The sequence below is a fragment of the Roseobacter sp. YIN89 genome (genome assembly GCF_057219365.1).
On the sequence record NZ_JBXVVD010000004.1, the window covers coordinates 548,015 to 639,628 of the forward strand.

Annotated in this window: 99 protein-coding genes, 1 tRNA gene and 1 pseudogene (1 of these 101 running past the window's edge); 65 read left to right on the forward strand and 36 right to left on the reverse strand. The window is 57.6% G+C overall.

The features are described from left to right. A protein-coding gene (locus AC2D8V_RS18540; protein ID WP_484735079.1) for a hypothetical protein crosses the window boundary here: on the reverse strand, positions 1-93 show its 5' end (the start). It extends 579 nt beyond the left edge of the window; the window shows 93 of its 672 coding nt (coding positions 1-93); it begins with the start codon at positions 91-93; its stop codon lies beyond the left edge, outside the window. 132 nt (positions 94-225) lie between these two features. On the opposite strand from AC2D8V_RS18540, the gene AC2D8V_RS18545 reads away from it, so the two are divergent. Both AC2D8V_RS18545 and AC2D8V_RS18550 read left to right on the forward strand, forming a co-directional pair. Further along, positions 226-474, forward strand: a complete 249-nt coding sequence (locus AC2D8V_RS18545) for a TFIIB-type zinc ribbon-containing protein (protein ID WP_484735080.1) — start codon at positions 226-228, stop codon at positions 472-474. Next, positions 471-1,019, forward strand: a complete 549-nt coding sequence (locus tag AC2D8V_RS18550; RefSeq protein WP_484735081.1) for a hemerythrin domain-containing protein — start codon at positions 471-473, stop codon at positions 1,017-1,019. Before AC2D8V_RS18545 ends, AC2D8V_RS18550 begins: the two co-directional genes overlap by 4 nt. 195 nt (positions 1,020-1,214) lie before the next feature. On the opposite strand, the gene AC2D8V_RS18555 is transcribed toward AC2D8V_RS18550, so the two are convergent. From AC2D8V_RS18555 to uvrB, 3 genes are all read right to left on the reverse strand, one after another. Further along, positions 1,215-1,640 (reverse strand): hypothetical protein, encoded by a 426-nt coding sequence (locus tag AC2D8V_RS18555; RefSeq protein WP_484735082.1) that lies wholly within the window; start codon positions 1,638-1,640, stop codon positions 1,215-1,217. Between the two features lie 93 nt (positions 1,641-1,733). Beyond that, positions 1,734-2,633 carry a VPLPA-CTERM sorting domain-containing protein gene (locus AC2D8V_RS18560; RefSeq protein ID WP_484735083.1) on the reverse strand — a complete coding sequence of 300 codons (900 nt, stop codon included), beginning with the start codon at positions 2,631-2,633 and terminating at the stop codon, positions 1,734-1,736. Positions 2,634-2,709: 76 nt separating this feature from the next. Further along, positions 2,710-4,908: an excinuclease ABC subunit UvrB gene (gene uvrB / locus AC2D8V_RS18565; RefSeq protein ID WP_484735084.1), complete on the reverse strand. Its 2,199-nt coding sequence runs from the start codon at positions 4,906-4,908 to the stop codon at positions 2,710-2,712. A 377-nt stretch (positions 4,909-5,285) separates the two neighbouring features. Between uvrB and AC2D8V_RS18570 the strand changes: the two genes are divergently transcribed. The 5 genes from AC2D8V_RS18570 to AC2D8V_RS18590 all read left to right on the forward strand — a co-directional run bounded on the left by AC2D8V_RS18570 (position 5,286) and on the right by AC2D8V_RS18590 (position 9,113). Beyond that, positions 5,286-7,400 carry a fasciclin domain-containing protein gene (locus AC2D8V_RS18570; protein WP_484735085.1) on the forward strand — a complete coding sequence of 705 codons (2,115 nt, stop codon included), beginning with the start codon at positions 5,286-5,288 and terminating at the stop codon, positions 7,398-7,400. Positions 7,401-7,533: 133 nt separating this feature from the next. Continuing rightward, complete coding sequence (locus AC2D8V_RS18575) at positions 7,534-7,845, forward strand: ETC complex I subunit (protein WP_484735086.1); 312 nt, start codon at positions 7,534-7,536, stop codon at positions 7,843-7,845. Positions 7,846-7,858: 13 nt separating this feature from the next. After that, entirely contained in the window at positions 7,859-8,317 is a 459-nt protein-coding gene (locus tag AC2D8V_RS18580; protein ID WP_484735087.1) for a GNAT family N-acetyltransferase, read from the forward strand. A gap of 41 nt (positions 8,318-8,358) precedes the next feature. Further along, positions 8,359-8,435 (forward strand) — tRNA-Arg (locus AC2D8V_RS18585). A 123-nt stretch (positions 8,436-8,558) separates the two neighbouring features. Continuing rightward, positions 8,559-9,113: a hypothetical protein gene (locus AC2D8V_RS18590; protein ID WP_484735088.1), complete on the forward strand. Its 555-nt coding sequence runs from the start codon at positions 8,559-8,561 to the stop codon at positions 9,111-9,113. Here AC2D8V_RS18590 and AC2D8V_RS18595 read toward each other — a convergent pair. Continuing rightward, positions 9,057-9,617: a helix-turn-helix domain-containing protein gene (locus tag AC2D8V_RS18595; protein ID WP_484735089.1), complete on the reverse strand. Its 561-nt coding sequence runs from the start codon at positions 9,615-9,617 to the stop codon at positions 9,057-9,059. The two genes, AC2D8V_RS18590 and AC2D8V_RS18595, sit on opposite strands and share 57 nt — an antisense overlap. 35 nt (positions 9,618-9,652) lie before the next feature. After that, positions 9,653-10,270, reverse strand: a complete 618-nt coding sequence (locus tag AC2D8V_RS18600) for a TetR/AcrR family transcriptional regulator (RefSeq protein ID WP_484735090.1) — start codon at positions 10,268-10,270, stop codon at positions 9,653-9,655. Between the two features lie 106 nt (positions 10,271-10,376). Between AC2D8V_RS18600 and AC2D8V_RS18605 the strand changes: the two genes are divergently transcribed. The 7 genes from AC2D8V_RS18605 (at position 10,377) to AC2D8V_RS18635 (ending at position 16,627) form a co-directional block, all read left to right on the forward strand. Then, positions 10,377-11,429, forward strand: coding sequence for a fatty acid desaturase family protein (locus tag AC2D8V_RS18605; RefSeq protein WP_484735091.1), 1,053 nt, complete (start codon positions 10,377-10,379; stop codon positions 11,427-11,429). Positions 11,430-11,518: 89 nt separating this feature from the next. After that, positions 11,519-13,213 carry a hypothetical protein gene (locus tag AC2D8V_RS18610; protein ID WP_484735092.1) on the forward strand — a complete coding sequence of 565 codons (1,695 nt, stop codon included), beginning with the start codon at positions 11,519-11,521 and terminating at the stop codon, positions 13,211-13,213. Between the two features lie 45 nt (positions 13,214-13,258). Beyond that, entirely contained in the window at positions 13,259-14,326 is a 1,068-nt protein-coding gene (locus AC2D8V_RS18615) for a dipeptidase (RefSeq protein ID WP_484735093.1), read from the forward strand. Next, the gene (locus AC2D8V_RS18620; protein ID WP_484735094.1) at positions 14,305-14,568 is read left to right on the forward strand and encodes a hypothetical protein; all 264 of its coding nucleotides are present in this window, start codon (positions 14,305-14,307) and stop codon (positions 14,566-14,568) included. Before AC2D8V_RS18615 ends, AC2D8V_RS18620 begins: the two co-directional genes overlap by 22 nt. Positions 14,569-14,919: 351 nt before the next feature. Continuing rightward, the gene (locus AC2D8V_RS18625; protein ID WP_484735095.1) at positions 14,920-15,177 is read left to right on the forward strand and encodes a hypothetical protein; all 258 of its coding nucleotides are present in this window, start codon (positions 14,920-14,922) and stop codon (positions 15,175-15,177) included. A gap of 362 nt (positions 15,178-15,539) precedes the next feature. Beyond that, positions 15,540-16,133: an ankyrin repeat domain-containing protein gene (locus AC2D8V_RS18630; RefSeq protein WP_484735096.1), complete on the forward strand. Its 594-nt coding sequence runs from the start codon at positions 15,540-15,542 to the stop codon at positions 16,131-16,133. Between the two features lie 14 nt (positions 16,134-16,147). Further along, positions 16,148-16,627, forward strand: a complete 480-nt coding sequence (locus AC2D8V_RS18635; RefSeq protein ID WP_484735097.1) for a YHS domain-containing (seleno)protein — start codon at positions 16,148-16,150, stop codon at positions 16,625-16,627. Positions 16,628-16,646: 19 nt separating this feature from the next. Here AC2D8V_RS18635 and AC2D8V_RS18640 read toward each other — a convergent pair whose 3' ends face one another. Next, complete coding sequence (locus AC2D8V_RS18640) at positions 16,647-18,851, reverse strand: adenylate/guanylate cyclase domain-containing protein (protein WP_484735098.1); 2,205 nt, start codon at positions 18,849-18,851, stop codon at positions 16,647-16,649. A gap of 455 nt (positions 18,852-19,306) precedes the next feature. Here AC2D8V_RS18640 and AC2D8V_RS18645 point away from each other — a divergent pair, with 455 nt between their 5' ends. After that, on the forward strand, positions 19,307-20,446 hold the full coding sequence (locus AC2D8V_RS18645; protein WP_484735099.1) for a lytic murein transglycosylase: 1,140 nt from the start codon (positions 19,307-19,309) through the stop codon (positions 20,444-20,446). Positions 20,447-20,810: 364 nt separating this feature from the next. Then, positions 20,811-22,367 (forward strand): phospholipase D family protein, encoded by a 1,557-nt coding sequence (locus AC2D8V_RS18650; RefSeq protein ID WP_484735100.1) that lies wholly within the window; start codon positions 20,811-20,813, stop codon positions 22,365-22,367. Positions 22,368-22,581: 214 nt separating this feature from the next. Here the strand turns inward: AC2D8V_RS18650 and AC2D8V_RS18655 are convergent, their stop codons facing one another. Continuing rightward, positions 22,582-23,268 (reverse strand): YbaY family lipoprotein, encoded by a 687-nt coding sequence (locus AC2D8V_RS18655; RefSeq protein WP_484735101.1) that lies wholly within the window; start codon positions 23,266-23,268, stop codon positions 22,582-22,584. Positions 23,269-23,792: 524 nt separating this feature from the next. After that, positions 23,793-24,197: a c-type cytochrome gene (locus AC2D8V_RS18660; RefSeq protein WP_484735102.1), complete on the reverse strand. Its 405-nt coding sequence runs from the start codon at positions 24,195-24,197 to the stop codon at positions 23,793-23,795. Positions 24,198-24,468: 271 nt separating this feature from the next. On the opposite strand from AC2D8V_RS18660, the gene AC2D8V_RS18665 reads away from it, so the two are divergent. The 10 genes and pseudogenes from AC2D8V_RS18665 to AC2D8V_RS18710 all read left to right on the forward strand — a co-directional run bounded on the left by AC2D8V_RS18665 (position 24,469) and on the right by AC2D8V_RS18710 (position 35,119). Then, positions 24,469-26,211, forward strand: coding sequence for an adenylate/guanylate cyclase domain-containing protein (locus tag AC2D8V_RS18665; RefSeq protein WP_484735103.1), 1,743 nt, complete (start codon positions 24,469-24,471; stop codon positions 26,209-26,211). Positions 26,212-26,829: 618 nt separating this feature from the next. Then, positions 26,830-27,183: pseudogene (locus AC2D8V_RS18670) on the forward strand (adenylate/guanylate cyclase domain-containing protein); the annotation flags it as partial. Between the two features lie 105 nt (positions 27,184-27,288). Beyond that, on the forward strand, positions 27,289-28,518 hold the full coding sequence (locus AC2D8V_RS18675) for a tetratricopeptide repeat protein (RefSeq protein ID WP_484735185.1): 1,230 nt from the start codon (positions 27,289-27,291) through the stop codon (positions 28,516-28,518). A 726-nt stretch (positions 28,519-29,244) separates the two neighbouring features. Continuing rightward, positions 29,245-30,321, forward strand: coding sequence for an AI-2E family transporter (locus tag AC2D8V_RS18680; RefSeq protein ID WP_484735104.1), 1,077 nt, complete (start codon positions 29,245-29,247; stop codon positions 30,319-30,321). 42 nt (positions 30,322-30,363) lie between these two features. Continuing rightward, on the forward strand, positions 30,364-30,675 hold the full coding sequence (locus AC2D8V_RS18685) for an ElaB/YgaM/YqjD family protein (RefSeq protein ID WP_484735105.1): 312 nt from the start codon (positions 30,364-30,366) through the stop codon (positions 30,673-30,675). A gap of 8 nt (positions 30,676-30,683) precedes the next feature. Then, entirely contained in the window at positions 30,684-31,106 is a 423-nt protein-coding gene (locus tag AC2D8V_RS18690) for a phage holin family protein (RefSeq protein WP_484735106.1), read from the forward strand. A gap of 586 nt (positions 31,107-31,692) precedes the next feature. Next, entirely contained in the window at positions 31,693-32,040 is a 348-nt protein-coding gene (locus AC2D8V_RS18695; RefSeq protein ID WP_484735107.1) for a carboxymuconolactone decarboxylase family protein, read from the forward strand. 112 nt (positions 32,041-32,152) lie between these two features. Then, a complete protein-coding gene (locus tag AC2D8V_RS18700) occupies positions 32,153-32,764 on the forward strand; it encodes an HdeD family acid-resistance protein (protein WP_484735108.1) in 612 nt (203 codons plus the stop codon). A gap of 99 nt (positions 32,765-32,863) precedes the next feature. After that, a complete protein-coding gene (locus AC2D8V_RS18705) occupies positions 32,864-34,048 on the forward strand; it encodes an MFS transporter (protein ID WP_484735109.1) in 1,185 nt (394 codons plus the stop codon). Positions 34,049-34,120: 72 nt separating this feature from the next. Further along, positions 34,121-35,119: an aldo/keto reductase gene (locus tag AC2D8V_RS18710; RefSeq protein WP_484735110.1), complete on the forward strand. Its 999-nt coding sequence runs from the start codon at positions 34,121-34,123 to the stop codon at positions 35,117-35,119. A gap of 527 nt (positions 35,120-35,646) precedes the next feature. Here the strand turns inward: AC2D8V_RS18710 and AC2D8V_RS18715 are convergent. After that, positions 35,647-35,961, reverse strand: coding sequence for a DUF3775 domain-containing protein (locus tag AC2D8V_RS18715; RefSeq protein WP_484735111.1), 315 nt, complete (start codon positions 35,959-35,961; stop codon positions 35,647-35,649). Positions 35,962-36,193: 232 nt separating this feature from the next. Beyond that, complete coding sequence (locus AC2D8V_RS18720; RefSeq protein ID WP_484735112.1) at positions 36,194-37,528, reverse strand: NAD(P)H-dependent oxidoreductase; 1,335 nt, start codon at positions 37,526-37,528, stop codon at positions 36,194-36,196. A 156-nt stretch (positions 37,529-37,684) separates the two neighbouring features. On the opposite strand from AC2D8V_RS18720, the gene AC2D8V_RS18725 reads away from it, so the two are divergent. Next, positions 37,685-38,023: a hypothetical protein gene (locus tag AC2D8V_RS18725; RefSeq protein WP_484735113.1), complete on the forward strand. Its 339-nt coding sequence runs from the start codon at positions 37,685-37,687 to the stop codon at positions 38,021-38,023. Here AC2D8V_RS18725 and AC2D8V_RS18730 read toward each other — a convergent pair. Continuing rightward, on the reverse strand, positions 37,986-38,882 hold the full coding sequence (locus tag AC2D8V_RS18730) for a LysR family transcriptional regulator (protein WP_484735114.1): 897 nt from the start codon (positions 38,880-38,882) through the stop codon (positions 37,986-37,988). The genes AC2D8V_RS18725 and AC2D8V_RS18730 overlap by 38 nt on opposite strands. Positions 38,883-39,127: 245 nt before the next feature. Between AC2D8V_RS18730 and AC2D8V_RS18735 the strand changes: the two genes are divergently transcribed. From AC2D8V_RS18735 to AC2D8V_RS18760, 6 genes are all read left to right on the forward strand, one after another. Next, positions 39,128-39,754, forward strand: a complete 627-nt coding sequence (locus tag AC2D8V_RS18735; protein WP_484735115.1) for a glutathione S-transferase family protein — start codon at positions 39,128-39,130, stop codon at positions 39,752-39,754. A gap of 57 nt (positions 39,755-39,811) precedes the next feature. After that, entirely contained in the window at positions 39,812-41,452 is a 1,641-nt protein-coding gene (locus AC2D8V_RS18740; RefSeq protein WP_484735116.1) for an FAD-binding oxidoreductase, read from the forward strand. Positions 41,453-41,596: 144 nt separating this feature from the next. Beyond that, a complete protein-coding gene (hydA, locus tag AC2D8V_RS18745; protein WP_484735117.1) occupies positions 41,597-43,006 on the forward strand; it encodes a dihydropyrimidinase in 1,410 nt (469 codons plus the stop codon). Beyond that, positions 43,003-43,392 (forward strand): VOC family protein, encoded by a 390-nt coding sequence (locus AC2D8V_RS18750; RefSeq protein ID WP_484735118.1) that lies wholly within the window; start codon positions 43,003-43,005, stop codon positions 43,390-43,392. The genes hydA and AC2D8V_RS18750 overlap by 4 nt, the downstream gene beginning before the upstream one ends. Then, complete coding sequence (locus AC2D8V_RS18755) at positions 43,389-44,063, forward strand: aspartate/glutamate racemase family protein (RefSeq protein ID WP_484735119.1); 675 nt, start codon at positions 43,389-43,391, stop codon at positions 44,061-44,063. The genes AC2D8V_RS18750 and AC2D8V_RS18755 overlap by 4 nt, the downstream gene beginning before the upstream one ends. Then, the gene (locus AC2D8V_RS18760; protein ID WP_484735120.1) at positions 44,063-44,983 is read left to right on the forward strand and encodes a dihydrodipicolinate synthase family protein; all 921 of its coding nucleotides are present in this window, start codon (positions 44,063-44,065) and stop codon (positions 44,981-44,983) included. Before AC2D8V_RS18755 ends, AC2D8V_RS18760 begins: the two co-directional genes overlap by 1 nt. A gap of 1 nt (position 44,984) precedes the next feature. On the opposite strand, the gene AC2D8V_RS18765 is transcribed toward AC2D8V_RS18760, so the two are convergent. Genes AC2D8V_RS18765 through AC2D8V_RS18790 form a run of 6 tightly spaced genes read right to left on the reverse strand, consistent with a single transcriptional unit; the run spans position 44,985 to position 50,291 of the window. After that, positions 44,985-45,602: an MliC family protein gene (locus AC2D8V_RS18765; protein ID WP_484735121.1), complete on the reverse strand. Its 618-nt coding sequence runs from the start codon at positions 45,600-45,602 to the stop codon at positions 44,985-44,987. Positions 45,603-45,662: 60 nt separating this feature from the next. After that, positions 45,663-45,965: a DUF4387 family protein gene (locus AC2D8V_RS18770; RefSeq protein ID WP_484735122.1), complete on the reverse strand. Its 303-nt coding sequence runs from the start codon at positions 45,963-45,965 to the stop codon at positions 45,663-45,665. Beyond that, the gene (locus AC2D8V_RS18775; protein ID WP_484735123.1) at positions 45,958-47,313 is read right to left on the reverse strand and encodes an acyclic terpene utilization AtuA family protein; all 1,356 of its coding nucleotides are present in this window, start codon (positions 47,311-47,313) and stop codon (positions 45,958-45,960) included. Before AC2D8V_RS18775 ends, AC2D8V_RS18770 begins: the two co-directional genes overlap by 8 nt. Continuing rightward, the gene (locus AC2D8V_RS18780) at positions 47,313-48,833 is read right to left on the reverse strand and encodes a tripartite tricarboxylate transporter permease (RefSeq protein WP_484735124.1); all 1,521 of its coding nucleotides are present in this window, start codon (positions 48,831-48,833) and stop codon (positions 47,313-47,315) included. Before AC2D8V_RS18780 ends, AC2D8V_RS18775 begins: the two co-directional genes overlap by 1 nt. Before the next feature lies 1 nt (position 48,834). After that, complete coding sequence (locus AC2D8V_RS18785; protein ID WP_484735125.1) at positions 48,835-49,323, reverse strand: tripartite tricarboxylate transporter TctB family protein; 489 nt, start codon at positions 49,321-49,323, stop codon at positions 48,835-48,837. Further along, positions 49,323-50,291 carry a Bug family tripartite tricarboxylate transporter substrate binding protein gene (locus tag AC2D8V_RS18790; RefSeq protein WP_484735126.1) on the reverse strand — a complete coding sequence of 323 codons (969 nt, stop codon included), beginning with the start codon at positions 50,289-50,291 and terminating at the stop codon, positions 49,323-49,325. The genes AC2D8V_RS18785 and AC2D8V_RS18790 overlap by 1 nt, the downstream gene beginning before the upstream one ends. A 101-nt stretch (positions 50,292-50,392) precedes the next feature. Here AC2D8V_RS18790 and AC2D8V_RS18795 point away from each other — a divergent pair, with 101 nt between their 5' ends. Genes AC2D8V_RS18795 through AC2D8V_RS18805 form a run of 3 tightly spaced genes read left to right on the forward strand, consistent with a single transcriptional unit; the run spans position 50,393 to position 53,426 of the window. Further along, on the forward strand, positions 50,393-51,061 hold the full coding sequence (locus AC2D8V_RS18795; protein ID WP_484735127.1) for a response regulator transcription factor: 669 nt from the start codon (positions 50,393-50,395) through the stop codon (positions 51,059-51,061). Beyond that, a complete protein-coding gene (locus AC2D8V_RS18800) occupies positions 51,058-52,431 on the forward strand; it encodes a sensor histidine kinase N-terminal domain-containing protein (RefSeq protein ID WP_484735128.1) in 1,374 nt (457 codons plus the stop codon). Before AC2D8V_RS18795 ends, AC2D8V_RS18800 begins: the two co-directional genes overlap by 4 nt. After that, positions 52,401-53,426, forward strand: coding sequence for an ABC transporter substrate-binding protein (locus AC2D8V_RS18805; protein WP_484735129.1), 1,026 nt, complete (start codon positions 52,401-52,403; stop codon positions 53,424-53,426). The genes AC2D8V_RS18800 and AC2D8V_RS18805 overlap by 31 nt, the downstream gene beginning before the upstream one ends. Positions 53,427-53,438: 12 nt before the next feature. Here the strand turns inward: AC2D8V_RS18805 and rnhA are convergent, their stop codons facing one another. The 5 genes from rnhA to ispH form a co-directional block, all read right to left on the reverse strand. Then, the gene (gene rnhA, locus AC2D8V_RS18810) at positions 53,439-53,891 is read right to left on the reverse strand and encodes a ribonuclease HI (RefSeq protein ID WP_484735130.1); all 453 of its coding nucleotides are present in this window, start codon (positions 53,889-53,891) and stop codon (positions 53,439-53,441) included. Next, positions 53,884-54,477, reverse strand: coding sequence for a class I SAM-dependent methyltransferase (locus tag AC2D8V_RS18815; RefSeq protein ID WP_484735131.1), 594 nt, complete (start codon positions 54,475-54,477; stop codon positions 53,884-53,886). Before AC2D8V_RS18815 ends, rnhA begins: the two co-directional genes overlap by 8 nt. Then, positions 54,474-54,929 (reverse strand): DUF3429 domain-containing protein, encoded by a 456-nt coding sequence (locus AC2D8V_RS18820; protein WP_484735132.1) that lies wholly within the window; start codon positions 54,927-54,929, stop codon positions 54,474-54,476. Before AC2D8V_RS18820 ends, AC2D8V_RS18815 begins: the two co-directional genes overlap by 4 nt. 283 nt (positions 54,930-55,212) lie before the next feature. After that, positions 55,213-55,800, reverse strand: a complete 588-nt coding sequence (locus tag AC2D8V_RS18825; protein ID WP_484735133.1) for a hypothetical protein — start codon at positions 55,798-55,800, stop codon at positions 55,213-55,215. Further along, the gene (ispH, locus tag AC2D8V_RS18830) at positions 55,797-56,753 is read right to left on the reverse strand and encodes a 4-hydroxy-3-methylbut-2-enyl diphosphate reductase (protein WP_484735134.1); all 957 of its coding nucleotides are present in this window, start codon (positions 56,751-56,753) and stop codon (positions 55,797-55,799) included. Before ispH ends, AC2D8V_RS18825 begins: the two co-directional genes overlap by 4 nt. Before the next feature lie 223 nt (positions 56,754-56,976). Between ispH and AC2D8V_RS18835 the strand changes: the two genes are divergently transcribed. Further along, on the forward strand, positions 56,977-57,372 hold the full coding sequence (locus AC2D8V_RS18835; protein WP_484735183.1) for a c-type cytochrome: 396 nt from the start codon (positions 56,977-56,979) through the stop codon (positions 57,370-57,372). Positions 57,373-57,397: 25 nt separating this feature from the next. Here AC2D8V_RS18835 and AC2D8V_RS18840 read toward each other — a convergent pair whose 3' ends face one another. After that, complete coding sequence (locus AC2D8V_RS18840; protein WP_484735135.1) at positions 57,398-57,946, reverse strand: LabA-like NYN domain-containing protein; 549 nt, start codon at positions 57,944-57,946, stop codon at positions 57,398-57,400. Between the two features lie 100 nt (positions 57,947-58,046). Between AC2D8V_RS18840 and folK the strand changes: the two genes are divergently transcribed. The 15 genes from folK to recO all read left to right on the forward strand — a co-directional run bounded on the left by folK (position 58,047) and on the right by recO (position 69,037). Further along, on the forward strand, positions 58,047-58,655 hold the full coding sequence (gene folK, locus AC2D8V_RS18845) for a 2-amino-4-hydroxy-6-hydroxymethyldihydropteridine diphosphokinase (RefSeq protein WP_484735136.1): 609 nt from the start codon (positions 58,047-58,049) through the stop codon (positions 58,653-58,655). A gap of 74 nt (positions 58,656-58,729) precedes the next feature. After that, positions 58,730-59,083, forward strand: coding sequence for a DNA-directed RNA polymerase subunit omega (rpoZ, locus tag AC2D8V_RS18850; protein ID WP_484735137.1), 354 nt, complete (start codon positions 58,730-58,732; stop codon positions 59,081-59,083). Positions 59,084-59,114: 31 nt separating this feature from the next. Beyond that, positions 59,115-61,271, forward strand: coding sequence for a RelA/SpoT family protein (locus AC2D8V_RS18855; RefSeq protein ID WP_484735138.1), 2,157 nt, complete (start codon positions 59,115-59,117; stop codon positions 61,269-61,271). 84 nt (positions 61,272-61,355) lie between these two features. Continuing rightward, entirely contained in the window at positions 61,356-62,030 is a 675-nt protein-coding gene (locus AC2D8V_RS18860; protein ID WP_484735139.1) for a DUF2062 domain-containing protein, read from the forward strand. Between the two features lie 24 nt (positions 62,031-62,054). After that, positions 62,055-62,807, forward strand: a complete 753-nt coding sequence (locus AC2D8V_RS18865) for a pyridoxine 5'-phosphate synthase (protein WP_484735140.1) — start codon at positions 62,055-62,057, stop codon at positions 62,805-62,807. 99 nt (positions 62,808-62,906) lie between these two features. Then, a complete protein-coding gene (locus tag AC2D8V_RS18870; protein WP_484735141.1) occupies positions 62,907-63,305 on the forward strand; it encodes a hypothetical protein in 399 nt (132 codons plus the stop codon). Between the two features lie 118 nt (positions 63,306-63,423). Further along, complete coding sequence (locus AC2D8V_RS18875; RefSeq protein ID WP_484735142.1) at positions 63,424-63,852, forward strand: ABZJ_00895 family protein; 429 nt, start codon at positions 63,424-63,426, stop codon at positions 63,850-63,852. 81 nt (positions 63,853-63,933) lie between these two features. Beyond that, positions 63,934-64,368 carry an ABZJ_00895 family protein gene (locus AC2D8V_RS18880; protein WP_484735143.1) on the forward strand — a complete coding sequence of 145 codons (435 nt, stop codon included), beginning with the start codon at positions 63,934-63,936 and terminating at the stop codon, positions 64,366-64,368. Positions 64,369-64,394: 26 nt separating this feature from the next. Further along, positions 64,395-65,021: a LysE family translocator gene (locus tag AC2D8V_RS18885; RefSeq protein WP_484735144.1), complete on the forward strand. Its 627-nt coding sequence runs from the start codon at positions 64,395-64,397 to the stop codon at positions 65,019-65,021. Then, the gene (acpS, locus tag AC2D8V_RS18890) at positions 65,018-65,422 is read left to right on the forward strand and encodes a holo-ACP synthase (protein ID WP_484735145.1); all 405 of its coding nucleotides are present in this window, start codon (positions 65,018-65,020) and stop codon (positions 65,420-65,422) included. The genes AC2D8V_RS18885 and acpS overlap by 4 nt, the downstream gene beginning before the upstream one ends. Positions 65,423-65,527: 105 nt before the next feature. Then, positions 65,528-66,367, forward strand: a complete 840-nt coding sequence (lepB, locus tag AC2D8V_RS18895; RefSeq protein ID WP_484735146.1) for a signal peptidase I — start codon at positions 65,528-65,530, stop codon at positions 66,365-66,367. Continuing rightward, positions 66,364-67,053, forward strand: coding sequence for a ribonuclease III (gene rnc / locus AC2D8V_RS18900; protein ID WP_484735147.1), 690 nt, complete (start codon positions 66,364-66,366; stop codon positions 67,051-67,053). Before lepB ends, rnc begins: the two co-directional genes overlap by 4 nt. Then, positions 67,050-67,958, forward strand: coding sequence for a GTPase Era (gene era / locus AC2D8V_RS18905; RefSeq protein WP_484735148.1), 909 nt, complete (start codon positions 67,050-67,052; stop codon positions 67,956-67,958). The genes rnc and era overlap by 4 nt, the downstream gene beginning before the upstream one ends. Positions 67,959-67,982: 24 nt before the next feature. Further along, positions 67,983-68,312: a DUF1491 family protein gene (locus AC2D8V_RS18910; RefSeq protein WP_484735149.1), complete on the forward strand. Its 330-nt coding sequence runs from the start codon at positions 67,983-67,985 to the stop codon at positions 68,310-68,312. Continuing rightward, positions 68,312-69,037: a DNA repair protein RecO gene (recO, locus tag AC2D8V_RS18915; protein WP_484735184.1), complete on the forward strand. Its 726-nt coding sequence runs from the start codon at positions 68,312-68,314 to the stop codon at positions 69,035-69,037. Before AC2D8V_RS18910 ends, recO begins: the two co-directional genes overlap by 1 nt. Here recO and AC2D8V_RS18920 read toward each other — a convergent pair. The 4 genes from AC2D8V_RS18920 to AC2D8V_RS18935 form a co-directional block, all read right to left on the reverse strand. After that, positions 69,021-69,404 carry an META domain-containing protein gene (locus AC2D8V_RS18920; protein ID WP_484735150.1) on the reverse strand — a complete coding sequence of 128 codons (384 nt, stop codon included), beginning with the start codon at positions 69,402-69,404 and terminating at the stop codon, positions 69,021-69,023. The two genes, recO and AC2D8V_RS18920, sit on opposite strands and share 17 nt — an antisense overlap. Further along, complete coding sequence (locus tag AC2D8V_RS18925; RefSeq protein WP_484735151.1) at positions 69,401-69,922, reverse strand: TetR/AcrR family transcriptional regulator; 522 nt, start codon at positions 69,920-69,922, stop codon at positions 69,401-69,403. The genes AC2D8V_RS18920 and AC2D8V_RS18925 overlap by 4 nt, the downstream gene beginning before the upstream one ends. A 136-nt stretch (positions 69,923-70,058) precedes the next feature. Continuing rightward, entirely contained in the window at positions 70,059-71,741 is a 1,683-nt protein-coding gene (locus tag AC2D8V_RS18930) for an acyl-CoA dehydrogenase family protein (RefSeq protein ID WP_484735152.1), read from the reverse strand. 218 nt (positions 71,742-71,959) lie between these two features. Beyond that, on the reverse strand, positions 71,960-72,325 hold the full coding sequence (locus tag AC2D8V_RS18935) for a helix-turn-helix domain-containing protein (protein WP_484735153.1): 366 nt from the start codon (positions 72,323-72,325) through the stop codon (positions 71,960-71,962). 154 nt (positions 72,326-72,479) lie between these two features. Here AC2D8V_RS18935 and AC2D8V_RS18940 point away from each other — a divergent pair, with 154 nt between their 5' ends. Both AC2D8V_RS18940 and AC2D8V_RS18945 read left to right on the forward strand, forming a co-directional pair. After that, the gene (locus AC2D8V_RS18940; RefSeq protein WP_484735154.1) at positions 72,480-73,436 is read left to right on the forward strand and encodes a helix-turn-helix domain-containing protein; all 957 of its coding nucleotides are present in this window, start codon (positions 72,480-72,482) and stop codon (positions 73,434-73,436) included. A 36-nt stretch (positions 73,437-73,472) separates the two neighbouring features. Further along, on the forward strand, positions 73,473-74,189 hold the full coding sequence (locus AC2D8V_RS18945) for a hypothetical protein (protein ID WP_484735155.1): 717 nt from the start codon (positions 73,473-73,475) through the stop codon (positions 74,187-74,189). Positions 74,190-74,247: 58 nt separating this feature from the next. Here the strand turns inward: AC2D8V_RS18945 and AC2D8V_RS18950 are convergent, their stop codons facing one another. Beyond that, on the reverse strand, positions 74,248-75,846 hold the full coding sequence (locus AC2D8V_RS18950) for a phosphoenolpyruvate carboxykinase (RefSeq protein WP_484735156.1): 1,599 nt from the start codon (positions 75,844-75,846) through the stop codon (positions 74,248-74,250). A gap of 359 nt (positions 75,847-76,205) precedes the next feature. Here AC2D8V_RS18950 and AC2D8V_RS18955 point away from each other — a divergent pair, with 359 nt between their 5' ends. Genes AC2D8V_RS18955 through AC2D8V_RS18985 form a run of 7 tightly spaced genes read left to right on the forward strand, consistent with a single transcriptional unit; the run spans position 76,206 to position 81,571 of the window. Next, complete coding sequence (locus AC2D8V_RS18955; RefSeq protein WP_484735157.1) at positions 76,206-76,907, forward strand: response regulator transcription factor; 702 nt, start codon at positions 76,206-76,208, stop codon at positions 76,905-76,907. Positions 76,908-76,948: 41 nt separating this feature from the next. Beyond that, complete coding sequence (locus AC2D8V_RS18960; protein WP_484735158.1) at positions 76,949-78,637, forward strand: sensor N-terminal transmembrane domain-containing protein; 1,689 nt, start codon at positions 76,949-76,951, stop codon at positions 78,635-78,637. 9 nt (positions 78,638-78,646) lie between these two features. Further along, positions 78,647-79,093, forward strand: coding sequence for an HPr kinase/phosphorylase (locus tag AC2D8V_RS18965; RefSeq protein WP_484735159.1), 447 nt, complete (start codon positions 78,647-78,649; stop codon positions 79,091-79,093). After that, positions 79,090-79,977, forward strand: a complete 888-nt coding sequence (gene rapZ / locus AC2D8V_RS18970) for an RNase adapter RapZ (RefSeq protein ID WP_484735160.1) — start codon at positions 79,090-79,092, stop codon at positions 79,975-79,977. The genes AC2D8V_RS18965 and rapZ overlap by 4 nt, the downstream gene beginning before the upstream one ends. A gap of 3 nt (positions 79,978-79,980) precedes the next feature. After that, a complete protein-coding gene (locus AC2D8V_RS18975; RefSeq protein WP_484735161.1) occupies positions 79,981-80,373 on the forward strand; it encodes a PTS sugar transporter subunit IIA in 393 nt (130 codons plus the stop codon). 13 nt (positions 80,374-80,386) lie between these two features. Then, positions 80,387-80,656, forward strand: a complete 270-nt coding sequence (locus AC2D8V_RS18980; protein WP_484735162.1) for an HPr family phosphocarrier protein — start codon at positions 80,387-80,389, stop codon at positions 80,654-80,656. Between the two features lie 36 nt (positions 80,657-80,692). After that, entirely contained in the window at positions 80,693-81,571 is an 879-nt protein-coding gene (locus AC2D8V_RS18985; RefSeq protein ID WP_484735163.1) for a lysophospholipid acyltransferase family protein, read from the forward strand. A gap of 6 nt (positions 81,572-81,577) precedes the next feature. Here the strand turns inward: AC2D8V_RS18985 and AC2D8V_RS18990 are convergent, their stop codons facing one another. Continuing rightward, on the reverse strand, positions 81,578-82,453 hold the full coding sequence (locus AC2D8V_RS18990) for a 3-hydroxybutyryl-CoA dehydrogenase (RefSeq protein WP_484735164.1): 876 nt from the start codon (positions 82,451-82,453) through the stop codon (positions 81,578-81,580). 153 nt (positions 82,454-82,606) lie between these two features. Between AC2D8V_RS18990 and AC2D8V_RS18995 the strand changes: the two genes are divergently transcribed. Further along, positions 82,607-83,443, forward strand: a complete 837-nt coding sequence (locus AC2D8V_RS18995; RefSeq protein ID WP_484735165.1) for a DUF6473 family protein — start codon at positions 82,607-82,609, stop codon at positions 83,441-83,443. Positions 83,444-83,497: 54 nt separating this feature from the next. Here AC2D8V_RS18995 and AC2D8V_RS19000 read toward each other — a convergent pair whose 3' ends face one another. From AC2D8V_RS19000 to AC2D8V_RS19025, 6 genes are all read right to left on the reverse strand, one after another. Next, the gene (locus AC2D8V_RS19000) at positions 83,498-84,424 is read right to left on the reverse strand and encodes an electron transfer flavoprotein subunit alpha/FixB family protein (protein WP_484735166.1); all 927 of its coding nucleotides are present in this window, start codon (positions 84,422-84,424) and stop codon (positions 83,498-83,500) included. Then, the gene (locus AC2D8V_RS19005; RefSeq protein ID WP_484735167.1) at positions 84,424-85,182 is read right to left on the reverse strand and encodes an electron transfer flavoprotein subunit beta/FixA family protein; all 759 of its coding nucleotides are present in this window, start codon (positions 85,180-85,182) and stop codon (positions 84,424-84,426) included. The genes AC2D8V_RS19000 and AC2D8V_RS19005 overlap by 1 nt, the downstream gene beginning before the upstream one ends. Positions 85,183-85,584: 402 nt before the next feature. Next, the gene (locus AC2D8V_RS19010; protein ID WP_484735168.1) at positions 85,585-86,157 is read right to left on the reverse strand and encodes a cob(I)yrinic acid a,c-diamide adenosyltransferase; all 573 of its coding nucleotides are present in this window, start codon (positions 86,155-86,157) and stop codon (positions 85,585-85,587) included. A 6-nt stretch (positions 86,158-86,163) separates the two neighbouring features. Continuing rightward, positions 86,164-86,367 carry a twin transmembrane helix small protein gene (locus AC2D8V_RS19015; protein ID WP_484735169.1) on the reverse strand — a complete coding sequence of 68 codons (204 nt, stop codon included), beginning with the start codon at positions 86,365-86,367 and terminating at the stop codon, positions 86,164-86,166. Positions 86,368-86,445: 78 nt separating this feature from the next. Continuing rightward, positions 86,446-87,279 (reverse strand): SDR family oxidoreductase, encoded by an 834-nt coding sequence (locus AC2D8V_RS19020; RefSeq protein ID WP_484735170.1) that lies wholly within the window; start codon positions 87,277-87,279, stop codon positions 86,446-86,448. A gap of 57 nt (positions 87,280-87,336) precedes the next feature. Further along, positions 87,337-87,981 carry an SH3 domain-containing protein gene (locus AC2D8V_RS19025; protein ID WP_484735171.1) on the reverse strand — a complete coding sequence of 215 codons (645 nt, stop codon included), beginning with the start codon at positions 87,979-87,981 and terminating at the stop codon, positions 87,337-87,339. Positions 87,982-88,184: 203 nt separating this feature from the next. Here AC2D8V_RS19025 and AC2D8V_RS19030 point away from each other — a divergent pair, with 203 nt between their 5' ends. The 3 genes from AC2D8V_RS19030 to AC2D8V_RS19040 all read left to right on the forward strand — a co-directional run. Continuing rightward, complete coding sequence (locus AC2D8V_RS19030; protein WP_484735172.1) at positions 88,185-90,491, forward strand: DNA topoisomerase IV subunit A; 2,307 nt, start codon at positions 88,185-88,187, stop codon at positions 90,489-90,491. A 159-nt stretch (positions 90,492-90,650) separates the two neighbouring features. Beyond that, positions 90,651-91,268, forward strand: a complete 618-nt coding sequence (locus AC2D8V_RS19035) for a hypothetical protein (RefSeq protein WP_484735173.1) — start codon at positions 90,651-90,653, stop codon at positions 91,266-91,268. 125 nt (positions 91,269-91,393) lie between these two features. After that, positions 91,394-91,614, forward strand: a 221-nt coding sequence (locus AC2D8V_RS19040) for a GTP-binding protein (RefSeq protein WP_484735174.1), incomplete at its 3' end; no start/stop codon positions are given.

Below are 91,614 nucleotides of genomic sequence, written 5' to 3' on the forward strand. Positions count from 1 at the left end.
AAACCCGCCGCCTTCGCTGCGCAGCCATGCACCTGCCTCTGCGCCGGTGGCCAAAGCCAAAACTGCAATGATGGCCAGCAAAGTTGATCGCATGCGCGTGCCTCCCGGTGGGCATCATGGTTAACGCGCCTTAACAAATCGTTACGGCGAATTTCACCCGCGGCCGGGGTGAAATTGCCCGCTGCGCGCCTATCTTGGTGGGCAGGAAATGGATCGGAGACCGTTATGAAATGCCCAATTGATGGATCGACCCTGGTGATTGCCGAGCGGAGCGGGGTCGAGATCGATTACTGCCCGCAGTGCCGAGGTGTTTGGCTGGATCGTGGAGAGTTGGACAAGATCATTGCGCAGTCCGCTCCGGCAGCCGCGCCGACGCCGCATCACCGCGGATCGTACAAGGGCGGCTACAAGGAGGGCTACCGCAAGAAGAAGCGCGGCGGCCTTGGTCTTCTTGACGAACTGTTCGACTTTTGACGCTGGATCCTGAATGGGCGCTCGGTCGGCGCGCGCGATTGCCTGATGCACTGCGGGTGCTGGCAGAGGCCTATCCGCGCGGTCAGTGGGAAGCGCACGGTAATTTCGGCGAGATGGTGCAGTTCTGGATGCAGCGGCATGCGATGTTCCGGGACCTTGTCGGCGTGTTGCGCAGCGACGCCGAGGCAATGGCGGATGGGGCGATGGATATGAACGCCTACGCGCCGCGGTTGTCACGCTATGGCGGCATGTTTCTCAATGAGTTGCACATGCACCACAACGTCGAGGACCAGCACTATTTTCCGCAGTTGATCCAACTGGACGCGCGGCTGGAGCAGGGGTTCGAATTGCTTGAGGCGGATCACGACGCCATTGACCCGATGCTGCACCAGTTGGCGGAGGCGGCAAACGCGGTGCTTCAGGGCGGCGAGATCGGCGCTCTGCACGACCGGATCGTGGGTTTTGGTGACCTGCTGGAACGGCACCTGACCGATGAAGAAGAGATCGTCGTACCGGTCATTCTGGCAAGCGGATTTCGCGGCTAGCGGCGCTGGGCGCGTTAACGCTTTCTCGGCGGGTCGAACGCCAACGTCGGTGTAGTATCGGTATTTCGTCGGTGGTTTATAGGTTCGGATGTCGGCGACGGGCCGGGTTAAGGCTGCGCGCGGTCATGGAGCCTGCTGATGAACGGGGCAATTCGGTTAACGCGGCGCGCGATGGATGCAACGGCGCCGCGCGGGTCAGACGCTCGGCTGCGGCTGACAGAGACGAAAGGCGGCGACAGGCTCTTCGGCGCCGCTGAGCGAGGCGGCGACATAAGCCTCACCCAAAAGCGCCTCGACCGTGTCGTTGAACTGCAGACCGTTCAGGACATTGCCAAAGCCCCGGTCGATCACAGTGAGCGATCGGCCATCGGCGCTGAGAGTGTGGCGGTCTGTCGAGATGGCGATGGTGTTCTGTCCGGTGAACCGCATGGAGAACACCTGCGACGTCGGCCAAGGGTCAGGCCGCGTGATGGTGATGGAATAGAGCGGTTGCGTCGGGTCATAGGTCAGTTCGAACGCAACGCCGTCTTCGTCATGGTTCAGCAGACAGGGCAGGCCGGGGGTGTACTCCCACGCGGCGGCGGGGGTGGCGAGCAGGACGAGGGCGGTCAGGATGCGCATGGTGATCAAGTAGACGCTGTTGATCCAACTTCCAGGTAGCTTGGACAGATTGACACGCCTCCTTAAGCAAAGCGCTGCCGCTGCAGCGCGCCGCTAAGACTCTACGCTTAACAAGCCAAGGTTTGTCGCTCGTCGTCGTAAAATACCAAAACCAAACAATCCAGCTGCTAGAAAACCGATGGAACTTGGAAGTGGAACGGCAGATACGCCGTCTCCCCGATCGTGCGGAGTAGCCCCTGCCACGTAATCGAAACCTGATTCAGAAACTACATTCAGTAGACTGGTTACATCTTCCTCTCCGACAAAGAACGAGAGCCCAGTAATTCGTAAAGAGGATCCAAGGTCGCTATCGGAGTAGCAAGTAACTGGGGTTAACGTTGATTGACACCCGGGGCCATCGGTTCGCGTAGCTAATCTGATGATCGCTTCTGCGGATGCGGAAGCGAATATGCTAAAATTGCCTCCTACTACAATTGAATCGACAGTTGTTACGGCGTCGGGTCCAAACGCGCTCAATGCGCTATCATATGAAAATAATTGGGTGTTATTGACCCAAAAAGTCGAACTAACGAAACCGTTAAAATTGTCGCCGATGGTCGTAACGCCACCCAAAAGATCAAGAGATACACTAATTGTGCCATTAAAAGCATCGCCAGAGCCAGAATAGGTGGCTTGAATTCCATCCGTAAAAGTTGCTGAGGATTTCGCAAGTCCAGAGTCGGCGCGAAGGACCCCATCTTGGTCTCTCGAATAGACGCTCGAGGCGCGTGCACTGACTGTGCCGCCGACACTGCTTGCATTGGAAGTAGCATCAAGGCTCCCGACTATAACTGAACCACAGCTTGATTTTGCGCCGGTGGAGTTAGTTTCTGCTTCTTCGCAACCCAAACTTCCAATTTGTGCATAGCTAGTAAAGGTCGCGCTCTGCGCAATTTCTGGAAACATAAAAGCGCCACAAGCAGCACCGATTAAAGCGATCTTGCAATAAGTCATTATTATACCCCAAAATCCCGAAACTAATTTGGGGGAAACGATTCGGTCAAGAATCTTGTGATTTTTGCTTTGCCACCTACCGCCCCCGCTTCCGCTTCACCCCGCCGCGCATACCGCCTCGGCCCATGGTGCTGCGGCCTGAGGCTTTGGCGCTGTCCTCCACCGCCTTTTCCACGGCGTATTGGCGGGCCATGGGGTCGTCGGCGACGGCCAGATCCACGGCTTCGAGGCGTTTGACCTCGTCGCGCAGACGGGCGGCTTCTTCGAATTCCAAATTCTCCGCTGCCTTGCGCATGTCGGCGCGCAACCCGTCCAGCACGGCCGCAAGGTTGCCGCCCGCAAGCTGGTTGTCGATCTTGGCGGTGACGCGGTTCTGGTCTGTGTCGCCCTTGTAAAGACCGGCCAGAATATCCTCGACGTTCTTTTTCACCGTCTGCGGCGTGATGCCGTGTTCTTCGTTATAGGCCAGTTGCTTGGCGCGGCGGCGGTCGGTTTCGCCGATGGCGCGCTCCATCGAGCCGGTGATGCGGTCGGCGTACATGATCACGCGGCCTTCGGCGTTGCGCGCGGCACGACCGACGGTCTGGATGAGCGATGTCTCGGACCGCAGGAACCCTTCCTTATCCGCGTCAAGGATCGCCACCAATCCGCATTCGGGGATGTCCAGCCCCTCGCGCAGCAAGTTGATCCCGATCAGCACGTCAAAGGCGCCAAGGCGCAGGTCGCGCAGGATTTCGATCCGTTCGATGGTGTCGATGTCGCTGTGCATATAGCGCACGCGGATGCCCTGTTCGTGCATATACTCGGTGAGGTCTTCGGCCATGCGCTTGGTCAGCGTTGTCACCAGTGTGCGGAAACCGTTTTCCGCCACTTTTCGCACCTCGTCCAGCAGGTCATCGACCTGCATTTCGACCGGGCGGATTTCGATTTCGGGATCGATGAGGCCCGTGGGGCGGATGATCTGTTCGGTAAAGACGCCGCCTGTCTGCTCAAGTTCCCATGATTGGGGCGTGGCAGAGACAAAGACGGACTGGGGCCGCATGGCATCCCATTCCTCAAACTTCAGGGGGCGGTTATCCATGCAGGACGGCAGCCGGAAGCCGTGTTCGGCCAGCGTGAACTTGCGCCGGTAGTCGCCCTTGTACATGCCGCCGATCTGCGGAACGGAGACGTGGCTTTCGTCGGCAAAGACGATGGCGTGGTCGGGGATGAACTCGAAAAGGGTGGGGGGCGGCTCTCCCGGCGCGCGGCCCGTGAGATAGCGCGAGTAGTTCTCGATCCCGTTGCAGACGCCCGTGGCCTCGAGCATTTCGAGGTCAAAGTTTGTGCGTTGTTCCAGCCGCTGTGCCTCGAGCAGTTTGCCCTCGCCGACCAGTTGGTCGAGCCGTTGGCGCAGCTCTTTCTTGATGCCGATAATGGCCTGCTGCATTGTCGGCTTTGGCGTCACGTAGTGGCTGTTGGCGTAGACGCGGATCTGGTCGAAGGTGTCGGTTTTCTCGCCGGTCAGCGGATCAAATTCGGTGATGCTTTCCAACTCTTCGCCAAAGAACGACAGCCGCCATGCGCGGTCTTCAAGGTGGGCGGGGAAAATCTCCAGACTGTCGCCGCGCACGCGGAAGGAGCCGCGCTGGAACGCCTGATCATTGCGACGGTATTGCTGGGCAACAAGATCAGCCATGACCTGACGTTGGTCATATGTGGAACCGGTCTTGAGGTCCTGCGTCATTGCGCCGTAGGTCTCCACCGAGCCGATACCGTAGATGCAAGAGACAGACGCGACAATCACCACGTCGTCGCGTTCCAAAAGCGCGCGGGTGGCGGAGTGGCGCATCCGGTCGATCTGCTCGTTGATCTGGCTTTCTTTTTCTATGTAGGTGTCGGAGCGCGCGACGTAGGCTTCGGGCTGGTAATAGTCGTAGTAGCTGACAAAGTATTCGACGGCGTTGTCCGGAAAGAAGCCCTTGAATTCCCCGTAAAGCTGCGCGGCCAGCGTCTTGTTCGGGGCCAGAATGATCGCGGGGCGCTGCGTCTCTTCGATGACTTTGGCCATTGTGAAAGTTTTGCCGGTCCCGGTGGCGCCAAGCAGAACCTGATCGCGCTCGCCCTCGCGCACGCCTTCGGCAAGCTCGGCGATGGCGGTTGGCTGATCGCCTGCGGGCTCGAATTCTGTGGCCAGCTTGAACTCGCGCCCGCCCTCCAGCTTGGGGCGCGCGCGGACATCAGGGGCCGGATTGGCCAAAACCGTGTTTGGCGCATCGATTTCAGGTGGGGACATGGCTGAGACTCGCTTTGTTCTTCAAAAATGCTATGATTTCACTGGGGTTCAAGGGGGCGAGCCTGTTCTGATGACATTTTTTGTCAGTACTGCCCTTTGACGGTGGTGAGTGCGCGGCGTGGCCGCAAGGTTTGATTTCCAACGATAATTTGCTGATCCAACCCGGCAGTCCAATCGTACTTGTTACGTTGTCCGCTTTGCGGGCGAAGCAAACTGGGGGTTTTTTAGCGGTTTTCTTACGGCATTCTATTTCGGATGACCCAAAAATAATCACCTGGATCGCTCATAAAAATTCCCGCAAACAAACCGTCCGGCCGACGTGTCAGAAAGTTGCATCGGTGTGTGGTCTGGACACCAGAACTATGGGGATTTTTTAAATGGAAGAAGACAGCATTCTGGATATTGCCTTGGGCAATTCCAGCTTCTCGGTGTTGACGGATATCGTCATCTACCTTGATTTGAACGAAGGAACAGACTTTCAGGGAGCGCTTGGCGGTGCCGGAAGCCTGACCGTATTTGCGCCAACCAACGATGCCTTCGGCAGTCTGGCCACATCGCTTGGATTTGAAGGTGATGCGACCGTTCCGGAGCAAGTGACATCATTTTTTCAGGGTGTGATCGACACGTCACCGCAACTTGTCATCGATATTCTGAATTATCACGTTCTGGGCGAAGCCCTGACCGAAAACGATCTGGTAAACGATGCTGATGGAACAGTCACAACCCTGCTTGGGACGACCATCGGGCTGGACAACCTGCCAATGCTCGTTGACCAAGAGGTGGATCTGGCAGATCCGACATTGGTCGACACGGACATTCCGGCCTCCAACGGTGTGGTGCATGTCATCGATCAGGTTCTTTTGCCAACGAGCGTGGTTGACCCGAGCATCGTACAAACCGTTCTGACCAACCCTGATTTCCGCGTGCTGCTCGACGTTGTTCTGTATCTGGACAGCCCAGACGGCGGCAGCGCGGGTCTGGCGGCGGCGCTTGGCGATCCGGATGCCGATCTGACGGTTTTCGCGCCTACCAATGCGGCCTTTGTCACGCTGGCTCAGGAACTGGGATTTGAGGGCGAAATTGCTGACATCGACAATCTGACGAATGAAGAAGTCGAAGCGGTTGGTGGTTTCTACCGTAATACTGACAACGTTGATCCTGCTTTGCTGCTTAGCGTTGTTCAATACCATGTGTCGCCTGGCACACAGACGGCAGAAGACATCGGTAATGACGAGGATGGCGTTCTGGAAACCCTGCAGGGGGCAACGATCGGCGTAGACGACCTGCCGTCTCTGACTGATAACGAAGACGACCTCGAAGATCCGACACTGGTCGCAACCGACGTGCCGGCGTCGAACGGCATCATCCACGTGATTGATCGCGTCCTGATCCCGGCGGACATCATTTCTGATCTGCCAACAATTACGCAGATTGTCATCGATACCTCCGGTGAAAGTGGTTTTGACGACAATGGCGGTGATTTCGACTTCTTGCGCGAAAGCTTGACAGCGGCACAGCTTGTCGAACTGTTCGACGATGAAACCCAGGACTTCACCGTGTTTGCGCCAACCGATGACGCCTTTATGGGCGTGAGCAAGGCGTTGGGATACGAAGGCGACGACGAAGCGGGTGGCTTTGGCTATCTTGTGGATGCGTTGCGCCTGCTGAACCAAGGCAACGACCCGGTCGACCTGCTGACGACTGTTCTGCAATATCACGTCTCACCCGTTGGTAAAACGCTGGACGAGGTCGCGGCGGCCAGCCCAGTTGCTACTCTGCAGGGCGGTACGATCACTGTAAACGGCATGACGCTTGAAGATGCTGATCCGGACATCGCAGATCCCGAAGTTGTGCTGCCCAACTTGTTTGCAAGCAACGGTGTCGTCCATGCCATCGACGGTGTTTTACTGCCGGTAGACATTCTGGTGTCTGACGGATCCAACGATGTGGATTTCATCATCGGTGATGATGGCCGTGGCTGGTACAATACCGGCGCGGACAACGACTACATCGACGGTCGCGGTGGGCGCGATGTGATCATTTCGGGTAAGGGCAACGATGTTGTTCTTGCCGGTGAGGGTCGCGATTTCGTCAACGCGGGCAAAGGCGACGATGTTATCAAAGGTGAAGGTGGCGCTGACAAGATCATCGCGGGTGCCGGTGATGACTATGTCGACGGCGGAGACGGGCGCGACTGGATTTCGGGTGGTCGTGGTGACGACACGATTGCCGGTGGCGAAGGCAACGACTGGCTGTCGGGCGGTTTAGGCGCCGACACGTTTGTCTTTGAAGAGAACAGTGGTCACGACACGATCGCCTTTTTCTGGAAAGGCCACGACAAGATCGACCTCTCGGCCTATGGGTTCGACGGTTACAGCGACATCAAAGACTCTGTCGATAAAGGCTTTTTCAAATCGACCATCGACCTCGGCGATACCGAAATCACGGTCAAAACCATCTTTGGTCTTTCGGAAAACGACTTCATCTTCTGATCGCTTCGTCATCGTGACACACAGCCCATCCCGGCAACGGGGTGGGCTTTTTTGCGCGGGGGCGCTGAATTGACACCTTGCCCCGCAGCCTGAATTCGCAGATATACTGCGTCCACCGCTTAGGAGGCTTGTTATGCGCGCACGAATCTACCGCCCGGCAAAAACGGCCATGTCGTCTGGCATGGCGAAAACACACCGTTGGGTTTTGGAATTTGCGCCCGCTTCTGCGCGCGAAGTTGACCCGTTGATGGGGTGGACGTCTTCAAGCGATACGCAGGCGCAAGTCAAGCTGCGGTTTGACAGTAAAGAGGCCGCGATCGAATACGCGCAGGACAATGGCATCCCTTTTGATATGCAAGAGCCCAAGGGGCGCAAGGCAAACATTCGCCCCGGCGGCTATGGCGAGAATTTTGCGACCAGCAGGCGAGGAGCCTGGACCCACTAGAAGACGGTACGCGATGGGCGTCATTATTGAGAAAACCCGACCCGAGACGCCAGACGTCGCCGCGTTGATCGCGCGTCATTTCGCACTGATGCGGTCGCAGTCACCGCCCGAGAGTTGCCATGTGTTGCCCGGCGATGCGCTTGCCGGTAGCGATATGCACCTTTTCGTATTGCGCGAGGACGGGCGCGCGCTGGGCATCGGGGCTATCCACCACACCGGAGATACCGGCGAGATCAAATCGATGCACACGGCACATGAGGCGCGCGGCAAAGGGTTCGCGCGGGTGATGCTGCTTGCCCTTCTGGATCATGCGCGCAGCCTTGGCATTACGCGCATCAACCTCGAAACCGGATCCGGCCCGGAGCACGAGGCTGCGCGGGCCTTGTACACGGGTCAAGGATTTACTGAGTGCCCGCCGTTCGGCAGCTATTGCGAGGATCCCTTGAGCCTTTTCATGACGCGGACGATCTGAGGCTTGCGCAAGCGGTTCTGCTGCGGCATGACAAGGGCAGCGGTCCCTTAGCTCAACTGGATAGAGCAGCTGACTTCTAATCAGCAGGTTGAGGGTTCGAGTCCTTCAGGGATCGCCAATATTTTCAAATACCTACGTTGCATAACTTTGTCTTGGCCTGACTACGGGTAAGCGTGGTGCTGCGCTTTTTCCTTTACTTTCGACCTGAGGTTGCGCGAACTTGCCGCTAAGGGAGGAACTGATGGGGCACATCAGGCTTGGCACGTTGCCTCTTTCCAAGAAATGGCGCGAGGTCGTTGATCTGATCGCAACCGATGCGTCGGTCGAAGAGATCGCCGAGGCCGCCGCAGATGCATCCGACAAAGATCTCTCACGCGCGAGTCGTGACCCTAGGCTTCAGTTTGTAAGCGATCTTCTGGTGCGGCTGCCTTTGCTTGCGAGGGCTCCTCGCTTCGAAGACGCTCTGGCTGATCTTGATATCGACGGGTCAGACCTTGCCTCTGTGACAGGGCTGCTCGCAGGTTTGGATCGTGCCATCGATCGCAACAACTTCGACCTTCGAGGATCTTCCGACGCAGGAGAACCGGCGAAGGCCGCGCTCTTGGAAAGCCTTTCGGTTCAGCTGCGTGACCGGTTGCCAACGCTTTTCGAACCCACACCGCAGGAAATTCGTAAGGCTCTCGCTAGTTTCGCTTCCGGCGATGCATTTGCGAGGCTCGCGCGGGATTTCTTTGCCCGGCTATCCGAGATGTGTTTTGACATTGGTATCGGGCTCCTCTTTCAAGGTGACTTTTGAATGGGGTTCGGTACAGGACACTAATCTTGGGGAGGCTTGTTGAAGTGTGACCTCCAGTTTGGCTTGGATTGCCTCCAGATCTGCACGGCGGATGATCTTGTTCATGACCGCCCCGCAGGTCGGACAGAGGGCCGTCAAGCGACCACTTGAAACAGTTTCTTGAGCGTAGTCCGCAATCTTGCCGTCAGGTTCACGCGGGCCTCTGCAGCCCAGGCAGTAGCAATGATGCAACGCCAATTTGCACCGCACCTTACGTTGTTTTTGCCCTAGGAACTCCTTGAGCACATGTCCTTCGATCAACCAGGGCTTGCTGCCGGTATCGGCCGCAAGTCCGTTGTTCCCAACCCAGCGAATGACGGTCTGGCTATGACATCCTAAAACGTCTGCCACCTCCCAGACTGTGTAGACAAGGTGCGATTTTCTGCTTCGAGGTCGAAGCGGAGGTTGTTTGCACTGGTTTTCACTCGATTTTGGGCGGAAAGCAGAGGCTCGAAGCGGACTCAAGACTGCGTCAAACCCAATCTAAAGCGGCCCGCGGACTAAATGCCTCTCAATCCGTCAGTGACGCCATATCGAACTTCGAGACCTGAAACGTAGGTTTCAACGAGTGTTTCGATTAGCTCAGACGTGTCGTAGATCACGGATTGATTCTCAGCGAGCTCCAAAGTGACCAAACCGTAAAGTGCTGACCATAGTACCCGTCCTTCAATCTCGCGTCGGCTGACATCAGGAACGAGATGAGCTATCGCCATGGCGCTCAATGTCACAAGATCGATCACGATTGCGGCATAGCTATCCGGGGCTTCTCCGCGTCTGCCACTATGATGCTCAAAGACTGCGGACATCTGGTTACGATGTTCAGAAGCGAATTCCAGATAGGTCTGCGCAAGTCCCTTCAAACTGTGACGCGCACTCCTGCCGAAGTCCTGTTGCCTTGCCTGTTCGAGCAGTCGCTTCAGTGTCTCCGTGTTCACTTCAAAGACAAGCGCATCGAGATTGGGAAAGAGCTGATAAAGCGTCCCTGATGTGTACCCCATCTTGCCTGCGATCTTGCGAATCGAGAGCTCGCCCAAGCCGTCTGCAGCGATAAGTTCAGCGGTTGAATGCAGAGCCATTGCCCTCAATTCTTCGCGGGTATGATCCTTGCGGCGCGCCATAACACACTCACCTTTAACAGGTTTTTTCACGAATTCCAGAGCTATTGACCGATGATTAATAAAATGTGATAAATAAAAACCATTGATTAATATAGGGGTACTTAGAATGAGTGAATGTTCAAAAGACTGCCAAGGCTGCAAACGCGCTGATGTTGGTCACGTACGTTCTCGCAAAGAGGCCGCGCGGGATCTCTTCGAACTTCGAAAGCAACTGAAGGACGCAGGATGCTTCAGCCCCGACCCTTGGGGCTACGCGCTTCGGTTTGCGGGAATTCTTGGCGCCCTTGCCGTTGGCTGGAGCGCTCTGTTCCTGTCATCGGCACAGACGCATTGGATGGTGGGTGTGCTCATTGTCGCCTTCGCCTCTGTTCAGGCGGGTTTCGTCGGACATGACATCGCCGACGGTGCGGTGACCCGTTCGCGAAAGCTTTCGGCGGTTCTCGGTCACACACTGATGACGTTCGCCGCAGGCATGAGCGCCAGCTACTTCGAAGACTTCCACCGTTCCCACCACACGATGGTGCTTCGCGGTTCTGGCGGGTTTGAAAACAAGCAGGCGCCCAAGAACCCGTATCTGGTCGGCCTTCTGAACAAGGCGATGAATATTCATGGCCTTGTCTACTATGCCGTTTTCATCCTTTTGCGAGGCGCGCTTTACCGGATTGAAAGTATCCGCTTCGTTCACGCCAAATGGAAGATTGCCGGGTGGGATGCCGTCCTGCTCGTGGGGCACTACCTGATATGGTTCGTCATTCCGGCTCTTCTCGTCGGCCCTTGGGCGGCTCTGGCAGCCTATCTGGCCTGTGCGATTGTCGGCGGCCCGTATCTCGGCTTCGTCCTTTCGCTGAACCACGAAGGATTGCCGGAGTATGTAAAGGGTGATCGCGTGCCGGTACTCGAGCATGTGCTTGCCACGACCAAGAACCTGCAACGCTCGAGGATTGCGAACTTCCTGCTGGGTGGGTTCAATAACCACATCGAGCATCACCTGTTCTCGCGTATTCCCATCAGTCGCCTGCCCGAGGCGCGCGATATCATGCAGGCGTTCTGTGCCGAGCGCGGCTACGATTACAAGCAGGCGAGCCTTGGAGCCTCGGTTCGTGATAACATCCGCTTCTTCAGCAACTCGGGCCCGACCGAGCTACAAGCAATCGGATAGGACCTTGGCCGGCCTGTTTCTGAGCCGGTCAACATGGCACGCCAAGCGCTCTGCGTCTCGACCAGCTCAACGGAACAAAGGGTTGAATCATGGATGACCAAGAGATCGAAAATTTCATGGAGCGCTACTATGAAGCTCCAGACCCGGCTCGGGCCATAAAGGGACTGCAGGCATACCTGGCTGAAGCGGAAAGCCTCATGTGCGGTGAAGAGGTGCTGATGCCCTATCGTTTCGGTCGTCTGGCGCAGCTTCATCCAGAGGTCGCGCCCACCTTCCGCCATGCAATCGAAACCCTTGGTGGCACAAAGCCCGATTTCTGCTCCGCGCTTGGCGAGTGGTTGAACGAGGATCGCCCGTCGCCAAAGAACATTCTGGACAGGGTTATCCAAAGCCCGATAGACAACGACCTTCTATGGACGGAGTTTTCTCTGACAGGGGAACCAGCACCACTGATCCGACTGATCGATCTTTTCGAAAGGTCCGACAAGATTCGGGTCGAGATGGAAGAATGGCTGTCGACGCCCGACTCATTTGTGGGATTGCTGCTCCAAAGGCGTAGACGTACCTGTGAAAGGTTTGCCGACATTCTGGATGTCCACGTCGACACGGCCGCAGGGACGATCTGCTCGGAGGACGATCTGGATGCACTTTGCTTCATGCGCGGCGACGTTTTGATCGACAAAAAACAGATGGTCGAGATGGGTAGGTTCTTCCCGATCGGCCTATCCGAAGAAGAGGTAACCTACTGCGTCACCAAGGCAACTGCAAAGTGGAGCCTCTATTGGAGCGCGATCAAGAACAAACGCATTCTATCCATCGTGACCGATCAGATAAGCGAGCGAAGCGGCCGGGCTTTGCTGGTCGTGCTGGAGATTGCGGCGCGGGCAAGCCTGACAAAAGGCGACCAGGTTGCCGCAGGGCGCTATCTCGAACGCTTCCTCACCTTGAATCCCAGTAGAAGTGAACTTCATGCACTTCGCGCACCGCTAATAGCAGATGTCGTGATGGCGGGGTTGTCCACTCTCTCCGAAGAAGCTGTCGAAGTCCCGTCGTTTCTGTCGTCGAAAGACGTAAGAGACATCGTTCGGCTTTGTGTCGCCAACGAGCAAAGCGTCAAGTCGGGCTATGGCATGATGAATGCCGGCATCCGAAAGGGTGATTTCGAGGACGCTAAAGACCAGAAGTTCATCGAGTTAACCTATAAGTTCGATGGCTATGGTTCGTTTGAAGTTGTCCAGTGGATGGACCCGGAAGACTGGGACAAATGGGTGACCAAAGACGGAAGGACGTACCAGTCGGTTGGCTTCTGGTTCGAGATAAGCGATGCGGAGATCAAGCGGACTCGCGAATGGGTCAATTGGATGCTCCGCGACGCAGGCTGGGTGGAAGAGCTCAAGTTCAACTCACCGGATTCTTTCGATGAGTATGAATGGCGTGACAACCGGTTCCTGCTTCTTAAGTATCATTCGCTCCAACTCCATGGCTTGATCGAGAGGCTCTTGCCGGTCAAAAGCACCAGCAAACAAGCGCTCGCAGATATCGATGTGTGGATCAGCCTGCAGTCACAAAGGATGGTTGCCTGCGACGCCTTTGTAAAAAACGCGGTCGTGAACCAAGAAGTTGCGCACCTCTTTTTGCGCCAGGTGTTCGCCATGCCTAACGGGATTGTCACGATCGAACATCCCGAAGTCATGGTGGCTCCTCCAGGTAGTGGCCTGGAGCCAGGAACAGAGGTCACCATGCACGCGGTACCGTCCAGGTCGAAAATCTTCGAGCCCAAGTGACCGCGTGTCGGCGGCGGAAATCCATCAAGAAGCGGGGAACAGGTCATGAAGTCGAAGGTAGCAAAAGGTCTCGTCGTTCTTCTTTTTTTCCTTGGGGTCGCTTGGCTGTCGGTCGGATCATTCAGCGACTACCTCATCGGAAACCGAAAGATGGTGGGGGATAGTCCGGAATGTGACGACAGCTCTTGGTGCGACGTCATCCGCAACAGCTTCATAGCGGATGCGCATAGTGACACCCTTATGCATCGGAACCCAGGGGCCGAAACTCGCTCGGGGCATGTTGATCTTGCTCGGATGGTCGAAGGCGGTGTGAACGTGCAGATCTTTGCCATCGCGAGCGTCGCGCCAAAGATTATCGATCGGGAAAATGGCGCGACCGAATGCGGGGCTCGCGAAAAAGGCGACTTGCTGCGTACATATTTTTTCCTGAAGGAACCATTGCGCCCAACTACGTGGCTCACCCCAATGGCGCGGATTGACCTGATGATCGACCGGTTCGATGCCGCGTTGAATGATGGGCAGCAAAGCGGCCCGTCGCTGACCCCAATAGTATCAAGGTCAGACCTTGTTGCTTTGATCGACCGCGGGCCGCAGGATCAATCTGGTATTGGCGCGCTATTGGCGATCGAAGGTGCCTATTGGGCCTCGGAAGATAAAATTGAGCTGTCCAGTCAATTGGACAAATTGGAAAACGCTGGTGTCCGAATGATCGGGCTTACGCATCGGTCGAACAATCAACTCGCCGGGTCAAACGAGGAATGCAGACGTCCTCACCATGGTCTGACCGACCTCGGATATTTCGCCGTGGCCGAGATTTGGAAACGCAACATGATTCTCGATCTCGCACATGCTTCGTCGGAGACGATTGCCGATGTGGCGCGGTTGTCTGCAGAAGGCAAAGCTGGCCCGGTGATCGTATCCCACGCCGGCGTCAAGTCGGCTTGCGATCACGACCGGAACCTCAGCGACGAAGACCTCCGCAACATCGTCCGCTCTGGCGGTGTCGCCTCGCTCGGCTTCTGGACGACCGTAATTGTTTCGAGGGTTCTGTCACAGCTCAGGAAGCACGCCAGGCCATCGCCAGGTCTTTCGTGGCCGCCCACCAAGTGCTGACTGCGCCGGAGTTCACCGCCGAGATGGCAGCGGACTACAATCCGAGCGCACACCTAGCACTCGGTTCGGATTTCGACGGAGCGACCCTTGTCCCTGCGGATGCATCAGCGATCCCGTGGTATTTGGAAGGCATCGCAACTTTTGAGGTTGAGGGCAGAAGGGTTTTTGACCGCTCGGCCATCGAAAACATTGCTGGTCTGAATCTACTCCGATTGATCCAGAGTGCCCTGGAAGAGAGCTAGTCAGACCGATCAGGGTCGGTTTCGGAGAAGGTCTGTTTCGTCCGTATGTCTGCCGTTCAACGATATTTTGGGAATGTCCGGTGCTGACAAAAGCAGTCACTTGGAGGCAAACTTTCGATTTTTCAGTCTTGAAAGGCTGCTAAACGCGACACACCAGATACCCAACAGAACCCAGCGAGGGTCTGCTCAGAGCCCAAAGCTGTCATTGCTATTTGTTAGCAAATCCAATGTCCAGCCAACATACCAAGATGCCTTGGCTGTTGGTGAGTCTCGATGGATGGGATATGAACGTTGTATTATCAAAGATCGCAGTCGCGCCTAAAAATTCTGAAATAAACTGGAGACCACTCGATGAATCTTGAAAATCTTACTGAGAGAGTGACGAAGGAACTGGATAAGGCCCTTTCTGACCTTCCGGTCAACGAGAAGGTGGCGGTTTTGGATATAGTCAAGAAGGCGATGCTCGACACTTCGCACCGAACGCATCGCGAGTTGAAGGAAACCGCTGTTGTCTGTTGCGGTCCGGAGGCAGACTTGGCCCACAAGATCCAAGAGCAGATGGACCAAAAGCGTGACATGCTTATTGCTAACTTGAGCGCTATGCGTTGAACTGATGGGCGGTGTTACAGATTACTCCTCACAATGCATCTCTCAAATTGACACATAGTTTTGCAAGCATTTTGGCCATGGCCTGATTTTAAGTGGACATTCGTCGACGGTAGAAGAGAAGAGAGCATTCACTGCCAGAATCCCGCTCCGATGCAGGTCAGTGACCGGATAGTGCGATTTAGTTGCCGTCTGAGAAAAACAGTCAGATGACCGCCTTGAGCCCATTCCGCAAGCCAACCAGCGCTAGCGCTCGCAGGTGAAGCAATCCACTCGACCGAAACCGCCATAACCACAGCAGCAAACAACCCGTCGTTGCGTGAAAGTGCGGCTCATTGTACTGTCCGCGTAGGGGAGGTGGCTCCATGCGTTGGATTAGCACCATCTTTGCAACGGTACTCTTTTTACTTGGGCCCGCTCAAGCGGGTCCTTTATTCGATGCCGCAAAGCAGGGAGATACTGCGTCCGTTGAGGCTCTGTTGGAAAGCGGTGCCTCTGTCGACGAGCGGGGGCCGAACAAGGCCACTCCATTGATTGCTGCTGCCTTAGCTGGGGATACAAAGACCGCGGCGGCGCTGATCAACGCAGGGGCGGATGTGATGGCGCGAAACCGCAGCGGGTTCACGCCACTTCACGCCGCGGCTTTTGGTGGCAGTGTTGAGACAGCACGCCTGCTTCTCGCCAATGGCGCCGATGTGAATGGGCGTATCAACAGGGCTGAAAAATCACCCATTTTCATGGCGGCCGACGAGGGCCATATCGAGGTGATCGAGCTATTGCTCGACCATGAAGCTGATATTGCGACTCTAGACAACGATGGTTTTTCGGTTCTGATCCGGACAATGTTCCGCAAGCACTATGATATCGTCGGGCTCCTCAAGCAGCACGGGGCCACTTGCCCCCCGCCAGACGCCTTTGGCCCGGAATTTCACCGCCTGTGCTCGGAGGCAGGCACATAAGGGAAGGTCAAAAAATGAATTTTCGATTTCTGATGTGTGGCCTGTTTCTAGCAGGCATGAGCATTACCGCGCTGGCCGATGAGCCCATAAATACCGGACCGTTCGGAGATGTTGCGATCAAGGGCTATGACACGGTTGCCTATTTCACCGAAAGCCGCGCGGTTAAGGGATCAAGTGAGTTCGCATATGATTGGCTTGGCACGCCATGGCACTTCAACAGCGCGGAAAACCGCGACCTGTTTAAGTCTGACCCAACCAAATACGCTCCGCAATACGGTGGGTATTGCACATTGGGTGTTGGCCTTGGGGCCAACGCCTCCGAAAACATCGACCCAGTAAATTCCTGGCGGATCATCGACGGGAAGCTTTACTTTATTTCGGACCCGACCGGTGCAGAAATGCTTGACCACCCAAAAGGGGAAGCGGTGATCGCCAAGGCGGATGCGAATTGGGAGAAGACCAAGCCGCTAGCAGCCAAGGATTACTCCAACTGACGCGCGCTTCGGATGATCGTCATCCGCCAGGGCTAAAGTGAAACAGAATATGCGGGTTGATGTAGCTATACGGCAAGACTGTTCCGTCTGTTTCTTCGGCTCTTTTATAGATCGGGCCACAAGCCGGGCGACCCAGCGCGAGACCGGGTTGTTGCATGCACAAAGTGTCGTCTTTCACATAGGCAGATCCGGTAATGAACATCGTGGATGTTCGCATCGCCACGCTTCCGTTCTCTGATATCTGCATTAAGCCGGGTCCGCGGCCTTCGAAGTTTCCCTGCCATACGTTGCCGTCGATCAGAGCGGTAACCGCTTCGGCAGATAGCTTTTCGCGCGCGCCAGGTTGAAAGTCGAACGGCCATTCCTGCACGCCCGCAGCCAACATTGCATCAAAGATCCGATCGAGTTCTTCCTGCTGCCGAAAGTGCGCAAACAAGACCTTGTAGAGTTGCGCCGAAGTATGCGGAGCGAATTCGGCCACCTCGTCTGCAGTTGCTTGCGCCTTTTGTGTCTGACCAGCTTCTCCATAGGCGGCCGCGAGGATGTTGAAGTAGTCCTCAATACCTTGAGAATTGCCTTTTATCTCTTCAAGGATTTCGACGGCACGTTGGGGACGCCCGGTGAGAATATATGACAAGCTTGCGATCTGACGTGCATAGCCAGGCAATAATGGGTTCAGACGCAGAGCTGTTTCGAAATTCTCGATGGCCTCTTCATGTCGGCCGTAGAAAGTCTGCGCAAAGCTCAGCGCAAGATAGGCAGATGCTTCACCGGGGGCCTTCTCGACAGAAAGCTTCGCCGAGCGCATCGCTTCCTCATACCTGCGATCCACAGTTTGCAACTCGCTTAATACGGCAAAAGGCATCGCCGCATCTGGATCGATTTCTAAGGCACGACCGGCATGTTCGTAGGCGCGTTTCCGGGCGACCGGAAATGGCAGCACATCGTCATAGTTACGGCGCATGACCAATGCTTCGGTGCGGGCCTGCGCCGCGAAAGCCCTGGCAAAAGTCGGGTCGATAGCGGTTGCGTCCGAATAGAGGCTCAACGCTTCGCGCAGCCCGGGCCGAAAGCCGCTGCGAGCGGCTTCTTCGGCCCTGAGAAAGAAGTCATACGCTTCCAGATTTGTGGTGGGGAGGCGTTCGATCCGTTCTCGTTCGGAAACACTTACATCCACTCCCAACTGGTCTATGATTTCGTTTATCAGGCCGACTTCAATGGAGAATATCTCGGCTGCGTCTCGCTCCAGCCGCTCCGCCCAAAGCGTTTGCCCGTTGTTTACATCTGTCAGCCGCGCGTTGATCAAAAGCCGTGCCCCTGCTCTGCGCACGCTGCCTTCGAGAACATAGCGCACCCCCAACTCGCGACCTACGGTCCTGCTATCGATTGTCCGGTCCCGGTAGGAAAATGCGGTATTGCTGCCAATCACCATCAACCCCGCGACTTTCGAGAAATCGGTTATCAGATCGTCGGTGAGGCCATCGGCGATGTAACGTTCCGCGTCTGGCAGCCCGAGGCCTTCAAAAGGCAACACGACAAGCGAGGGTCGCGCGTCCTCTGCTGCGATCATTTCGCTCTCGGCGCTGCTGAATACCGCGACAATGTCGTCGCGCAGCACGAAAGCGGCGCTTGAAAGAGTGGCGACCAAGACCATCGCAGCAATAGCGACACGAACATTCAAGCGACGCCAGAGCGGGTTTTGCGCGCCATTTGGGTCGGCCATCCGGAAAACTGCGAGCGGCTCAGGTATGTTTTTGACGCGGTGCACACCGGCAGGCTCGAATGGTCTGCTGACCTTGCCCCGCGTATGTTCGTAGACCTGGCGCGAGATGCAGATGCCACCGGGCTTCGCCAAGGGTTCCAGTCGTGCCGCAATATTGACGCCGTCTCCGTAAATGTCGTCACCATCGATAATCAGATCGCCCAGATTGATACCAATCCGTAATTCGATCCGTTGACTGGGGTCAGTGGTGGCGTTCCTTTCGGAAACTGCATCCTGTATTTGGATCGCGGCCTCCACGGCATCGACGACACTTGCAAATTCGGCCAGTAGCCCGTCGCCGATAAGCTTGACGATCCGCCCTTTCCGTTCCTCAATCAAACGGGTGAGGATGTCCTGCCGCAACGCAGTCAAACGCTCGAACGTGCCCACCTCATCCTCAGCCATCATACGGCTGAACCCGACCACGTCTGCAGCAAATATGGCGGCAAGCCTGCGTTCCAAGGTCTGCCCCTCTCCTCCGAAAATGCGTGCGGTAATACGGAGGGTAGCATTGAAAAAACGTCACGGAAACTGCGCTCGCTCAAAATTTTTGGCAAGGTGAGCGCTTGTCATTTAAAGGTACGGGGGGGCAACAAACCAATTGTCTCTGCAGCAGCGTAGGGCCGCTTGGTCCGCATCCCCGTCGTTTAGCAGATTTCGGTGAAAGCCCCGTGCTTGTAAAATGCAGACCTTCAGGCGAAATTCTTCGGAATGACCATCAACTATGACTGTTGACCGGTACATTGCTGTCACTCGCGCAATTTCGTTGGAACCTATCTCATCACTTCGACGATCTTGACAATGGGGTGAAAGAGTAGATTAGGCAGCGAGCGTATCGGGTCACCAATTAGACCGAGGCGGTTTTTCTGCAGAGCTGCGCATACAACAAGGAAATGAGGAGGATTTAACTCGTGAAGATGGAAATGACACGCCGCCAATTTGGGTTGAGCTTCGCTGCCTTGAGTCTAACGGCATGCACTGGCGCGGAAGTGAGTGGCCGAGGAACCGAGAGCGGATTGCCTTCCGATCTCAAACCGGTCCCAAATGCCGGTTATGATGCGTGGGTCACTACATTTCGCACACGCGCGGCCCGCGAGGGGATCAGTGAGGCCATGTTAAACGCAGGCCTCCGCGACGCAGGCTATTTGCCGGGCGTTGTTACGCGCGACCGCAACCAGACCGAATTCAAACGCAGCCTGGAAGACTATCTCTCAATAGCTGTTTCAGACGAGCGCGTGAGCAAAGGCCGTGCGGCCCTGGCAAGGGAACGCACGACATTGACCGCCATCGAAAATCAATATGGTGTCGATGCAGAAATCATCGCCGCAATTTGGGGGCTGGAGAGTTTTTATGGCGCTCGCCGCGGCAATGTCCCAGTGGTCTCGGCCACCTCTACATTGGCCTATGACGGCCGTCGTGGCGCATTCTTTGAGAGACAGCTGCTCGCAGCACTTCGCATTCTTCAGAATGGCGATGTCTCTGTCGAGGCCATGACCGGCAGCTGGGCTGGTGCCATGGGTCATACACAATTCATACCAACCTCCTATGAAGCCTTTGCCGTCGATTTCGCAGGCGACGGTAAGCGCGATATTTGGTCGGAGGATCCGACCGATGCACTGGCGTCTGCGGCTGCATATCTGGCGCGTAATGGTTGGACACGAGGTCAGAGCTGGGGCCGGGAAATCCCACCGGGCAGTGCGGGCGGTACGCTACAGCCGCAACCTGGGGGCCCGCGTTTTGTCGTCAACAGTAACTTCCGGGTCATTAAGCGCTATAACAACTCGGACGCATATGCGATCGGCGTCGGGCACCTCGCCGACCGGATCAGTGGGGCCGGCCCGCTGGTCACCCCTTTCCCGCCCGATGCCAATGGACTTACGAAGGATGACCGCATCGCTCTTCAGAAAAGGCTGACCAGGATTGGGTTTGACACCGGCGGTGCGGATGGCGTCATTGGTCCGAACACTCGCGAGGCCATCAGCAGCTACCAGAGCAGCCGGGGGCTCCCCAACACAGGCGATCCTTCTGTGGGACTGCTGCGCAGTCTTGGCGGATGAAACGCACCCGAACACTGCAGTGTTGATGGACTTTGCAAACGGCGGCTTCGTCCGCAACTGAGACACTCGTTGTGACCGCAGCGAACGTCTTGCGCTGGTGAAAGCGGTCTCTCGGGCCAGAGTTCCAAGTCTTGGACTTCCCATGACAGCTTGCCGGGACACTGCAGACGCTCACTAAGGTTCGGTGTATAACGGCGTCAAGTCCGGAACAGACTGCGCATGCATGTCGAAGCTGCTCGCGTGGATTCTATCTTTCGTGTGTCCAGAACCCAAACGAATTTGCGCTTCGCGCATTGCCGTTCCATTGTGAGGGTAGCTAGCCAGGTAGGCTCCACGACGTCGCGTGTAGCAAGGGAGGGAACAATTGTTCAGATTTATCAGGTCAGTGATTGTTCTGGTCGTGCTCTTTGTTGCCGCCTCCTTCCTCTTTCGGACGATATACGCTTTGCCGAGCGCGGAGGGCCGCGACAATTCAACAGCAATCGAAGCGTCAACTGATACAGAACTGGGCAACTTGATCCTTGATCTGAAATCAGACCACGCCGGGAAATCTGGTGTTTCACCCTTGATACACGGTCCCGACGCTTTCGCGGCTCGGATTGTTCTGGCGGAAGCTGCGCAAACGAGCATCGATGTGCGATACTACATTTGGCAGAAGGATTTGACGGGGCTTTTGTTACTGCAGTCTTTGCGTGACGCTGCGGATCGCGGTGTGCGGGTCCGCATGTTGTTGGACGACAACGGCATTCCCGATCTCGACCCAGAACTGGCCGAGATGGACGCTCACCCGAACATCGAAGTCCGCATTTTCAACCCCTTCGTGCTCAGATCGCCTCGGATGGTCTCCTATCTTCTCGACTTTTCGCGTCTCAATCGCCGCATGCACAACAAATCGATGACCTTCGATGGCGTTGCTGCCATCGTGGGAGGGCGAAACATAGGCGATATCTATTTCTACCGAAACGAAGAGGTGAACTACTTCGATTTCGACGTCGCCGTCATAGGGGACGCCGCGCGCGAGGTCGATGAAGACTTCGACATCTATTGGGCAAGCGAGACAAGTGTTCCACTCGCGGATTTGGTCGCGCCGGACGATCCGCAAACTGAAACACTTGCGGCGGAAGTCAGTCTGGCGCGCGCCGCGCCGGGTGGTCAGGAATATCTCGAAGCAATCCAGAACTCGCGCATTATCGAAGAACTTACCGAGGATGCGCGTGGTTTTGAATGGGTCGAGGTAGAGTTGGTGAGCGACGATCCGATCAAAGCGCAAGGGGAGATGGAAGAGGCAGGATATCTGTCTTACAGGCTTCTCCAAATCCTCACACCGCCGAAACAGGAAGTCGATCTGATTTCCGCATACTTCGTTCCGGGGCCGGTCATTCGCGAGGCTTTAACGCGTTGGGCCCAAGCCGGCATCGAAGTCCGGACATTGACCAACGCACAAGAGGCCACAGACGTGTTACCCGTCCACGGTGCCTACCAAAAGTACAGAGACGAACTGCTGCGCGGAGGCGTGCGGCTCTTTGAGCTCAGATCCTTTCAGGAGCTTCCAAAGCTGCGAGACCAGTTCGGACTGGTTGGGTCGCAACACTCCAGTTTGCACGCAAAGACTTTTGTGATCGATAGGTCGGAAATTTTTGTTGGTTCGTATAATTTCGATCCCCGTTCGGCGTTTTTGAATACGGAGATGGGTTTTCTGATAGATAGTCCGGCTCTCGCACGTTTGGTGACAAATACGCTTGATGAAAGCCTGGATAGCTGGGCCTACGAGGTCGTTCGCACGGATGACGACGTGCTCAACTGGCTGGACCGCAAACAAGCCGGTCAACCCGCCCGCCTCGTTGAAGAACCAAACACGACCGTTTTTTCACGGGGAATTGTTGCACTGTTTGGTTTCTTGCCAATCGAGTGGATGCTGTGACGCACCTGATATAGGTTTCGTATCACCACCTTTGTGCGCTCAGGCGTCAACTTGTGCTGTACCGATGACAAGAGGGTCAAGTGTCGTCGTTCGGGACTGCTACGGCCCCGGCATTGTGGCCGGGTGGCGCATATGGTCGGTGGCATTCGAAAGCCGGTTATAGTGGCATAAGGGCACATGACGATTGGGTAGCGCCCCATGGCTCTCATCGCCGCTATTTTGAAATCTCCCGCAGTCGAAGTACTGTCGCACCAGCCGCGTTCGTCAGCGTCAGGTTTGGCCCATTTCTGAGGTAGCCAGTGGCACTGGACAGCGCTTGTAGCGTGTCTTTCTCAAGCCGTTCCCGCGCCTCAGGGCAAGCCATCATCGTTCCTGCGAAGTTTTCCGGCATGCTGAACGCCCCGTCCGCTGCGTTGAGAGTTCCCGTGAACCGGTTGCATCCACCGTAAAGGCCAAACTGGCCATCTTGCTCGAGGGTTAAGGAAGGAGGATTGTCAGCGATGAGCATCCGCCCTGCGATCTCGTAAACTTCCCAAGCGATACCGTAGATTGATTGGTCTGCATCGCTGCCCTCCGCTTTTCTTGGCATCATCTCCAAAACGAGTTCAGCAGAGTCCGGTGCGCCACGGGTGAGTACGGGTGTTGCTGTCGTCGAGCGAAACATCACGCGACCGTCAGAAATGATCTTGGCAGCTACCGTGTACATAAGGCGCTCATCGATCAGATCCGTGTCGTAGGCAATTTCAACTGTCTTTGGCACATTACTGAGTTTGAATCTCTGGGAAGACAAACGCACTGAAGGCGCATCTGCACGCGACGTATCGAGAAGCTCGACTTCCAAAACGGCGTCAGGCGGAAGCGCGATCCTTTCCCGGTAGGTAACTGTGGTCTTCACGTGCATTGTCTCGGCAACTCCGAATGAAGCGATCGAAAGCAAGACGGCCGAAAGGGCCGCAGTCAAAACGCGCCTGAGCATTGAGCAAGCATCCTCCTGATTGTTCAGGCACCAAAAGACTTCATTGGTCAAAAAAGCGCAAGGACCGGCTCTTGGACATTTCCTCAAGTCACCACACCGTCCGCGGGCGTCGTTGAGGCCAGAGCACTCAGACCTTGAAACCAGGAGCCGATCGCAAGTGATGGTTCCATGTCGCGTGTAGCGAAAGTGCGGTTTGGGTTTGATGTCATGGCGCCTTGTTGAGTGGGTGCATTTGCGACGTGAGCGACAACGCAGCGGCATGCATCCAGCAAGTGCGAAGCGATGCCGCGTCAGCGAATTGCTAAAACGAATGACGGGGGAGTCCGTAGACCAGTCATAGGTGCAAGCAGCAGCGAATTTCCGCTGTGAGCCCGAAGCTGACAGCGTTGGGGGGCTGTCGCAGGGAGCACGCAGTTTCTATTTTCAAACTTCGGTCATATATGCCGGACTTAATTGGACGGGCAAAGATCGACTGATGGATCATCAGTTTGCAGGTACGCGATCAGATTTTTACGATCTTCCGGATCTTCCACTTTTCCTGCCCAAGCCATGGTGCTTTCCGGAAACACCTCATTAGGGGCCGCGAGAAACTTCTCCAATGCTTCAATGGACCAAACGAACTGAGCGTCTAGAAGGCCCTGGGTGTAGCTGTCGTAACCGACAGCAGTTCCAACTTGCCTGCCGACAACGCCCTCTAGCCTTGGACCATTGCTGTTACATTTGAACTTGTGACAGCTGATACATTTTCCAATGTAGACATCGCGCCCTGCGCTTACGTCCTGTGCGTGTGTCTGCGAGTGAAGCGCCAAAACAAAAGCTGAAATCGCGCCCGTTAGGGTCAGTTTGTGCGTCATAATTCTCCGCCCTCCAAAATGGTTTCAGGTTCAAATTTAGCAATCAACAATCCCACTCCATTTTGTGTAGCGTCCGATTGGCAAATAAGGAGCGTTAGGCAAGGCTAGCCGCAAAGCTGCCTTCCAAGCAACCTGCAGCAGACGACCATTCTGAGTCCGAGGCAGCCCTGACCTCCGCGAAGCAAAGATCAATAATTCATACAAGCTCGATAGAATGGTAATTTCTGCGAAGCGCGGATACGTTCTTTCTAGTTAACGGAGGAAGTATTCATTGAGACGCCTTGCGGCAATTCTAGTCGCCGACGTGGTCGGTTATTCTCGTCTGATGCGCAGCGACGAGAGTGCAACGCTTAATGGATTAAAAGAAGCCCGTCGGCAGGTTATTGACCCCGCGTTGGCAGCCGGGGGAGGCAGAATTGTAAAATCGACAGGAGACGGGCTGCTTGTTGAGTTTGCATCTGCGCTTGAAGCCACGAAAGCGGCTATGGACTTCCAGACAAACCTGTCGCTGAACCCGTCTGACGCGCAGCTGACATTTCGGGTCGGGATCCATGTGGGTGACATCATTCTCGACGACGACGATATATTCGGCGACGGGGTAAACATCGCTGCCAGAATAGAAGCGCAGGCCGACGCAGGATCAATCTGCGTGTCTGATGCAGTATACGAACAAGTACGTGACCATCTAGACTTGGTTTTTGTGGATCTGGGTGAGCGGTATCTCAAAAATATCGACCGACCGGTCAGGGTCTGGCAATGGTCACCTCACAACGCTTCACCAGCGGTGCCGCAAGAGGCACCGTCTTATGCGGCAAATCAGTCGCTGCCGAAACGACCATCCATTGCGGTTCTGCCGTTCAGAAATCTGTCCGGAGATCCGGATCAGCAATTCTTCTCGGATGGAATCACCGATGACATCATTTCCGATTTGTCCCGATATAAGGAGCTGTTTGTCATCGCGCAGCATTCCAGCTTTGCGTATCGCGATTCCACAAAGTCAAAAGCGGAAATTGCGGATGAACTCGGTGTCCAATACATTGCAGAAGGATCGGTTCAAAGGGCCGCGAGCCGGATAAGAATAACTGTCCGGCTTGTTGATCCGGCGTCTGCGACGGATGTCTGGTCGGAACGCTACAACCGGGAAGCGGCTGACATTTTTTCTCTGCAGGACGAAATAACTGAGGTGATCGTGAACCGGCTGGCGGGTCAGATCGAACGACGGCACCGGCAACGGGCGATGAAAAGCTCAGACAGTATGGGAGCGTACGACTTTGTTCTCAAAGCGCAGCATGGCATTTTTGAGGTTGGCCGCGATAATGCGCGCGGTGCTTTTGAGAATGCTCAGAAAGCCCTCGAACTTGAACCGGAAAATGCCCGCGCACATTCATTAATCGGTTGGTATTACATATCTGAAGCTACGAATTCATGGGGCATGGATACGGACCTTGCGTATTCAAAGGCGTGGGATGCGGCTCTCAAGGCCTTGCACGTTGACGAAGATGAGCCGTTTGCGATGGTTGTGCTTGCGTGGGTGTACCTTTGGCGAGATGGGTTGCATGACCGCGCGCTGGCCGAATTGCAGAAAGTCTGCGAGTTGTATCCGTCCAATGCATCTTACCGAAGTTATCTCGCGTTCGCGCAAATCTACGCGGGCGACCATGGCAACGGTATGCATAACCTCGAACACGCCATGCGATTAAACCCTCACTTTCCGGTACTCTACGACAATCATTACATGCGGGCCTTGTTTCACCTCAGAAGAAGCGCAGAGGCTCGGCCACATGCTGTGAAGGTGCGCACGCACATGCCGCAGGCGAGCAATGCGCTAGCGCTCACAGCTGCAATTTTTGCCTCGCTCGACATGCGCAGCGAAGCTGCACAGGTCATCAGCCAGATACGCGAAATCAGCCCGGGTTACACGCGAGACTTCGTTCAGAGCAGCCTGCCGTATCGTCTTGATGAGGACAAAGAATACTTCCTCGAAATGCTCGAAAAGGCAGGTCTACCCGATTGATACCCATAGGGTTACCCCGCTACTTGCAATTATTGCCGGGTGTGTAGTTTTCGGCGGCTGACCGGATTTTTCGATGACTGTTTTGTCCGCAACAGAGACATACATGCCCGGTGCGGCGAATGGCGGGAATGGAATTTGGCTATTTATATGATTTGAATGTCCGGCTTCGGAAAGCCACGCTGCAGTGCCTCGACTGGTTCTGCGAATTGGTGAACGCGCAGCCGCAAAGTTTGCTGCACAGGCGGCAGCCGGGTTTCCGCCTAGCGCAAGCTTACCCATGTCCCGTCAGTGTCCGCTCTGAGGCAAAGCTATCGTTCGAACCCGACTTTTGATTTTCCAGCAGCAACCGGCCGACTACCGCGACAAAGCTATTATTTGCACTACAAGCTCGAATAAACGCATTGACCCAAAGGCAACGCACGCGCGGACGTACACTTGATCTGCTGGACAGGGGCATCCCTTGATGGGCCGCAGCTACATCTCACTCGGCGGGTTTATCGATCAAATATCTGTTCGCTTTTTCCGGTCGGTGGAATTAGCGTTCGCCCCATGGGCAATTCGACCAATCGGAAACTCTCATCAATCGTGGCAGCCGACGTTGTAGGGTATTCCGCGATGATGGCAGAAGATGAAATCGGGACTCTCGATGCCATGAGGGCATTGAAGAGAGAACTGGTAGAACCCATTGTCGCAAAACACGGCGGTCACATCGTTAAAACGATGGGTGATGGTTTTCTGATCGACTTCGTTTCTGCTGTGGCGAGCATGGAAGCCGCCGTAGAACTGCAAGAAAAATTGAAGCTTCAGAATGCCGGCAATACTTCGACAAAAAGCATCAAAATGCGTGTCGGCGTGCATGTGGGCGACATCGTCATTGAAGACGGCGATATTTTTGGTGAAGGAGTTAACATTGCGGCGAGAATAGAACCATTGGCCAGTCCCGGAGGGATCAGTGTCTCCGATGAAGCCTACAGGCAAATTGTGGGCAAAATAATTCTCGAGTGGACCGACGGAGGCGAGCACAATGTCAAAAATATCCCACGACCTGTCCGGATTTGGCATTGGGGCGGAGGTCCCGTGCCTGCCGAAAATACCTTTGGCGCGGACCTAAGCGTTCCTGATATTCCGTCGATTGCTGTTCTGCCATTCGACAACATGTCGGCCGATCCTGAACAGGACTATTTTGCTGATGGTCTTACCGAGGACCTTATTACCGATCTGTCCAAATTGTCAGGTTTGTTTGTGGTCGCGAGAAACTCAACCTTTGTCTACAAGGGGCAAGCTTTGGATATTCCAAGCGTAGGACGCGCGCTAGGGGTTGCGAACATCATAGAAGGGAGCGTGCGGAAACTGGGCGAACGTGTACGCATCAACGTTCAGTTGATTGATGCAATGACCGGAGGACATATCTGGGCCGAGCGTTTTGATGGTTCACTGGACGCGGTTTTTGAGCTTCAGGATCAAGTCTGCGAAGAAGTCGTCTCAAAGCTTTCCATAAGGCTGACAAAGTCCGAAGAGAAGCGATTGCACGAGGTTCATACCCACAATTTGGAAGCGTACGAGCTTTTTGTCCGTGCCAAGGCGATGCCCTTCCCGCCAATTCCCCCCCGCATCTTGGCGGCGAAAGAACTCTTCGAACAGGTGGTCGAGCAAGCGCCCGAATTTGCCGGAGGCTATGCCGGACTATCCTGGATCGTCAGTTTTGGCGCCTTGTGGGGGCACGCCGATCACGAGATGCTGGGGGCGCGAGCGGAAGCACTCGCCTACAAAGCGATCGCGTTGGATCCCAATTTCGGATGGTCCTATACTATCCTCGGACTGGCGTTGCTGGCGCAAAGACGTTTCGATGAAGCGATCGAAGCGGCGACGAAAGGTCTCGAACTCCTGCCCAATGATCCGGATGCGCATATTTTTGTGGCCGTCATAAACGGCATGCGCGGCAATTCCAAAGAATCCATCGCAGCCGCCGAGGCGGCGTATAGAATAAGCCCAAACTTCGCGAACGGGCCATATCTCAATGTCATCAGCCATGCGAACTTCATGGCGGGCAACTACAAAGCCTCGCTCGCCGCGCACGAAAAGAACGTTCAACGCGGCGGGCCAGTGGGGCCGCCGGCTTTGTGCTGGGCGGCTGCTTCTTACTTTCTAGAAGGTGAACTGACTGCGAGCGAAGAGACAGCGAAGCGACTAAAATCTGATTTCCCTGATTTCAGACTTACCGGGTGGAATTTCTTGCAACTCGTCGAAGATGAAGACGTTCGGAAGCGTTTGGAATGCGCATTCCTTCAAGCTGGAATACCAAGCTAATCCGTCCAATACTGCTTGTTGAACTGCCCGTCTCTTCGAGACCGTGCGCTGGTCAGTGGAGTGGGGCGTGAAATACTGGCCGCCCAATCGCGGCAAGACTTGTCAAAAGGCTAATTGGTATCTGCGTGCCTTTCGGCATGAACGCCCGGTGGCCACTTACACACAATGAAAAACATAATGACCCCTTTGAAGCATTATGCAGGCCCGCCTTGTCCGCGCTAAGGCATTGCGTCGTTGTTCCCGTTTCCTGTCCAAAGACGGTCTATTCGGGGCACGGCAAGATTTCTGTGGTCTGTTCGCGCATTCGAAGCCTACTGCTTGGACATATTCCAGTTATGTTGACGGTGAAATCGCTTTTCACAGGCGTGTTGCGGTCACCGTTGATAGATGACCATTCCTGCGTGCAGTAGAGGTCGACCAATTCTCTGAAGTTGTCCGCGGTTGCGAGATGTAGTTGTTTTGGGCCCAAGCGGTAAACTTTATCTGTGAGCTGCCGCCAAACGGGTCAAAGCTACAATTTGTGCGATATGCTCGAATAACTGCATTGAACCCGAACCTGACAATGTTGATTGCTCTCTTGCGTGCGCCGCTTTTCTGGAACGACGTACCAATTAAAGATTGGAACCTGCAAGAAAATGCCCTTTGAATGGGTCACAGGTAGAACTGTCATATTGATGTGATGTACCGGCGTTGCAAAAGGTTTCATGAGAATGCAGGGACTGATCCATGAAGGCTGAAGCACGCGAACTTCTCGAAAGACTTTTGCCAATTGGTGCGATTGCAATTGTCTTCTTGATGGGCGCGCTGACCCTCAGCCCCTTTGCGCCAGCGCTCCTTTGGTCTGTTTTTGTTTCAATTGCACTGCATCCCTTGCACGTCAGCCTGTCGGGACGGCTTGGAGGTCGTCGCGGATTGGCAACAGCGGCCGTCATCATCGGTTTGATCTTCTTTGTTCTGATCCCGATGCTTTTCCTGGTGCGATCCGTCATCGCTGTTTTTCCAGAAGTCGCGATACTGCTTGTTGAGGGCGGACATCTGGAAAATCTCGGGCTGGATTTGCCTGCAAACATGCCACCAACATGGGTCGATCTGTGGAATGGACTGCGAGATGACTTCGAGGCTGTCCGACGCCTCGTAGGGGATGATCTTAGGCTTCTTTTATCGACATTAATGTTGGAAGGGCGGCTTATCGGCCATTTTGTGCTCGAATTCCTGCTGGGATTGATCCTTGCGGCAGTGATCTTGCAATATGCGGAGCCTCTCATCCGGCTTTCCACCAAGGCGTTCGAAAAACTGGGCGCCGCGCGCGGCCTGCAACTGGCAATGCGTTCTGTTTTGACAGTTCGCTACACCGTTCTCGGTATCCTTGGCTCGGCAGCTGTTCAGACGGCGATTGCAGCTTTTGCATTTGTATTTGTTGGCGTCCCGCATTGGCCGCTTCTCGCGTTCGCCACGTTTTTGCTGGGCTTGCTCCAAGTCGGGCCGATACTCATTTGGGGGCCGCTGGCTGCGTGGCTTTGGCTGGACGGTCAGACGGGCATGGCAATCTTCCTCGTCGTATGGGGGCTTTTCGTAGTCGGGCTGTCTGACAACGCGGTTAAGGCAATTGTGGTCGCGCGCGGAGCCAACTTGCCAACAACGCTGGTTTTCCTGAGCGCACTTGGTGGTCTTATCATATGGGGTGTCGTCGGCATCTTCTTGGGGCCTGTCATACTGGCGCTATGCCTCGAACTGATCTTATGGTGGCTGGAAGAAGACACCACCGCGCCCCCGGATACGGCTGCGCAAAAAGTGGAAAGCTGATTGTGCCAACCGATTAGTCCGATGAAATTTAGGGAGCCGTTCATGGAAGAAACAACGCGCAACACCAGCCGGGACGACTTGGAAAAGCAATTCCAAATTATTCAGGATGACATAACAAAACTTTCGAAGCTGCTGTGCGATATTGGCGATGAGAAAGCCGGAGAAAAACGAGACGCGGCGCTTGCAGAGGCTGCCGAGCTTCTTGAAAAATCCCGTTCTAAAATAAACGAGGGCAAGCACAAAGCGCGTCAGGCAGCATCGTCAATCGAAGATTATATTCACAAGCAACCCGTTCAATCCGCACTGATCGCGCTTGGCGTCGGATTTCTGGTTGGCATGATTACGCGCCGCTGAGGTACAGAATGATTAAAAATCTCGTTCACATTTTTCTGCAGGCACAAGCCGGCAATGTTCGTCGCAAGGCCAAAGGAGCCATTCTGGAGGCGGCAGCCTTGGGCATGATGGGACTATCGGTCACTTTATTCTTTTTGGGTACGTTCCTGTGGCTTTCCGTCCGGATGGAGCCTTGGATGGCGGCGGTCTTGCTTGGAATGCTGGCACTTCTGGCAGGGATCATTCTTATGCTTGTGGGGCGATCGGTCTTCAGGGGCAAAGAAGCTGATCCGCATGAGCAAGCAATGTCGGTTGTGAAAGGCTTGGGACTGCTTACCGAAGACGGCCAGACAAGTTCGGGCAAAGCCGGAACAGAGCAGGAGACGGGGCCGGTTATGGTCGCGTCAGCTTTGGCGGCAGGCCTCATACTTGGGCGATCCATAAATCGCTGAACGCGCTTTTCGCCGCAATCGCCAACCTTATCATGACGTTCAAGATGAAGTCATAATTTGCAAGTCAGGCGAACGATCGTATTGTCTGCGAGCCGGTCATCGCCGTTTGTGCCGCCAATCGCTGATCGGATGCAAAGCAGATACCAGCGCAGGAAGCCTTTTGAAGGGCCAGAGCCCAGAGAAAATTTGAGATTTCGCGGGGAAGTGACCGCGACCGTCCCAAGGTACCTATCTTTGGCCCGCGCGCGGCTGGGCGGGCCGCAGGTGTGCAAGGTATTCCGTTGCGTCTGGTGCGAGACACGCAGCCGTGGAGCCAATTTCGCGTCCTAGATCAAGAATGCGTGCGTCGATTTTCTGACGGCCGCTTGGGCTTCTGGGGTATGCAGTGGCCTAGCGGTATCGCGTCGTACAACGCCGTTTCAGGAAGCGGCCTGTGTAAACACCCTGCCGCGTTACAAGATCTATCTGCGGGTACTGCAGGCTGCGGTGCTCAAGGGATAAACGGTCTGGCTTGATCCAACTCAAATCGAGTTGCCGGAGCAGGTGGTAAAGCAATAAGCGAGTGAAGTTTTCAAGGGAGTAAGAAATGAGCGCAACGTCATACCCAGAGTTGACAGACGGGATTTCAAAACAAATCGGCCAACTGCGGAAAGGCATTCCCGATACCATGAAAGGTTTCTCTGCCATGGCGCAGGGGGCTACCGCGGACGCCGCGTTGGACGAAAAAACCAAAGAGTTGATTGCGATGGGAATTGCCATTGCACTGCGGTGCGATGGCTGCATCGGGTTTCATACAAAGAGTCTTGTCCGGCTCGGAACTACGCGGCAGGAATTTGAAGAGATGCTGGGCGTTGCGATTTACATGGGCGGCGGTCCGTCGTTGATGTATGCAGCGCAGGCTTTGGATGCATGGGAGCAATTCGGCGGCGCTTAGTCTGAGGCCCTCGCCGTGACAAAACTTGGCCAAGTGATGTCTTCGTTTCATGAGTGAAGACTAAACGCTCTGTGTGCGTTAATGTCTCTATCAGTCAAGCAAGAGGCATCACATGGACAAGCCCCGAACGCCACATGCCGAGATCGTCGATGACGACCGACTGGACGCGCGCGAAGCGCTAAGCGAACGGCTGGCGACCGTTTGGTGGACTTTTTTCTTGCGCGGGTTGCTCGCCGCCGGTGTCGGGCTCGCCGCCTTGTTCTGGCCCAGTGGTAGCATTTCGCTCTTGCTTCAACTCGTCGGTATTCTTCTGATCGTCGATGGTGGACTGACCCTGTTCGGATTGGGGCGCAGGGGCGCCGCTGGCAGCATCGGAATCGGTGCGATCATCATCGGTTTGGTGTTGCTGATCTGGCCCGAGGGAACGGCACGCTTTGCCTTTGCGTTGTTGGGCGCTTTTGCGCTTCTGATCGGCATCGGTTCTTTGCTCACGTGGAGGCAATTGCCGGAAGGAGATCCCGAGCGTGCTACCACGCGCACCGCCAGTTTTGTTGCGCTGCTCGTAGGGTGCGTTCTCATCTTCTGGCCGGGCTCAGGGCTGGTTGCCCTCGGGTGGGCCATTGCATTCGGAGCGCTGGCGGTATCCGTTATGATGTTTTTGCTGGCATCGCGGTTCAAAGGCGCGAATGAACGCCTCAAGACAAAGGTGATTAATCCGCGCTGAAAATCGAAAGCAATACAGAAAAAGGGTGCTGCCCTCGACCGCGCATGGCGCACAATCAGTGCCTGAAAACGACGGACATACGCAAGAGGAAGTGAATTTTTGGATCAACGTTACCGGGTGGTTTTTGGTGCGTGTCTGACGCAGTTTACCGTAATCGGTCTTCTTTTTACGTACGGGCTGTTCTTCAATCCACTGCAAAACGAGTTTGGTTGGTCGCGAACATTTTTGTCCAGCGCCGCCTCACTGGCTTTTTTCATGATGGGTGTGCTTGCAATACTGGCGGGCCGCATGAACGACAGATTTGGCCCACGCATCGTGATGGGCGTCTGCGGTGTTGCGTATGGCATCGGGTATCTTCTGCTGTCGCAGGTTACCGCGCAATGGCAGGTGCTTGCTATCTTTGGCGTCTTTATCGCGCTCGGTCTGGGGGCCCACGACGTTGTAACGCTTTCAACCATTGCCCGTTGGTTTGCAAAACAGCGCGGGATCATGTCGGGCGTGGTTAAGACCGGTACTGCCATCGGGCAGATTTCGATGCCGCCGCTTGCAGCTTTTCTGTTGCTCACATTCGGATGGCGTCATGCGTTGATCGTCCTTGGAGCGGGTGCGATTGTTTTGCTTGTTATCGCCTCGTTTTCTATGCGCAAACCGCCGGAACATGAGGGGGCCGACACCGGCAGGCAATCCAACGGGACAAGCTTTTCCGAGGCGCGAACATCACGCGTATTCTGGTCGCTTTGCGCGATCCAGTTTATGTTTTTCCCTTCGATGATGACTGTACCCACGCATTTGGCAGTGCACGGAACAGACTTGGGCATGACAACTGCAAAAGCCGCGACGCTCTTGTCGGTGCTTGGCACAACCAGCATCGCGGGGCGTCTGACGGTGGGTTTGCTGGCGGACCGTATAGGAAGCAAACGGGCTTTCCTGATGTGCTTTACCGTACTTTTGGGAAGTTTGATTGCGTTCATCAACGTTGCCGCGCATGGCCCGTTGTTTGTCGTGGTTGCCTTTTACGGGTTCAGCCACGGTGGTTTATTTACTGTCGTTTCACCGCTCGTTGCCGAATATTACGGGATGCGATCACACGGGTCTATTTTCGGCACGATCCTTTTCTTTGGCACAATCGGGGGAGCCATCGGTCCGATTTTGGCGGGGTGGATTTTCGACGTGTACGGCACGTATCAATATGCGTTCATGCTGTTGGCCGGGATGGCTGCGGTTGGGCTTGCGCTGGTGTTATCTTTGCCCGGGAAAGCACAAGCCGCAGTGGTTTTTGACTAAACAGCCCTAGTTTTTTTCGGAGCAGCGATATGCGCTATAAGGGCAGCCCATTCAGATGACTAAAGGAAGAACATGGAAAAACGTAAACTAGGTGCAAACGGACCTGAGATCGGGGCCATCGGTTATGGCGCAATGTCGTTCTCTGACATGTACGGGCCGACAAACGAGAACGAGAGCCATGCGATCCTTGATATGTGTCGTGACCTTGGCGTCACGCATCTGGACACCGCAAACGTCTACGGGATGGGGAAATCTGAAAGTGCCATCGGGACGTATCTGAAGGCCAATCCGGCAGCGCGCGATGAGTTTGTCATTGCAACCAAGGCGACGATCACGCGTGACGCAGATGGAAATCGTATTTTTGACAACTCGGCAGAGCATCTGGAGGCCGAACTGGACAAGTCGCTGCAACGTCTCGGACTGGATTGTGTCGACCTGTTTTATGCGCATCGTCGCGATCCACGCATGACGCCAGAAGAAACGGCGGCCAATTTGGGCCGGTTGGTTGAGAAGGGCAAAACCAAAGCAATCGGGCTTTCCGAAGTGGCGCCAACCACCCTGCGCCGCGCCATGAAAGCATTTCCGATCGCAGCCGTGCAGTCCGAATACTCTTTGTCGACGCGGTTTCCTGATCTTGGTCTGGTACAGACCTGTGCGGAACTTGGCGTAGCCATGGTGGCGTTTTCGCCTGTGGGGCGGTCGCTGCTTACAGACAATCCGATCCCTTCGGAAAACATCCCGAACCTGCCATTTCTGGCTGGCAACCCGCGCTTTATGGAACCAAATCTTTCGGAAAACCTGCGCATTCCGGATCGGTTCCGACAGCTTGCCGCCGAGATGGGCACATCCGCTGCAGGCTTGGCGAATGCATGGTTACTAAGTCGTGGGCCGCACGTCATCCCGATCCCGGGGACGCGGTCAGTGGAGCACTTCCGCGAGTGTGTGGCGGGAGCAGAGGTGCGCCTGACGAACGCAGACCTTGACCGCATAGAAGAGGTCTTGCCTGTTGGTTGGGCCCATGGGGATCGGTATTCAATCGAGCAGTGGACCGGGCCCGAGAGGTATTGCTGATGCACCGGGCGAATGCGTGGCCACACAAGAAAAATGCCGGTGAAATTTCACCGGCAAGTCTACTGGAGGGTTTGAGATAGAATTGAGAAGCTCAGCTCTAATGGTACCGGTTCACCATGGCTTGCATCTCGCTGCTGTGACGCAGCAAGTTAAGGAAGCTACCGAACAACTGCTGAGCGATCGAATGACGGTCGCCTGAGGGCTGACCAAATTCTCTGGATTGAATTTGAGGGCCTTGCATTGGTTTAGTCTCCGGAACTGGTGTTGTGCGTTTCTAGAATCATTTCTAGCCCCTTTTGGCCTGCTGGTCTGTGAACCAGTTCACGGATGTCGGGAAAGCTGTGTAATCGGAGCCGAAGGCGGGACTGCCAGCCGTTTGCGATCTCTGTGGCTGCTATCATTTATCGCGCGGCGAGGCGCACAACCGACAAGCAACTGGGTGGTGGCGCACAGCGGTTATTTCGCGTCGACCGGCGCGCACAAAACTGACAGGAAATTAGGACACGTATTCAACGCGCGGATTTGGGTTAGAAGTTTTCTTCGGCATCCGTGACATCGATACCGAGCGCATCCAAACCGCTTTCGAGATGCTCGGCGAGCCCGGGGATGCCGGAAAGGTAGCTTTCCGTGGGAGCAGTCGCTTCGCGCCGCGCTTCATTCCTCGCTTCTTTGAGTTCTTCGGGTTCAAAGCTGCCGCGTCCTATCCACATCAGGGCCACCAAGCTTGTTTTTTCGTCATCATTGAGGCCCGCGACATAGTCAAAAAGCTTTACGCTGTCTGGCCCATATTCACGGGTCAGCATGATTACTCGGGCTATTTTTCCTGTGCTAATATCAAGCATTCTTTGCCGCCTTGTCCTAAACCCATTCGTTTAACCATTAGGCAACCACAAAACGGGGCGTCCGTCGACCTTCGTCGCATTTCCGTCAGTGGCAGATTACAGCGTTCAGCGGTGATTTCTTATAGAGATATCGGACGCAACAGGCCGAATGACTGCCTAAGCCAGCGGCAGGCGACCGCGAAAGACTCGCATGTGGACGCAGTGGCGTGATGCGGGGGCAGAATTGGAATGGTCAGATCATTGCTTCACATTCGTTGCGCAGTTTCACAGCGTTCAAACTGTTGTCAATTTCAACGTCGTCGTAGGTCAAGATGGTGTCTGCAGGGACATCGCGGATCAGTTTGATGTCTCCGGTGAGGCCAAGGGGCAGCGCGCGCATGGGCACTGAAATTCGGCTGGGGCGTAACTGACCTGCGACGCAGTAACCGCCTTCTCCATCCAAAATCTCGCCCGCTTTCATGTCCTTTTTCGACACAGCGACGACGTCGGACCGGAACTCTTTACTTGTTCCCGTTGCTTCTTTGCGAATTCCAACCGATCCGACCGAGAGACCGAGTTCCAATCCTATGAGGTGGAAGCGCTTGAAGTTGCAGTAATAAAGGCCACTGTCGTCGGTTGAGACCATATATTCCTCAAAGCAATTTGCGACATAGTCGGTTGTCGCCTTTACGACGACCCACACACCCTGACGGATGTCATTGGGTATCAACGACCCGTCCTGTGCAAAACTTGAAATCACCTCAACCATGCCGGCCCTTTCCAACACGCCGCCCTCGTTTTTCGGGCGCATGAGGTTGGCAATATCGTCGATCGCGCCTGAAGGATAGGTCAGCCCGTTTGTCGGCGCATCCAGCCCTGTTGCATTGGATATCGCAGCACTTTCGATGGCCGGTTTTGTGCCATCCAGAAAGCTGTTGAACATCTTTGGGTTCAAACGTCCGCGTTCAGCTTTTTCCGCGGTCACCCCCCAGTAATCCCAAATCGTATCCGGCGTGGAAAAACGGTATTCCGGCTTCCACTTGTGCCCTCGACCGGCCGCCGCAACCTCGAAACCGCAACTGCGCGCCCAATCCACCAGCCCGACTGCCATAGCGGGTTGATCACCATAGGCTTGGCTATAAACGACGCCAGCCTCTTTTGCGCGTGCAACAAGTGCAGCACCGCAGACTGCGTCTGCTTCGACCGTTGCCGAGATGACGTGTTTGCCAGCCGCAAACGAAGACAGCGCGTGATCAACCGCCACGACGGGATTGCCGGTACACTCGACGACAATGTCGATGCCGTGATGGGCAATCAACGCCATTGCGTCCTGGCTGATATGTGTGCCGCCAGTGGCCAAGGCTGCGTCCAGAGATGCGGCCTCCATCTGCTCGACGGGCCATCCCGCGTACGCCATATTGGATTTGGCAACATCGACACTCAGGTCAGCAACACCGACGATATGAACGCCGGGGATGCGAAGCGCTTGGGCCAGAAACATTGTTCCGAATTTTCCCGCGCCGATCACGGCAACACGCAAGGGGTTGCCTTGTTCTTGGCGTGCCTGAAGTTGCTCGTATAAGCTCATGTGCGCTCCCCTTCGGACTGCAAAATTCTTTACATCAACATACCGGAGGTGGTGGCGTGCCGCATGTGCCTCACGGGTATAAAATTAACGCTGTTATAGCACTGAGAAGTATCACTTGCGACCGCAACCTTCCCTGCAATGGGTAAGGCGGCGGCCATGGCACGCAACTGCAGTCGGTATGGCAAAACTGTCCCAAAAGGCGTTCTGGTGCCAAGTGTGTCACCCGTCGTAGGCGGCACACTTGGCATCTATGCCCTGATGTGCGCCATGCGCCTGTTGTTTGCAATTACCGCGGACCTGATGCCGGATATTACACTTGCGGAAATGACGGGCGTCGTTCTGATCTCCTTGGGCTTTGTGGTAAGTCCGGATGCCCGAAAGACATGGTCGGTGGCTGTTTCAAGGGCAAACATGCCGGTGCAGCCGGACAGCGGCCCCCTCTTTTCAAGTCTGAGCGCTACCGCAGTACACGAATGGCACGCAGTCGTTCGGTAGCAAAGTCGATAAAGCTGCGCACTTTGGCCGCTGCCCGCCGCCCTTCAATATGTACCAGGTGTATCGGCAACGGCTCTGGTTCAAACGCGTCGAGCACGGTTTGCAGTCTGCCTTCTTCGAGATCAGGACCGATCTGATAAGAGAGCACGCGGCACAGGCCCCATCCGCTTCGGGCTACTGCAATACCCGCACCCATACTGCCGATAACAAGCCGCGGTTTGATACGCACAGCGTGGTTCTGATCGATCCCGAAGCGCCATTCGTTTTCGGGGCTGTTGGGTGAAGCAGAGACGATTTGGTGATTGGCCAACTCATCCGGTGAGGACGGGCGCCCGTGGCGTTCGAAGTATTCCGGCGCGCCACAGATTACGCGCCGCACCTCGCCGACGCGTACGGCAGACAGGCCGGACGAAGGCAGCGGCCCGATCCGCACGGCAATATCGAACCCTTCCTCGACCATGTTCACGATCCGGTCGAGTGTCAGTACCTCGGCGGTGACATGCGGGTGCAGATCAAGAAACTCTGTGACGATGGGCGCGACATAGATGCGGCCAAATTCGTGCGAGCACGTAATGCGCAGTTTGCCGACCGGGGTAGACGCCGCACCGGAAGCGGCATCGTCAGCGGCTTGCAATTGTCCCAACACATTGCGCGCATCGTCAAGATAGGCAGCGCCGACATCGGTTAACCTGACTTTGCGCGTGGTGCGGGTGAAAAGCCGTGCACCAAGATGCTCTTCGAGGGCGTTGACGCCGCGCGTCGCCGATGGGGCGCTGATGCGGAGCGCGCGCGCGCCGCCTGCAAAGCTTTGCGCTTCTGCGACTGCAACGAAAACCTCCAACGATTGTATACGGTCCATGAGACCTCCCGATTTTCGCCCATGCGCCAAACCCTACACTGGCACCCCAGCGTAAAAGTTAAGCGACCCGGACCGGGCCCGATAGTTTCGCAATTATAGTCAAAAATTGGAATAATGTATTTCAATTTTTCCATATTAATTTGTTTTTTGAAATTAACTATCTCTGTCCTGTCGCGGTCATTTGGGCGGCGCCAAGCCGAGAGAAGGGTCTCTCGCCACGTAACAACAATCGCAGGACCAATCATATGCCTACTCCCATCAAGTTGTACCGCACTCCTAAATCAGGCCATTCGCACCGGGTCGAGTTGATGCTCAACCTGCTTGGCCTGCCCTATGAAACCGTCGATTTGGACATGGCGAACCGTGCGCATAAATCGCCCGACTTTCTGAAGATCAGCCCATTCGGCCTTGTCCCTGCCATTGATGACGGCGGCCATACGCTGGCGGATAGCAACGCCATTCTGGTGTATCTTGCGCAAACATACGCGCCCTCGGGCGGCTGGATCCCCGCCGACCCGAAGGATGCAGCCGAGGTACAACGTTGGATGACGATCGCGGCGGATAACATTTACGCAGGCCCTTGTGCCGCGCGTCTGGTGACAGTGTTTGGCGCAGGGCTGGATCACGCGGCGGCGGTTCGCAAGGCACATGATCTTTTCAAGATCATGGAGGCACATCTTGACGGCAAAGAATGGCTGGCCACCGACCGCATCAGCGTCGCGGATGTAGCAGCCTACAGCTACATCGCCCATGCGCCCGAAGGGGGTGTCGATCTGGCCCCTTACGACAATATCCGCGCGTGGCTGAAACGGATCGAGGGCCAGCCCGGCTTTGTCGGCATGATCGCCTCACCCATCCCCGAACTTGCCTGAATTCTTGCGCACAGGTTGGTTCCAATCCTGCGCGGTGTCCCCGAAAGGAGAACCAAAATGACCCAGAACGATACGATCAACCCCTTTCACGCCGGAGAGTTGCAGGCCCAAAAGCGCGCCGGTGTTGGCGATGTCGCGCAATGGGCATCGGGCTTTGTTCGCGACCATCTGCCAGAGCAGCACCGGGCGTTTCACACGTCCGTCCCGTTTCTGGTCGCGGCGGCTGCTGACACAGAAGGGCGCACGTGGGTGACCATGGTGGACGGGCCCGAAGGTTTTGCAACCGCGCCCGACCCGCGCCGCCTTGAGCTTGCCACCCGGCTTGATGACACTGATCCGCTTGCGGGCGCATTTGCCAAAGGCACCGATATCGGCGTTCTCGGGATCGAGTTGTCGAACCGGCGGCGGAACCGTTTCAGCGGTACGCTTTCCAGCGGCGAGACTGGCTATACGATTGATATCTCTCAGACATTCGGAAACTGTCCGCAATACATACATGAGCGCGACTGGACGCGCGTGAAAAAGCCTGCAGCGCCTGTCGCGATGCGGGGCAAGGATCTGACGGATGCGCAAATTGCGCGGATCGCAGCGGCCGATACGCTTTTTATCGGGTCGGGCCACCAGACATCCCCCGGTGCGGCGTCAAATGGGTATGACGCGTCGCACCGCGGCGGGGCGGCCGGTTTTGTCCGTGTTTCGGGGCGGAGGTCGCTGAGCATACCGGACTACGCGGGCAACAACTTTTTCAATACGATCGGCAACTTGATCGCTGATCCGCGGGTGGGGCTGATGTTTGTCGATTTCCAGACCGGCGGGTTGCTGCAGCTATCAGGCCGCGCAACTGTCGAGTGGGCACCGCGAGATAGCCATGACCCCGAGGCGCTGCGCATGATCAACGTCGAGATTGACGAGGTCATAGACCGCCCGCAGGCCGTCGGGCTTCGATGGGAACGCAGACAGAATCTGACCCGCGCGTTGAAAGTCACGCGCCGGGACGCAGAAAGCGCTGGCATAACCTCCTTTTATCTTGCGCCCGCTGACCACTTGCCGCTGGCAACCTTTGTCCCGGGGCAGCATCTGCCCGTCGAAGTTCACCTGCCGGGCAGAGCCGAAAGTGCCAAACGCAGCTATTCGCTGTCCGGCGCCGCAGAGGATAAGCAAGCATATCGTCTGAGTGTTAAGCGAGAAGAAAAAGGACAGGTGTCACGCTATCTGCACGACCGTCTGCGTGTCGGTGACGAGATTGTAGCGCACCGCCCGTCAGGAGAGTTTCTGATGCCGGCGGGCACCGATCCCCTTGTGCTGATCAGCGCAGGCGTTGGCGTGACGCCAATGCTGTCGATGTTGCACGCGGTCGCAAATCAGCCCGCACGCCAAGCGTGGTTTTTACACGGCGCGCGCAATGGTAAGGAGCACGCTTTTCGTGACGAAGTCGCCCATCTGGTCAAAGATCACCAAAGGATCGGCCTGCGAGTGTTTTACAGCCAACCGGACAAAGATGACCAGCAAGGGCGTTGGGATTACACCACAGGGCGTGTGACCGCGCAGCATGTGCTGGACCTCAATGCCGGAGCGACCGCGCAGTATATGATCTGTGGCCCTGCCGCATTCATTTCCGAAATACGGCGCGGGTTGCAGGCGGGGGGGATCGCCGATGAACGTATCCACTTTGAGACCTTCGGGCCAGCTGCAAGTTGACGGCACATGGACGGGTGAGGCGGCGGTAGTTTTTGCAACCGCGCGCGCCCCGCGCCCGAAAAAACGCAACGCGTGGCCAGCCTGTGCTTCACATCACTTCATGGCCATGCTTAGCTTTGGGCATTGTCGAGGACGGAGACCGCAATGCCACCGCTTTACGATCTTGCTGTGCGCAATGGTCAGGTCGTTACGCCAAACGGGGTGATCGCCGCAGATTTGGGCGTCCGGAACGGTGTCATAGACGCCATCGACAATCATATCGGCCCTGCGCGGACGGATTTGGATGCGCGGGGCCAGTTGGTGTTGCCCGGCGGTGTCGATGTCCATGCCCATATCGAGCAAATGTCAGGCATGGGCGTCATGAACGCGGATACATTTGAGACGGCAACCCATTCGGCGGCCTGTGGCGGGACCACAAGCGTTGTCTGTTTTGCCGCACAGGCAAAGGGCCAGCGCCTGCGCGACGCGGTAGCGGATTACCAGCAACGCGCAGAACGCGGGGCCATGATCGATTACGCCTTTCACATCATTGTGTCAGACCCGTCAGTGCCGGAATTCGAGGAAGACCTCGCAGCGCTTATTCGCGACGGGCATCGGTCGATCAAGCTTTTTACAACCTATGACATCCGTCTTGGGGATGCCGAGATTTTGCGCGTCATGTCCGTGGCAAAGGCCGAGGGCGCGCTGGTGTGTGTCCATGCGGAAAATGACGCGATTATCACCCGCGCACGCAATGCGCTGATTGCCCAAGGTCGTCTGCGCCCGAGTGATCACGCGGCGTCGCGGCCCCGTTGGGCTGAAATCGAAGCTGTCGAACGCATTTGCCATTTTGCGCAGTACCTCAATCAGCCGGTTATGCTGTTTCACATCTCGACGCGCGAAGCCGCAGCCATCGTCGCGCGTCACCGCGCGCAAGGTGCACCCGTTTGGGCCGAAACCTGCCCGCACTACCTTTTGATGACACAGGACGTGCTGGATCAGCCTGAGGGGGGCAAATGGATGTGTTCGCCGCCCCAACGGACACCTGCCGATCAGGACGCGCTTTGGTCTGCGCTGGCCGAAGATGATTTGCAGGTCATCTCGTCTGACCACGCGCCTTACCGCTATGATGCCAGCGGGAAGCTTGCCGCAGGCCCCGACGCGGGGTTTCATCAGATTGCCAATGGGTTACCGGGGCTGGAGACACGTCTTCCTCTGATGTTCGACGCGATCGTGAGCAAAGGGCGCGGCACGGCAGAGGATTTTGCGCGGTTGACTGCAACGGCCCCCGCAGCTCTGCACGGATTGGCGCGCAAAGGGCGCATCGCCGTTGGCGCGGATGCGGACCTCGTCATCTGGAGCGCCGACAGGCAGGTAACCTATGGCGCGGATGATTTACACGACAATGTGGGTTACAACCCTTGGGAAGGAACCACTGTGACAGGCTGGCCTGAGACCGTTTTGCTGCGGGGTACCGTTTTGGTGGATGAGCGCGGCTTTCATGGTCGCGGTGGCGCCGGCGTGTGGCAGTCACGCCCGCAGCTGTCACCGCACCTGCAAGAGAAACTGAAATGAAAAGACCCCAAGACCCTGCATCATTGGCAATTACGTTTCTCTATTACAGAGACCTGCCTGCTGCCATGGCATTTTATGAAGAGGTCATGGGGCTGTCGCTTGCGATTGATCAGGGGTGGTGCAAGATCTATCGCCTCTGCGCGGGCGCGCACGTCGGTCTGGTTGACGAGACCAAAGGGATGAACAAATGGACACCGGAAAAACCTGTCCAGCTTTGCCTGCGTGTCGCGGATGTCGACGCGTGGTACGCTTATGCTCGGGATCGGGGTCTTGTGGGGCTGTCCGAACTGTTTGAAAACGACGCACTCGGGATACGCGCCTTTGTGTTTGATGACCCCGAAGGCTACCAGATCGAAATTCAGACAGCGACGCGTGAGGGCGCATGAACCCGCTTGTCGTTATAAACCCGAATGCGTCGCAGACGGTGACAGACGGGATCGACAAGGCGGTTGACCCGCTGCGCGCTTTTGGCCGCCCGATCCGTTGTCTGACGCTGGCACAGGGGCCGCCCGGGATTGAAAGCCAGTTGCAGGCGGATTTGACCATCGAACCGATGGTGCGGCTGGCCCGCGCTCAAAAGGATGCCGCCGGCTATGTTATCGCCTGTTTTGGCGATCCCGGATTGCACGCTTTGCGGGATGCGGTGTCGTGCCCCGTGGTCGGTATTCAGGAGGCCGCCGTCGCGTCGGCACTGATGCTGGGCCAGCGTTTTGGCGTCATTGCGATCCTGCCGCGTTCCATCCCGCGCCACCTGCGCGCTTTCGGAGCGATGGGTGTGCTTGACCGGCTTGCCGGTGATCGGGCCATCGGCCTTGGGGTTGCTGAATTGAGCGATCCGGATGTGTGTCTTGCGGCGATGATCGAAACCGGGCGCCGGTTGCGCGATGACGACGGCGCAAACGTCCTGATCATGGGGTGCGCGGGAATGGCGCGTTACCGTGCGCCGCTGGAAAAAGCGACGGGGTTGCCGGTGGTCGAGCCCTGTCAGGTGGCTGTTGCCACGGCTTTGGGGCAAATCGCATTGGGATTGGCGCCTCAGCGTGAGGGAGATGACTGATGCTGGATGAAACTGCGCGCGGTGTTTTCACCATTGCCGTGACCCCGTTTCGCGACAATGGCGAACTGGACCTGACCAGCGTTGACCGCATGACGGATTTTTACCTGTCAAAAGGAGCCACAGGGCTGACCGTGCTTGGAATGATGGGTGAGGCGGGCAAACTATCCGCTGACGAGGCGTTGGCGGTGATCAAACGGGTCGTTGACCGCACTGACGTACCGGTGATCGCCGGGGTCAGCGCGGCGGGCTTTGCGCCAATGCGCGCCTTGGCACAGGGTGCCATGGAAGCGGGGGCCGCGGGCGTCATGGTCGCGCCGCCACATACGCTGAATACTGACGCGCAGATCGTTGGTTACTTTCACGGCGTCGCCGAAAATCTCGGGTCGATCCCCTTCGTTCTGCAAGATTTCCCGCTTGCGACGGGGGTCACCATACCGGTGTCTGTGATCCTGCAGATCGTTGCCGACTGCCCGACCTGTGTCATGCTGAAGCACGAAGACTGGCCCGGCCTCGACAAGATTTCGGCCCTGCGCGCGGCATCTGATGCCGGTGCGCGTCGCATCTCTATCCTGTGTGGCAATGGCGGGCTGTATCTTCCCGAAGAAATGGCGCGTGGTGCTGATGGTGCCATGACCGGATTTTCCTATCCCGAGATGATGTCAGAAGTCGTTGCCGCGCATACCGCTCACGACACGGAAAAAGTTCGGGATATCTTTGACGCCTATCTGCCGCTCGCACGGTACGAGGCACAACCGGGTATCGGCCTTGCAATCCGCAAGCACATCCTGTGCCAGCGCGGTGCGATCGCCAGCGCGCATGTGCGCAAACCCGGCCCCGTCCTTGGTGGCGCCGCCCTGACAGAGATTGATCTTCTGGTTACGCGGCAGTCGGATAAACTTGCGGCCCTAGCGATCGGCTAGTCTATTGCAAAACGCAGGCCATCTCCTTGCCCTCTTCCCAGGCAAACATCGCCTCTGACCCCTTGACCCAGATCGACCGGCCAAAGCTGGCCATATACCGACTGCCCGAACCCATACGCACCTTCGTGCCTGTATCCACGCCGTCGCCATATTCGAGTCGAATACTTGGCAGTTCGGTGTCGAAGAACATGACGGTCACTTCGTCTGCAGGATTGCCGTTACACCCGTAGCGGACCACCTGAGCCGGCTCCTGAAGCATCCAGCGGGCAACGAGGTCTCCCTCGCGCATCAAGTAAGCGTCCGTGACGCAGGTTTTCAGATCCTTGGCTTTCCAGCAGTCGTCGCGCCCTTTAATCCAACCGCGCTGGGTCGCACGCAGGTTCTTTGTGGCCGCGTCTACACCGGCATCTTGCGCGCGGGCGGCCTGCATTGCGGCCTCAAAACGGGTGGCCAGCCGCCTGTCGAGGGCTGCCAGTTTCTTGTCCGCGCAGATCAGTTCTTCGGCGTCGGAACTGGCCTTCAGGCAGTCGAACGAGGGCTGCATCCCATCAGCCGCTGCAGCCTGCGACCAAAGCAAAAGCGTGCAAAGAAAGCCGGCGGCGTGTTGCGAAAGGGTCATCGGTCACCTCCAGGAAAGACTGGCGGAGCGTGCCACGAAAAACCAGACGCGCAAAGGCCTTCAATCGATTTCGAGAGACGCGACCAGCGAGGCCCATGACGCGCCATGCATGTCGCGGTCGTTGATTGCCCCTTGAACCTGCGGGCGGGGCAGGCTGAATTTTACCACGTTGAGGTCGGGGATATCAAAGCGCTTGAGATCCTGCGTGTTGGCGTCAAAGACCTTGGCAACCCGTGCGGTATCAAGCCCGCTGACGAGACGCCCATAGGCCTCTGCAGTGTCGCAGAAAATATCAATTGTCAGCCAGAAGGGGCCCGCGTTTTTCGAGCGCACCTTTGCGGCCACGTCGCGCAATTCAGCCATGCTCGATTACCTCGAGGCGAAACGGTGCCATCGGGTCGTCGACGTGCAACACGTGGTTCAGCGCAAATTCATAGACCAGACCGTGGTGCATTTCAGGCGGTGAGAACAGAAAGGCAAAGGTCGGCTGCTCTTCTTCTGCGGTGAGCGGGTGGTGGAGCAGGTAGGGGTTCAGCATCTTGCCGATCTCTGCCGCCTGCGCTTCGGTCGGGGCGGTGATAATCCCCAGCACACCGATCTCATGGCTTGTCGGCGCTTGGGTTTCCAGTGGGCCGAAGCTGGCGGTGTGGCCGATCAGGCGCAGTTCGAGCGAATAGTCTTCAGAAGCGAGACCCATCCGTGCTTCGATCTTGGCGCAACACTTTGCGGTGATGTCATCCGCCCATGCTTTTGCGTTGGCCACGTAGTGCGGGTCGCGCAAAAGTGCCATGGAAACGGTGCGGTACCCTGCGGGCCGCGCGCCTTCGAGTTTCAGCGTGTAGTCGTCTGACGGGACCCATTCAGACCCTTGGACACGCACCGAGGTGTCGTCCAGAGCGGTGTAGGTCGAATTGGTCACGTCGAGATGGCCACCCGGCTCGTAGAGGATGAACGGGTCGGAATTTTCGTAAAGCATGTGTGCCGACACCGTTTGCGGGCTTGCTTTTGCCCCATCTGCCAGAGGTGTGACCGTGAATCCGGTTTCGTCAAAATCGATCAGGATAACGCCGGATTGCGGGTTCGTCGCGCAAAGCGCGCCACACTCGCCGATCTTTGCCCCATGCCACGCGCCACCGGCATTGCAGCCGTGTTTGAGGGGCAGGGCGGCGATAATCGCGGTGTCGGTCGTGCGCCCCGCGATGACAACGTCTGCACCGGTATCAAGTGCGGCCTGTATCTGCTCTGCGCCTGCCAGAGCGACAATGTTGCTGCAGCTTTTGATGTAATCAGCGTCAATTTCCGGCGCATTGCCCAAAGGTGTGATCCGCCCTGCCGTAAATGCATTGGCCGTTGCATCGGTCATCTGGCCGCTGCGCAGCACCGCAATCCTGATCGGGCGCCCCTGTTCGTCAGCAATCTCGCGGGTGATGTCGAGCATCCAGTCGACTGCGCTGTCGGCACCACAGGTGCCCGCGGTGCCGATAACGAGCGGTACGCCTGCTTCGGCGCGGGCCTCCATCAGACCTGCCCATTCCAGCTTGGTCGAAGAGCGCGCGTATTTTGACATGCCACGACCCAAATAGGCCGGGCCACTGTCGGTGGAGCCGCCGTCGATGGCGATAATGTCGGGCTTTGCGGCGATTCCGCGCCGCAAAGCTTCTTCATCGTAATTCAGGCCCAGAGCGCCGGAAGGGACGAGTACCTTAACCATCAGTCTATCGGCCCGTCTTCCGGATGGCGTGCCGGCTTTTTCAGGATATTGCGCAGGAACATCGGGGCGACAAACCCGGCAATGGCCGCAATCCAGAAGCCAATAGCGATGGGCGATGAGAACAGATACATCGGATCGCCGTCAGACAAGGTCATGGCGCGCCGGAGCGCGTCTTCCATATGACCGCCCAGCAGGATGCCAAGGATTACCGGCACCGTTGGTACATCGAGCTTGCGCAAAAAGTAGCCGAGAATACCAAAGCCGATCATCAACAGCAGGTCAAAGTAGCTTCCCGAGAGCGAGTAGATGCCCACAAAGGAGATCATGGTAACGCCCGGCAGCAAGACCCAAGCAGGCACCGAGAGGATCTTTACGAAGATTTTGACCATAGGCACGTTCATTGCCAGCAGGACAAAGTTGGCGATCAGTAGCGATGCAATGAGCCCCCAGACCACTTCGGGCCGTTCGGTAAAGAGTGTCGGCCCGGGGCTGATGTTCAGCGTCATGAGCAGCGCCAGCAGTACAGCCGTGGTGCCCGATCCCGGAACCCCCAGCGTCAGCATTGGCACCAGCGCGCCACCGGCAGCCGAGTTGTTGCCCGCCTCGGGGGCGGCAATGCCCTTGGGGACACCTGTGCCAAAGCCGCCCTTTTCACCGGCAATGGATTTTTCCGTCATATAGGCCAGAAAAGAGCCGAGCGACGCGCCCGCGCCCGGAAGGATGCCCGCAATGAAACCGACGCCGGAGGCGCGTAACATTGTCCATTTGGTCGACATGATATCGCGCCAGGGGATCGTGACCTTGTCGAGTTTGACGCCGATGGATGACCCTTTGCCGTGGCTTTCGATAAAGAAGAAAACTTCGGCAATCGCGAAGAGCCCCACGATGGCCACAAGAAAATCAATGCCATCGTACAGGTGAAGGTTGCCGCCAGTGAGACGCGGCAGGCCGCTGGAACTGTCGACCCCGATCATGGCGATGCCCAAACCGATACAGGCTGCCAGTGCTGCCTTTGCCTGATTGTTCGATGCCATGCCCCCAAGGGTACAGAATGCCAGCAAGTACAGGGCGAAATACTCTGCCGGGCCGAAAAGGAATGCGACGCGCGCCAGCGATGGCGCCAGCAACATCAGGCCGATGGTGGCCAGCAGCGCACCAACAAAAGAGGCGACCCCAGATAAAACAAGGGCGTCTCCTGCGCGGCCTGCCTTGGCCATGGGATAGCCATCAAGCGTCGTCATCAGGGCAGGCTCGTCCCCCGGTATGTTCAGCAGAATGGATGAAATCCGCCCGCCGTACATTGCGCCGTAATACACGGACGTCATCAGAACGAGGGCCGAGGTTGCATCAAGGCCGAGGGTAAAGGTGATCGGGATCAGGATCGCGACGCCGTTAGATGGCCCCAAGCCGGGCAGCGCGCCAATGATCGTGCCCAGAAAACATCCACAGACAGCGAGGAAAAGCGTGTAGGGCGACAGCGCGACACCGAAACCGATTGCGAGGTTTGCAAGTATGTCCATGTCAGTGTCCTACAAACGGAATGAGGATCGAGATCGCTTCCCACAGCTTGGCCGCTGTCGGAATGCGGTACGCGACGATATTGCCCAGTCCCAATGCGTATTTGAAAAGGACAAACAACCCCAGAGAAAGACCGATGCCCGACAGAACGGCGTTTTTGACATTCGGCGAGATCTGGTAGCTCAGGATGCCGGCGGCAAAGACGGTCGGCAGCAGAAAGCCCAGCGGCGTCAGAAGCACGGCGTAAAGCGCAAGAACGAGCACGGCAATGGCCATGGACACCCACGTGGCGGGGCCTGTCCACTCCGGGTCGGGGTCAGGCTTGAAGATAATCGACAACGAACAAAGCGCGGCTACCCCGCCAATAAGCAGTGGAAACAGCTTGGGCAGGAATTCACCGGAAAAGAAGTTCGTCTGAATCTGAGTGGCAGCCGCGATATACGCGACTGCCGAAATCAGAGTGATCAGACCGAAAATGCGGTCTGAAGCCATTACTGGGTAACCCCCAGTTCTTTGGACAAGCCAGCGATGTCACTGACAAGGCTATCGATGTACGACTGGAAGTCGCCACCAACCTTGGTGAAGGGTGCAAGGCCGTTATCAGCCATTGCTTTGGCCCATTCATCGCTGTCGGCGACCTGCTGCAGTTTGTCTGCCCAGGTGTTGAACTGGTCGTCCGAGATGCCTTTTGGCACGTAAAGACCACGCCAGTTGACCGCTACGACGTCGTAGCCCTGCTCTTTTGCGGTTGGGATATCCTCAAAGCCGGGGACACGCTCGTCAGTGAGCACCGCGATGACACGAATGTCGCCATTGGCCAGAAAGCTGACGACCTCGGACATGTCACCGGTCATCGCCTGGGTGAAGCCACCAACCGTCTGCGTGATCGCGTCTGCACCGCCGTCGACACCGATGTATTTCACCTTGGTGATGTCGGTAAAGCCGCCCTCTTTGAGAACCATCAGTGGTTTCATGTGGTCAAAGCCGCCTACAGCAGAGCCGCCGGCAAAAGCGACAGAACCTGGGTCTGCCTTGATTGCTTCGACAAGGTCGCCGAGGCTTTGATACGGACTGTCCGCCGCCACAACGATAACGCCCGGATCAGCGCCGATTGCGCCGACAAAGCGAACCTGATCGGCTGTCATCCCGGCGTAGGCATTTTGCGCAAGGCGTGTCGTTGTTGCTGTAGATGCGGCAACGATAAGGTCTGCATCATCGCCACGCTCGGTCACGACATTGTTGAACGCAAGCCCGCCGCCCGCGCCTGGCATGTTGGTCACCTGAACAGGTTTGTCCACGGCGCCGATGTCGTACATGATTTTACCGATTTGGCGGCAGGTAAAGTCCCAGCCGCCGCCGGGGTTGGCCGGTGCGATACATTCCGCCGCTGTTGCGGCGCCACCAGCGCTCAGTGTGAGTACGGCGCTCGTCGCGAGCGCCTTGAAAAGGCGTGCTGTCATTGTGTCCTCCCATTTGACAGGCGGGTCTGCACCCGCTTCTTTAGTCACATGACTGTAGGAACCTGACACCAACCTGTCACGAAAGAAGAACAGCCAAAGCCATGAGATTTCTACTGGTCGAAGATAACGCCGATCTGGCCCGTGCCCTGATCGGGCGGTTCGCACTGGCCGGGCATGTGGTGGATCATGCGGCGAGCCTTGATGCCGCTGAGGCGGCGACGCGCACCGTGTCTTACGATCTGATTTTGCTTGATATTATGCTGCCCGACGGCGATGGGCGCAGCTTTCTGCGGCGCCATCGCGAGGCGAATGATCCCACCCCGGTGATTGTCCTGACAGCCCGATCCGAAGTGTCGGATCGGGTTGGTTTGCTCGATCTGGGCGCTGACGACTACATTACCAAACCCTTTGAATTTGCAGAGCTGGAGGCACGGGTCAGGGCGGTTTTACGACGTTTGGGCGGTGCTGCGGACAACAGTCGCGAATTTGCCGGGCTCAGCTTTGATTCGACGACAGGTACAATTTCGGTGGGCGCACAGACAGAACAGTTGCGCAATCGCGAGATGCGACTGCTGGAAGTGTTCTTTGCGGCACCGGGTCAGATTTTTTCCAAGTCTCACCTGATGGACCGCCTGTTTTCCTTTTCTGACGATGTGTCTGAAAACGCCATAGAGGTCTATGTCGGGCGTCTGCGGCGCAAGCTTGGCGGTTCGCAGGCCACAATCGAGACAGTCCGCGGATTGGGGTACCGGTTGGTACGGCGCGAATGACAGTGCGATCTTCCATACGGCGGCGTCTGTTGGTGCAGCTTGCACTTGTAGCAGCCTTGCTGTCTGTTGCGTTCTTCTTGACCGTGCGCGGTGTCGCCAGCGGCGCAACCGAACAGACCCAAGACAATATCCTCGCGGCCTCTGCGACATCGATCGCCGATGCGGTCTACATCGACGACGGAGCGTTGCGGGTGGAAATCCCCTATTCGGCGTTGTCGATGCTGGGCACGGTCAGCGAAGATCGTGTGTTCTATCGGGTGATCGCGGATGAAGAGACGCTGACAGGTTACGAAGATCTGCCAAAGCCTGCGGGCCGCGCGGCACCACGCACACCACTGTTTGATACCTATGAATACCGCGGAGACAAACTGAGGGCGGTGCTTGTCCGGCGCAACCTTTCTGGGGCTGATCAGCCGCGGCGGGTCGAGATCATCGTGGCCCAGACCCGCCTTGGCTTGCAGGCGATTTCGACCCAGATCACGTCCATTGCCACGGCCATCGGTGTCGCATTCTTTCTGGTTGCCACCGCTCTCAGCGCGCTGGCCGCGCAGACGGCTCTGCGCCCGCTTGACCGGCTGGCGGATGCGGTGGCGCGGCGGGGTCCAAAGGATTTGCGCCCGGTTACCGATGCGGCCCCTGTCGAACTTGCGCCGCTGGTCGGGGGGCTTAATGGTTTCATTTCACGTCTGGGTGCCGCGTTGACCCGATCTGAGGACCTGATTGTCGAGGCGGCGCACCGGGTCCGCACGCCTTTGGCGACCGTGCGTACGCAGGCCGAAGTTGTGCACCTGTCGATGGAAAAACCGGAAAACCGGGCGGCACTGCGCCAGATCATCCGTGCTGTAGATGAAAGCTCGCGCTCCGCAGGCCAGCTTCTGGATCATGCAATGGTCACGTTGCGATCCGACCAGTTGGAAACGGAACAGATTGCTCCCGCAGAGCTTTTGCGCGACGTCGTTGCCAGACTGGCGCCAACCGCGGATCTCAAGGACATCACCATCACTCTCGATCTGCCGGATACGCCGCTGCACGTGCAGGGCGACCTGATCCTGTTGCAGAACGCGGTGCGGAATATCCTCGACAATGCCATCAAATACTCACCCGCCGAAACAGAGATCACGGTGCGGCTGGTGCCGGGGTCTGCGTGCCGGTTGGTGTTCTGCGACGAAGGTCGGGGTTTTGCCGCTGATGACCTGACGCGCCTGCCGCTGCGTTTCACGCGTGGTGAAAACGTTGGCGACGTCGTCGGCTCGGGCCTCGGGTTGACCATCGTGGCAGATGTGGCGCGCGCGCATGGCGGCGCATTGGAGATTGCGCAAAACGAAAAGGGAGGCGGCGCATGCGTCACACTTGTCTTGCCATCCTATTGAGCCTTTGGGCGGGCGTTGTTGCAGCCTTTGAGTTGGAAGAACGCCACAAATACCCCGGCGGCGCCGTAGAGTTGCGTATTCTGTCGACCGCGGACCAGCAGGTTTTCGACCCTATCCTGCGTGCGTTTCAGGCGGCCAACCCGCAGTTGACGCTCCAGTACGACGTCGCCAGTTCGGCAGAGGTCATGACTGCGATTTATGACGAAGGGGCCGGCTATGATCTGGTCATATCCTCGGCGATGGATTTGCAGACCAAACTGGCCAATGACGGCTACGCCCAGCCCTATACCTCTGACGCCACGGCGCGCTTGCCGCAGTGGGCGCGCTGGCGTGACAGGGTGTTTGCCTTTACGCAGGAACCGGCGGTTCTGGTCATCAACACCGCCGATTTTGCCGGTATGGACATTCCCCGCAACCGCGCCGGCCTGATTGCCCTGTTGCGGGCGCACCCGGCGGTGTTTCGCGGGCGGATCGGTACGTATGATGCGCGCATTTCCGGTCTGGGATATCTTTTCGCCACACAGGATTCGCGCAACACCGAAAGCTATTGGCAACTGACCGAAGTGATGGGGCGGCTCGATGCGCGGCTTTATTGCTGTTCCGGTGCGATGATCGCGGATGTGGCGCAGGGTGAATTGGCTTTGGCCTATAACGTTCTGGGTTCTTACGCGCGTGCGCGCGCGGCAGAGACCCCGGGTATAGAGGTCGTCGAGATGGAAGATTTCGTCTCGGTCATGCTGCGCTCGGCGCTGATCCCGCGCGGGGCCAGCGGGGCGGCTGAGGCAGGGCGGTTGATCGACTTTCTGGCCGGAATGAGCGCCCGCCCCGAGCTTGCGGCGCAGACGGGCCTGCCACCTGTCGGCCTGCGGGCATCGGAACAGGATGAAACTGTCGTTCGCCCGATCCGTCTGGGGCCGGGCTTACTGGTCTTTCTCGACAAGATGCGGCGGGAAACATTCCTGCGTGCGTGGACGAGTTCTATCCAACAAAACTGATCGCGCGCACCTTTACGGTTTGAAAGGGGCCATGCCCGCCCGCGCCAGCGCGTCGGCACGTTCGTTTTCCGGGTGTCCGGCGTGGCCCTTCACCCATTCCCATGTGACGTCATGCCGTGCATTGGCCGCATCAAGGCGCTGCCACAACTCGGCATTGGCGACGGCTTTCTTGGCTGCGTTCTTCCAGCCATTGCGCTTCCAGCCGTGAATCCAGCCGGTAATCCCGTTTTTGACGTAATTGCTGTCGGTCACGATGGTGATGCGGCTCTCGCGGCTCAGGCTTTCCAGCGCGTTGATCGCGGCCAACAGTTCCATACGGTTGTTTGTTGTCTGCGGCTCCCCGCCTTGCAATTCGCGCTCCTTGATTACCTCGTCTCCATCCATTGCGCGCAGCAACACGCCCCACCCACCGGGGCCGGGATTGCCGGAGCAAGCTCCATCTGTGTAAGCGAATAGCTCAGGCATGGGCGCGCAGACACACCCAGGGCGCATCTTCTCCGGAAAGGCCGGCGTCGATGCCGGTGTTTTGTGCGTCGATTGTGAACCCGGCTGCTGTCAGAAGGCAGGTAAGCTCTTCGACGGTATAGTAGGTATAAAGCCGCCCGAGACTGTCTCGTTCCGCGCCTGTTCCGGTTTTGACGCCGATATGGAATATGCCGCCGGGTTTCAGCGCCTTGTGGATTTGCGCAAGATGCCGCGGCATGTCCGGCCTTGGCGCATGAAGCAGCGAAAAGTTCGCCCAGATCCCGTCGTAGACATCACTGCCCGCCAGATCGTCGAAGCCAGCCTGATGTGCACAAACGCCATCGAACGCATTGGCCAGCGCCACCATCTCGGGCACCGGATCACATGCGGTGACCTTGCATCCTGCCTGTGCCATCAGCGCGGCAAAATGGCCGGGCCCGCAGCCAAGGTCGAGCACGGCGCCCCCGTCAGGAACGGCAGCAATGAAAGCCGCCAGATGCGCATCCTTTGCAGCCAAGGGTGCTATCATTTCTGCATAGTCCTGCGACTTGCGGGCATAGACGGCGAGGGTTTCCTGATCGCTCATAGAAAAACTCCGATCGAAAGGCAGGCAACCACGATGGTGGTGAGTAAAACGCGAAGTTGCATCCACCATGGTGGTGTCAGACCCCACTGCGCAAAGGCAAAATCAAGCGCCAGAAGCCCCAGAAAACCGAAGATGAGGTTCATGCCAGCCGTCGTCGGGCCCCCTCCGGTCATAAAAAAGGCCCAGAGCGCAGGGATAACCGACAGGATATATCCGGTGGCTGCCTGCTGACCCTCTGCTTTGGTGGCAAACCCCCAAAGCACACCGGACATGAATGAAAGAATAACCGACCCGTAGAACAGTTGCACATAAGGTCCGACAAAGCGTGGCCCGAGGTTTTGAGCGCCCCATGCGGCCAGCGGATCGTTCAACAGGGTCGCCGCACCCCAGACAAAGGGGATCAGGCCTGCCAGACCCAGAAGAAGCGGCGCTGTGGGAATACGTGTCGTCATGCGGTGCAAAATGGCGCGCACCGCCCAGAGTGGCAAGGGCGCGCCGCTACTTTGTCATGCGGCCGCTGGCCAGAAGTGACGGTTCAGCAATTCCGAGGATGCTGCGGCCCCTGTGCGCCAGCCGCATTCTCCTGCAAATCGCCTCGGACGCGCTGTTGCCCGGTTCGACCCCGGTAAAAAAGCGCGTAAACCCGAAAACGTCGTGCATGCGATGCATGACCCAAGCGCTCAAACTCAGCGACAAGCCGCGTCCGCGATGGTCTTGAGCGGTTGCCAGCATACCCTACCAGCAAACGGTCCGGCCCTGCGGGTGATCCGGATGCAGATAAGACGCCGCAGCGGCACATGAGGCCACTCTGCCTTCCGGTGTCACAGCCATCGCGCAAGCACCCGGTTGGTATGCGCCGGTGAGCGTCGGTATCTGCGGGGGCAGCACACCACAGTCCAGTGCTGTTTCCCCGAGTGCTGCGCAGAGTGATGTCGGGCTTTCGGGTGTCAGCCATGCCAGCCTGTAAGGCGCGGGTAACTTCGCCTTTTGCGCAAATGCCATAAGCGCATCAATCTCTGAGGTGTCCGTTTCCCAGCGCGCGTAGTGCACGGGTTTGAAACCGTCCCTTGCGACCGCATCGGCAAGAGGTGCAACCGCACTGTCCGGCATATCCGCAATGCTGCTGTTCCCTTGCAGACGGGCCAGCCGATACAGTGTCTCGTGCGAGCCCTGTTCGAGGCTGGCAACACCCACAGTGCGCCCGTAAAACGTCAGGTGCTTCTGGTCGGCCACAAGCGCCTGCAGGTCGGCCCCGCGGCGAAGCAACGCCCGTTGCTCCTCGGTTCCAAAGGGTGTCGGGTCTTTCGGGCTGGCTTGGCTCACGCCGGTTCGCGCAACACGCGGGGGACTTTGAACTCTACGTTCTCAACGGCAGTTTCCACCATTTCGCGGGTGACGTCGAAGCGGTCTTCAAAAGCCGCAATGACCTCGTTGATCAAGACTTCCGGCGCAGAGGCTCCTGCAGTGATGCCGATGCTCTCGATTCCGTCAAGCGCGCGCCAGTCGATATCAGCGGCGCGCTGCACCAGTTGCGCATATGCGCATCCGGCGCGGGCGCCAACCTCGACCAGCCGTTTTGAATTCGACGAATTCGGTGCCCCGACAACCAGCATGGCATCGCATTTCGGCGCCATCGCCTTTACCGCTTCCTGCCGGTTTGTTGTCGCGTAGCAGATATCTTCTTTGTGGGGGCCGACTATTTTGGGAAACCGCGCCTGAAGCGCGGCGACGACATCCGCGGTGTCATCCACGCTCAACGTCGTCTGTGTCACATAGGCGAGCCGGTCGGGGTCGCGGACATCGACGGTTGCTACGTCTTCGGGGGTCTCGACCAGCAAAACTTCTCCGGGCGGCAGCTGGCCCATGGTGCCGATGGTTTCGGGGTGTCCGGCATGGCCGATCATCACCATTTGCAGGCCGTTGTCGGCGTGACGCTGTGCCTCGATATGTACCTTGCTGACCAGCGGGCAGGTCGCATCGACGTAGACCATTTCACGCGCCTGCGCGGCGGCGGGCACGGATTTCGGCACGCCATGTGCCGAGAATATGACGGGCCGGTCATCCGGGCATTCCGTCAACTCTTCGACAAAGACAGCGCCCTTGTTGCGCAGCCCGTCAACGACGAATTTGTTGTGTACGATTTCGTGGCGCACGTAGACCGGTGCGCCCCACTTTTCCAAAGCCATCTCAACGATCTTGATGGCGCGATCCACACCCGCGCAAAAGCCGCGCGGTGCTGCTAGGTAAAGGGTCAATTGTGGTTTGGCGTCAGTCATGCTCAGCCCTATCTGCTTGACCAAGACCTATGATGTTTGGCGCGCTGCGTCCAGTATCAGACAGTCCTCACGGATACGTGAATAGACCTTCCGCCTGCTGGAGGCTGTAGCACATGCAAAACCACGAGGGAGAGACGCGGTGAAATTGATTTTGAGTGGCCTTGCAACAGTCGTGATCATCGGCATTGGGGTGGTCTTGTTCACCGACGACGCGTTTGGCTTTTTGGGGCAATCCGGGGGCCAGTTTCTGGCTTATGAAGACCCTGAGGTAATTGCTCTGGGCAAAGCGGTCTACGCGGACCAATGCGCCAGTTGCCACGGCGCCGATCTCGGCGGGCAGGAAAACTGGCGGGACAGGGGCGACGACGGTCTGTTACCTGCGCCGCCGCATGATGCGTCCGGCCACACCTGGCATCACCCGGATGCGCAGCTTATCGATATTACCACACGCGGCACTGCTGCCGTTGTCGGGCGGGGGTATCAAAGCAACATGCCCGGGTATGCCGAGATTTTGAGTGAGGACGAGATCAAAGCCGCCCTGGCCTACATCAAAAGCACGTGGCCGGCAGATGTCATTGCAACGCACAACGAAATCAATCTTCGCTACGCGACGCAATGATGTCGATTTGGGGGTCGGCTTTTCGCTAGCTCGCCTCGGGGATTTCTCTGGGCGGGCGGCCAATCACGTCCTTGAGTTCATCAAGTTCGATAAAGTTGTCTGCCTGACGGCGCAACTCGTCGGAGATCATGGGGGGCTGGCTGCGGATGGTAGATACAACTGACACCCGAACGCCGGAACGCTGAAGGCTCTCGATCAGGGGCCGGAAATCGCCATCTCCGGAAAACAGCACAATGTGATCGATGCGCGGCGCGAGTTCCATCGCGTCTACGGTCAGTTCAATGTCCATGTTGCCCTTGACCTTACGGCGTCCCATGCTGTCGGTGTATTCCTTGGCAGGCTTGGTCACCATGGTGAAGCCATTGTAGTTCAGCCAATCGACCAGCGGACGGATCGGGGAATACTCGTCGTTTTCCAGCAACGCGGTGTAGTAAAATGCGCGCAACAGTTTCCCGCGGCGCATGAATTCCTGCCGCAACAGTTTGTAGTCGATATCAAACCCGAGGGACTTTGCCGCGGCGTACAGATTCGATCCGTCGATGAACAGCGCAAGCCGTTCGTCCTTGTAAAACATCAAAGTTCCCTTTCGATTGCGCCGGACGCTGGTGGTCATAGGTAATGCCAGATAAATTGTTCAGCATCCCGACGCGCACCTAAAATAAGGATAATTAAACTTGTCGCAAGGCACCGAAACCCGAAAAACAAGCGGAAAGCTGCCACAAATCCGATCACTTGCTCTGGTTGCCGTAGGGTCAAATATGCCTTTTTGTCATATTTCCGTTGCGGAAACGGTCGAAAATGCGATCGGCGAGATACCGCGCGACGTTTGTGTGATTCGCGGTGTTAGCCACTTTTATAACACGGCTGCCTTTCCTGCGGGCTCGGGTCCCGACTTCGTGAATGCCGCTCTTGCGGTGGAAACGTCTCTGACGCCTGCGGCGTTTCTGGCGATGCTACATGATATAGAGGTGCAGTTCGGGCGCGTTCGCTCACAACGATGGGGACCAAGAACGCTGGACCTCGACCTGATTGGTTTTGACGACTGTATCCTGCCGGATCGCGCGACATACGACGCTTGGGCCGGTCTGGAGGCGTCAGAGCAGCAAAAACGCGCGCCCGAACAACTGATCCTTCCGCATCCACGTCTGGCAGAGCGCGCATTTGTTTTGGTCCCCCTGTGTGATGTGGCACCGGACTGGGTGCACCCTGTCTCAAAGCGATCGGTCAGGCAGATGTACGAAGGGCTTGATGACCGCGATCTCGCCGAAGTCACAAGGCTGTAATATCTGCTTGTAAATCGGGGCATATGGGCCTAAATACGCGGCTTCTGACCCCATTTCAGCTGATGGAGCATCTCATGGCCCGCGTAACTGTAGAAGACTGCGTTGATAAAGTCCCAAACCGGTTTGAACTGGTAATGCTGGCCGCGCACCGTGCACGCGAGATTTCCACTGGTGCCGCGATCACGGTAAACCGGGACAACGACAAGAACCCTGTCGTTTCCCTGCGCGAGATCGCTGACGAAACGCAAAGCGCGGACGACCTGCGCGAGCGTCTGATCGAAAGCAACCAGAACCAGATCGAAGTGGACGAGCCGGAAGAGGACGCAATGGCGTTGCTCATGGGGGCCGAACAGGACAAGCCCGAAGAGGACACAATGTCCGAAGAGATGCTGCTGCGGCAGCTGATGGCGGCGCAAGGGCAGGGCTGACCGGCCCACCCGCAGCCCAAAGGCGGACGGCATGAAAGACGGTGACCACCTAGAAATTTCAGCCGACGACCTGATTTCGCTGGTAACGAGATATAATCCAAAAACAAACGAAGCGCTGATCCGCGAAGCCTATGATTTCGGCCGCGACATGCACGAGGGTCAGCGCCGGCACTCCGGCGAGCTTTACTTCAATCACCCCGTCGCGGTTGCGGCCATTCTGACGGAACAGCAACTGGATGATGCCACCATCATCACAGCGCTTTTGCACGATACGATCGAAGACACCAAAGCCTCCTATACTGAGGTGGCCCGGCGTTTTGGCGATGAGGTCGCAGAGCTGGTTGACGGCGTGACCAAGCTGACGAACCTTCAACTGAATTCGACGGAAACCAAACAGGCCGAGAACTTCCGCAAGCTGTTTATGGCAATGTCCAAGGATTTGCGGGTTATTCTGGTCAAGCTGAGTGACCGTTTGCATAACATGCGCACCATCAAGGCCATGCGTCCTGAAAAGCAGGCGCAAAAGGCGCGCGAGACAATGGATATCTTCGCGCCACTCGCGGGGCGCATGGGCATGCAGTGGATGCGTGAAGAGCTGGAGGATCTGGCCTTTCGCGTGCTGAACCCTGAAGGGCGCGCCTCGATCATTCGTCGCTTTATCAACCTGCAACGCGAGGCGGGCGACGTCATCCAGCGCATCACGGGTGACATGCGGCTGGAGCTGGACAAGGCAGGTGTCGAGGCGGATGTTTTCGGCCGCGCGAAAAAGCCCTATTCGATCTGGCGCAAGATGCAGGAGAAAGAGCAAACCTTTTCGCGCCTGTCGGACATCTACGGCTTTCGCATCCTGACCGATAATGAAGAGGATTGCTATCGCGCGCTGGGCGCCATTCACCAGCGGTGGCGTGCCGTGCCGGGACGTTTCAAGGATTACATCAGCCAGCCCAAATCAAACGGGTACCGGTCAATCCATACGACCGTATCGGGCCGCGACGGCAAGCGGGTCGAGGTGCAAATCCGCACCAAGCAGATGCATGACGTGGCCGAAACCGGTGTGGCCGCGCACTGGAGCTATCGCGACGGTGTTCGCTCGCAAAACCCTTTTGCAGTGGATCCGGCAAAGTGGATCACCACACTCACCGAACAATTCGACGCCGAAGAAGACCACGAAGACTTTCTCGAAGCGGTCAAGCTCGAGATGTATTCCGATCAGGTGTTTTGCTTTACGCCCAAAGGCGAGGTGGTAAAGCTGCCGCGCGGGGCCACACCGATAGATTTTGCCTTTGCAATTCACACCCGGATCGGCTCAGCCTGCGTGGGTGCCAAAGTAGACCATATGCGCGTGCCGCTGTGGACAAGGCTCAAGAATGGCCAGTCCGTAGAGATCATCACCGCCGAAGGACAAAGCCCGCAGGCGACGTGGCTGGACATCGCCGTGACCGGCAAGGCGCGCGCCGCCGTACGCCGTGCGCTTCGCGAGGAAGACAAGGCCCGCTACGTCAAACTGGGGCGCGAGCTTGCGCGCTCCGCGTTTGAGCAGGTCGGCCGCAAATCGACCGACAAGGCCCTGTCGACTGCCGCCAAGACGCTGCGTTTCAAAGATCGCGAAGATCTGTTGGCGCGGCTTGGCAGCGCCGAGATCACAGGCCGAGAGGTGGTGCAGGCAGTCTATCCGTCGCTGTCCCAGAAAAAGGGCGAAAAGGTTGATGCCAAACGCGCGGTGATTGGCCTGTCTCCGGGCCAGTCTTTTGACCGTGCGTTTTGCTGCCAGCCTCTGCCCGGAGAGCGGATTGTCGGGATCACGTTCAAAGGGCGCGGCGTTGTGGTGCACGCCATTGATTGCGACAGGTTGAGCGCTTATGAGGATCAGCCCGACCGCTGGCTTGATCTGCATTGGCATGACGGTTCACACGCAGCGGTCTACGGGGCGACGCTCGAGGTCACGCTGACCAACGATGCGGGTACCCTGGGGCGAATTTGCACATTGATTGGCGAGACCCGCGCGAATATCTCGGACTTGCAATTTGTTGACCGGAAACCTGACTTTTACCGATTGTTGATCTATGTGGAGCTACGCGACGTCGCGCATTTGCATTCCCTTATGCTCTCTCTCGAAGCAGAGGGAGATGTGGCTGCCATTTCGCGGTACCGAAATATGTCGCAACCGGCAACGGAAACTCCCGCCTGATGACAAGTCAAAGACATCAGGTCGTCACAATTTTGGGGTGAAAAGGCACAGGCCGACCTCAACAAGGACAGATTAGGACAAGACGTGGTTTTCAAACGCAGAGATCCCAAAAGCTGGCCGCGCGCCTTCTTGGAATTTTTGTGGCCCCGTGGCGGGTGGACCCGCGCTTTTCACTACGTAAAGCACCGGATGCGGCGGCTGCCCGACAGCCCCGAACGTATTGCCCGCGGGATTTTCGCGGGAGTCTTTGCGGCCTTTACGCCGTTTTACGGGTTCCACTTCTTTATCGCGGCCGGACTGGCGTTCATCATGCGCGGCAATATTATCGCTTCGTTGATGGCGACGTTCTTTGGCAACCCGCTGACATACGTGCCAATCGGCGTGGCGTCTTTGCAGACCGGATACTGGCTGCTTGGCGGGCGGATGGACGAGGGCGTGCATCGGTCTTTCGGGGGCAAGTTCCTGGATGCCGGTGCAGACCTCAAGGACAACTTCCTCGCCATTTTCACCGATGCAACGGCGGATTGGCACCGCTTGTCCGTTTTTTATGACGAGATTTTCTTCCCCTACATGGTCGGTGGTATCCTTCCGGGGATTTTCTTTGGCGCACTTTGCTACTATCTTTCTGTTCCGGTGATCCGTGTTTATCAGAAGCGGCGCAAAGGCATGATCAAAGCGAAGTTCGAAGCGATCAAAGCCAAAGCAGCCGCCAAAGCGGAAGCAAAACGCAAAATGGATCACCCATCTGCCGGGGAATGACCTGAACGACCAGAAGGGGGTCTTATGTCTAATCAGGGAAAATTGCGCCTCGGCGTAAACATTGACCATGTCGCAACTGTCCGGAATGCCCGTGGGGGCGCCTATCCTGATCCGTTGCGCGCCGCCAAAATCGCCGAAGAGGCCGGAGCGGACGGCATCACCGCACATCTGCGCGAAGATCGCAGGCACATTTCGGACGAGGACATCGACGGGCTGATGGATGTTCTCTCGGTACCACTCAATTTTGAGATGGCCGCCACCGACGAGATGCAAAAAATCGCGCTGCGCCACAAGCCACACGCGGTCTGTATCGTGCCGGAAAAACGCGAAGAACGGACAACCGAAGGCGGGCTGGAAGTGGCGCGCGAGGAAAACCGGCTGGCACATTTTATCGCACCGCTCAGGGATGCCGGGTGTCGCGTGTCGATTTTCATTGCCGCTGACCGGCGCCAGATCGAGGCGGCACACCGCATTGGTGCACAGGTTATTGAACTGCACACCGGGGCGTATTGCGACGCGCACTCCGAAGGGGATGTCGAGACACGCGACCGCGAACTCGATGCATTACGCGAAATGTCGAGTTTTGCGCATTCACTGGGGCTTGAGGTCCACGCGGGTCATGGTCTGACCTATGACACCGTGCAGCCGGTCGCTGCCTTTCCCGAAGTGATGGAGCTCAACATCGGGCATTTCCTGATCGGCGAGTCGATCTTTCGAGGTCTGCATCCGGCAATCTCCGAAATGCGGCGTTTGATGGATCAGGCGCGCGACGCGTAACCCGGCCATAGTTCTGGCAGAATTGCAGTGTATCTCGGGCGGCACGATGTCTGCCCGAGGGTTCCGATGCTCTATTGCCCAAGAAGATTTGTGCTCAACATGTTGGGGATCACCGCGCTTGCGGTGATTGCCGCGAGCCTGTTGCAGGTCATGCTCGGGCTCGAGCGGTTGATCCTGTCATTCGCGCTGTTGGCACCTGCTGCGGCGGGTGCGCTGGAAGGCGCCAATGCAGCGCGTGCGCTGGGACGGCCGCCGCTGGGGCAGGACATGTGGCGCGCCGCCTACGAACTTGCATCTCTTTACGCCCACATTTTCTTTGTTGTGGTCATCACGCTGGTCGTCGCATTCATTGATGCCGAAACGCCTGACTTTCTCTCCGTGCCGGGTTTGCTTGGCATGTTCATCTTTGTCACCAGCTTTATGGGTATCATGACGCTGGGTGTGCGGTTTGGTTACTGGTTCGGCGCGCAGCACGCCAGCAAGGGGTTGCGGACCTGAACCGCGTCTGCGCCGCGCAGGAACAGTCTGTTTCGACGCTTTTCAGCGTCAGGCCCAAATCTTGTCGCATTTGCCCGTCATCACCTGCCCAGATTCAATTCAAATTGAGAGCGTCTTGATGCTTTTCCATCCCGCCCGGTTCTGCCTGTCGTATATCGGGGTATCGGTACTCCTGCTGATCTTCTCACTGGTCGTCATGGTCTTCTTCGGACTTGACGCGCCCGGTGGCGCTGCTGCTGTCGTGCCACTTGCCGCTGCCATGATGGAAGGACAGCGGTTTGGCGTGACCGCGCGGGTCCGGCCCGCGTCGGGGACCATGTGGCGCGCCGCAGCAAAGATGACCGGTTTGGCATTGCTGATATCTCTAACCTACGGTGTGGTTTTGATGAAGGTATTCCCGTTAGAGTTGCGCCCCCTGATGCGCTTGCCAGCTGACGTCTGGTTATGGGCCGCAGTCTTTGCGGTGGCCTTTCACCTTGTGGCGCTGCGTTTGGGGTACTCACTGGGAATCCGGGCTGCCCTAAGGTCGATTGGTTCGCCGCCATGACCCCTGCCATCCCACTTGCCACATTTTTGCCTTTATGCGCCTTTAGGTTGTATAAGGGTCGCATTTTTTGAGGATTCGACCATGCTTTTTCGTGGTTTTTGGTTTTGCCTGAATTTCATTTTTGCTTTTCTCGCCACTTTCGTGGCCATTCTAATCGTGCAGGTGACCACCGGGCTTAAGGCCGGGCCATCTGTTTTGGTGATAATGCCGCTGGTTATTTCATCAATGATCGAGGGTCAGGTCTTTGGCCGCCGGTATCATACCCGCCCCTCCAGCCACCTGTGCTGGGTCGCCAGCCTGCGGATGACTGCGATTGTCGTGCTGATCACCGTGGCCATTCTGATCCCGCGTCTGCTTATGGATCAAGACGGCATGGCGCGTCTGTCGTCGATTGAGCCTTCGGGGCGTGCCGCGGTATTTCTTCTGTTGGTGACGATCGCATGGGGCATTTTGCGATTGGGCTACTCGATCGGGCTTGCATCAGAGTTGAAAGGGCAGCACCTTCCGGACAAGTAACGTCGTTGCCCGCCAAGGAACTCCCGATGCCAGAGCTAGACCTTTTACTGCCGCTACCTGCCCTGATGCTGGGCTGGATGATTGCCGGTGGCAGTCCGGGGCCTGCGACGCTTGCGATTTCCGGCACGTCGATGGGGCAGGGGCGGATCGCCGGGCTGGCAGTCGCCAGCGGTATTCTCGCCGGTTCTGCAAGCTGGGGGATCGCCGCGGCTTTGGGGTTTTCAGCGATCATGGTGACCAACGCGTGGCTGTTTGAGGTGCTGCGCTATCTTGGCGCAGCTTATCTGATGTATCTGGCGCTGCGCTCGTTGCGGTCGGCTTGGCGCGGCACCCCGCCCCCTGCCGTCGCGGCACCACGCGCGCGCCTGTTCGTCAGAGGTGCGCTGATCCACCTGACCAATCCAAAGGCTATTCTGTCGTGGGGAGCGATTTACGCGATCGCTTTGCCGACAGGAGCCGGTGCCGCTGCTGTCTGGAGCCTGTTTGCGCTGCTGTTTTCCGGATCGATCGTTGTCTTTTACGGCTATGCGCTGTTGTTTTCGTCCGCGCCTGTCGCGCGCGGTTACGTGCGAGCAAAACGCGCTTTTGACACGTGCTTTGGGCTTCTCTTTGGTCTTGCAAGCCTGAAAATCCTGACGGCGCGGTTGGCATGATCCTTGGCGTCGGCACTGATTTGGCGAATATTGACCGGATCGCGGGCACGCTTGAGCGTTTCGGTGACCGGTTTCGCAACCGCGTATTTACCGAAACCGAGCAGCGCAAAGCAGAGCGGCGCAGGGATACGGCGGGCACATATGCCAAGCGGTGGGCGGCGAAAGAGGCTTGCTCCAAGGCGCTGGGCACAGGCCTTGCCATGGGCATTGCATGGAAAGACATGTCCGTGAGCAACTTGTCGACGGGGCAACCCGTGATGCATGTCACCGGTTGGGCGCGTGAAAGGCTGGATGCGATGACGCCCGCGGGGCACGAAGCCATCATCCACGTCACCCTGACGGACGATCACCCATGGGCCCAAGCCTTTGTCGTGATCGAAGCGCGGCCGATCCCGGTTTAGGTCGGTGCAACGGCCGCCATCACCGAAGCTTGCGCGGCGCGTGCTTGACTATACCGCCCGGCGCGCTCATTACGGCGCAAACCATATCTTTGGAGCACCCCACCTGTGGCTGAAAAGAAAGAAAAATCCGGAAACGCCTTTGTCGAAACGGTAAAGACAGTGGTCTATGCGCTGTTGATCGCCGGTGTTTTCCGCACGCTGTTCTTCCAGCCGTTCTGGATTCCGTCCGGGTCGATGAAAGAGACGCTGCTGGTCGGTGACTTTCTCTTCGTCAACAAGATGGCGTATGGCTATTCCTATGCCTCCTGTCCCAGCATCATCCTGCCTCGGTTCGGGGTAAATATCGACGCAAAGGACATCTGCGGCTTTATTGACGGGGACAACACGCGAATTCTCGGCGGCGAGCCTGAACGCGGCGATGTGATTGTCTTCCGTCACCCGGTTTCGGGGCGTGATTACATCAAGCGGGTCGTGGGCATGCCCGGTGACACCGTCCAGATGCGCGATGGCATTCTCTATCTCAACGGCGATGAGGTGCCTCAGGAGCCTGCGGGCACCTTTTCCGAAGTGATGGAGCCGCAAGGCCCCGAACGCCGCAGACCACGGTGCATGAACGGGCCTGTGGGCGATGGCGGAGAATGCCTCAAGGCGCGCTCCATCGAAACGCTGCCGGGCGGGCGCAAACATATCGTGCTCGACATCTCGCCTCAGGCCTCGGATCGCACCGGCATCTACACAGTTCCTGCGGGTCACTACTTCTTCATCGGCGACAACCGTGACAACTCCGCCGACAGCCGCCTTGCACAACAGGTGCAGGGGGTGGGCTTTGTACCGTATGAAAACCTCATCGGACGCGCCGACCGGATCATGTTCAGTTCGGCTGGTCGGTCCATGCTGTTCTTCTGGACATGGCGCGGCGATCGTTTCTTCAAGAGGATCGAGTGAAGCTCTCGGCGGAACTCAAGGCTTTTCAGGTCCGGCTGGGCCATGAGTTCGCGCGCCCGGAGCTTCTGTCGCAGGCTGTGACCCATGCTTCTATGTCGTCTGCCAACCGCGACGACAATCAGCGAATGGAATTTCTGGGCGACCGCGTGCTTGGGCTGGTCATGGCCGAGGCGCTGCTCGCGCTTGATGGCAAGGCGACCGAAGGCCAGCTTGCCCCCCGCTTCAATGCCCTCGTGCGTAAGGAAACCTGCGCCGATGTGGCGCGTGAGATCGAATTGGGTACGGTTCTGCGTCTGGGACGTTCCGAGATGCTGTCAGGCGGGCGGCGCAAGCAGGCCTTGCTGGGCGATGCGATAGAAGCGGTCATCGCGGCGGTCTACCTTGATGCGGGCTTTGACACCGCAAAGGCACTGATCCTTCGGCTCTGGGGCGCGCGGCTGCATAATGTCGAAAAAGATGCGCGTGACGCCAAAACCGCACTGCAAGAGTGGGCGCAAGCGCGCAAACTTGCGCCGCCCCGGTATGTCGAGGTTGCGCGGACGGGGCCGGATCATGCGCCGGAATTCACCATCTCGGCACAACTGGAAAATGGCGCGTCCGAAGATGCACGTGCAGGTTCGAAACGGCAGGCGGAACAGGCAGCCGCACAGGCGCTGCTCGACCGTCTGGAAGGAGAAGTGTCATGAGCACCCGCGCAGGATTTGTCGCCCTGATCGGCGAGCCGAATGCAGGCAAGTCGACCCTGCTCAACCGCATGGTCGGGGCCAAGGTGTCGATTGTAACGCATAAGGTTCAGACCACCCGCGCACGTATCCGTGGCGTGGCCATGGAAGGCGAGGCACAGATCGTGTTCGTCGATACGCCGGGGCTTTTTCAACCGCGTCGCAGGCTTGATCGCGCGATGGTTGCCGCCGCGTGGGGTGGCGCGGCAGACGCTGACGTGATTGTGCTGATGGTCGAGGCGCATCGCGGCGTGACCGAAGGGGTAGAACGGATCTTGGAAGGGCTGGCCGATATCGGCCAAGGCCGTACGGTTGCTCTCGCTCTGAACAAGATCGACCGGGTGCAGGCCGAAGCGCTTCTGGGTCTCAGCAAGGATCTCAATGAACGCTACGAATTCGCCGAGACCTTCATGATCTCGGCAGAGCGCGGCCACGGGGTGGACGCACTGCGGCACTGGCTCGCCGGCGCGCTGCCCGAGGGACCGTGGCTTTACCCGGAGGATCAGATTGCTGATCTGCCGATGCGCATGATCGCTGCGGAAATGACCCGTGAAAAGCTGACCTTGCGGCTGCATCAGGAACTGCCTTACCAGCTGACCGTCGAAACAGAGAGCTGGGAAGAGCGCAAAGACGGCTCCGCCCGGATCGAGCAACTGATCTACGTGGTTCGGGACGGGCACAAGGGGATTGTGCTGGGTCACAAGGGCGAAACGATCAAAGCGGTGTCCAAGGCTGCGCGCGAAGAGCTGGAGGAGTTTCTGGGGCGCCGCGTGCACTTGTTTCTTCAGGTCAAGGTGCGCCCGAACTGGCTGGACGAGGCCGAGCGCTACTCGGAAATGGGGCTGGAGTTCAAGGATGGCAACCTGTGACGGCGCGCATCAGGGGGTAGTGACATGCCCCGTCTGACGGCGCGCTTTTGGGTTGACGCCTATCTCGCCCGACTGCGGCTGCATGATATCCCGGCCTTTGTTGTGTCGCATGGGGACGACACCGCAGGTTCGGTCATGGTGAAATTGAACATGCTCAACGGGCAGGCGCGCGTCTTTCAACGCAGCTATGATCTGCTGGAGGACCGGACTTCGTGGGAAATGACCCAAGAGGATGCCGAGCCTAAGGTGGATGCAAGCATTTCGCGCACCCGCTCGCGCGATCCTGACGTCTGGGTCATTGAGGTCGAGGACCGCGCCGGGCGGCATCTGCTGGATACACCGGGGCTGGCATGATCGAGTGGCGCGACCAGGGCATTTTGCTGAGTAGCAGGCGCCACGGCGAAACCTCGGCCATCATCGAAGTCTTTACGCCGTCGCACGGTCGGCATGCGGGCGTTGTCCGCGGGGGAGCCAGCCGCAAGATTGCGCCGGTCCTGCAACCGGGCGCACAACTGGACGTGCTGTGGCGCGCCCGGCTCGAAGACCACATCGGCAGCTTTCAGGTGGAACCGGTGCGCAGTCGCGCAGCCTTGGCGATGAGCGACAGGCTGGCTCTGGCCGGGTTGAACGCTGTCACGGCGCTGCTGGCCTTTAGCCTGCCAGAGCGCGAACCGCACGAACAGCTTTATGCCCGCTCGGAACAGCTTCTTGATCTGCTGGGGCATATGGAGGTCTGGCCGCTGGCTTACCTGAGGTGGGAAGTACAGTTGCTGCACGAGATGGGGTATGCGCTTGAAGTTGACCGCTGCGCGGTGACCGGCGGTACGGATGGCTTGATTTACGTGTCGCCCAAATCGGGCCGCGCCGTGTCGCGCGATGCCGCCGGCGCGTGGGCGGATCGTCTGCTTCCTTTGCCGCCGATCCTGCGCGGCGTGGGAGAAGGCCCCGATCACGAGATCGCGCAGGCGTTTCAGACCACGGGCTATTTCCTGCAAGAGCATCTGGCGCGCGATCTGGGCAACACGCCGTTGCCTGAGGCGCGCGCGCGGCTGATCGACGCTTTTACCCGGCGGATTTGAAAACCATCGTACTGCCGCCCGGTTCTGAAAGGGTCAGGGTGCCGCCCGAAAACTCGGACGTCGTCATCTGAGACAGCCTGAACAGATATTCGACCTCCAGCGCACCCTTTGTGCAGGCCTGCCGCGTTACGGTGATCGGGCCGGGGTCAAAGCGCGGCGTGCGCGCCTCCATGGCTGCGCGATACTGGTTGCACGGCGCCATGCCCGCAATTTCTCCGCTGTCCTGAAAGCTCAACGTGGCGCGGGCAGGAAAGGCTTTGCCATCGATTTCGGAAATGACCCATGTGGTTGGGGCCTGCCCGGGCACAACATCGCAGGCCGCACATAGAAATGCGGCTCCCAAGGCGATGCGTAAGGCAGGCTTCACTGCAGTGCCAACACGACATCAACCATCGTGTCAAAGGACTTGCGTGCGCCCGCCTTACCGCTGAGGTTTGGCAGACCGATCAACGCGCCAAGACAACTGCGGGCAAAGTCCTCGTTGGTCAGTCCGAGATGCCGCATCAAGTTCGACATGTATTTCAGACGCTCGGCATCGACCTGCGCAATCGCCTTCGCAACCGATTTGTCACAGGTTGCCCAAGCGCGGAATGCGGGATCGTATTTGCTTTCGAGGGTTTTCTTACCGAATCGTCTCAGCCTGTCCTCGGCCGTTCCCTCATCCGCCAGCGCCGCGACCACTTCGGCAAAGGCAAGCGACTGCCAGTGTTTGACAACTGCCGCCTGAAATTCTGGTACATCTTTGAAATGCCAGTAGAATGAGCCCTTGGTCGTGTTCAGTTCCCGCGCCAAAGGCTCCGCCGCAAGCGCCGACGGCCCCTTGCTCAAAAGGGCAGTAAGACCGGCTTCGATCCACGATTGGCGAGAGAGGCGTTGGCGTTTCATGCCTCTAGGCATATTCAGGACGCGGAAATGCTGCAAGCGCGAAGGTGTCGCATGGCGCCATTTTGCGTCTGCAGCATTACTTTTGCCGAAACTTGCGCCCGATGCGCCCGCCAAGGGCACGCAAAAGCGCGCAGCGTCAGCCCAGAATGCGGCGGGCGATGACCTGTGCCTGAATTTCTGCGGCACCCTCGAAAATGTTGAGGATGCGGGCGTCACAAAGAACGCGGCTGATCTTGTATTCCAACGCAAAGCCGTTGCCGCCGTGGATTTGCAGCCCGTTGTCCGCGGCAGCCCATGCCACGCGCGCGCCGAGCAGCTTGGCCATACCGGCCTCTACGTCACACCGGCGCCCTTCGTCTTTTTCGAAAGCCGAGAAATAGGTGAGTTGCCGGGCGACCATGATCTCTACAGCCATCATTGCCAGTTTGTTCGACACACGCGGGAAGGCGATCAGCGATTTGCCAAATTGCTTTCGGTCTTGCGCATATTGCATCGAGATATCCAACGCTGATTGCGCGACGCCGACTGCCCGCGCAGCGGTCTGAATACGGGCAGACTCAAAGGTCTCCATCAACTGCTTGAAGCCTTTGCCTTCCTCGCCGCCGAGAAGGTTTTCCCCTTTGACGTGGAAGTTGTCAAAGCCGAGCTCGTACTCTTTCATCCCGCGGTACCCAAGCACCTCGATCTCGCCGCCGGTCATCCCGTCGGTCGGGAAGGGGTTGGCGTCGTCACCGGGAGTTTTTTCGGCCAGAAACATGGACAGCCCGCGATAGTCGGTGCTGTCGGGATCAGTACGGGCCAGCAGGGTCATGACATGGGTCCGCGAGGCGTGGGTGATCCACGTTTTGTTGCCCGTGATGCGATAGTCATCGCCATCCTTGACCGCACGCGTGCGCAGACTGCCAAGATCAGATCCGGTGTTCGGCTCTGTAAAGACAGCCGTCGGCAGTGTCTCGGCGGACGCCAGCTGCGGCAACCACTTTTCTTTTTGAGCGTCGGTGCCACCCGCGATGATCAGTTCGGCCGCGATCTCTGAACGGGTGCCGAGCGAGCCCACGCCGATATACCCGCGCGAAAGCTCTTCTGACACCACACACATGGATGCCTTGCTCAATCCGAACCCACCGTATTCTTCTGGAATGGTCAGGCCGAAAACACCCATTTCCGCAAGCTCTTCGATCACTTCCAGCGGGATCAATTCGTCGTTCAAATGCCAGTCGTGGGCGAACGGCTCGACCTTTTCGACGGCATAACGACGGAACTGCTCGCGGATCATTTCCAGTTCTTCATCAAGACCCGAATTGCCGACCGTGATATTCGCCGCCTGTTCCTGCATCAGTTCAACCAGACGGGTGCGTGCCGCCTGCGTGTTGGCTGCTTGCGACAAAGTCAGGATCGCCGGGTTCATCATCACCTGAAAATCGGCAGGCGTCAGCCCGAGGTCCTGCAACCGAACCATTTCGGCCTGATTCATCTGTATGCCGCCGTTGATCTGCCAGAGGTATTCGCCAAAGGCGATCTGGTGGATCAGCTGTTCGATCTCGCCCAGTTTTCCGTCAACGTTCAGCGCCTCCGCCCATTTCTGCATTTGGGCCAACGATTGCACGTAGGTTGCCAGCCATGCCAGCCCGTGAGCAGCGGTCTGATGTTCTTCGATCAACCGGCCCGATACGCGACCATCTTCACTGACCAGATCGCGTACGCGCGTCTTGGCCGTTTCCAGAATGGCCTGCACCGGTTCAAGGGCGGCAGCAGTCTGCGAAAGCAGGTCAGGCAGTACCGGCGAGTGAAGTGTCATGTCTTGTCCATCATGTGCCATCGGGTCATCCTTTTTCGGTTGACCGTTATCTAGGTCTTTCGCAGGTGCAGCGCAACAAAAATACGAAAATAATACAATCTTTGATGTTTAATTACGCGCGGTCACAGCTCATTCGTGCAGCGCAGCATGGCAAAAAATGAAAAACCTGCGACACTCGGCAGCGCGCAGGCTTCAATAAAGCGGAATGATCGCATCCGCCCGAAATTGTTTTTCCCGGTTCAGGCGCCGTTCTGACGTGCCACCGTGACCCCGGAGACGTCTTCGATAAACGTCACGATACGTGACTTGATAGTGTCATCGTTGATTGCAGCAAGTGCCGTTACGATTTCCATGCTGGCGTCGCGCTTGCCATCTTCGCCTTCGCCAGCGTCCAGGCCGTCGAAGAAATAAGAGGTTGGCACGTCAAGGATTCTCGACAGTTCGTACAGGCGGCTGGCGGCGATCCGGTTTGATCCGATCTCGTATTTCTGAATCTGCTGGAAAGACAAATCCAGTTCGCGCGCGACGTCGGTTTGAGACAGTCGGCGGATTGTTCTGATCTGTTTAAGCTTGCGGCCTACGTGAACATCTACGGGATGGGACATAACTGTTTAACACCTCTCTTTTATGACTATTCACTCATCGCGGGAATCGGGTGTTCGTTCAATTGACTACCTTTTGTTATTTTTTGACTAAAAATGTACGCGCGATGGGTGAAAGATGTTGCATTAATGGGTGATTGATTTACCATCTGGGCTGATGAACAAGGCGATGGACGCATACGAGCAGGACGCAGAACCCGCGCCAGCTGCCCAGAAACTGCCCGAATCGCACGGGCTGTTATACGAGATGATTCGCTCGTTCACGACGCTTGCGCGCACCCTGAACCTCAGTCACGCGGTCAAAGAATTAGGCAGTACACGCCAAACTGTGCGGCGACATATTGCCCAGCTTGAGCAGGCAAGGGGGGTCGAACTCTTTACTGTGATCGACCGTCAGTACCGTCTCACCGACGCCGGGCGGCGGGCCCTTCCGGAGGCACAGGAAATCCTGTTGCGTGGTCGGTCGTGGTTGTTGGGGCATGTCAGCCACAAAGAGGGCATGCAATGTGTGCATGCCGACCTTCCAGAAGGGCGTTCCTTTTGGTTGCAGCAACAACCGATGGGCGAGTTGTGGCGCAGCGATCGCCCACTTCTGCGTGAATGTTTCCGCGCCTGGTCAATGGCCGGCGGTGCGCTCGAAAGTGAGGCGATGGCGCATGTTCGCCCTTATTTTATGGTGTATCGCGACTCTCCGAACGGTTGGATCTGTGTCGAAATCGGCGACGACTCTTCGTATGTTTCGTGGTTTGGCTGGGCAAATGCGCGCTCCAGCATCGGGCGAAACCTCGATGGATTGCCCGGCGGCGACGAGTTCGCTCACCTCATGATTGAGCCGTTTGACGACGCTTCGGTGCATCAGAATACGCGTCTGGATCACATCTCCCTTCAACTACAGCGGGAAGAAAATGGTCCTTACATTCCGCTAAGTTACCGGCGTTTGCTGCTCTCGGGGCGCTTTCCAGATGGCACTTTTGCGCTGATTTCGGTGCTCGACAGATGCTACGATATTTTCATCGATGGATTGAGCGCCGAGGAAGTGCGCAAAATGCCAGCGGATCTTGTGATGGATTCCCACCCTGTTGATCTAATGTATGAGCAACCGACGCGGGAATAGACTATTATAGGCGTATCCTAACTTTTGGAGACGCCAATGACTATTCACCACCAGACCGCCGACGACTACCTGTTCGCCACCAGCCTCGAACAGCTGCGCAGCCTTGGCATAAGCCTGCGCACGGGCAGCGATTTTGAGGAATACCGCGCCATTCTGGCCGAAGCGCGGCCCGATCACGACCTCGGGGTGCCCTTTGAACCGACCCGACACGCGCTGACCGAAGCCAACGCATATTGGATGGTCGGCTATGACGAAAACGGCGACATCATGCACACGCAAGCGCTCAAAAAGCTGTCGCTTGGCCAGTTGCATCTCGGGGATTACCTGAACAAAAATCTGAGGTCTTTTGAACCGTCTCAGATGGAGATTGATTACAGCCGCACGATCTACCGACCGGGCCCGGGCGCACAGCGCATGAAAGGCGAGATCGCCTATCACGGAGAGTTCTGGGTCGGGGGCACGCCGGGGCAGTTCCGCGGTACCGGCCTGTCGACCCTGCTGGGCCGTCACGCCTTTCTTACCGCGATGATCCGGTGGCAGCCGGACTTCTTCTTTGGCTTCATGTCAAAGCCGCTGGTGTTCAAAGGCTTTGCCGCCCGCTTTGGGTACATGCACATCGACCCCGGGGCCATCCGTTACGTGCTGAAGGACACGGGCGAAGGGTTCGAGGGCATCATGGGGTACATGTCGCATGACGACATCCGCTACATGCTTGACATGGCCAGCTTTAATCAGGTCCAGCGCGCGGCCTGATCTTCTTCTGCGGGTCCGCGCGTCTGGTGGGCGCGGTCCCGCAGGATGATATTGCCGGTCAGCTGATCGCGGCCCGGCGCACGTCGTCGTCGATAAACGGCAGGTACTGTTCAAAGTTGTCCGAGAACATCTTGACCAGTTTGGCGGCCTGCTTGTCGTACTCTTCGGGATTGTCCCAAGTCCGCCGTGGATCAAGCAGGATATTCGGTACACCTTTAACGTCGACCGGAACGGCAAAGCCAAAGTTGGGATCCTTGCGGAATTCCGCATCAGCCAGAGAGCCGTCCAGCGCAGCCGTAAGCAGGCCCCGTGTCGCCTTGATAGGCATCCGGCTACCTGTGCCATAGGCACCACCCGTCCAACCAGTGTTGACCAGCCAGCAGGTTGCGCCATGAGCGGCGATCTTTTCGCGCAGCAGGTTGCCGTAGGCCTCAGGGCGCCGAGGCATAAACGGTGCGCCAAAGCAGGTAGAGAATGTCGGCTCAGGCTCTGTCACACCCCGTTCGGTGCCCGCCACCTTCGACGTAAAGCCAGACAGAAAGTGATACATCGCCTGCGCAGGGGTCAGACGTGAAATCGGGGGCAGCACACCAAAGGCATCGCAGGTCAGCATGATGATGTTTTTGGGGTGTCCGCCGCGGGCGGAGGCCGATGCATTCGAGATATAGTGCAGCGGGTAGGCGCAGCGCATGTTGGCGGTCAGGCTGTCGTCTTCGAAATCCAGTTCCTTGGTCTCGGGATCGTAGACCATGTTTTCGATCACCGTGCCGAACTTCTCTGTCGTGGCATATATTTCCGGTTCTGCATCGGGGTTCAGGCTGATGGTCTTGGCATAGCAGCCGCCTTCGAAATTGAAGGTTCCGGTGTCAGACCAGCCGTGCTCGTCGTCACCGATGAGGGTCCGCGCGGGGTCTGCCGACAGCGTGGTTTTGCCGGTGCCGGACAGGCCAAAGAAAACGGCGGTATCGACAGGATTGCCATTCGCGTGGTTGGCCGAACAGTGCATTGGCATGACGCCCTTTTCCGGCAGCAGGTAGTTCAGCAGCGTGAACACCGACTTTTTGTTTTCGCCGGCATACTCGGTTCCGCCAATCAGGATCAGCTTTTTGTCGAAGTTCATGGCGATGACGGTTTCGGACCGGCAGCCATGTTTTTTGGGCTCGGCCTGAAAGCTCGGACAGTTGATGACGGTGAAATCCGCGATGAAATCATCGAGGTCCTCGCGGTCGGGGCGGCGCAGCATATGTCTGATAAACAGCCCGTGCCACGCCAGTTCGGTCACCATGCGTACGTTGATCGCGTGCTTGGGGTCGGCACCGCCAACGAGGTCCTGCACGAAATAGTCGCGCCCCTCCATGTGTTTGAGCATATCGGCGTGCAACTGGTCGAAACCTTCAGGCGACATCTCGGCGTTGTTTTCCCACCAGATGTGCTCGGCCACGCTGGGCGTTTTGACCACATGCTTGTCTTTGGGCGATCGGCCGGTGAATTTGCCGGTGGTCACCAGAAAGGCGCCGCCCTTGCCAAGGTTCCCTTCTTGTCGTGCAAGCGCGTATTGGATCAGGTCGGGTTCGATGAGGTTGTAATAGACGGTACCAAGGCCTTTGATCCCTTGATCTTCAAGCCGAAAGTCCGGGTTTACCCGCCCATGTGTCATCCGTTTTCTCCTGTTTGCCGCGGTTGATCGCGGGGGATCACAATAGATTTTCGCGTGCAAGGCGCGCGCTGTGAGCGGGTCTTAACATGACGTTTTAGGCAGTGAACAGGACGGTTTTGGACGTTAGCGCCACCATCTTCATCTTTGTGCCCCGAAGCGCTGCTGGGGCGGAAATCACGGTTAATGATGTCTTATTCGGGGCATCAATGTGCGGCAATTTAGCCATTCGTAACCAAATTATGACCCAATTTCATGGGACTAATGTGCTGATTCGCACTTAACGATTGATTCGGGTGGGGTAAAAGTGGTCAATACCCCAAAAAAAGTCTGAGAAACGAGCAGTACAAGGAAACAGGCAGATGTCTAAAATCGCACTTGTAGACGACGACAGGAACATCCTGACGTCGGTGTCTATGACACTAGAGGCGGAAGGGTTTGAGGTAGAAACGTTTAATGACGGGCAAGCGGCCCTCGATGCGTTTAACAAGAAATTGCCGGATATGGCCGTGTTGGACATTAAGATGCCCCGCATGGATGGCATGGATCTGTTGCAGCGTCTGCGGCAGAAAACCGCGATGCCAGTGATCTTTTTGACGTCCAAGGACGACGAGATCGACGAGGTTCTGGGCCTGCGTATGGGCGCGGACGACTATGTTAAGAAACCGTTTTCGCAGCGTTTGCTCGTGGAACGCATCCGCGCGCTGCTGCGCCGGCAGGATGCTGTCGCCGGCGATGTCGTTGCAGAAACAGAAGAAACCAAGGTGATGGAACGCGGCGATCTTCGCATGGATCCGCTGCGTCACGCGGTCAGCTGGAAGGGACGGGACGTGTCTCTGACCGTGACCGAATTCCTGCTGTTGCAGGCGCTCGCGCAGCGACCCGGTTTCGTGAAATCACGTGATCAGTTGATGGACGTGGCCTACGACGATCAGGTTTACGTGGACGATCGTACCATCGACAGCCACATCAAACGTCTGCGCAAAAAGATGCGTACGGCGGATGATGAGTTCTCCGCGATTGAGACCCTCTACGGTATCGGCTACAGATACAACGAAGAGTAAACCAGACCATGGCGCTGGCGGAGAGGAACTTCGTGCGGGATATGACCCCCCCTCCCTCCCAGGACGGCGATGTCGTCCTTGGTGATGATTGGGTGACGCCTGACGGCGCCGCAGCAACAGAGTTGCGGGCCACGCGCGAACGTCGTGGGCTGATGTCTTTGCGGACATCGCCGCTCACGCGCAAGATCATCACGTTCAATCTGATCGCACTCAACATCCTTGTTGCGGGCATTCTCTACCTGAACTCGTCGCGTGACAGTCTGGCGCTGCAACGGGCGGCGTCGCTGGTGTCAGAAGCTGAGCTGATTGCAGATGTGATCGAGGCGCAGTTGCCCACGGGCGCGCCGGTGAACATGGCCACCCGCGATGGTGTTGATGTTGCGTCGACGCTCCAAGGGTTGGATTTGCGCAGCGGGATAGAGGTGTTCGTCTTTGATACCTCAGAGCTGTTGATCGCCAATACCGAAGGGCGGCTTGCCGCCGAACAGATTGCCGGCGGCCCGGAAGGCCGCACTGTTCTGACCGATGGGCTGAACTGGCTGTGGAACAAAGCTTCCTCGTTCCTGTCCGATCCCGTCGAAGCGGATCAGACGCCACTGAGTGACAAGTTTCGTCCGCTCGTCAGCGAGGCACTGGCATCCGGCACCCAGATCAGAAACGAGCTTGATCTCGCAGGCGGCGCGCTTTTCACCGTGGTGACACCGGTTATGCAGGGGGACAGCCCCGTTGGCGCCGTTGCCGTGGCAACCGCAACCGGAGAGATCGACAGGCTCGTGCGCGGCGAACGCGAGCGGGTGTTGCAGATGTTCGTGATCGCCACTCTTGTGTCGATCGGTCTGAGCCTCGTGCTGGCTTCGACAATTGCCAATCCGTTGGCTGATCTGGCCGCCGCCGCAGAACTGGGCCGGGACAAGAACGCGCGCAAGATGAACCCGGGGCGCATCCGTATCCCTGACCTCACCGCCCGTCCTGACGAGATCGGACGGCTCAGCGGTGCGCTGCGCGGCATGATATCCGCGCTCTACAACCGGATCGACGGCAACGAACAATTTGCAGCCGATGTATCCCATGAGATCAAAAACCCTCTGGCCTCGCTGCGTTCTGCTGTTGGTACCCTGCGGATGGTCAAACGGGACGATCAGCGTGAAAAGCTGCTCGATGTAATCGACCATGATGTGCGCCGGCTGGACCGGCTTGTCAGTGACATTTCCAACGCGTCGCGTCTGGACAGCGAGTTGGTAAAGGAAGAGGAAGAGCCGTTTGACGTGCTGACGACGCTGACCAACCTTGGCCAGTATCTCGGCGAAGATGCGCGCTCGAAAGGCATTGATTTCATTACCGACCTGCCGGACGAGCCCATCACGGTGCATGGCCTCGAAGCGCGTCTGGCACAGGTCTTTGTCAACCTGATTTCCAATGCGATCTCTTTTTGCGAGAACGGCGATGCCATTCGTGTCTGGGCCCGTAAAAAGGAAAATAGGGTGTTGATCGTTGTCGAGGACACGGGCCCCGGTATCCCGGATCAGGCACTGTCGAAGATCTTCAAACGGTTCTACTCGCAACGGCCGGAAGAGCACTTTGGCAACAACTCCGGTCTGGGGCTGGCAATTTCGAAACAGATCGTCGAGGCCCATGGCGGCGTCATCTGGGCCGAGAATATCCGCCCGACCGAAGCCGACATTACCTCTGATCCGCTCGGGGCGCGCTTTGTTGTCGGTCTGCCGACCTGATCCGTGAGCATGCGCCGGTCTACGCCCGGACAGGTTGCCACCACCCTTCATGCGAACTGTGTCGATCTGGAGGGGCGCGGTGTTTTAATCACGGGGGCCTCGGGTACCGGCAAGTCCGGCTTGTCGCTGCAACTCATGGCGCTGGGCGCGCGACTTGTCGCGGATGACCGGACCGAACTGACCGCACGCGACGGCGCTTTGCTCGCCTCTTGCCCCCCCGCCATCAGCGGTATGATCGAAGCGCGCGGCGTCGGTTTGCTGCGGGCAGATCCGGTCGCGACCAGCGCGGTTGCCATCGTGGTCGATCTGGACACCGCAGAGGCGGAGCGCCTGCCCGAACCGCGCCACACCGTGATCAACGGCGTCACCCTCCCGATCCTGCGCAAATTAGCCGCGCCCCATTTTCCTGCAGCGATTTTGCAATATCTTAGGGCAGGAAGGATACAGACCCAATGACCGACAGGGATGCCACAGCCCGCCGCATCGTTTTTGTCACCGGCCCGTCAGGCGCGGGGCGCTCCAGTGCGCTCAACGTTCTGGAGGATGCGGGATTTGAGGCGGTCGACAACCTGCCACTACGCCTGCTGAACGCCCTGATCAACGAAGGTGCCCAGAACAGACCGCTGGCTCTTGGGATCGACCCGCGCAACCGCCATTTTTCCACGACTACCGTGACAGACATGCTTGGCCAACTGTCCGGCATGCCGGGGCTGGCACCGGAACTTCTGTATCTGGATTGCTCGACTGATGTGTTGTTGCGCCGCTTTTCCGAGACGCGCCGCCGCCACCCGCTCGCCCCCGACGACCGGCCTTCGGAAGGAATAGTGCGCGAACTAGAAATGCTGGGCCCGCTGCGCGCCCGCGCGGATGTGCTCATCGATACCAGCGAGTTGAATGTCCATCAGTTGCGCGAAGAAGTGGAGAACTGGTTTGCCCCTGACGGTCAGCACAAGCTTGCCGTATCGGTGCAGTCCTTTTCCTACAAGCGCGGCCTGCCACGCAGCGTCGATATGGTGTTCGACTGCCGGTTTCTGAAAAATCCATACTGGGAAAGCGCCCTGCGTGGGTTGAACGGCAAAGATGCCGATGTGGCCCGTTATGTCCGGTCCGATCCGCGCTACTCCGAATTCTCACAAAGGGTGTTCGATCTGTCGCTGCTTTTGCTGCCGGCCTACCGCGATGAGGGGAAATCGCACCTCTCGATCGCCTTTGGGTGTACCGGCGGCCAACATCGTTCTGTCGCTTTGGCCGAAGAACACGCTTTGCGCCTTGCAGAGCAGGGCTGGCAAGTGTCAATTAGGCATCGGGAACTGGATTTGCGCAAACGGGAAGAGGCATAGCGCGTGATTGGCATCGTGATCGTGGCGCATGGCGGGCTGGCAAGGGAATACCTTGCGGCCATCGAGCATGTGGTGGGCGCGCAGCATGGCATTCGCGCGATCTCGATCCTTGCCGACGACGACCGCAAACTCAAAGAACGCGAGATTTGCCAGGCGGCGGACGCGGTCGATGCCGGCGCAGGGGTGGTCGTGGTCACTGATCTTTATGGTGGCTCGCCGTCCAACCTCAGCCTGCTGGCCTGCAAGCCCGGCAACCGGCGCATTGTTTACGGTGCCAATCTGCCGATGCTGATCAAACTGGCGAAAAGCCGCAAAAAGTCTGTGCCGGATGCGGTGCGCGCAGCACTGGAAGCAGGCAAAAAGTACATCGACAGTCAAAACGTAAGCGCGGAATAGAGGGCGCCGGTCAATGGTAAAACGGACGTTGAAAATTGAGAATATCAAAGGCTTGCACGCGCGGGCCTCGGCCAAGCTGGTGGAGGTTGTCGAGGGATTTGATGCCAGCGCCGAAGTGTCCAAAGACGGGATGTCGGCGTCAGGCGACAGCATAATGGGTCTTTTGATGTTGGCAGCCTCTCAGGGAACCTTTATTGAGGTTGAAACGTCAGGGCCGGACGCCGAGCCCTTGGCGGAGGCGCTGACCGCGCTGGTCGGCAACAAGTTTGGCGAAGACGCCTGAAAGTGCCACGGCGAGGCCGGACGGGAGGAGCGGTAGGTGGTAGACAGCACTGAGAATATCGCGGTGACACAAACCGCTGCGCCTGTTGATTTCACCAAATACGATCGCAGTGCCATTTCCTATGCGTCGACTTTCGAGGACCCGCGAAAGGCCGCCTTTATCCGTGTTGTTGAAATGCTGACCGGACGGCTGACCATTCTGCGGCTGGTGCGCGAGTTTGAACGGCGGGGGGCCCCACAGGGTCAGGCCTTTTGGCGCGCGGCGCTTGATGTCATGGGGATCGAATTGCAGACCCCGCAGTACCAGCTTGACCGGATCCCGAAAGAAGGTCCGGTGATTGTGGTGTCAAACCATCCGCACGGTATGGTGGACGGGATGATCTTTGCTGATCTGATCGGACGCGTTCGCTCTGATTACCGCATCCTGACACGCTCTTTGCTGACTGTGATCGACGAGGTCGCCGGCTCTTACATGATTCCGGTCCCGTTCCCCCACGATCCTGACGCGCAGCGCAAAGGCGTCGAGATGCGCGCGCGGGCGATGCAGCACCTCAAGGAGGGCGGCGTTGTGGCGCTCTTTCCGTCGGGTGGCGTTGCGGCGTCCGAAACGTGGTTTGGCCCCGCTATCGAAGGCGAATGGAACGTATTTACCGCCAAGATGATCCGGCGCTCAGGTGCCACGGTACTGCCGATCAAGTTTCCGGGGCAGAACTCACGGGCTTATCAGATCGCCAACAAGCTTTCTCCGATGTTGCGGCAGGGGCTGTTGCTGCACGAGATCAAATACGCGCTGAACAAGCCTCAGGCCCCGATCGTGGGCCATCCGTTGTCTCAGGATACCATTGTCGAGTGGCAGGACGACCCGCGCGGTTTCATGGCGTGGCTGCGCGATCATACGCTGTCACTGGAAGACTGACGCCACCTATCGCGTCGGCACCGGTGTCTCTCCGCGGTAATCGTAGAACCCGCGCTCCGTCTTGCGTCCCAGCCATCCTGCTTCGACGTATTTGGTCAAAAGCGGGCAGGGGCGGTACTTGGTATCGGCCAGCCCGTCGTGCAGGACGTTCATGATGGCAAGGCAGGTATCCAGCCCGATGAAATCTGCAAGTTCGAGCGGCCCCATGGGATGGTTTGCCCCCAGTTTCATCGAGCTGTCGATGGACTGTACGCTGCCGACACCCTCGTAAAGCGTATAGACCGCCTCGTTGATCATCGGCATCAGGATCCGGTTGACGATAAAGGCGGGAAAGTCCTCGGCCGAGGCTGCGGTTTTGCCCAGTTTGTCGACGACCGTCTTGCAGGCGGCAAAGGTTTCCTCATCTGTCGCGATGCCGCGGATCAGTTCCACAAGTTGCATCACCGGCACCGGGTTCATGAAGTGGAAACCCATGAATTTTTCCGGCCGGTCGGTACGGCTTGCCAGCCGGGTGATGGAAATGGACGAGGTGTTCGACGTCAGGATCGTGTGCGGTGCCAGATGCGGTACAAGATCTTCAAAGATCGCCTGCTTTACCGTTTCGCGTTCTGTCGCCGCTTCGATGATCAGGTCGGAAGGTCCCAGATCGGTCAATGTTGTCGTCGTTTTGACGCGCGCCAGCGCTGCGGATTGATCCTCGGCGGAGATCTTTCCGCGCGACACCTGACGCTCCATGTTCCGCGACATGGCATCCAGCGCGGCTGACAAGGCATCTTCGGATATGTCGTTCAGCATCACGTCGTATCCGGCAAGCGACATGACATGTGCGATCCCGTTCCCCATCTGGCCTGCGCCCACAACGCCGATTGTCTTGATTTCCATCGGATGCCCTTTCTTGTCTTTCCGCACTCTACGGCGCGTGCGCTGGCACCTGCAAGGTCAATAGAGCCGCAGCCGGACAGTTAAAATTTTCCGTTTAACGGCTTGGTAGCACCTCGGCGTCATACCGGGTGGCGGGTAAGTAGGTGGGAAAACATGAGTTATGAATCGATGGGGCCTTTGGCCCTGAATTATGCGCCGTGTTACTACGGCACGTCTCGGATTGCCTTTCGCGGGCCGGCGCGCCGTCTTGACGCCCCTTACGTGGCTTTCGTGGGTGGAACGGAAACATACGGCAAATTCATCAAGGCGCCATTCCCGGCCCTTGTAGAAAGCGATATCGGGATAAATTGCGTGAACTTCGGTGTCGCCAATGCGGGTCTTGATGTATTCGTGAATGACGGGTTTGTGCTGGATGCGGCGCGGGATGCGAAAGCCGCCGTCATGCAAGTGGTGGGCGCGCATAACATGTCAAACCGCTTCTATACGGTGCACCCGCGGCGCAACGATCGGTTCGTCAACGCCTCACCAATTTTGGCGTCAATCTACCCCGAAATCGACTTTGCCGAATTCAACTTTACCAAACACTTGCTGTCCGCGCTGTACCAAGCTTCGCAGGAACGGTTTTCGATTGTCCGCCGCGAGTTGCAGATCGCTTGGGTGTCGCGCATGAAAATGCTGTTTCGGCGGATCGAAAATCAGGTGATCCTGTTATGGTTTTCCGATCATCCGCCGCATGATGATGACCACGATCAGGGGGACCCGGCACATGCGGAGGACCCGCTTTTCGTAACCCGCCAGATGCTTGGCGGGTTGTCGGACCAGACCGCAGGTTACGTCGAGGTGATCGCCTCTGCAGAGGCTTTGGCTGCCGGAACGCACGGCATGGTGTTCAATGACCTCGAAGCACAGGCGGCCAAGCGGCTGATGGGGCCCAAGGCACATGGCGAGGCTGCGCGCGCGCTGGGCCCTGTGTTGCACCGCTTGGCATGAAAAAGGGCCGCTTCGACAAGAAGCGGCCCCCAGTCAGTCTGCTGTTTTCAACGATCAGAGCTTTTCGATCAGCTCTGGAACGGCGGAAAAGAGGTCTGCAACAAGACCGTAGTCCGCTACCTGAAAGATCGGTGCTTCTTCGTCTTTGTTGATTGCAACGATGACCTTGCTGTCTTTCATGCCCGCAAGGTGCTGGATCGCCCCGGAGATGCCGACAGCCACATAGAGATCGGGCGCGACCACCTTGCCGGTCTGACCAACCTGCCAGTCGTTCGGTGCGTACCCTGAATCGACCGCCGCGCGGGACGCGCCGACGGCGGCGCCAAGCTTGTCAGCCAGCTTTTCGATGAGCGCAAAGTCGTCTTCCGAGCCGACGCCGCGGCCGCCCGAGACAACCACGCCTGCGGATGTCAGTTCCGGACGATCGCTTGCGGCAACCTTGTCTTCGACCCACTCGCTGAGGCCGGGGTTGTCAGCGGCAGAGATCGCTTCCACCGATGCAGCGCCACCTTCGCCAGCTGCGTCAAATGTGGATGTGCGGAAGGTAACGACCTTTTTTGCGTCGGTCGATTTGACCGTTTGCACCGCGTTACCGGCGTAGATCGGGCGCTCGAATGTGTCGCCGTCCACCACGCCCGAGGCGTCCGAGATGATCATCACGTCCAGCAGTGCGGCAACCCGTGGCATGACGTTCTTGGCGTCGGTGGTCGCGGGTGCAACGATGTGGTCGTAATCACCTGCCAGCGATACGATCAACGCTGCGGTGGATTCCGCCAACCGGTGACCCAAAGACGCGTCTTCGGCAACAAGAACCTTGGATACGCCATCAATCTTGGCGGCGGCCTCGCCTGCCGCAGCAGCAGAACCGCCCGCAGCCAGGATCGTCACATCGCCCAGCATTTTCGCTGCGGTCACAGCCTTTGCTGTGGCGTCCATTGCCAATTCGCCGTCGGATACTTCTGCAAGGAGTAGAACAGCCATTATACAGCCCCCGCTTCTTTGAGTTTCGATACCAGTTCATCAACCGAACCGACCTTGATGCCTGCGGCGCGGGCTTCGGGCTCTGCCGTGCCGACGATCTCAAGGCGCGGCGTGACGTCGACGCCATAGTCTGCCGCCGTTTTCTCATCCAGCGGCTTTTTCTTGGCCTTCATGATGTTCGGCAAAGAAGCGTAGCGCGGTTCGTTGAGGCGCAGATCGACAGTGATGACCGTTGGCATGGTCACTTTGATCGTCTGCATGCCGCCGTCAACTTCGCGGCTGACCACGGCATGGTCGCCTTCGATGCTGACTTCGGAGGCAAAGGTTGCCTGGCTCCAGCCCATCAGAGCGCTGAGCATCTGGCCTGTGGCGTTCATGTCGTTGTCGATTGCCTGCTTGCCGCACAGCACAAGGCCGGGCTGCTCTTCATCGACGATCGCCTTGAGAATTTTCGCAACGGCCAGAGGTTCGATGTCGTTGTGCACGTCATCTGCTGCCACGACGAGGATTGCGCGGTCGGCACCCATCGCCAGCGCGGTGCGCAGGGTTTCCTGGCTTTGTTTGACGCCGATGGAAACAACGACCACCTCGTCTGCCTGGCCTGCTTCTTTCAGGCGGATCGCTTGCTCGACAGAGATTTCGTCGAACGGGTTCATCGACATTTTCACGTTGGCAAGATCGACACCTGAGCCATCCGCCTTGACGCGGACCTTCACGTTGTAATCGATCACGCGTTTGACAGGTACAAGAACCTTCATGTGCGTCTTTCTCCTTGGTGTTGCGACTCACCCTGCAGCGAGCCTTAAGAATTCCTGAAGCGTGGTTTACCCAAGCAAGCGGCGTTGAAACAGTGCAAAATCGTCATCTTTGGTCGCTGGAACGCCGCGTTTCTTTTCATTTGGACGCAGCGTCACCGGAAATTTCCTATCGTGAACTTTTTGGCGATTTTTTCACGGGCCTGTCTATGTGGCGCTATGGCGCACCTTGAGACTGCGGGCTTGTGCGAAAATCCCGTTGCAGGGTTTGCCTGCAAGGCCTTGTGGTGAACCCGGGATAGGCAAGCCCCGGTATGGATTGGTCGGGGCTGGCCAAGGGATTGTGTCACGTGAGGGCCTCAATGCGCCGAGCCAGTGTCTGGTGCCCCCGCCGGCCTGCCGCGGTCAGCGGTTCGCGCCGGGAACCCAAAGCACATCGTCCTTGCCGCCATTGTTGGCGGTGCGCGCTGCCACAAAGAACCAGTCGCTCAGCCGGTTGAGGTATTTGACCGCAGCCGGGTTGATCGCCTCCATCGTCGCCAGTTCAACGCACAGCCGTTCCGCCCGTCGCGAAACGGTCCGGCACACGTGCAAATGCGCCGCAAGCGCGGCACCACCGGGCAGGATAAAGCTGCGCAGCGGGTCAAGACCGGCGTTCATGGCATCGATTTCGTCTTCCAGCCGAGTGACCTGCGCGTCGATCATGCGCAGCGGCGGGTATTCGGCTTCGGCATCCTGCTCCATATCGGGGCGGCACAGGTCCGCACCAAGATCGAAGAGGTCGTTCTGGATGCGGCTGAGCGCGACGTCCATATCGCCGTCGGCCGCAAGCCGCGCGACCCCCACGAACGAATTCAGCTCGTCCGAGGTGCCGTATGCTGTGACGCGCAGCGCATGCTTTGCCACACGGGCGCCGTTGCCAAGCGCGGTTTCGCCCGCATCACCTGTCTTGGTATAAATCTTGTTGAGCACGACCATAGTTGTTTACCCGGCATCCTTGCGAAAATAGACAAACGCCAAAATGAAAAGTACCGCGATAAATTGCGCGGCAATCCGATAGCGCATGAGTTTGTTGGAGTTCTTCTTGTTAAATGCACCGCCGCCGGCGAAGCCGCCAAGGCCGAGCATCAGTATGATGACCACTGCGATACAGGCAACGACGGCCAGTACGAATAACGGGTCTCCCATTTTCAGTATCCTTTGTTGTTTGGCACGCCATGTAGCCGGTGTTGCGCAGAAGGCGACCTTGGCGTGCAGATTTCCTTGTCAGGAAGCTTTCGTCAGAACCTTGTCGAGCGCCCGCGTACTCAGCACACGTTTGAAAAAGCCCATGATATAGGTAGGTGTCGTGACATAGTATCTCGGCTTCGGGCGGTTTGCCGTCAGCGCGTGCCGCAGCTTGTTGGCCACTGCTTCGGGCGGCAGTTCAAACCGGTCGGGGCCGCTGTCGCTGTAGAGACGTTTGCGCAAGACAGTCTCGTAGCGCTCGCGCAGGGCGGAGTTTTCCCAGTCGATCCAGCGTTCGAAATGCGGAATGGAATTTTGCCGAATTTTCGATGTGACAGGCCCCGGCTCGATGAGAACGACATGAATGTCCGTGTCATGTAGTTCGACCCGCAACGTATCGCTCAGCCCTTCGAGGGCAAATTTGGTTGAATTATACGCGCCACGCCACGGCAGGGTGACAAAGCCGAGGACGGATGAGCACTGGATGATCCGACCGTGGCCCTGCGCACGCATCACGGGCAGCACAAGGCGCGTCAGCGTATGCCAGCCAAAGAAATTTGCCTCGAAATTCGCGCGGAGCGCATCTGTGGGCAGGTCTTCGACTGCGCCGGGCACACCATAAGCGCCATTGTTGAACAAGGCGTCAAGCGTGCCGCCCGTGGCTGAGAGCACTTCGGCCAGCGCACTTTCGATCGTTTCGCTGTCTTCGTAATCCAGCCGCGGGCTGTCAAAGCCCTCGTCCCGTAATCTGTCGCAGTCGTCCTGCTTGCGGCACGCGGCGAATACGCGCCACCCGTCTTTTCTGAGTTCATGGGCCGCGCAATAGCCAATGCCCGACGAACAGCCCGTGATGAGGATTGATTTTTGCGCCATTCTGACCCCTGGATTATTTCCGGCATCAGTGCCAAGGGGCGGTGGGGATTACAAGTATCAACCCCCGGAGAGCAGAAAGTCTGCCATCCAGCCGGTGGCGTTGCCATCCAGCGTGCGTAACTGTACCCAGCCGTTTCCGGCGTCAGTCAGCACCTCGACGCGGGTGTTTCGGCGCAGTTGTTCCACCACTTCAAAATCCGTGCCCGGCCCGGAGCGCATGTTGACAAGCGACCCGCTCACGGTGCGCACATCTTGCGCTGGTGTCACGGCGTCGGAGGACGCGGATGCGGTGAGACCGGCAAAAGTGATATCCGGCAAGTCGACGTTGTTCAGCGCGGCCACGCCAACCAATTCGACATCAGGCGCAATCACGGAAATGTCCGTTTGTTCCGCCGGTTTGATTTCAGCACCCTCAAGCGTCGGTGTGGCGCGCGCCGCTTGCACGACAGGGGCCTGCTCTGATTCTCCGCTGGCGACCTCGAAGGAGACAAGATCAAGCGATGCGCGCGACACCGTACCAGTGGGGGCAACTTCAGGTTGCGGGGCGGTGGCTTGCGCAAGCTCGGTCTGGACAATTTCATTGTCGGCACGTGCACTTACAAGCAATTCGCCCGCAACTTCAGGATCAAAATCAGAGCCTCCGCTCAATTCAAAAAATGCGACGGCCAGAAAGCCGAACGTGAGAAAAATAAATCGTCCCATCCCAATACCCTTCAATCACTACTTAATACTCTAACACAGAATCTGCCCGACAGTTCCCTAGCAGGCCGCTTTTGTTCGCAGAAGGGGGAAATATTATGAAATCACAGCATTTTTTTTCGTTTCGCGCGGCTGTGTCAATATTGCCGCGAATCCCTGATCAGAACGCGCTTGTTCGACCCTGATGGTGCGGCTACACAAGGGCAATGAGCGACGAGACTGAAACCCCTGAGGCCCCTAACGCGACCCTGGCGGAACCTTTACGCCGGGCCCTCGGCGAGAGGTATCTGACCTATGCGCTCAGCACCATTATGCACCGCGCCTTGCCAGACGCACGGGACGGGCTCAAACCGGTGCACCGCCGGATACTCTATGCCATGCGAGAGCTGCGGCTGAGCTCAACCGGAGGTTTCCGAAAGTCGGCCAAGATTTCAGGCGACGTGATGGGGAACTACCACCCCCACGGCGATGCGGCGATCTATGACGCAATGGCCCGTCTGGCCCAAGATTTCAACGTGCGCTACCCGCTGGTCGACGGGCAGGGAAATTTCGGAAACATCGACGGCGATAATCCGGCCGCCAGCCGCTATACCGAGGCGCGCATGACCGCTGTCGCCGAGGCGATGCTGAACGGGCTTAACGAGAATGCGGTTGATTTTCGCGAAAACTACGACGGCACGCTCACCGAACCGGTCGTGCTCCCGGCTGAGTTTCCCAACCTGCTGGCCAACGGGTCATCGGGTATCGCGGTGGGCATGGCCACGAACATCCCGCCGCACAATATTGCCGAGTTGTGCGATGCCTGTATTCATCTGATCAAGACGCCGGATGCGCGCGACGATACTCTGTTGAAATACGTGCCCGGCCCGGATTTCCCCACCGGTGGTGTGATCGTCGAGCCGGCCGAGAACATCGCGCAGGCCTACCGAACCGGCAAGGGCGGCTTCCGGCTGCGGTGCCGGTGGGAAGTCGAGGATCTGGGCCGCGGCCAGTGGCAGGTTGTGGTAACCGAAATCCCCTATCAGGTTCAGAAATCCAAGCTGATCGAAAAGATTGCCGAGCTGATCCAGACCAAAAAAATCCCAATTCTGGGCGATGTGCGCGACGAGTCTGCGGACGACGTGCGGATGATCCTCGAGCCGCGGTCAAAGAATGTCGACCCCGAAGTGCTGATGGGCATGCTCTATCGCAACTGCGATCTTGAGGTGCGGTTTTCGCTCAATATGAATGTGCTGATCGACGGGGTCACGCCCAAGGTCTGTTCAATGAAGGAAGTGCTGCGCGCGTTCCTTGACCACCGGCAGGAAGTTCTGATCCGCCGCTCGCAGCACCGCCTTGAAAAGATCGACCACCGTCTGGAAGTGCTGGAAGGCTTTATCATCGCCTTTCTCAACCTTGACCGGGTCATCGACATTATCCGCTACGATGACGACCCCAAGGCGGCGTTGATGGCCGAGGACTGGGGCAAGGAACACGCGCGCGCGCTGAATGAGGCAGATTATGTGCCGCCCGCGCCGACCGACGATCCGTCGCTGACCGAGGTGCAGGCCGAGGCCATTCTGAACATGCGCCTGCGCTCGCTGCGCCGCCTCGAAGAGATGGAACTGATCCGCGAGCAGGAAGCGTTGATGGAAGAACGCGCGCAGCTTGAGGATCTGCTTGAAAGCCCCGCGTTGCAGTGGGACAGCATAACCGAGCAGTTGCGGGCCACGAAAAAGCAATTCGGCAAGGATTGGGACGGCGGTGCGCGGCGCACGGGGTTTGCCGAGATGACCGAGGTCGAGGATGTCCCGATCGAGGCGATGATCGACCGCGAGCCCATCACCGTTGTGTGTTCGCAGATGGGCTGGGTGCGTGCGATGACGGGGCACATCGATCTTGAGCGCGAGCTGAAGTTCAAGGATGGCGACGGGCCGCGCTTTATCTTCCATGCCGAGACCACGGACCGTTTGTTGATTTTCGGCTCCAATGGCCGGTTTTACACCGTTTCCGCGTCGAATTTGCCCGGCGGTCGCGGGATGGGCGAACCGTTACGCCTGATGGTCGACCTGCCGAACGAGGCCGACATTGTCACCATCATGACGCACAAGCCCGACCGCAGCCTGCTGGTGGCGTCGACGGCGGGCGACGGCTTTGTTGTGGAGGAGGCAGATGTGGTGGCGCAGACGCGCAGCGGCAAGCAGGTCCTGAACGTGCGCGGCGATACGCGTGCGGTTATTTGCAAGCCGATCAGCGGCGACAGCGTGGCTGTCGTAGGTGAAAACCGCAAAGTTCTGGTCTTTGGACTGGATGAGCTTCCGCGCATGGGGCGCGGCAAGGGTGTGCGGTTGCAAAAGTACAAGGACGGTGGCCTGTCAGATGCCACAACGTTCACGCGGGCGGAAGGGCTGAGCTGGCTTGATCCGGCGGGGCGTACGCGCACCGAAACCGAACTGGCCGAGTGGACGGGCAAGCGCGCCTCTGCCGGTCGCATGGCGCCGCGCGGATTTCCCCGCGACAACAAATTCACCTGAGGCCCGTGCGTTGCGTGAAATGAGGCTCTTTCGGTCGGACGGCGTGTTGGTAAAAAACCACGCGTGGCACCTTCCTGCCGACCTTGTCGCGGCACAGATTGCACCTCGCGCGCCATTCCGTTAGGCGTGATGCACCAATCACTTGCGGGGCTCTTACGGATGAAACGCCTTCCCTCACTTCTGGCCGGGTTTGCACTGCTTGCGGCCTGCGCCAACACCGATGATCTGGACAAGCCCCCTGTTGATCTGGGCAACTTCAACCTCGGGCATAACGTCGTTGTGGCGCCCAAGGTTGCGACCTCTTCGGCAGTGAGCCGCGAGGCGTCGAAAGAAGAGCTGACCAGCGCGCTTCAGGATGCCATCGCACAGCGCTTTGATCGCTACAGCGGGTCCAAAGACTATCACTTCGGGGTCAGTATCGAGGGTTACGTGCTTGCACGGGCAGGCGTGCCGGTTGTGGCAGCACCCAAGTCTGCGATGATCATCCGCGTCACCGTTTGGGACGATGCGGCAGGGGCCAAACTGAACGTTCCGCCCGAACAGATGACCATCATCGAAGACATCGATGGTGAAAGCCTTGTTGGCACGGGCTGGACTCAATCCAAGGAACAGCAACTCGAAGGGCTGGCGCGCAATGCGGCCAAGGCGATCGAGACGTTCCTCGTCAAGCAGAATGCCGAAAATGGCTGGTTCGAGGATGACGGCGCAGTGGCTGCAGCACCTGTCGAGACAGCGCCGGGAACGGTCGCTGACGCCATCGTGGCAGAACCGCTCTGAACAGAATGAACCTCGCTGAAGGTCGCGCTTGATTTTCCTGCCCATTCGCAATACATCGCCCGCCATATGACAAGCACTGGGTTGGCTTCGCGCGACCCCACGACAGCAAAAAGGGTGCCACAATAATGGCAAAGGCAAAGTTTGAACGTACGAAACCGCACGTAAACATCGGCACGATTGGTCACGTTGACCACGGCAAGACGACGCTGACGGCGGCGATCACCAAGTATTTCGGCGACTTCCAGGCGTATGACCAGATTGACGGTGCGCCTGAAGAGAAGGCACGCGGGATCACCATCTCGACAGCGCACGTTGAGTACGAGACCGACAACCGCCACTACGCGCA

Coding starts and splice junctions, on each gene's coding strand:
- AC2D8V_RS18580 (WP_484735087.1), top strand. CDS start 7,859: ATGGGCGTCATTATTGAGAAAACCCGACCCGAGACGCCAGACGTCGCC.
- AC2D8V_RS18870 (WP_484735141.1), top strand. CDS start 62,907: ATGTTGGGGATCACCGCGCTTGCGGTGATTGCCGCGAGCCTGTTGCAG.
- AC2D8V_RS18630 (WP_484735096.1), top strand. CDS start 15,540: ATGCGTTGGATTAGCACCATCTTTGCAACGGTACTCTTTTTACTTGGG.
- AC2D8V_RS18885 (WP_484735144.1), top strand. CDS start 64,395: ATGCCAGAGCTAGACCTTTTACTGCCGCTACCTGCCCTGATGCTGGGC.
- AC2D8V_RS18710 (WP_484735110.1), top strand. CDS start 34,121: ATGGAAAAACGTAAACTAGGTGCAAACGGACCTGAGATCGGGGCCATC.
- uvrB (WP_484735084.1), bottom strand. CDS start 4,908: ATGTCCCCACCTGAAATCGATGCGCCAAACACGGTTTTGGCCAATCCG.
- AC2D8V_RS19000 (WP_484735166.1), bottom strand. CDS start 84,424: ATGGCTGTTCTACTCCTTGCAGAAGTATCCGACGGCGAATTGGCAATG.
- AC2D8V_RS18785 (WP_484735125.1), bottom strand. CDS start 49,323: ATGGCTTCAGACCGCATTTTCGGTCTGATCACTCTGATTTCGGCAGTC.
- AC2D8V_RS18730 (WP_484735114.1), bottom strand. CDS start 38,882: ATGGACCGTATACAATCGTTGGAGGTTTTCGTTGCAGTCGCAGAAGCG.
- AC2D8V_RS18960 (WP_484735158.1), top strand. CDS start 76,949: ATGACCCCCCCTCCCTCCCAGGACGGCGATGTCGTCCTTGGTGATGAT.
- rpoZ (WP_484735137.1), top strand. CDS start 58,730: ATGGCCCGCGTAACTGTAGAAGACTGCGTTGATAAAGTCCCAAACCGG.
- AC2D8V_RS18980 (WP_484735162.1), top strand. CDS start 80,387: ATGGTAAAACGGACGTTGAAAATTGAGAATATCAAAGGCTTGCACGCG.
- AC2D8V_RS19005 (WP_484735167.1), bottom strand. CDS start 85,182: ATGAAGGTTCTTGTACCTGTCAAACGCGTGATCGATTACAACGTGAAG.
- AC2D8V_RS18625 (WP_484735095.1), top strand. CDS start 14,920: ATGAATCTTGAAAATCTTACTGAGAGAGTGACGAAGGAACTGGATAAG.
- AC2D8V_RS19025 (WP_484735171.1), bottom strand. CDS start 87,981: ATGGGACGATTTATTTTTCTCACGTTCGGCTTTCTGGCCGTCGCATTT.
- AC2D8V_RS18780 (WP_484735124.1), bottom strand. CDS start 48,833: ATGGACATACTTGCAAACCTCGCAATCGGTTTCGGTGTCGCGCTGTCG.
- AC2D8V_RS18635 (WP_484735097.1), top strand. CDS start 16,148: ATGAATTTTCGATTTCTGATGTGTGGCCTGTTTCTAGCAGGCATGAGC.
- AC2D8V_RS19010 (WP_484735168.1), bottom strand. CDS start 86,157: ATGGTCGTGCTCAACAAGATTTATACCAAGACAGGTGATGCGGGCGAA.
- AC2D8V_RS18805 (WP_484735129.1), top strand. CDS start 52,401: ATGCGTCACACTTGTCTTGCCATCCTATTGAGCCTTTGGGCGGGCGTT.
- AC2D8V_RS19015 (WP_484735169.1), bottom strand. CDS start 86,367: ATGGGAGACCCGTTATTCGTACTGGCCGTCGTTGCCTGTATCGCAGTG.
- rnhA (WP_484735130.1), bottom strand. CDS start 53,891: ATGCCTGAGCTATTCGCTTACACAGATGGAGCTTGCTCCGGCAATCCC.
- AC2D8V_RS18875 (WP_484735142.1), top strand. CDS start 63,424: ATGCTTTTCCATCCCGCCCGGTTCTGCCTGTCGTATATCGGGGTATCG.
- AC2D8V_RS18660 (WP_484735102.1), bottom strand. CDS start 24,197: ATGACGCACAAACTGACCCTAACGGGCGCGATTTCAGCTTTTGTTTTG.
- AC2D8V_RS18700 (WP_484735108.1), top strand. CDS start 32,153: ATGGACAAGCCCCGAACGCCACATGCCGAGATCGTCGATGACGACCGA.
- AC2D8V_RS18655 (WP_484735101.1), bottom strand. CDS start 23,268: ATGCACGTGAAGACCACAGTTACCTACCGGGAAAGGATCGCGCTTCCG.
- AC2D8V_RS18725 (WP_484735113.1), top strand. CDS start 37,685: ATGGCACGCAACTGCAGTCGGTATGGCAAAACTGTCCCAAAAGGCGTT.
- AC2D8V_RS18610 (WP_484735092.1), top strand. CDS start 11,519: ATGGATGACCAAGAGATCGAAAATTTCATGGAGCGCTACTATGAAGCT.
- AC2D8V_RS18695 (WP_484735107.1), top strand. CDS start 31,693: ATGAGCGCAACGTCATACCCAGAGTTGACAGACGGGATTTCAAAACAA.
- AC2D8V_RS18645 (WP_484735099.1), top strand. CDS start 19,307: ATGGAAATGACACGCCGCCAATTTGGGTTGAGCTTCGCTGCCTTGAGT.
- AC2D8V_RS18800 (WP_484735128.1), top strand. CDS start 51,058: ATGACAGTGCGATCTTCCATACGGCGGCGTCTGTTGGTGCAGCTTGCA.
- AC2D8V_RS18865 (WP_484735140.1), top strand. CDS start 62,055: ATGTCTAATCAGGGAAAATTGCGCCTCGGCGTAAACATTGACCATGTC.
- AC2D8V_RS19030 (WP_484735172.1), top strand. CDS start 88,185: ATGAGCGACGAGACTGAAACCCCTGAGGCCCCTAACGCGACCCTGGCG.
- AC2D8V_RS18855 (WP_484735138.1), top strand. CDS start 59,115: ATGAAAGACGGTGACCACCTAGAAATTTCAGCCGACGACCTGATTTCG.
- AC2D8V_RS18555 (WP_484735082.1), bottom strand. CDS start 1,640: ATGCGCATCCTGACCGCCCTCGTCCTGCTCGCCACCCCCGCCGCCGCG.
- AC2D8V_RS18820 (WP_484735132.1), bottom strand. CDS start 54,929: ATGACGACACGTATTCCCACAGCGCCGCTTCTTCTGGGTCTGGCAGGC.
- AC2D8V_RS18740 (WP_484735116.1), top strand. CDS start 39,812: ATGACCCAGAACGATACGATCAACCCCTTTCACGCCGGAGAGTTGCAG.
- AC2D8V_RS18570 (WP_484735085.1), top strand. CDS start 5,286: ATGGAAGAAGACAGCATTCTGGATATTGCCTTGGGCAATTCCAGCTTC.
- AC2D8V_RS18815 (WP_484735131.1), bottom strand. CDS start 54,477: ATGAGCGATCAGGAAACCCTCGCCGTCTATGCCCGCAAGTCGCAGGAC.
- AC2D8V_RS18790 (WP_484735126.1), bottom strand. CDS start 50,291: ATGACAGCACGCCTTTTCAAGGCGCTCGCGACGAGCGCCGTACTCACA.
- AC2D8V_RS18760 (WP_484735120.1), top strand. CDS start 44,063: ATGCTGGATGAAACTGCGCGCGGTGTTTTCACCATTGCCGTGACCCCG.
- AC2D8V_RS18685 (WP_484735105.1), top strand. CDS start 30,364: ATGGAAGAAACAACGCGCAACACCAGCCGGGACGACTTGGAAAAGCAA.
- AC2D8V_RS18720 (WP_484735112.1), bottom strand. CDS start 37,528: ATGAGCTTATACGAGCAACTTCAGGCACGCCAAGAACAAGGCAACCCC.
- AC2D8V_RS18995 (WP_484735165.1), top strand. CDS start 82,607: ATGAGTTATGAATCGATGGGGCCTTTGGCCCTGAATTATGCGCCGTGT.
- AC2D8V_RS18910 (WP_484735149.1), top strand. CDS start 67,983: ATGCCCCGTCTGACGGCGCGCTTTTGGGTTGACGCCTATCTCGCCCGA.
- rapZ (WP_484735160.1), top strand. CDS start 79,090: ATGACCGACAGGGATGCCACAGCCCGCCGCATCGTTTTTGTCACCGGC.
- AC2D8V_RS18770 (WP_484735122.1), bottom strand. CDS start 45,965: ATGGCTGAATTGCGCGACGTGGCCGCAAAGGTGCGCTCGAAAAACGCG.
- AC2D8V_RS19020 (WP_484735170.1), bottom strand. CDS start 87,279: ATGGCGCAAAAATCAATCCTCATCACGGGCTGTTCGTCGGGCATTGGC.
- AC2D8V_RS18755 (WP_484735119.1), top strand. CDS start 43,389: ATGAACCCGCTTGTCGTTATAAACCCGAATGCGTCGCAGACGGTGACA.
- acpS (WP_484735145.1), top strand. CDS start 65,018: ATGATCCTTGGCGTCGGCACTGATTTGGCGAATATTGACCGGATCGCG.
- AC2D8V_RS18750 (WP_484735118.1), top strand. CDS start 43,003: ATGAAAAGACCCCAAGACCCTGCATCATTGGCAATTACGTTTCTCTAT.
- AC2D8V_RS18605 (WP_484735091.1), top strand. CDS start 10,377: ATGAGTGAATGTTCAAAAGACTGCCAAGGCTGCAAACGCGCTGATGTT.
- AC2D8V_RS18680 (WP_484735104.1), top strand. CDS start 29,245: ATGAAGGCTGAAGCACGCGAACTTCTCGAAAGACTTTTGCCAATTGGT.
- AC2D8V_RS18590 (WP_484735088.1), top strand. CDS start 8,559: ATGGGGCACATCAGGCTTGGCACGTTGCCTCTTTCCAAGAAATGGCGC.
- AC2D8V_RS18715 (WP_484735111.1), bottom strand. CDS start 35,961: ATGCTTGATATTAGCACAGGAAAAATAGCCCGAGTAATCATGCTGACC.
- AC2D8V_RS18690 (WP_484735106.1), top strand. CDS start 30,684: ATGATTAAAAATCTCGTTCACATTTTTCTGCAGGCACAAGCCGGCAAT.
- AC2D8V_RS18735 (WP_484735115.1), top strand. CDS start 39,128: ATGCCTACTCCCATCAAGTTGTACCGCACTCCTAAATCAGGCCATTCG.
- AC2D8V_RS18990 (WP_484735164.1), bottom strand. CDS start 82,453: ATGGAAATCAAGACAATCGGCGTTGTGGGCGCAGGCCAGATGGGGAAC.
- AC2D8V_RS18575 (WP_484735086.1), top strand. CDS start 7,534: ATGCGCGCACGAATCTACCGCCCGGCAAAAACGGCCATGTCGTCTGGC.
- AC2D8V_RS18545 (WP_484735080.1), top strand. CDS start 226: ATGAAATGCCCAATTGATGGATCGACCCTGGTGATTGCCGAGCGGAGC.
- AC2D8V_RS18600 (WP_484735090.1), bottom strand. CDS start 10,270: ATGGCGCGCCGCAAGGATCATACCCGCGAAGAATTGAGGGCAATGGCT.
- AC2D8V_RS18775 (WP_484735123.1), bottom strand. CDS start 47,313: ATGGTTAAGGTACTCGTCCCTTCCGGCGCTCTGGGCCTGAATTACGAT.
- AC2D8V_RS18965 (WP_484735159.1), top strand. CDS start 78,647: ATGCGCCGGTCTACGCCCGGACAGGTTGCCACCACCCTTCATGCGAAC.
- AC2D8V_RS18930 (WP_484735152.1), bottom strand. CDS start 71,741: ATGGCACATGATGGACAAGACATGACACTTCACTCGCCGGTACTGCCT.
- AC2D8V_RS18950 (WP_484735156.1), bottom strand. CDS start 75,846: ATGACACATGGGCGGGTAAACCCGGACTTTCGGCTTGAAGATCAAGGG.
- hydA (WP_484735117.1), top strand. CDS start 41,597: ATGCCACCGCTTTACGATCTTGCTGTGCGCAATGGTCAGGTCGTTACG.
- AC2D8V_RS18880 (WP_484735143.1), top strand. CDS start 63,934: ATGCTTTTTCGTGGTTTTTGGTTTTGCCTGAATTTCATTTTTGCTTTT.
- AC2D8V_RS18945 (WP_484735155.1), top strand. CDS start 73,473: ATGACTATTCACCACCAGACCGCCGACGACTACCTGTTCGCCACCAGC.
- AC2D8V_RS18940 (WP_484735154.1), top strand. CDS start 72,480: ATGAACAAGGCGATGGACGCATACGAGCAGGACGCAGAACCCGCGCCA.
- AC2D8V_RS18615 (WP_484735093.1), top strand. CDS start 13,259: ATGAAGTCGAAGGTAGCAAAAGGTCTCGTCGTTCTTCTTTTTTTCCTT.
- AC2D8V_RS18925 (WP_484735151.1), bottom strand. CDS start 69,922: ATGAAACGCCAACGCCTCTCTCGCCAATCGTGGATCGAAGCCGGTCTT.
- AC2D8V_RS18840 (WP_484735135.1), bottom strand. CDS start 57,946: ATGTTTTACAAGGACGAACGGCTTGCGCTGTTCATCGACGGATCGAAT.
- AC2D8V_RS19035 (WP_484735173.1), top strand. CDS start 90,651: ATGAAACGCCTTCCCTCACTTCTGGCCGGGTTTGCACTGCTTGCGGCC.
- AC2D8V_RS18765 (WP_484735121.1), bottom strand. CDS start 45,602: ATGACCCTTTCGCAACACGCCGCCGGCTTTCTTTGCACGCTTTTGCTT.
- era (WP_484735148.1), top strand. CDS start 67,050: ATGAGCACCCGCGCAGGATTTGTCGCCCTGATCGGCGAGCCGAATGCA.
- AC2D8V_RS18560 (WP_484735083.1), bottom strand. CDS start 2,633: ATGACTTATTGCAAGATCGCTTTAATCGGTGCTGCTTGTGGCGCTTTT.
- ispH (WP_484735134.1), bottom strand. CDS start 56,753: ATGACTGACGCCAAACCACAATTGACCCTTTACCTAGCAGCACCGCGC.
- AC2D8V_RS18795 (WP_484735127.1), top strand. CDS start 50,393: ATGAGATTTCTACTGGTCGAAGATAACGCCGATCTGGCCCGTGCCCTG.
- AC2D8V_RS18955 (WP_484735157.1), top strand. CDS start 76,206: ATGTCTAAAATCGCACTTGTAGACGACGACAGGAACATCCTGACGTCG.
- AC2D8V_RS18935 (WP_484735153.1), bottom strand. CDS start 72,325: ATGTCCCATCCCGTAGATGTTCACGTAGGCCGCAAGCTTAAACAGATC.